This window comes from Cupriavidus sp. U2, assembly GCF_009663685.2.
Classification (GTDB): domain Bacteria; phylum Pseudomonadota; class Gammaproteobacteria; order Burkholderiales; family Burkholderiaceae; genus Cupriavidus; species Cupriavidus necator_C.
This window is the reverse complement of the sequence record NZ_RCOG02000002.1, coordinates 341,689-455,202: the sequence shown is the minus strand read 5'-3', so window position 1 is coordinate 455,202 and position 113,514 is coordinate 341,689. Positions and strand designations below refer to the sequence as shown.

Sequence of the window (113,514 nt, the reverse complement as noted above, 5' to 3'; positions counted from 1 at the left end):
CCACACCGAAATCACGTTGAGCGGGTTGCGCAGTTCGTGCGACAGGATGGCGATGAAGTCGTCCTTCATGCGGTTCAGCCGCTCCACGGCGGCCCGCGCGGCCTGCTCGCGCTCGATCAGCTGCTCGCGCTGTCGTTCCAGGTTGATGTGGTCGGTAATGTTGGACACCACGGCCACCTTGACCCCCGTTTCCAGCACCGGCGAGATGCTCCACTCCAGGTGCATGGTCTCGCCAAGCGCGTCCTCCAGCGGGAACGTGCCCTGCCAGCCGTCCACCCGCGCGTGGCCGGTGGCCTCGGCAATCTTGTCGCGGTACGCCGCCGGGGCGAAGGCCGCCACGGGCTGGCCCACCAGTTCGGCGTCGGTGCGCTTGAGCATCGTCAGCATGGCCGGGTTCACGTCGACAAAGCGGCCGGCCAGGTCCAGCGTGCAGATGCCGCCGATGGCCTGGTGATAGATCGCGCGGAAGCGTGCCTCGCTCTCGCGCATCGACCGCTCGGCGGCGCTGGCGCGCAGCAGCGACGCAATGGTGGCCACCAGCACGCCCGGCTCGGCCGGGTGGATCAGGTAGGCGCTGGCACCGGCATCGAGGCCGCGCACCTTGTCGTAGTCGGCCACGTAGGTTGCGGACAGGTGCACCACGGGCACCGTCGCGGTCTGGGGCCGGTCGCGCAGCATGCGGCAGACCTGGAAGCCGTCGATATCGGGCAGGTTGACGTCCAGCACCACGGCCGACACGCTGGTGTCGGCCAGTTGCAGGGCTTCCTGCCCGCTTTCGGCCTCGATCGTCCGGTAGCCTGCGGCGGTCAGCACGCGTACCGTGGCGTAGCGCGTCACCGGGTTGTCGTCGACCACCAGCACCAGCGAGTCCGAAGCGCCGGGCAGGCGTGCATTGCGGTATTCATCCGGCATGGTCATCTCCGGAGCCGGTTGCCGGGGCTGCAGAGGCTGCAGGGCGACTGGCATTGGGCGCGGTGGCCTGGCTGGGGTAGGTGGTGGGCAGCGTCACGTAGAACCGCGAACCGACGCCGACCTCGCTCTCGAAGCCCACGTAGCCGCCCAGCAGTTCGGCCAGCCGCTTCGAGAGTGCCAGGCCCAGGCCGGAGCCCCGATAGCGGCGTTGCAGCGGCGAATCGATCTGCACGAAATCCTGGAACACCTCACCGTGCGATGCGGGCGGGATGCCGATGCCGGTATCGCGCACCGAAAACGTGATCGTGTCCGGCGTGTCGCAGGTGGCCGACACGCGTACCTCGCCGCTGGGCGTGAACTTCAGCGCGTTCGAGATGTAGTTGCGCAGGATCTGCGACACCTTGCGGTTGTCGCTGAACAGCTTCGATACACCGTGCGGTTCCTCGAAGATCAGCGACACGTCGGGGTTGGTCAGCACCGGCTTGAACATGCCGCGCAGGGCGTCGAACAGCGCCACCATGTCGAACCAGGCGGGCGACACCTCGACACGGCCGGCTTCCAGCCGCGCCAGGTCCAGCAGGTCATTGACCATCTCTGAAAACTCCGCGGCCGTGTCGCGCACGAAGCCGACCTGCTTTTCCTGCTCGGGCGTGAGCGGGCCGTCCACGCGGTCCATCAGCAGCCGCGTAATGCTCTGGATGGCCACGATCGGCGTGCGGAACTCGTGGCTCATGTAGGCCAGGAAGCGGCTCTTGAGCTCGGTGGCGTGGCGCAGCTTTTCGGCCTGGATGTCCAGTTCGGAATAGAGCGCCACCACGCCGCGGTTGGTTTCCTCGATTTCGGCGCGCAAGGCTTCCACCTCCTGCGTGCGGGCTTCCAGCGCGGCGCGCAGCGCGGCCACGTCGTCGGACGCATCGGAGGTGGCGGTGGGGGATGGCTCGGATGGATGGGGCATGGCGTGGTCCGGGATCGCGTCCTGGGCAGTCATCTCAGATCTTTCGCGCGGCGGATCACCACCACGGTGGCGTCATCCCGCCCGCGGGCGAATTTCCAGAGTACGAAGGCGGCCACGATGGCCGGGTCGCGCTGCAGCACGGTGGCGTCGTCGAGCTGCCAGCGCGACTGGATGCCGTCGGAATGCAGGATCACCAGCGCATGGGCAGGCCAATCCAGTTCCTGTTCCTGCACCGAGCGCATCTGGATGCCGGCCGTGCCGTTCTGGCTGACCAGCGTGCGGTCGGCGATGCCGGAAATCACGCGGCCCAGGATGTTGCCCGCCCCGGCAAAGCGGATGCGCTGGGTGCCGCCGTCGATGCGGTAGGCCCCGATGGCGGCGCCACGCGTGCCGCGCAGCGCGGCATGGGCGCGTTCGATGTATTGCCCCGGGCTGCCGCCGCGCTGCGGGTCGAACACCGTGAGCGCCGCCGTGGCGGCGGCGGCGGCATCGGGCCCGTGGCCCAGTCCGTCCACCAGCACCACGTCCGCGCGACGATCGTGTACGGCCACGCCCCAGCCATCGCCGCTGACCTGCTCGCCGGGGGCGGCCAGGCAGATCGCGCCTACGTCGAAGCCACCGTCCAGCCGGCGCGGCTTGCCGGCGGCGTCGCGGTCGCGATAGAAGCGCGCCAGGATCAGGCTGCCCGCGCCCGGATGGGTATGCACATCGAAATCGTCGGCCAGCCGGCTGACAGCGCCCAGGCCCTGGCCGGCGCTGCCGGCCGTGGAGTAGCCGTCCTGCATGCAGGCCTGCAGGTCGGCCATGCCGGGCCCGTCGTCGATCGACATCAGTTCGATGGCCAGGCTGCCGTCCACTTCGCACGCGGCCAGCAACAGCCGGCCACCCTGCGCGTGGCGCACAAGGTTGTTGCCCAGCTCGTTGACGGCCACCGCCAGGCGGCCGCACTGGATGGCGTCGAACCCCAGCCGTGCGGACATCTCGGCGACGTGGCGCCGGGCTTCGCCCACGCGGCTGGGGTCGCTCATCGGCACCGCGTGATGCGGGCCGTGGCCCTTACTTCCACCGAGTGATGCTGACACAGGTTCCCTCGCCAACTTGCGTGCGGATTTCGAACTCGTTCACCAGCCGGCGCGTGCCCGACAGGCCCATGCCCAGGCCGCTGCCGGTGGTCCAGCCGTCGACCAGCGCCTGCTCGACATCGGGAATGCCGGGGCCGTGGTCCTCGAAATGCAGGCGCAGCCCGCGCCGGATGCCTTCGGCCAGGATTTCCCAGCGCATCTCGCCGCCGCCGCCGTACACCATCGTATTGCGTGCCAGCTCGCTGGCCGCCGTAATCATCTTAGTCTGCTCCACCAGCGAAAACTTCAGCTGGGCCGTCAGTGTGCGCACCACGGCGCGTGCGTGCACGATGTCGCGCTCGTCGCGGATGGGGGCGCTGCCCGCCTGGGCAAGTTCGGTCGTCACGTCAGAGCACCCGGGCGGCGTCGAGCATCGCCATGCCGCGTTCCACGTTGAGCGCGGTCTTCACCCCGCCCAGCGACAGCCCCAGTTCCACCAGCGTGATGGCCACGGCCGGGCGGATACCCACCACCACGGTCATGGCGCCCAGGATGCGGCTGATGTCGGAGATGCTGACCAGCATGCGGCCGATGAAGGAATCGACCATTTCCAGCGCCGACACATCGATCAGCACGCCATGCGCGCCGGTTTTCTCGACCATCGTGGCCAGGTCTTCCTGCAGCAGCAGGGCGGTCTGGTCCTGCATGTCGATCTGGATGGTGACGAGCAGGTGCTTGCCCATCCGCAGGATTGGAATTCGTTCCATGGCTGGCTCGCGGTTCAGTTGGCGTCGCGGGTCACCGTGTGCCCCGTCATGCGCATGGCCGTGGCCAGCGCGTCCGCCAGCGTCGACTTGGTGATGATGCCCTGCAGGTCGATGCCCAGATGCACGATGGTCTGCGCAATCTGCGGCCGGATGCCGCTGATGATGCTTTCGGCGCCCATCAGGCGGATGGCGGTCACGGTCTTCATCAGGTGCTGCGCGACCAGCGTATCCACGGTGGGCACCCCGGTAATGTCGATGATGGCCAGTGGGGAGCCGGTTTCCACCAGCCGTTCGAGCAGCGATTCCATGACCATCTGCGCGCGGCTGCTGTCCAGCGTGCCGATCACGGGCACGGCCAGCACGCCGTCCCACAGCTTGATGACCGGCGTGGACAGCTCCATCAGTTCGTGCTGCTGGCGCACGATGATGTCCTCGCGCGTCTTCTGGTACGCGGAAACGGTCCACTGCGCCATGCGGTCGACGATGGCCGAGGTGGTCCAGATCACTTCGATCTGGCCGTCCACGCCGCCGGTCTGGCGCTGCAGCGCATCGAAGATCGGGCGTTTCATCGCCAGCACGAAGCCGCTGGTCACGTCGGCCGTCTCGCCCTGGGCGGCGCGGTTGCGGGACAGGTGCGCCAGGGCGTCGCGCAACGTGCCCCACGGGCCGTTGTTGAAGTTGCTGGCGTCGCCGTCGGCGCGCAGGCCCGCTTCCAGGCCTTGCAGGATGGCCGTCTGTTCGGCCGCCACGTTCTGCGTCAGGCCGCGGCCCTCGGCATAGTTATGGTATTCCGCCGTCCAGCCGTGCAGGATGTCTTCGTGTCCGGTGCGCAGGAGGTCGGCAAGTCGCAGGTTTTCGGTCCGCATGGCGTGGCTAAGATGGGGGTTGTGGGGAGCCGGCCGCAGGACTGTGGCGGCGGAATGGTGATCCCAACCCATTCTAGGAGAGATTGATAGCTCACACTATCGGCGTCCGGCTGATTGACGGCACAACCGAAATCGGCGTTACCGGCCGCGGTGCGGCGCAGACGCCTTATCGGTAACATCGTCGCCCTTGTGAGAATGCGCCGACACGGGAACGGGACCGCCCCGGCTGACGGCGCCGCACGCCCCTGTCTAGTCTGTAGCATCGGACAAAGGAGGGGTGACTGTGGACTGGCTTGACGCGCTGCAATGGCCCGCGATGGCTGTGACCGTGCTGGCCACCTGGCTGGTGGGCAGCGAATCGGCACGCCGCCGCAAGACGGGGTTCTGGGGCTTCCTGGTCAGCAACGCGATGTGGGTCGGCTGGGGATGGCATACGGGCGCCTGGGCGCTGGTGTTGCTGCAGTTCGCGCTGGCCGTGCTCAATATCCGCGGCCAGGCCAAGGCCGACCGCGCCCAGCATGCCGGCAAGTCCGGCCAGGAAGGCGCCCCCGGCTGAATCCGGATGGATATCGGGATGGACAGGACATCGGACCTGATCGTGGCAACGCCGCAAGGGCTGTACTGCCCGGCCGGCGACTTCCATATCGACCCCTGGCGGCCGGTGGCGCGGGCCGTCATTACCCACGCCCATGCGGACCATGCCCGCCCCGGCAATGGCCATTACCTGTGCGCCGAACCGGGCCGGGGCGTGCTGCTGGCACGCCTGCCGGGGATATCGCTCGATACGCTGCCATACGGCCAGCGCATCACGCACCACGGCGTGACGCTGAGCCTGCATCCGGCCGGGCACGTGCTGGGGTCGGCCCAGGTACGGCTGGAACATGGCGGCCAAGTCTGGGTGGCCTCGGGCGACTACAAGGTCGAGCCCGAAGGCACCTGCGCGCCGTTCGAGCCGGTGCGCTGTGACACGTTCATCACCGAAAGTACGTTCGGCCTGCCGGTCTACCGCTGGCCCCGCGAGGCCGCCCTGATGGCCGAGATCTTCGGCTGGTGGCAGGACAACGCGGCGGCGGGCCGCGCCAGCGTGCTGTACTGCTACGCATTCGGCAAGGCCCAGCGCATCCTGAACGGGCTGATGCGCCATGCCGGCGCGGCGCTGGCGATGCCGGGCCCAATCGTCGTCCATGGCGCGATGGCCGCGCTGAATCACGCTTACGCAGCAGCCGGCGTGGCCTTGCCGCCGACCATGGCCACCGCGGACCTGCCCGCGCGCAGCCCGGCACTGCGCCGGGCGCTGGTGCTGGCGCCCCCATCGGCGCAGCGATCCACCTGGCTGCGGCGCTTTGGCGAGGCGTCCGACGCGTTTGCCAGCGGCTGGATGCAATTGCGCGGCACGCGCCGGCGGCGCGGCGTGGACCGCGGCTTTGCGCTGTCCGACCACGCGGACTGGCCAGGACTGCTGTCGGCCATTGCCGCCACGGGTGCCGCGCGCGTGATCGTCACCCATGGCAACGTGCCCGTGATGGTGCGATACCTGTGCGAGCAGGGCCTTGACGCGCAGGGCTTCCGCACCGAGTTCGGCGACGACGACGATGCCACGGGCGCCGCCGCCGAGCCGGCTTCCGACGCCGCCACAGCGGACGCACCGGCCGGGGAGGGCGCCGCATGAAGGCGTTTGCCGACCTCTACAGCGAACTCGACGGCACCACGTCGAGCAAGGCCAAGCTCGCGGCGCTGGCGCGCTACTTTGGCAGCGCCGCGCCGGCCGACGCCGCCTGGGCAGTCTACTTCCTGTCGGGCGGCAAGCCGCGCCAGATCGTGCCGGTGGCCGCGCTGCGCGCGCTGGCGCAGCGCGCGGCCGGGCTGCCCGAATGGCTGTTCGAGGAAAGCTACCAGGCCGTGGGCGATCTGGCCGAGACCATCGCCTTGCTGCTGCCCGACGCCGATCATGTCGACACGGCCGGGCTGGCCGAATGGGTCGAGCAACGCGTGCTGCCGTTACGCGAGCTGGCGCGCGGCCAGCCGCCCGAGGTGCTCAACGATGCGCTGGACGCGCTGTGGCGGCCGCTCGATGCGCGCGGCCGGCTGGTGCTGTTCAAGCTCATCACGGGCAGCTTCCGCGTGGGGGTGTCGAAGCTGCTGGTCACCCGGGCGCTGGGCGAGGTGGCCGGTATCGATCCGAAACGCGTGGCCGAGCGCCTGGTCGGCTACACGGACATCCGCTCGCTGCCCACGCCAGAGCGGTTCCTGGCCCTGATCGCGCCGGAGCGGGCCGAAGGCGAAGCGGGCGGCGGGAGCCCGGTGCGCGGCGGCCAGCCATACCCGTTCTTTCTGGCCCATCCGCTGCAGGCGCCGGTCGAGGAATTCGACGCCTTGCTCGGCGCCCCGTCGCGCTGGCAGGTGGAATGGAAGTGGGATGGCATTCGCGCCCAGCTGGTGCGCCGCGCGGGCCAGACGTGGCTGTGGTCGCGCGGCGAAGAGCTGATCACCGAGCGGTTTCCGGAGCTGACCGACGCGGCGCAGCGGCTGCCGGACGGCACCGTGCTCGACGGCGAGATCATCGTCTGGATCGATGGCCGCGTGCAGCCGTTCGCGTTGCTGCAGCAGCGCATCGGCCGCAAGACCGTGGGCGCGAAGCTGCTGCGCGACGCGCCGGCCATCCTGATGGCGTATGACCTGCTGGAATGGCAGGGGCAGGACTGGCGCGCCCGGCCGCAGGCCGAACGCCGTGCGCAACTGGCCCGGGTGGTGGCCGACCACATCCACCCGGCGCTGGAACTGAGCCCGCTGGTCGAGGCCGACGACTGGCCGCACTTTGCCCGGCTGCGCGACACATCGCGCGACCTGGGCGTGGAGGGCTTCATGCTCAAGGGGGCCGACGCCGCCTACGGGGCCGGGCGCACGCGTGACGTGGGCCTCTGGTGGAAGTGGAAGATCGACCCCTACACCGTGGACGCCGTGCTGGTCTACGCCCAGCGCGGCCATGGGCGCCGCGCCAGCCTCTATACCGATTTCACGTTCGCGGTCTGGAACGCGCCGCCCGGCACGCCCGACCGCGCGCTGGTGCCGTTCGCCAAAGCCTATTCGGGGCTGACCGATGCCGAAATGCGCGCCGTGGACGCCATCGTGCGGCGGACCACCGTGGAACAGTTCGGCCCGGTGCGCAGCGTCACGCCGAGCCAGGTGTTCGAACTGGGCTTCGAGGGCATCGGGCGCAGCGGCCGCCACAAGAGCGGCATCGCGGTGCGTTTTCCGCGCATGCTGCGCTGGCGCACCGACAAGCCCGTGGAAGATGCCGACACGCTCCAGACGCTTGAAGCGATGCTGCCGGCGGCCGTGGCGAAGGACGCGGCATGAGCGCCGACGACGCCCCGTTCGTCCAGGCCCCGCCGGTGGCGGAATCGCTGCCGGCGCTGTTCGCGGCACGGCACTGGCAGCCGTTCGATTTCCAGCGCGCCGTCTGGCAGGCCATCGGCGAAGGCAAGAGCGGGCTGCTGCACGCCACCACGGGCACCGGCAAGACCTATGCGGCGTGGCTGGGCGCGTTGCTGGCCTACGCGGTGCCGCCGGCGCGGGCGGGCGCGCTGCCGCCCCCGCTGACCGTGCTGTGGCTGACGCCGATGCGCGCGCTGGCCGCCGATACCACGCGTGCGCTGCAGGCACCGCTGGCGGAACTGGGGCTGGACTGGACCGTGGCGCTGCGCACCGGCGACACCGGCAGCAGCGAACGCGCGGCCCAGGCCAGGCGCCTGCCGACCGCGCTGGTCACCACGCCCGAAAGCCTGTCGCTGCTGCTGACCCGGGCCGATGCCCGCGATGCGCTGGGCCGCGTGCGGCTGGTGGTGGTCGACGAATGGCACGAGCTGATCGGCAGCAAGCGCGGCGTGCAGGTGCAACTGGCGCTGGCACGGCTGCATGGATGGCAGCCGGATCTGTGCGTCTGGGGCCTGTCGGCCACGCTGGGCAACCTCGACCACGCGCGCGACGTGCTGCTGGCCGGTGTTCCCGAGCGCCGCCGCGTACTGGTGCACGGCCATACGCCCAAGACGCTGATCGTCGATACGCTGCTGCCCGATGCCGCCGGGCGATTTCCGTGGGCCGGCCATCTGGGCCTGTCGATGCTGCCGCATGTGCTGCGCGAACTGGAGTCCAGCAGCACGTCGCTGGTCTTCCTGAATACGCGCTCGCAGGCCGAAATCTGGTATCAGGCCATGCTCGACGCGCGGCCCGACTGGGCCGGGCAGATCGCGCTGCATCACGGCTCGCTGGACCGTGCCGTGCGCGAATGGGTGGAACTGAACCTCAAGAACGGCGCGCTGCGTGCCGTGGTCTGCACGTCGAGCCTGGACCTGGGCGTGGATTTCCTGCCTGTCGAACGCGTGCTGCAGATCGGCTCGCCCAAGGGCGTGGCCCGGCTGCTGCAGCGGGCCGGGCGATCGGGGCATGCGCCGGGGCGCGCATCGCGCGTGACCGTGGTGCCCACGCACAGCCTGGAACTGGTGGAATCGGTGGCGGCGCGCCTGGCGATCGAGGCTGGCCGCATCGAGGCTCGCGAATCGCCCGACAAGCCGCTCGACGTGCTGGCGCAGCATCTGGTGACCGTGGCGCTGGGCGGCGGCTTCCGGGCCGACGCGCTGCTGGCCGAGGTGCGCCAGGCGTGGGCCTATCGCAACCTGACCGACGACGAATGGCGCTGGTGCCTGGAATTCGTGCGGCAGGGCGGCCCCACGCTGTCCGCGTATCCGGACTACCGGCGGGCCATGCCTGACGATGCGGGCGTCTGGCGTGTGCCCGATGCCCGGCTGGCGCGGCGGCATCGCATGAGCGTGGGGACCATCGTCAGCGACGCATCGATGCAGGTCCGCTTCTGGACGCGCGCGGGTAGCGGCGGGGCATCGCTGGGCACCGTGGAGGAGGGGTTCATCGCGCGCCTGGCACCGGGCGACTGCTTCCTGTTCGGCGGCCGGCTGCTGGAACTGGTGCGCGTGCAGGAGATGACGGCCTATGTGCGGCGCGCCACGGGCAAGCGGCCCTCGGTGCCGCGCTGGAACGGCGGCAAGATGCCGCTGTCGACCGAACTGGCCGACGCCGTGGTGACCACGCTTGACGCCGTGCAGGCCGGCCGGCTGGACCCGGCCGTCACGCCCGAACTGCCGCTGATCGCGCCGATCGTGGCGTTGCAGGCGCGCTGGTCGGCGCTGCCGACGCCACAGACGCTGCTGGCCGAAAGCCTGCATTCGCGCGAAGGCTGGCACCTGTTCCTGTATCCGTTCGCGGGGCGTTCGGTGCATCTGGGGCTGGGCAGCCTGCTGGCGTGGCGCCTGGGCCAGAAGGTGCCCGCCACGTTCTCGGTGGCGGTGAACGACTACGGGCTGGAACTGCTGGCGTCGGCGCCGGTGGACTGGGCACACTGGCTGCCACGGGTGCTGGCCGAAGAGCGCCAGCGCGACCTGGCTGCCGACGTGCTGGGGAGCCTCAACGCCGGCGAACTGTCGCTGCGGCGCTTTCGCGAGATCGCGCGCGTAGCGGGCCTGATCTTCCAGGGCTATCCCGGCGCGCATCACAGCGCGCGGCAGCTGCAGGCATCGTCGAGCCTGTTCTACGAGGTGTTTCGCAAGCACGACCCGGGCAACCTGCTGCTGGGCCAGGCCGAGCGCGAGGTGCTGATGCAGGAACTGGACGCGCACCGGCTGGCCGACACGCTGCAGCGCATGGCGACGCGGCGGCTCGACCTGCGCGTGCTGCAACGGCCATCGCCGCTGGCCTTCCCCCTGATCGTGGAGTTCCTGCGCGAAAAGCTCAGCACCGAGAAGCTGGCCGACCGCATCGCGCGAATGCTGGCCGAACTGGAGCAGGCGGCCGCGCAGCCAGAGGACGAACCCGGCGGCAAGGGCAGTACCTACCGCGGACCGATGCACGACAACCCGCCCGCCGTGGACGCCGGGCGCGTGGCCGAACTGGCGCGCTTCGGCATGGCGGACCACGCAGGGCCGGCCGGCCCGCGCAAGCCCCGGCGGCCACGCAAGCCGTCGAAGCCGCTGCCGCTGTTATGAACCTGGCTGCCCTGACACCGGACGAGGCCGGGGCCCAGGCCGTGACGCTGGCCGGCGAGACCGTCTGGCTGCTGCCCGAGCACGCGGTCTGGTGGCCATCGGCGTCCATGCTGATGGTGGCGGATGTCCATATCGGCAAGGCGGCCGCGTTCCGCGCGCTGGGCCAACCCGTGCCCCATGGCACCACGGCCGACAACCTGGCCCGCCTGCTGAGCCTGGCGCGGCGCTATCCGGCGCGGGAGCTGGTGTTCCTGGGCGATTTTCTGCATGCGCGGGCCGCGCGCACGGCGGCGGTGCTAGTGGCGCTGCACGATTGGCGGCGGGCCATGCCGTCGCGCGCGCACTGCACGCTCGTGCGGGGCAATCACGACACGCACGCGGGCGATCCGCCAGCCGAGCTGGGCTTTGCCGTGACCACGGAACCGTTGGTGGCGCCGCCATTCGCGCTGTGCCACGAACCGGGCGCGCGTGCCGAAGGTTACACGCTGGCCGGGCACCTGCATCCGGCCTGCGTGCTGCGCGGCACGGGCGCCGACGCGCTGCGGCTGCCGTGCTTCGTGGTGGGGGAGCGGGGGATGATCTTGCCGGCGTTCGGTGCGTTTACCGGCCACGCCACGGTGCGGGCGGGGCAGGGCGAGCGGCTCTATCCGGTCGGTGACGGGCGGGTGTGGACGCTGCCCGGTGGATGACGTCCCGCGCCGGATGCGCCGTGCCCTCTCCCCCGGCCCCTCTCCCGCCCTGCGGGAGAGGGGAGCAAACCGTTGGAGACTGCCATGCCTGCAGGTTGTCTGTAGTGGTCAAGTTTTTTCAGACAGGTGTTAGGGTGGTCTGTTGGAACTTGTCCTCGTAGTCTGTTGGCGACGCGTAGCCCAGTGTCGAATGCAAGCGCACCGGGTTGTAGAAGCCCACGATGTACTGTGTGATGTCGCGCCGGGCTTCGGCGCGGTCGGCGTACCGCCTTTGCCAGACGCGCTCCATCTTCAGGTTCAGGAAGAAGCGTTCGGCTACGGCGTTATCCCAGCAATCGCCCGACCGGCTCATGCTGCAAACCAGGCCGTGGCGCGCCAGCAATCCCTGGTACTCCTCGCTTNCCTCTCCCCCGCCCCTCTCCCGCAAGCGGGAGAGGGGAGAACACCGCACGCCATTCAACCTCCGTCGGCTTGCTCCCCTCTCCCGCACGGCGGGAGAGGGGTTGGGGGAGAGGGCAACGGCAGTTCTGCTTGCCGACTTGTCGCAGATTGAGCGGCCCGCCCTCTCCCCCCGCCCCTCTCCCGCAAGCGGGAGAGGGGAGTGTAGTGGTCAAGTTTTTTCAGACAGGTGTTAGGGTGGTCTGTTGGAACTTGTCCTCGTAGTCTGTTGGCGACGCGTAGCCCAGTGTCGAATGCAAGCGCACCGGGTTGTAGAAGCCCACGATGTACTGTGTGATGTCGCGCCGGGCTTCGGCGCGGTCGGCGTACCGCCTTTGCCAGACGCGCTCCATCTTCAGGTTCAGGAAGAAGCGTTCGGCTACGGCGTTATCCCAGCAATCGCCCGACCGGCTCATGCTGCAAACCAGGCCGTGGCGCGCCAGCAATCCCTGGTACTCCTCGCTTGCATACTGGCTGCCCCGGTCCGAATGCACGATCAGCCCAGGCGCCGGATTGCGCTGCACGATGGCCATCTTCAAGGCCGACGCCACCAGCGCGGCGGGCATGGCCGCTGCGCTGGCCCAGCCCACTACCTTGCGCGAATACAGGTCCAACACCACCGCCAGATACAACCAGCCTTCCCCCGTGCGCACATACGTGATGTCCGACACCCAGGCCCGGTTGGGCTGTGCGGGCCTGAACTGCCTGCTCAGCACGTTCGGCGCCATCGGCCTGCCATGCCGGCTGTCAGTCGTCGCCACGAACTTGCGCTCCCACACCGGGCGCAGATTCTCCTGGCGCATCAGCGTGCGGGCCCGATAGCGCCCGATCTTCAGCCCCTGCTTGTCCAAATCCTGCGCCACGCGCCGGCTGCCGTAGGTACGTCCGCTGGCCTCGAACGCCGCCCGCACATACACCGCCTGCCGCAAGGCCTTCTCGTTGGCAGCAGGCGCTCGCCCGGCCGCGTAATACCCCGCCCGGCTCACGCCCAGCACCCGGCATGCCCGACTGATGGAGATCGCCTCCTTCTGCAATCCGCTAACCACTCGATAGATCACTTGAGTTCGCGGGCGAAGAAGGCCGATGCCTTTTTTAGGATCAGGTTGTCCTCCTTCAGGCGGCGGTTTTCCTCTTCGAGCTGGCGAATGCGCTGCTGCTCAGGCGTCAGCGGCTTGCCCACTCCCTTGCCGCCAGCCACTTCAAGGTCATACTGGACCAGCCAGCGCCGTAGGGCAGTCTCCCCAATCGCCATCGTGTGGCAAACCTCAGCGACCGATAGGCCCTGATCCCGGACCATCCGGACTACCTCCAGCTTGAAGGCGGCGTCAAACTTGCGGCGTTGCTTTGTCATGTCGTCTTTCCTCGTCGATCGTGATTTTCCACCTATCGACCTGTCTGAGGAAATTGGACCACTACAGTCCTTCAGGCGGCGGTTTTCCTCTTCGAGCTGGCGAATGCGCTGCTGCTCAGGCGTCAGCGGCTTGCCCACTCCCTTGCCGCCAGCCACTTCAAGGTCATACTGGACCAGCCAGCGCCGTAGGGCAGTCTCCCCAATCGCCATCGTGTGGCAAACCTCAGCGACCGATAGGCCCTGATCCCGGACCATCCGGACTACCTCCAGCTTGAAGGCGGCGTCAAACTTGCGGCGTTGCTTTGTCATGTCGTCTTTCCTCGTCGATCGTGATTTTCCACCTATCGACCTGTCTGAGGAAATTGGACCACTACATCCCCTCTCCCGCATCGCGGGAGAGGGGCCGGGGGAGAGGGCGCGGTGCTTCCATTGACGGCATGTCGGCAAGCAGGGCCTCGATGCCCTCTCCCCCAACCCCTCTCCCATTGCATGGGAGAGTGGAGCAAACCGGCAGTGCGCTAACGCCCTACTGGCTCTATCGCCCCATCGAAAATGACTCGGGTACCAGCGAATACACCGCCGCCGGCACGGGCCGCCCGCGCAGGATCAGGCGGTTGCGGGCGATGCACTCGAACGCGGCACCGATCTTCTCGGCGACGGCGCGGCTTGCGAGGTTGGTCTCGACTGCCACGATCTCCAGCCGCGTGAGCCCGAGCGTGTGAAAGCCGTAGCAGGCCATCATGGCCGCCGCGCCCGAAGCCAGCCCCTTGTGCTGCTGGCTTTGGCGGATCCAGTAGCCCAGGTTGCCTGTATTGTCCTCGCGGCGGATCTGATTGATGGCCACGCCGCCGTAAAGCTCGCGGCCATCGGGCGAGAACACGCCGATGTCGTACGCCGCGCCCTCATCCATCATCGCCGCGCACCGCTCGAACCACTCGCGCGCATCGTAGATGCTGTAGTCGGCCCGCGCCCACGGCATCCACAGCCCCACCGTCGGCATCGACTCGCGCACCGCCATCACGAACTGGGCCTCGTCGCTGGCGCGGAACGGCCTGAGCTGGAACGCCTGGCTGCGCAGCGGCTGCATGGTCAGTCCCGGTTGGCCACCAGGTTGCCGTCACGCTGCAGCGCGCCCGCTTTCTCCAGCGCCTGCAGGGTCTGGTCGAACACCGCTTCCAGCGACTGGCCAGGCGTAAAGCGCGCATGCATGCGCCGCATCAGCGGCGTGGCGGCGAACCATGCGAACAGCGCGTCGCGCGGCAGCGACCGGGCTTCCAGCAGCTTGAACTTGGCCAGCACGCGCATCGCGTGCGTGGCGTTGCGCAGCGGATCGGCCCGCAGGTAGTCCAGCCGGCTTCGCGCACGGGCCACGGCGCCGGCCACATCGTCGAACAGGCGGCCGTGGCCGGGAATCACCAGCCGGACGTCCAGCGTGTCGATCCGAGACAGGACCGCTGCCTGCTCCGCGAATCCGCTTTCGCCGTCAAGCTCGGGGAAGGTCACGCCAAAGCCGTTTTCCCACAGCGCGTCGCCCGAAATCAGGATGCGCTCGGCTGGCGCGAACAGCATCACCGCGTGCGGGTCGTGCCCCGGCGCGGCGATCACGTGCCAGTCGATGCCGCCCAGCCGCAGCGTGTCGCCGTCGTGCAGCACGTCGTCGAACGTGAAGCGCGCGCACTGCTGGCCCGTGGCGTCGAAGGTCAGCGCATCGGCGTCCCAGGCCGAGACCGCCGCGGCCTCGGCGGCAGGGATGGCCGTGCGCGGTTGCCAGCGTTGCTGCAGCGCCGCGTTGCCGCCGCAGTGGTCGGAATGCAGATGGGTGTTGATCACGCGCCGCAGCGGCCGGCCGTCGAGCGCGGCTTCCACCAGCGCCACGGTCTGGGCGGCATGGGTGACGTAGCCGGTATCGACCAGTGTGGTGTCCTGCGTGGCATCGTCGATCCACAGCACGTTGTTGGCGGACAGCCAGCCGCGTTCGAAGACGCGCATCGTGGCGGGCAATCCCAACGGCGCCGCCGCGCTTGCCGCGCTCATGCCGCACTGCCTTCGCAAAGCTGCGGCACGCGCGCCGGCAACAAGGCCCAGACGCGACGGCGTTCTTCGTCATCGGCACCCGACCAGGCGGCGATCTCGGCGATGGTCCGCAGGCAGCCCTCGCAGTAACCGCTGTCGCGGTCCATCTTGCAGATGCTGCGGCACGGTGACGGCACCGGCGACACGATCTGCGCCGCCGCCGCACCGCGCACCAGGTCAGCCAGCAGCCGGCGACGGGCGGGCGTCATGCCTGGGCCTGCGGGCCTTGCGCCACGTCGGCCACTTCGGCGCCGGTCATGGCCTGCAGCTGTTGCGGCGTCAGGTTGAACACCGCATGGGGATGGCCGGCAGCGGCCCACACGCTGTCGTACCGGAACAGGTCGGCGTCCAGCAGCATCACCGGCTTCACCGCATGACCGATCGGGCAGACGCCGCCAATGGCGTAGCCGGTCTTCTCGCGCACGAACTTCGCATCGGCCTTGCCCAGCTTGCCCACGCGGGCTGCCACCTTCGACTCGTCCACGCGATTGCTGCCGCTGGCGATCACCAGCACCGGCACATCGTCCTCCACGCGGCGGAAGATAATCGACTTGGCGATCTCCGCCACGGTGCAGCCCAGGCCGGCAGCGGCCTCGGCCGAGGTCTTGCCGGTGGCCGGTAGCATCACCACCGGCCGGTCGTGGCCGATGCCGGCCAGCAGGTCCGCCACGCGTTGCGCGGATTCGGGAAGCGTCGGGTTTTCGCTCATGCTTGTTGTTCTCCTGGTTCAGACACAGACCGTGGCGTCGGCCGCTGCCGCCCACTTGGTCAGCAGCGCCTTGCCCACGCGCGAGCTGTTGGCGCGGCCGATGGCCTGCGAGATATAGTCGCCGGCCCGCACCACGGCCTCCAGATCGATGCCGGTGTGCAAGCCCATGCCTTGCAGCATGTACAGCACGTCTTCGGTGGCCACGTTGCCGGTGGCGCCCTTGGCATAGGGGCAGCCGCCCAGGCCCGCCACCGATGCGTGGAAGATGGCGATGCCCACTTCCAGGCTGGCCAGGATGTTCGACAGCGCCTGCCCGTAGGTGTCGTGGAAGTGCCCGGACAGCCGGTCGATCGCGAATTCGGCCGACGCCGCGCGCATCACTTCCTGCACCTTCAGCGGCGTGCCGACGCCGATGGTGTCGGCAATGTCGATCTCGTCGCAGCCCAGCTCGCGCATGCGGCGCACCACATCGACCACGGCATGCACCGGCACCTCGCCCTGGTAGGGGCAGCCCAGCGCGCACGAGATGCTGCCGCGCAGGCGGATGCCCGCCTCCTTGGCGGCGACTGCCACCGGCTCGAAACGCGCGATCGACTCGGCGATCGAGCAGTTAATGTTCTTCTGCGAGAACGCCTCGCTGGCCGCGCCGAAGATCACCACCTCGTCGGCACCGGCCGCCACCGCGCCTTCGAAGCCCTTCATGTTCGGCGTCAGCACCGAATACAGCGTGCCGGGCCGGCGTTCGATGCGGGCCATCACCTCGGCCCCGTCGGCCATCTGCGGCACCCACTTGGGCGACACGAACGACGCGGCCTCGATGTTGACGAAGCCGGCGTCGGTCAGCTTGTTGATCAGCGCCACCTTGACGTCGGCCGGCACCATCGCTTTCTCGTTCTGCAGGCCGTCGCGCGGCCCCACTTCGACGATCTTCACGTATTGGGGGATGGTCATGCTTGTCTCCTCGGTCCCTCTGTCCTCTTGTCCTGCCGCCGTGGCGTTCCTGGGCGGCCCGTGGTCTAGTAGCCGCGCTGCAGGTCCACCACGCCGGCAATCGGCTTGCCTTGCGCCAGCAGGCGGATCTTGCCGGCGATCTGCGCGATGCTGTCCTCGCGCAGCGTCAGCGCGGAAATATGCGGCGTGATCGTGATGCGCGGCTCCTGCCAGTACGGATGGTCGGCCGGCAGCGGCTCGGTGCGGAACACATCCAGCGTGGCGCCTGCGATCTGCCCGTCCTGCACGGCCGCCAGCAGGTCGGCTTCCACCAGGTGCTGCCCACGCGCCACGTTGATCACGTAGGCGCCCCTGGCCAGCTTGTAGAGCAGGCCGGTGTCGATGATGTCCTCGGTGTCGGGCGTCAGCGGCAGCACGTTGACCAGCACCTTCAGGCCGTTCAGGAACGCCGCCTGGCCGTCCGCGCCGTGGAACGACTGCACGCCCTCGACCGTCCTGGCCGACCGGCTCCAGCCACGCACCGGGAAGCCGAAGCCGGCCAGCGTGCGCGCGATGTGCGAGCCCAGCGTGCCGATGCCCATCACGCCGATCGTGAAATCGGCGCGGCGGTGCGGCTTCAGGAATTTCCACGTACCGGCCTGTTCCTGCGCGGCGTAGGCATCGAGCTTGCGGAAGTAGCGCAGCACGGCGGCGGCCACGTATTCGCTCATCTGGGCGGCCATGCCGGCGTCGTCCAGGCGCACGATCGGCACGCCAGCGGGCAGCGCCTCGGGGTCGTTGTCGCGCAGGCGCAGGATGCCGTCCACGCCGGCGCCGAGATTGAAGACCGCCTTCAGGTCCGTGCGGCCGCGCAGCATTTCCAGCGGGGGGCGCCACACCACGGCGTAGTCCGCGCGCTGGCCCTGGCTTTCCTCCCAGGTCACGCATTGCGCTTCGGGCAACACTTCGGCAAAGCCCTCGATCCACGGCGCGTAGCGGCCATCCGGCACGTACAGCTGCAACTTCATCTCGACTCCATCGTTATACGGGTTAGGCCAACGATTATGCGCGCTTTCGGTTTCGCCGTCGGGCGGGTGTGCGATTACCGGCAGGAGGATGCGCGTCCCGGTGTTGCTCCCCTCTCCCATGCAATGCGAGCGGGGAGAGGGCATCGAGGCTCTGCTTGCCGACTTGTCGACATTTGCACCGCCGCGCCCTCTCCCCCGGCCCCTCTCCCGCCCGGCGGGAGAGGGGAGCAAACCGTCAGGCAGCAACGCCTGGACCGGCGGTTTCGCTCCCCTCTCCCATGCAATGGGAGAGGGGTTGGGGGAGAGGGTATCGAGGCTCTGCTTGCTGACTTGTCGACATTTGCTCCGCCGCGCCCTCTCCCCCGGCCCCTCTCCCCGCCAGGCGGGAGAGGGGAGCAAACCGTCAGGCAGCAGCGTCTTCCGCCTGTGCGAACGCCAGCAGCTGGGCGCCCTCGGTCACCTGTTCGCCCACGCCGTAGAGCACCTCGCTGACCACGCCGTCGGCCGGGGCGGCGATGGTGTGTTCCATCTTCATGGCCTCCATCACCAGCAGCGGCGTGCCGCGCGTGACCTTGCTACCGGGCTCCACCATCACGGCGATGACCTTGCCCGGCATTGGCGCGGTCAGCTTGCCGCCCTCGCCCTCGGCTTCCCCGGCGTGGGACAGCGGATCGAGCCACTCCAGCACCGTATGGCGGCCCGCGTGGAACACGTGGAAGGTGTCGCCCTCCAGGTGCACCTGGCCGTGCGTGCGGCGCGTGCCCAGATCCACACGGATGTCGTCGGCGTTGAAGGTGTAGGCGAACGGTGCGGCCTGGTCGGCGTAGATCAGCGTGCTGCGGCGCTGATCCGGTATCGCGCGCGCATCGCCCTTGAGTACCACTTCCAGCTTGTGGCCGGCGCCCTCGAAGTACAGCGTGCGCACGTCGCGCGCGTTCAGGCGCCAGCCGCCGGCGTGGGTCCATGGCGAGTGGCGGTCGGCCTCGTCCACGCGGCGCTCGCGCGTCTCGCGTTCGAGCAGCGCCGCCACGGCCAGTGCAATGGCCTCGATGCCGACCGACTTCTGCGGCGGGAACAGCACGGTCTGGTTGCGCTCGATCAGGCCCGTATCGAGATCGGCGGTACGGAAGGCCTCGGACTTGACCAGCCGCTGCAGGAAGGCCACGTTGGTGGACAGGCCCACCACGTGATAGTGGGCCAGCGCCTGCGCCATGCGCGACAGCGCCTCGTTGCGATCGCGGCCCCAGACGATCAGCTTGGCGATCATCGGGTCGTAGAACGGGCTGATGGTGTCGCCCTCGCGCACGCCGGCGTCGATCCGCACGCCGGCCGGGCCATGGGCGTCGCCGCCGCGCATGAACTGCACGGCCGGCGGCGTGCGCAGGAAGCGCAGCGTGCCCGTCGAAGGCAGGAAGCCCTTGTCCGGGTTCTCGGCGTAGATGCGCGCCTCCAGCGCGTGGCCGTCGATCTTCAGTTGGTCCTGCGACAGCGGCAGCGGCTCGCCGGCCGCCACGCGCAGCTGCCATTCGACGAGATCCTGGCCGGTGATCATCTCGGTGACCGGGTGTTCCACCTGCAGGCGCGTGTTCATCTCCATGAAGTAGAACGAACCGTCCTGGTTGGCGATGAACTCCACGGTGCCGGCGCCAACGTAGCCCACGGCGCGCGCGGCGGCCACGGCGGCTTCGCCCATCGCGCGGCGGCGCTCTTCGGTCATGCCGGGGGCCGGCGCTTCTTCGAGCACCTTCTGATGGCGGCGCTGCACCGAGCAGTCGCGCTCGAACAGGTAGACACAGTTGCCCTGCGTGTCGGCGAACACCTGGATTTCGATATGGCGCGGGCGCGTCAGGTATTTCTCGACCAGCACCTTGTCGTCGCCAAAGCTGGCCGACGCCTCGCGCTTGACCGACGCCAGCGCGGCCTCGAAGCCGTCACCGGCGTCCACCACGCGCATGCCCTTGCCACCGCCGCCGGCGCTGGCCTTGAGCAGCACCGGATAGCCGATGCGGTCGGCCTCGCGCCGCAGCAGCGCCGCATCCTGGTCTTCGCCGTGATAGCCGGGCACCAGCGGCACCGCGGCCTTTTCCATCAGCTGCTTGGCCGCGCTCTTGCTGCCCATCGCATGGATGGCATCCGCGGGCGGGCCGATGAACACCAGCCCGGCCTCGGCGCAGGCGCGCGCGAAATCCTCGTTCTCCGACAGGAAGCCATAGCCCGGGTGGATGGCCTGGGCGCCGGTCTCCTTCGCCATCTCGATGATGTGGTCCGCGCGCAGATAGCTGTCGCGCGCGGCCGCACCGCCGATATGCACGGCTTCGTCGCAGAACGCGACGTGACGCGCGTCGGCATCGGCGTCGGAATAGACGGCCACCGTACGAATGCCGAGCCGGCGGCACGTGGCCGCCACACGGCAGGCAATCTCGCCACGGTTGGCGATCAGGATCTTGTTGAACATGGCTCCTCCCTTTGTCTCCGGGTCAAGGCGAGCTAGGCTCCTTCGGATCGGCAGCTTGTCCGTCGCTTACCCCGCGTAACCTTCGGTGCGGATATCGAGACGTGCCAGCAGGGCGCGGTCGCGCTCGGCTTGCGGGTTGCCGGTCGTCAGCAGCTTCTCGCCATAGAAAATGGAATTGGCGCCGGCCATGAAGCACAGCGCCTGCAACGCTTCGTCCATGGCCTCGCGGCCGGCGGACAGGCGCACCATCGCGCGCGGCATCGTGATGCGTGCCACGGCGATCGTGCGTACGAACTCGAACGGGTCCAGGGCTTCGGTGCCCGCCAGCGGCGTGCCCTCCACCTGCACCAGGTTGTTGATGGGCACCGACTCGGGGTACGGGTCCATGTTGGCCAGCTGCGCGATCAGGCCGGCCCGCGCCTCGCGCGCTTCGCCCATGCCCACGATGCCGCCGCAGCAGACGTTGATGCCCGCATCGCGCACATGGCCGATGGTGTCCAGGCGGTCCTGGTACGTGCGCGTGGTGATGATCTTGCCGTAGAACTCGGGCGACGTATCGAGGTTGTGGTTGTAGTAGTCCAGGCCCGCGTCCTTCAGGCGCTGCGCCTGTTCGGCCTTGAGCATGCCCAGCGTCACGCAGGTTTCCAGGCCCATCGCCTTCACCTCGCGCACCATGTCGATGACGGGCTCCAGATGGCGGTCCTTCGGGCTGCGCCAGGCGGCGCCCATGCAGAAGCGCGTGGCGCCGTTGGCCTTGGCTGCCTTGGCGGCGTCGAGCACGGCTTCCAGGTCCATCAGCTTCTCGGCCGTCACGCCGGCGTCATGGTGCGCGCTCTGCGGGCAGTAGCCGCAATCTTCCTCGCAGCCGCCGGTCTTGATCGACAGCAGCGTGGACAGCTGGACCGTGTTGGCGTCGAAGTTCTCGCGATGCACCTGCTGCGCACGGAACAGCAGGTCGTTGAACGGCAGCGCAAACAGCGCGGCCACGTCGTCCACGCGCCAGGCGTCGCCCTCCCGGGGCGCGGCGGCGGCGATGTTGCGGGCCGACTGGCGCAGTGCTTCGGCGGAGATGGTGGCGACGGTTTGGGTTTCAGCGATTTGGGTCATGTTCTGGGAATACGTATTCGGTTTCACGATGCGCGGGTCACGCGTGACGCGGCGCGGCGAGGCTGGACGGTGCAACCGGCGGCATGCTGGCCAGCAGCGGCGCAAGGTCCAGATGTTGGGCGGCGACGGCCGGCGCCACCTGCCAGGGCAGTTCGCCCAGCATCGGGGCGTCCAGCGCGTCCTGCAGCGTGACGATGTTCTCGGTGGCCAGCAGCATGTCCGGGTCGATGCGGTTGGCGATCCAGCCGGCCAGCTTCAGGCCGCGTGCGCGCACCGCCTCGGCGGTAAGCATGGCGTGGCTGAGGCAGCCCAGCCGTACCCCCACCACCAGGATCACGGGCAGGTCCAGCATCACGGCCAGGTCGGCGGTATTCCACCGCACCGCGCCCACGTCCAGCGGCACGACAAAGCCGCCCACGCCCTCCACCACCACCGCATCGGCCTTGGTGCACAGCGAATCGAACGCGGCGCGGATCGGCCCGCGCGTGATGCGCTCGCCTTCCAGCGCGGCGGCCAGGTGCGGCGATGCCGGCGTGCGGAAGAAGAACGGGCACATCTCTTCCTGCGGCACGATTACCGAGCCCGCCGCGCGCAGCTGATCGACATCGTCGTTCTGCCAGCGGTCGTCGAGCCACTCGCCGCCGGCCGCCACGGGCTTCATGCCCACCGTGCTGTAGCCGGCCCCGTACAGGGCATGCAGCAGCGTGGCGGTGGCGTGGGTCTTGCCCACGCCGGTGTCGGTGCCGGTGACGAAGCAGGCAAAGCGTTCAGGCTTGTTGGCGATCATGCGGCCTCCTTGTGCCGGCGCGGCATGGCGCGCGCGATGGCGTCGAGCAGGCGCGTCACGTCGGCGGCCGTATGCGAGGCCGACAGCGTGATGCGCAGCCGTGCCGTGCCGGCCGGCACCGTGGGCGGCCGGATCGCGCCCACTCGGATGCCATCGGCTTCCAGCGCCGCCGACAGCGCCAGCGATGCGGCGTTGTCGCCGACGATCAGCGGCTGGATCGCGGTATCGCTGTCGCCCAGCGTCCAGCCGGCCTGCGCGGCCAGCGTCGCCAGCCCTTGGCGCAGTTGCGCGATCAGTCCGGCCAGGTGCGCGCGGCGGCTGCGTCCTTCGTCGCCGGCGATGATTTCCAGGCTGGTCAGCAGCGCGTGCGCCACGGCCGGCGGCGCGGCCGTCGTATAGATGTACGGGCGCGCCGTGTTGACCAGGTGTTCGATGACGGTCTCGTGCGCCGCCACGAAGGCACCCGCCACCCCGGCGGCCTTGCCCAGCGTGCCGATATAGATCAGCCGTTCCGAGCGCAGGCCCAGATGCTCCAGCACGCCGTGGCCGTTGTCGCCCAGCACGCCGAAGCCGTGCGCATCGTCGACGATGATCCAGGCGTCGTGGCGCTCGGCCAGTGCCAGCAGCGCGGCCAGCGGCGCGAGGTCGCCGTCCATGCTGAACACGCTGTCGGTGACGATCAGCTTCAGCCTGCTCTGGCTTGCCTGCAGCAGCGCATCGAGTGCCTGGGTGTCGCCGTGCGGATATCGCTGCACGTCGGCACGGGCCAGCCGCGCGCCATCGATCAGCGACGCATGGTTGAGCGTCTCGCAGAACAGCGTGGCCTCGGCCGTGCCCAGCGACGTCAGCACCGCCAGGTTGGCCATGTAGCCGGTGCAGAAGTACAGCGCCTGCGCCTGCGGGATATAGGGCGCCAGCCAGCGCGCCAGCGCGTGTTCCAGCTCGGCGTGCGCCAGCGAGTGGCCGCTGACCAGGTGCGAGGCGCCGCTGCCGGCGCCGTAGCGGTGCGCGCCCTCGGCCAGCGCGTGGGCGATCGACGCGTGATTGGCCAGGCCCAGGTAGTCGATGCTGCAGAAGGTCAGCAGCGGCGTGGGCGTGGCGCCGACGGCCCCGACCGACTGGTGCGGGGCGCAGGCCGTATGCGCGATGCGGCGGCGGCGCGTCAGCGACTGCGCTTCGCGCTCGGCGGCCGCGCGTTTCAGGTGCTCAAGCAGCATGGCGGGCCTCCTCGGCGGGTGCCAGCACTGCCTGCAGCGTGTCCAGCAGTTGCGTGCCGAGCCAGTTGGCCAGCGCGGCGTCGAACACATAGGGCGGCATCACGTACAGCGTGTTGCCGATGGGCCGCGCCAGCACGCCGCGTTCGCGCGCGGCCAGGTGGAAGCGCGCGGCAAAGTCGGTGCCGGCCGCCTCCGGCTCGATATCGGCGGCCCAGATCATGCCGCGCTGACGCACATGGGACACGCGGGCATCGGCGGCAATGCCGGCCATCGCGTCGGCCAGCCATTGCGCGCGCTCGCGGTTGCGGGCCAGCACGTCGTCGGCATCGAACAGGTCCAGCGTGGCCAGCGCGGCGCGGCAGGCCAGCGGATTGCCCGTGTACGAGTGCGAATGCAGGAAGCTGCGCGCGATGTCGTCGGCCACGAAGGCCCGCTGGATTTCCGGGCGCGACAGCACCAGCGACAGCGGCAGGTAGCCGCCCGTGATGCCCTTGGACAGGCACAGGAAGTCGGGCCAGGCATGCGCCGGAACCGGATCGCCGCCGCGGGCCTGCTCCCAGGCGAAGAACGTGCCGGTGCGGCCGCAGCCTACCGCGATCTCGTCGGCGATCAGGTGCACGCGGTAGCGGTCGCACAGCGCGCGGGCGCCTTCGAGGTACGACGGGTCGTACATCGCCATGCCGGCGGCGCCCTGCACCAGCGGCTCGACGATCAGCGCGGCGATCTGGCCGGCACGCTCGCGCAGCAGGGTTTCCAGTTCGGCCAGTGCACGCCGGGCCACGTCGGCGGCCGATTCGCCACGACCGGACTGCCGGGCATCGGGCGACATCACCACATGGGCGCGTCGCGTGAGCGGGTCGTAGGCGTCGCGGAAGATCTCCACGTCGGTCACGGCCAGCGCGCCCACGGTTTCGCCGTGGTAGCCGTGGCGCAGGCACACGAACTCGCGCTTGGCCGACAGGCCCGTGTTGCGCCAGTAGTGGAAGCTCATCTTGAGCGCGATTTCCACTGCGGATGCGCCATCGGACGCATAGAACGCATTGCCCAGCACGCCGCCGGTCAATGCTTCGAGCCGTTCGGCCAGTTCCACTGCCGGCGCGTGGGTGCAGCCGGCCAGCATCACGTGTTCCAGCGTGTTCAGCTGCGCGACCAGCGCGGCGTTGATCGCCGGGTTGGCGTGGCCGAACAGGTTGACCCACCACGAGCTGATGGCGTCGAAATAGCGACGGCCATCGGCATCGATCAGCCACGGCCCTTCGCCTCGGACGATGGCCAGCGGCGGCTCGTTGGCGGCCGCATCGGGGCGCAGGCGCGTACACGGATGCCAGACAGCACGCTGGCTGCGTGCCGCGAGCGTCATGTCATCGGCTGCTACGCCGGCGGGATTGGGGACAGGATGTGTCAAGGGGACCCTCCTTTGATTGCCAGGTCCGCCCATGCCGGCGCCGGTCACGGCAAGGCCGGGACGCGCTGGGGCTGCGGGCGGATTGGGGAGGCTCATGTTAGGAAGGTCCGTCTTGTCTTGGCAAACCAGGCACTGTCAGCGCGTTGGCATCAGGTTGAGCGACGTAGCGCGATGTTGCTGACCGCCGTGCCGCGCATGGCACCGGGAATCCTGCTTCTCGCGGGTAACGTCTGGTAAATGGGGGTTAAAAAAATGTGTGGCGGCCACTGTCTCTGCAAGCGTCTGATTGCTCCCCTCTCCCACTTGTGGGAGAGGGGTTGGGGGAGAGGGCGAGCCGCTCAAGATACGACGTCCGCCATTTGAACCGCCATGCCCTCTCCCCCGCCCCTCTCCCGCTCGCGGGAGAGGGGAGAACACCCTCAGTCGTTGGCACGCCCCCCCTACTGCGGCTTCCACGATGGGGCGCGTTTTTCCAGGAACGACCGTACGCCTTCGCGCCCTTCTTCCGACGCGCGGATGGCGGCGATCCGGTTGGCGGTGTCGGCCAGCAGGTCGCTGTCGATCTCGCGCCCCGCCACTTCCTGCACCAGTCGTTTGCTTTCGCGCACGGCGTTGGGGCTGTTGCCGGCCAGCGTGGCGGCAATCTCGGCCACTTTTTCGTCCAGGTCCTGCGGCGGCACCACCGCGTGCAGGAAGCCCAGGCGCAGCGCCTCGGCGGCATCGAACCGCTCGGCCGTGATGAAGTAGCGGCGCGCGGCCTGCTCGCCCATCGCGCGGATCACATACGGGCTGATCGTGGCCGGCAGCAGGCCCAGCTTCGCCTCGGACAGGCAGAAGTTGGCCGTGGCCGACGCCACCGCGATGTCGCAGGCGGCCACCAGGCCCATGCCGCCGGCGTAGGTGTCACCCTGCACGCGCGCGATCACCGGCTTGGGGCAGACCCAGACCGTGTGGAGCATCTGCGCCAGCGTCAGCGCATCGGCACGGTTCTCGTCGTCCGAGTAGCCGGCCATCTTCTTCATCCAGTTCAGGTCGGCGCCGGCGCAGAAGGCCGGGCCGTTGCCGGTCAGCACGATTGCGCGCACCTCGGGGGTGTCGCCCAGCGCCCGGAAGGCGCCGGTCAGTTCGGCGATGACCGTCTCGTTGAACGCATTGCGGACATCGGGCCGGTTCAGCGTGACCGTGGCGATATGGCGCTCGGCGGTCACTGAAAGCGTCGTGAATTGCATGTCTCCTCCGGGTTCTTCGATTGTCAGGATGTCTGGCCGGCGGTCTTCGACCTGGCAGGCTGGGTCTGTTCGGGTATTTCGTCGAACGGCAAACCCAGCTGCCGGAAGAACGCGTCCACCTCGGGCAGCCACACCGCCACGCCTGCGCGGTTGCTGAACAGGCGGTGCGAATCGCCGTCGAACTCGCCCACATCGACGAAGCGTGCATCCTTTGCCGCCCCGCTCGCGTTGGCCTTGTAGCTGTTGAACATGCGCTCGGGCAGCGGCCACGGCCAGTAGCTGTCGTTGTCGCCGTAGATCCACAGCGACGGATAATGCGCCCCGCGCCCGTAATCCCCAAACGCGTCGATCAGGTTGTTCTCCCAGCCCACGCAGTTGTCGTTGCGCAGGCCGCCCGCGAAATTGACCACGCCCACCACCCCGGGGTAGCCGATCGCCGACAGCGCCATGGTCGACAGCCCGCCATGCGACTGCCCGATGACGACGATGCGCGTGGCATCGACATAGGGCTGCTGCACCAGGTAATCCAGCGCGGCCACCACGTCCTCGGCCTGCATCATGCCGTTGCGGCGCACGTCGCAACTGCCGCCCACGTACTGGCCGCCCGACTTGGAAAACCCCTGCCGCATCGGCAGCGCCACCACATAGCCACGCCGCACGAACTCGGCGGTCTGCGCCGCAAAGCGCGCACGGCCCTGGAACGCGGGCTTGCCCGGCGCCTTGCCGTGGTTGATCACCACCATCGGAAACGGACCTTCGCCGGCCGGCCGGAAGATCGTGGTTTCCAGGTCGACGGTGGCGTCCATTCCCACCTTCGGCACCATCACCACCTGCTCGACCGACTGCGCCGGCATCGCCACCTGCGCGATGGCCGGGCCGCACCCGACGGTGAAGGCCAGCGCGGCCAGCGCAACCATTGCGCGGCAGGTGGTGGGGGCAACTCGGGACATGACAACAACCAACCTTCCAGAAAAAAAACCGATCAGCCAACAAGAAACTACATGCGAAACACGCCGAACTTCATGTCGCCGATCGGCGCATTGAGGCTGGCGGAAAGACCAAGGCCCAGCACGGTGCGCGTCTGCGCCGGGTCGATGACGCCATCGTCCCAGAGCCGCGCGCTGGCGTAGTACGGATGCCCCTGGCGCTCGTACTGGTCGCGGATCGGCGCCTTGAACGCTTCTTCGTCGTCGGCGCTCCACTGACCGCCTTTCGCTTCGATACCGTCGCGGCGCACCGTGGCCAGCACGCTGGCCGCCTGCTCGCCGCCCATCACCGAGATGCGCGCGTTCGGCCACATCCACAGGAAGCGCGGCGAATAGGCGCGGCCGCACATGCCGTAGTTGCCGGCGCCGAACGAGCCGCCGATGATGACCGTGAACTTGGGCACCTGGGCGGTGGCCACGGCCGTCACCATCTTGGCGCCGTTGCGCGCGATGCCTTCGTTCTCGTACTTGCGGCCTACCATGAAGCCTGTGATGTTCTGCAGGAACACCAGCGGGATCTTGCGCTGGCAGCACAGTTCGATGAAGTGCGCGCCCTTGAGCGCCGACTCCGAGAACAGGATGCCGTTGTTGGCGATGATGCCCACCGGGTAGCCCCAGATCCGCGCGAAGCCACAGACCAGCGTGGTGCCGTAGCGCGCCTTGAATTCGTCGAATTCCGATGCATCGACGATGCGCGCGATGACCTCGCGCACGTCATAGGGCTTGCGCGTGTCGGTGGGGATCACGCCATAGAGTTCTTCCACCGGGTACAGCGGCTCCTGGGGCGCGTGCAGGCGGATCTGGTCCGGCTTGCGGCGGTTCAGGTGCTGCACGATATTGCGGGCCAGGCTCAGCGCATGGTGGTCGTTCTGCGCAAAGTAGTCGGCCACGCCGGACAGCCGCGTATGCACGTCGGCACCGCCCAGGTCTTCGGCGCTGACTTCCTCGCCCGTGGCGGCCTTCACCAGCGGCGGGCCGCCCAGGAAGATCGTGCCCTGGTTCTTCACGATGATCGACTCGTCGCTCATCGCCGGCACGTAGGCGCCGCCGGCCGTGCACGAGCCCATCACCACGGCGATCTGGGGAATGCCCTTGGCTGACAGGTTCGCCTGGTTGTAGAAGATGCGGCCGAAGTGGTCGCGGTCGGGAAACACGTCGTCCTGGTTCGGCAGGTTCGCGCCGCCGGAGTCCACCAGGTAGATGCACGGCAGGTTGTTCTGCTCGGCGATCTCCTGCGCCCGCACGTGCTTCTTGACCGTCATCGGGTAGTAGGTGCCGCCCTTGACCGTGGCGTCGTTGCAGACGATCACGCATTCCTGGCCGGCCACGCGGCCGATGCCGGTGATGACGCCCGCGCCCGGAGCGGCATTGTCGTACATGTCGTACGCGGCCAGTTGCGACAGCTCCAGGAACGGCGTGCCCGGATCGAGCAGTTGCTGCACGCGGTCGCGCGGCAGCAGCTTGCCACGGCCCAGGTGCTTGGCGCGGGCATCCTCGCCGCCGCCTTCGGCCAGCTTGGCGATCTTCTGCCTGAGGTCGGCCACCAGCGCCTGCATGGCCTCGGCATTGGCCTTGAACGATTCCGAGCGTGCGTTCAGTTTGGTTTCCAGCGTGGGCATGTCTCTTCCTGTGTTCTCTTGCTTGTCGTGCCGGTTCAGCCGGTAACGTGCGCCGCGCGGGCGCCGCACGTCATTCGTTTCCTTCCTGTTCCTTCAGGTCGCCATCCACGTAGAGCCAGCGGGCCGGGGTGCCGGGCTCGCGCGGCTCGAAGACGAAGCGGCTCAGCTCTTCCAGCCGGTGCGCGCGCCCGCCCACCTTGTAGCGCGCCACGAAGGCCACCGTGGCGTGCGTGTCGTCCTGCTGCGCGTGGGACTTCACCGTCAGCCCGAGCCAGCGCGTGCCGGCATCGGCCGACAGGTCCTGCGGACACGTCGACACATGCCAGGTCTGGCGCAGCCAGCTTTCGTCGCCCAGCACATAGGCGCTGTAGCGCGAGCGCATCAGCGCCTCGGCCGTGGGCGGCACCGCCTCGCCGCGATGAAAGCGGCCACAGCATGTGGCGTAGGCGCCATTGCCGCAGGGGCAAGGCTCGACGCCGGCACCGGACTGGCGCTTCCTTGTCATGCGATCAGCTCCGGCAGGTCGCGCATGTCGGTGAAGATGGTCTTTACGCCCGCCGCCCGGAGTTCGTCGGCGTCGGTGCGCGCGGCATAGCCGAACACGGTCATGCCCGCCGCCACGCCGGCGGTGGCGCCGGTGGGGCTGTCTTCCACCACGGCGCAGCGCGACGGTTCCACGCCCATCGTGCGTGCGGCCAGCAGGTAGACGTCCGGCGCGGGCTTGCTGTGCTCGACTTCGGTGGCCGAGAAGATGTGCTCGCGCTGGTCCCGCGGATCGACGAACAGCCCCAGCAGGTCGGTATGCGTCAGCTGGAGCTTGACCTTGATGCGGTCCGCGCCCGATGCCACGCACACCGGCAGGCCGCTTGCCTTGATCGCCTCGATCGTCTGGCGGATATGCGGCACCGCTTCCAGTTCCTCGATCAGCGCGGCATCGCGCCGCACGAACCATTCGGACAGGAAGTTGCGCGGCAGCGGCTTGCCGAGCCGCGCCTCGATATTGCCCAGCTCGTCGCGCACCGCGCGGCCGAGGAACCACTTCATCGATTCCTCCAGCGTGATCTCGATGCCAAGCTCGTTGAGCACGCGGTTCAGCACGCGATGGACGATCGGCTCGCTGTCGACGAGCACGCCGTCACAGTCGAAGATCACGCAATCGAAGCGTGCGGCCTGGTTTGCTGCGGTCATGCGGGTTTCTTTTCCTTGTTGAGTTCGTTGCCGCCGACGGCGCGCAGTTCGGTCTGCCGCCGGCTTTTCAGGTGGGCCTCGATCTGATCGAAACGGTCGAAGCCCCAGAACGGTTCGCCGTCGATGATCACGAACGGCGAGCCAAACACGCCCTTGGCCATCGCCACGTCGATCTCCGCCTTGAGCTGGTCCTTGATCGGGTAGCTCGTGGCGCCTTCGTTCATCGCCACCGGATCGACGCCCAGCGCATCGGCCAGCTTTGCCAGTTCGGCCGGCTCCGCGATGTTCAGGTCGTCGACGAACAGCGCACGGTACACCGCCTTGGCAAAGGCGGCCGCCAGGTCGGCGCCGTGGTGGTTCTGCAGCCACAGCATGGCGCGGGCGGCGTGCTGCGTCGGCAGCGGGAAGTGCGTCGGGCGCTTGTACTCGATGCCGTGGAACTGCGCGGTGCGCTCGAAATCGCGCCAGCAGTACTCGCCCTTGAGCGGAATCGACGGCAGCGGCGACGAGCCGGTGGTCTTGAACACCACGCCCAGCAGCACCGGATGCCACATCACGCCCCGGCCATACTTCTGGGCCAGTTCGTCGATGCGGGTGCTGGCGAAATAGCCGTAGGGCGAGGAAAAGTCGAAGTAGAAATCGATCGGTGCGGTCATCGCAGGTGGCTCCGGTTCAGGGGGCGACGGTTTGGGGGGAACGGCTGGTCTGTCATCCAAGCGCGCGGGCGATCAGGATCTTCTGGATGTCGCTGGTGCCTTCGTAGATCTGGCACACCCGCACATCCCGATAGATCCGTTCGACCGGGAAATCGTTCACATAGCCGTAGCCGCCGAACACCTGGATGGCGTCCGAGCAGACACGCTCGGCCATTTCACTGGCGAACAGCTTGGCCATGGCGGCCTCCTTCAGGCAGGGCCGGCCGGCGTCCTTGAGCGATGCCGCGTGCCACACCATCTGCCGTGCCACGTCGATCCGGGTGGCCATGTCGGCCAGGCGGAACTGCACGGCCTGGTGCTGGAACAGCGGCTGGCCGAAGCTCTCGCGCTCCTTCGCATAGGCCAGCGCGGCGTCGAACGCGGCGCGCGCCATGCCGATGCTCTGCGACGCGATGCCGATACGGCCGCCTTCCAGCCCCGACAGCGCCATCTTGTAGCCGGCGCCTTCCTCGCCCAGCAGGCAGTCGGCCGGAATGCGGCAGTCCTCGAACAAGATCTGCGCCGTATCGGACGAATGCTGTCCGAGCTTGTCTTCCAGACGGGCGACGATGTAGCCCGGCGTGCTGGTCGGCACCAGGAAGGCGCTGATGCCGCGCTTGCCGGCCGCCTTGTCGGTGACGGCCATCACGATCGCGACGTCGGCATGCTTGCCGCTGGTGATGAACTGCTTCACGCCGTTCAGCACGTAGTGATCGCCATCGCGCGTGGCCGTGGTGCGCAGCGCCGAGGCATCGGAGCCCACATGCGGCTCGGTCAGGCAGAACGCGCCCAGCATCTCGCCACGGGCCAGCGGCACCAGCCAACGCTGCTTCTGCGCGTCGTTGGCGAAGGCCATCAGCATGCTGCAGACCGGGCAGTTGTTGACGCTGATGACGGTGGACGTGCCGCCGTCGCCGGCCGCGATCTCTTCCAGGATCAGCGCCAGCGACAGGTAGTCGAGCCCCGCGCCGCCCAGTTCCTCGGGCACCGCCACGCCGTAGGCGCCCAGGCGGGCCAGTTCCTTGTGCACATCCTTGGGGAAGGTCTTGTCGCGGTCCCACTGGGCGGCCTGGGGCGCGATGACTTCCTGCGCGAACTGCCGCACGGCGTCGCGGATCATTTCCTGCTCGGGGGTCAGCAGCATGAGCGTCGGTCCTTACCAGGGGATGGTCGTGCCATCGTAGTTGTGGAAGCTGCCGTTGTCGTTGTGCGTCAGGCCAGCCAGCGTGCGGCGCATGCCGGCCACGCTCTGCTGCGGGGTCAGGTCGGCGTTCGGGCCGCCCATGTCGGTCTGCACCCAGCCCGGATGCAGCGCCACGCAGATCGCGTGGCGGGCGTCCAGCGACACGCCCTTGAGCACCGCGTTGGCCGCCGCCTTGCTGACGCGGTACATCCACGCGCCGTTGCTGTCCATGCCGCCGATACTGCCCATCTTCGACGACAGGACGGCCAGCACGCCGCCCCGGCCATGGTTGCCGGTCTCGACGAACGGCAGCAGCAGCGGCAGCGCCATCATCGGACCCAGCACGTTGGTGTGCATCACGGCGTCGAACTCCGGCTGTGCGATGGGCTGCGCGCCCTCGGTGCGCGGGCCGATCACGCCAGCGTTGTAGATCGCCACGTCGAACGACTCGCCATCGAGCTTCCAGCCCAGCCCCGCCACCGCGCCGGCGTTGGTCAGGTCAAGCTGGTGGGCTTCGGCGCCCAGCGCCTTGAGCGCCGCCACGCCGTCGGCACTGCGCGCGGCAGCCACCACGCGCCAGCCATCGGCACGGTACTGCCGGACGAATTCAAGGCCGAGACCCCGGGAAGCACCAAGGATGAGCGCGGCAGGCATGGCGAGACTCCTTCTCGTTGTCGTTTGCTGTGGCGTGTGTCGCTCAGACGATTTCGATGCCGACGGCCGTGGCTTCGCCCCCGCCGATGCACAGGCTGGCCACGCCGCGCTTGCCGCCAGTCTTGCGCAGCGCGCCGATCAGCGTGGTCATGATGCGCGCGCCGGAGGCGCCGATCGGATGGCCCAATGCGCAGGCCCCGCCATGGATATTGACCTTGTCATGCGGAATCTTGAGGTCGTGCATGGCAGCCATCGGTACGACGGCGAACGCTTCGTTGATCTCGAACAGGTCCACGCTGTCGGTGGTCCAGTCGAGCTTGCGGTACAGCTTGGCGATGGCCTCCACCGGCGCGGTCGTGAACCAGCCCGGCGCCTGTGCGTGCGACGTATGGCCCAGCATGCGCGCGACCGGCACCAGGCCCAGCCGCTTCGCGGTGGATTCGCGCATCATCACCAGCGCGGCGGCGCCATCGTTGATCGACGACGACGAGGCGGCGGTGATCGTGCCGTCTTTGGCAAAGGCCGGCTTCAGCGACGGAATCTTGTCCACCTTGATGCGGCGCGGGCCTTCGTCGGTATCGACGACCGTGTCGCCGCCCTTGCCCGACACCGTGACCGGGGTGATCTCCCAGCGGAAATCGCCGCCCTCGGTGGCACGCTGTGCGCGGCGCACCGATTCCATCGCGAAGGCATCCTGCTGCTCGCGCGTGAACTGGTACTTGGCGGCACAGTCCTCGCCGAAGGTACCCATGGCGCGGCCCTTGTCGTAGGCGTCTTCGAGCCCGTCCAGCATCATGTGGTCGTAGATCATGCCGTGGCCGATGCGATAGCCGCCCCGGCCCTTCGGAATCAGGTACGGCGCGTTGGTCATGCTTTCCATGCCGCCGGCCACGGCGATGTCGAACGAGCCGGCCAGCAGGCCGTCGTAGACCGACATGGCCGCGCGCATGCCCGAGCCGCACATCTTGTTGACCGTGGTACAGGCGACGTCCAGCGGCAGACCCGCGCCCAGCGCGGCCTGGCGGGCCGGCGCCTGCCCCTGCCCGGCCGGCAGCACGCAGCCGAACACCACTTCCTGCACCTGCTTCGGCTTGATGCCGGCCCGCTCCACCGCCGCGCGGATGGCGGCGGCGCCAAGCTGCGGCGCGGTCAGACTGCTCAGTTCGCTCTGGAACGCACCCATCGGGGTGCGCGCCGCGGAAACGATGACGATCGGGTCGTTCGGGTGTTGCATGTCTGTGTCTCCTCGAAGCAGGTGGGCTTCAGTCGTAGTGATTCAGCGAATCGATGCTTGTGGCGGATCGCCGTATTGCTGCAGGGCCGCGGCAATCTGCGTCTGCAGTTCCTCGTTGCTGCTGGCGGCCATGCCCAGGTCGCGCAGCAGGCCGTCGGACACGCCGTAGATCCAGCCGTGCACCGTCACCTGCTGGCCCCGGTCCCAGGCGTCCTGCAGCACGGTGGTCTGGCAGATGTTGTTGACCTGCTCGATCACGTTCAGCTCGCACAGGCGCGTGTGGGCGTCGTCCTCGCGCAGCACGGTGCCCAGGTAGGCCGAATGCTTGTCGGCCACGTCCTGCACGTGGCGCAGCCAGTTGTCGCACAGGCCCACGCGCTCGCGCTTGAGCGCCACCTTCACGCCGCCGCAGCCATAGTGGCCCACCACGGTGATGTGGCGCACCTTCAGCACTTCCACGGCGAACTGGATCACCGACAGCGCGTTCAGATCGCTGTGCGAGATCACATTGGCGATATTGCGATGTACGAACACCTCGCCCGGTGCCAGGCCCAGGATCTGATTGGCGGGCACGCGCGAATCGGAGCAGCCGATCCACAGGTATTCGGGCGCCTGCTGGTTGGCCAGACGCGTGAAGAATGTGGGGTCTTCCGCGTTGACCCGATCTACCCACTCGCGATTGTTGCGGAACAATTGGGCGATGGCATCACTCATGCTGCCCTCCTTGCGTCGTCGGTTGGTGCTGCGCCGTAGCGATGGATGAAGCGTTCTTGTTGTGGATAGGCAAAGAAGTCATGTACATGGCCGGCCAGCAGCCGGTCCTTGTGTTGCTGCCACATGGCAGCGTCAAAGAAGTCGGAATGGTGCCGCAGGAACGCGGCCCGCACGCGCGGGTCCCCAAGCAGGAACGTGCGATAGGTCTCCGGGAAGATGTCGTGCGGATGTACGGTGTACCACACCTCGCCGGACATTTCCTCTTCCTCGTTGCGCGGCTCGGGCACGCGGCGGATGTTGCAGTCGGTCAGGTACTCGATTTCGTCGTAGTCGTAGAACACCACGCGGCCGTGCCGGGTGACGCCGAAGTTCTTGTAAAGCATGTCGCCCGGGAAGATGTTTGCGGCGATCAGCTCCTTGATGGCGTCGCCATATTCCCGGATGCCGTGGTCCACCTGGGCGTCGGTGCCTTCCTGCAGCCAGATGTTCAGCGGGGTCATGCGCCGTTCGATGTACAGGTGGCGCACCACGATTTCTTCGCTGCCGTCGCTGCTGCGCTGGTATTCGAGCATCGACGGCACGTGCCGGGTCAGCTCGCGCAGCAGCGCATCGTCAAAGCGCGACAGCGGGAACGCCACGTTCGAGTATTCGAGCGTATCGGCCATGCGGCCCACGCGGTCGTGCTGCTTCACGAGCTGGTACTTCGATTTCACGAGCGCGCGCGTGGTTTCCTTGGGCGGCGGAAATGCATCGCGGATCACCTTGAACACATAGGGGAACGACGGCAGCGTGAACACCAGCATCACCAGCCCCTGGATGCCGGGCGCCACGACGAACTTGTCCGACGAATGCTGCAGATGGTGGAGGAAGTCGCGGTAGAACAGGTTCTTGCCCTGCTTCTGCAGGCCCAGCGACGTGTAGATCTCGGCGCGCGACTTGCGCGGCAGCAGGTCGCCCAGGAAGGTCACGTAGGCCGACGGGATTTCCATGTCGACCAGGAAATAGGCATGCGCGAACGAGAACAGCACCAGCAGCTGTTCCGGGCGCAGCAGCACGGTGTCGAGGACCAGCTTGCCGGACGGCCCGTGGATCACCGGAATCGCCATCGGATAGGTCTGGTCGCCGTTCAGCACCCGGCCGATGATGAACGCGGTCTTGTTGCGGAAGAACAGCGACGACAGCGTATGCACCTGGAAATTGGGCGCCACGCGGAATTCGCCCGCATGCTCGTCGAGCGCGCGCAGGACATAGCCGACGTCGCGCTTCAGGTCCTCGAACGGCGTATCGAGCTGGAAATTGTGGACGATCCGCTCGAAGCAGGCGGCCATGCCCTCGCGGCTGCCCGGGTAGTAGGCCCGGTAGGTCGGCCGGGTGGGCGACTCCTCATTCTCGATGTACTCGGTCGAAACGGCCGGACGCACGAAGATGAAGTCATTGTTGAAGTACGACCGATGAAGGATGCGCGTGCAGACCGAGTTGAAAAACGTCTCGGCCAGTTCGGGCTGGTGGTGGTTGGTCAGCAGGCCGATGTAGTGCAGCTTGATCTGCTGCCAGATATCGTCGTCGAGCTGCTCGGCGTCGTATTCGTCCTGCAGCGTCACCACGGCCTCGTGCACCCGGTCGTTGTAGAACGCGATGCGGTCGCGCTGCAGCGCCTGCAGGCCGTGCCAGTCGCGGGCCTCGAAACGCGCCTTGGCCGTGACGCCGGCCTCGCGGAACAGCCGGTAGTGCTTGTCGAATCCGTCGAGCAGGGTCCGCGCCACATCGTAGGCAATCTGCGAGGCGAGCAGCTTCGGGAAGTGGGACATGACGCGAAGTTTCCGGACGGGCGCGAGAGACGGCTGGCAGTCGAAATTGTAACGGCGTTCGGGAGCGACCCCCGGGGGACATCCACGAACGCCTTTTGAGGCACTTTCTGCTTTTTTCCTCCGTTTACATCGTCTCCGCGAACAATTCGCGGCCAATCAGCATGCGGCGGATTTCCGATGTACCCGCGCCGATCTCGTACAGCTTGGCATCGCGCCACAGGCGGCCCACCGGATATTCGTTGATATAGCCGTTGCCGCCCAGGATCTGTACCGATTCGCCAGCCATCCAGGTCGCCTTCTCGGCCGTGTACAGGATGACGGCCGCGCAGTCCTTGCGCACCTGGCGCACGTGGTCGGTGCCCAGGGCGTCCAGGTTCTTGCCCACCGTGTACAGGTAGCTACGGGCGGCCTGCAGCGTCGTGTACATGTCGGCCACCTTGCCCTGGATCAGCTGGAATTCGCCGATGCTCTGGCCGAACTGCTTGCGGTCGTGGATATACGGCGTGACCACGTCCATGCAGGCCTGCATGATGCCGACCGGCCCGCCCGACAGCACGGCGCGCTCGTAGTCCAGCCCGCTCATCAGCACCTTGGCGCCGCCGTTTTCGGCCCCCAGGATGTTCTCCACCGGCACCTCCACGTCCTGGAACACCAGTTCGCCGGTGTGCGACCCGCGCATGCCGAGCTTGTCGAGCTTCTGCGCCACCGAGAACCCCTTCATGCCCTTTTCGACGATGAAGGCGGTCATGCCGCGCGCGCCCAGGTCGGGTTCGGTCTTGGCGTACACCACCAGCACATCGCAGTCCGGGCCGTTGGTGATCCACATCTTGGTGCCGTTCAGCACGAAGCGGTCGCCCTTGAAGTCGGCGCGCAGCTTCATGCTGACCACGTCGGACCCGGCGTTGGGCTCGCTCATGGCCAGCGCGCCAATCCATTCGCCAGACACCAGCCTGGGCAGGTACTTTGCCTTCTGCGCGGCCGTGCCATTGCGGTGGATCTGGTTCACGCACAGGTTCGAGTGGGCGCCGTACGACAGGCCCACCGATGCCGACGCGCGGCTGATTTCCTCCATCGCGATCATGTGGGCCAGGTAGCCCATGTTGGCACCGCCGTACTCCTCGGCCACGGTGATGCCCAGCACGCCCAGGTCGCCCATCTTCTTCCAGGCGTCCATGGGAAACTGGTCGGTCCGGTCGATCTCGCCAGCGCGCGGCGCCAGTTCGGCCTGGGCCCAGCTACGCACCGATTCGCGCAGCATTTCGATGTCTTCGCCAAGGTCGAATTTGAGGCCGGGAAGTTCGGTCATGGTGTGGTCTCCTGGTTCTGTCGCTGGTTCTGTCTCTGTCGCCGGTTCTGTCGCCAGTGCGGTCGCGGTCGGCGCAGGGTTGGTATCGGGATGTCGGGAGCTATTTTATTGACGTTTACGTAAACGTCAATTGGCGTTGCCACGAAGTGTCGGCCTTGGGGCAGGATCAGGCCGTGTGGGTGTGGCCCGCGTCATGGTGTGCTGCCAGCAGCGCCTTGCACTGGCGCTCGTGCTGGTCGATCTCGGCCAGCTGGGCCTGAAGGTCGTCGAGCTGCCGCTCCAGCGTGCCGCGATGCTGGGCCAGCAGGTGCAGGAAGCGTTCAAGCTGCGGCGCGGTATCACGTGGCGACTCGTAGAGATCCAGAATTTCGCGGATTTCATTGAGAGTAAGCCCTAACCTCTTGCCACGCAGCGTGAGCTTCAGGCGCGTGCGTTCGCGGCCGTTGTAGACGCGTTTTCGGCCGCTCGGGCCTTCGCGGTCCGGCGACAGCAGGCCCTGGTCCTCGTAGAAGCGGATCGCGCGCGGCGTCACTTCGAATTCGCGCGCAAGATCGGTAATCGTGTAGGTGGCGGAAGATGGCTGAGCCGACATATGGCGTCCTGCAAAAATGAACGGTCGTTCGCGGATTCGTTGCATCATCAACTTTTTCGTCTAAGATGACGTGCATGGCTTGCGAATTGACGTTAACGTTAGCGTCAACTGTCGCGCATGACAATCCGAACAAGAGCGTGCCCGCCGAGTACGCCGCTATCGAAGAGACAAACCCCATGAACGCACTCGAACATCAGCTCCAATATCCGTTTGGCGACACCATGCCCGAACCCGGCACGCGCCAGGAAGTCGCGCCGGGCGTGTACTGGCTGCGCATGCCGCTGCCCTTCGCGCTGGATCACATCAACCTGTGGCTGCTGCGCGACCGCATCGACGGCCGGGACGGCTGGACCATCGTCGATTGCGGGATCACCAACGACACCATCCAGGCGCACTGGGAAACCATCTTCGCCAATGAGCTGGAAGGCCTGCCCGTGCTGCGGGTGCTGGTCACGCACTGCCACCCCGACCACGTCGGCCTGGCGCACTGGATCTGCAAGCGGTGGGATGTGCGGCTGTGGATGAGCCTGGGCGACTACATGTCGGCCCGCGTGATGGCAGGCGGCTCGGGCGTCGGTTCCAATGCCGGTGGCGACTTCGCGGCCAGCCACTTCGCGCGCCATGGACTGACCGACCCCGACAATCTCGAAAAGCTGCGTGGCCGCAAGAGCTACTACCCCTCGCTGGTGCCCGACCTGCCGACCCAGTACCGCCGCCTGATGGACGGCGACACCGTCCAGATCGGCGCCGATCCGGCCAGCGCGGCGTGGCGCGTGATCACGGGCTACGGCCACGCCCCCGAACATGTGGCGCTGTACAACGCGGCCACCCACGTGCTGATTTCGGGCGATATGGTGCTGCCTCGTATTTCGACGAATGTCAGCGTGTTCGACATGGAGCCCGAGGCCAATCCGCTGCAGCTCTATGTCGATTCGCTGGGCAAGTACCTGGACCTGCCCGAAGACGTGCTGATCCTGCCGTCGCACGGCCGGCCGTTCCGCAATCTCCACACGCGCATCCAGCAACTGCGCGAACACCATGTCGACCGCCTGGCCGAGACGCTGGCCGCCTGCGCCGAGAAACCGTGCAACGCGCACGACATCGTCGGCGTGATCTTCCGCCGCCAGTTCGACATTCACCAGCTGACATTCGCGATGGGCGAGGCGCTGGCGCACCTGCACGCGCTGTGGCATCGCGGCGAACTGGTGCGGCAGGTGGGTGACGACGGCGTCGTCCGCTTTACGAAGGCCTAGAACCCTTCCGCCAGCGTCTTCAGGTAGCGCGCGCCGGCCACGGCGCGGCTGCCGTACCACGACAGCATCTCGCCATCCACCAGCAGCACCGGCTTGCCGATCTGCCGCTCCAGCGCGTCGGCGTGGTCCTCGGTGAAGCGGTACGGCTCGGTGGACAGCAGCACGGCGTCCAGGTCGCGCACCAGCGCATCGCTCCAGCGGAAGGTCGGATACCGGTCGCCAGCCGCGTTGGGCCGGCTGCAATCGCCATCGACACACGCCTGCGGCATGGCGTCCGGCCAGGTGGCCCAGTTCACCAGCGCCAGCATCTGGCTGATATAGGTATCGCGCGATACCGTCATCCACGGGTCCTGCCAGATCGCGTAGAGCACCCGCCGCGCGGGCCATAAGCGGGTGCGCAATGCATCGAGCCCCGCCCGCAGGTCGGCCGCCAGCCGGTCCGCTTCGGCCTGCCGCCCGAAGATGCCGCCCAGCAGCGCATAAAGCGCGAAGTTGTCCGCCGGCCGGCACGGATGGGTGACGATCACGTGCGGCACGAAGCTTCGGATATCGTCCACGGTCTCGCGCCGGTTCTCGTCGATATTGACGATCACATGCGTCGGCGCCAGCGCGCGCAGGCGGTCGAGCTTGACGTCCTTGGTGCCGCCCACCTTCGCCACCGCGCGGACTGCCGGTTCCGGATGGATGCAGAAGCCGGTGCGCGCCACGATCTGGTCAGCCAGCCCCAGGTCGAACAGCAATTCGGTGATGGACGGCACCAGCGACGCGATGCGCACGGCGCCTTCGGCCGGGCCGTGAGACTGGCCAACCGCATCGGTCCACATCATGCGCGCCTGGACTGCCGCGGCTTGCGCGGCGCGCGCCGAAACAGCGCGTCGTAGAGCCAGCGCGGCATCACGTGCAGCAGCGACGCCACCACGCCCATCTGCCACGGAATCACCGCAAAGCGCGTACCGGCGCCGATCCTGCGTACGGCCTTGCGCGCAAACACGTCGGCGTCCATCAGGAACGGCATCTTGTACGGGTTATGCGCAGTCATCGGCGTACGGATGTAGCCCGGCGCAATCGTCACCACGCGAATCCGCTCGCGCGACTGTTCCAGCCGCAAGCTTTCCAGCAGCTTGATCACGGCCGACTTCGATGCGCTGTACGCGCCGCCCCCCGGCAGCCCGCGCACGCCGGCCACGCTGGCAATGCCGACCAGCGTGCCGCGCCAGCCGTCCGGCCCGACCGGCTGCGCGCGCATCGGCGCCAGAAATGGCTGAAATGTGGTCAGCGTGCCAAACCAGTTGGTATCCATCACCGTGCGGAAGACTTCCAGGTCTTCGCGCTCGCTGGCGACGGTGCCCACCGAGACACCGGCGTTGGCGACGACCACGTCGGGGCATCCGACATTGGCCAGGAAGTCGGACGCCGCCGCGTTCATGGCGTCGGCGTCGCGGACATCGACGGCGTAAATGCGCACGGCGGCGGGATCGGGCAGGCTGGCGGCAAAGGCGCGAAGCGCGTCCTCACGTCGGCCCACCAGGCCAAGTGTCGCGCCCTGTTCGGCATAGGCGCGCGCCAGGGCCTGGCCAATGCCGCTGGACGCGCCGGTCAGGAAGATTTTCTGGGGGTTCATGGGTGGGAATATAGCGCGGGTGGCCGTCGAGAGGCCGGCGCGTCAAGGTGCCGGAAGCGCCAGAAGCAAAACAGCCCGGTGCATCGGCTGCACCGGGCTGTTGGTATCGATCCGGCCGGGACGGCGGTCGATCAGAGCTTCTTGTCGCGCACGCCGGTGACCAGGAAGTCCATGGCCTGGACGGCGGCGGACTTGGTGCCGGCGATCGACGGCGAGGTCTCGTACTTGCCCTGCACCACCACGGTCGGCACGCCATCGATCTTGTAGGCGTCGGCGATCTTGTTGGCACGCTGCGCGTTGGTGGTCACCGAGAACGAGTTGTAGGTGTCCAGCCACTGCTTGCGGTCGATGCCGTTGGCGGCCATGAAATCGGCGATTTCATCGGTGGTCAGCAGGCGCTTGCGCTGCTTGTGGATGGCGTCGAACACCTTCGTGTGCATGGCATCGACCTTGCCCAGCGACTCCAGCGCATAGAAGATCTTCGTATGCGGCAGCAGGTCGTCGCGGAAGGCCACCGGCACGCGCTTGAACACCACGTCCTTGCCCTGCTTCTTGACCCAGGCTTCCAGCTCGGGCTCGAAATCGTAGCAGTGCGGGCAGCCGTACCAGAAGAACTCGGTCACCTCGATCTTGCCAGCCGGCACCGGCTGCGGGGCTTTCAGAACCGTGTAGTCCTTGCCTTCGGTCGGCGCGGCCATGGCGGCGGGCGCGGACATCAGCAGGCCGCCTACGGCGGCAGCGGTGGCGATCAGTGCGGCGATTTTCTTCATGTCAGAAGGGCCTTACGGGTTGAACGTGCTCGACGAGCGATGGGATAGCGTCTAAGACCGGGGCGGCGGCACATGGTTCGCGCCAGCCCGCCCCGGACAGAATATTTCGCCGGATTACTGCTTCGTGAAACGGATCACCGAAGCGTCGAAGCCGGCCGACTGCAGGCGGTCGCGCGCACGGTTCATGTCTTCGATCCGGTTGAACGGCCCCAGGCGGACGCGGTACATCTTGACGCCGTTGACGTCGCGGTCGGTCACCTTGGCCTCGAAGCCCTGCATGGCCAGGTTGGCCTTCTGGCGATCGGCGTCGTCCTGGGAGCGGAACGCGCCCACCTGCAGCAGGTAGCCCACCTTGTTGGCATCGGCCTGGGCAATCTCGGCGATGGGGTCGGCCACCGGCTTTTCGGCCGGACGCGCGGCGGGCTTTTCCGCCGGCTTTTCGGCCGGCTTGCTGGCCACCGCGCCATTGCTGGCGGGCGCCTCGGCCGGACGGCTGGGGGCCACGGGCGGCTGTGCGGCCGGCTGTTCGGGCTGGCCCACCGGCTTGGCGGGCGTCTTGCTCCACAGCGGCTTGTTCGGATCGGCCGGCTCGGCGCCGGGCTGGGCCTGTTGCGCCTGCTGGGTCGGGTTGGGCAGCGTGCTGGCCACGTTGCCGGGCTCGGTCGGACGCGGCGCCGGGCCGCTGTTCCCATTACCCTTGAACGGCGCGGGCGACTTGGTGATGTACAGCGCGATGACCACGGCAATGGCCAGGCCGACGATCAGCCCGAGTACCAGGCCCAGGAACGTGCCGCCACGCTGCGTCTGGCGATGGCGGACGGCGCGCGGGGCGCGCTTTGCATTGTGTTGCATGGAGTCCTCTTCGGTGTTGCCGGGGATTATAGAGCCAGTCCGATGACGCGCAGTTCAGGCCGCGGGCGTTTCCTGCTCGGGGGCACGGTCCATTCGTTGCGGCGCCGATACGCCGATCACGGCCAGGCCGTTCTTGAGCACCTGCCGGGTGGCGGCCAGCAGCGCCAGGCGGGCGCGCTTGACCGTTTCATCGTCCACCAGCACGCGGTCGGCGTTGTAGAACGCGTGGAAGTCGCCCGCCAGGTCGCGCAGGTAGAACGCCACGGCGTGCGGCGCCAGTTCGCCTGCGGCGGCGGCCAGCATGTCCGGGAACTCGGCCAGGCGGCGGCCCAGCGCGATGGCCTGCGGGCTCACGTCGGCGGCGGTCACGGCCGCCAGGTCCACGCTGGCCAGTTCCGGCAGGCGCGCCTGCCAGTCGGCGCCGCCCCAGGCCTCGAAAATCGAGCAGATGCGCGCGTGGGCGTACTGCACGTAGTACACCGGGTTCTCGTCGTTCTGCTTCAGCGCCAGGTCCACGTCGAACACGAATTCGGTGTCGGCCTTGCGCGACAGCAGGAAGAAGCGCACGGCGTCGCGCCCGCGCGTGAAGTGCGCCGGCCAGTCGGCCACGCCGGCTTCCAGGCAGCCGCGGATGGTCTCGTCGCCGCCGTTGCTCCATTCGATCAGGTCCCGCACGGTCACGTACGAGCCGGCGCGCTTGGAGATCTTCACCTCCTCGCCGTTCTTCATCACGGTGACCATCTTGTGCAGCACGTAGTCGGGGTAGCCCTGCGGGATGCCGATATCCAGGCCCTGCAGGCCGGCGCGCACGCGGGCGATGGTGCCGTGGTGGTCGCTGCCCTGCACGTTGATGACCTTGGCGAAGCCGCGCTCCCACTTGGTGGTGTGGTAGGCCACGTCCGGCACGAAGTACGTATACGTGCCGTCGCTCTTCTTCATGACGCGGTCCTTGTCGTCGCCGTCGTCGGTCGTGCGCAGCCACAGCGCGCCTTCGCTCTCGTACGTCTTGCCGCGGCCGGTCAGCGACTGCACGGCGGCTTCCACGCGGCCGTCGCTATACAGCGACGATTCCAGGTAGTAGCGATCGAACTTCACGCCGAACGCCTGCAGGTCGATATCCTGCTCGTTGCGCAGATAGGTCACGGCAAACTTGCGGATCGACTCCAGATCGTCGACGTTGCCCGACGCCGTCACCGGTTCGCCGTCCGATGCCGAGACCGTCTTGCCGGCCAGGAAGTCGGCGGCGATGTCGGCGATGTAGTCGCCGTTGTAGGCCGATTCGGGCCAGCCGGCGTCGCCCGGCTTCAGGCCGCGCGCCCGTGCCTGGACCGACACCGCCAGGGTGTGGATCTGCACGCCGGCGTCGTTGTAATAGAACTCGCGATGGACCTTCCAGCCCTGCCAGGCCAGCAGGTTGGCCAGCGCGTCGCCCAGCGCGGCCTGGCGGCCGTGGCCGACATGCAGCGGGCCGGTCGGGTTGGCCGACACGAACTCCACCAGCACCTGGCCATGCTCGCCGGCCGGACGGGCCCCGTAGCGGTCACCGTCGCCCAGCACCGCGCGCAGCACCTCGGCGCGGGCCGCCGGGCTCAGGCGCAGGTTGATGAAGCCGGGACCGGCGATCTCCAGGGCCGCCACCAGCGCCGATGCGCGTGGGTCGGCGGCAACCGCGTCCACCACCTTCTGCGCCAGTTCGCGCGGGTTGGTCTTCAGCGCCTTGGCCACCTGCATGGCGATGTTGCACGCCAGATCGCCGTGAGCAGCCTGCTTGGGGCGCTCGAACGTGACCGCGGGCAGGGCGGCGTCGGCCGGGGCGAGCGCGCGTACGGCATCGGTGAATGCGGCGGCGAGTTGGGAGGTCTGAACAGGCAGCATGGATGTCTGGGCCTTGGAAAGCTGAAATGCCGCCGGGGCTCGGGCGGGCCGAAAAGTGAAGGCCCCGCCCCGTGCGCCGGCAGTGGAAATCGGGAAACGCGGAATTTTATCAGGTGCTATGCTGACATCATGCGACGACCTCTGCGCCCCGCGCCACCCATGTCGCCACTCGTGAAAGGAAACATCATGCTGATCACCTTCAAATCCCACGCGGCGCAAGACCTGATCATGATGAAGGATCTTGCCATCACGCTGCTTGGCATCATCGGCAAGCATCTGGGCGAACGTGGGGTGATCACGACCGAGGAATTGCCGGCGGCGATCCGCAAGCTGGAAGCCGCCGTCCAGGACGCCAGGAAGGTCCACCCGGCCGACACCACGATACACCCGGGCCCGGAAGACGACCGGGAAGAGGAGCCCCTGCACCTGGGGCAGCGCGCCTACCCGTTCCTGGACATGCTGCGCCTGTCGCAGAAGGAAGGCTCCGACGTGATGTGGGGCGTCTGAGCCCGCATCGCCGGCAGCCGCCGGCCTGATCCTCAACCCCACCGGCGCGCCATGCGCGACGCCGGTGCGCGCCTCCGAACGGCGGCCCGTCCGCGCCGCCCGCCCCGATTTGCCTCCCCGCAGAAAGCAAACTGAAAGGTTGTCGCCATCGATGCGTGGCGCGCAAAAAAAGAACCCGGACACCGCTTGGTGCCCGGGCGTCCCGGATCAGGGATATATCCGGAAAGGGGGTTGCTGCAGGGGTAAGGGGGAGAGACCCTTGAACGTCTTGTTCTACCTGCGTATCCCTGGGGCGCCGGCGACCTGGGCCGCCAGCCGATGATGATCTAGTCGTCGTTGCGCCGGCCGGCCAGCATCAGGCCGATACAGGCCCCGATCAGCGCGGCCACGCCGACCGCCTTCAGTGGCGAATTCACCACGCGCTGCCGGCCGTGGTCGACGGCCACATCCACCTGATCGCGTGCCCAGTGCATGCCGTCGAGGCTGCGATCGCGAACGCGGCCGCTCAGCTCCTGCGCGCGGGCGCGCAGGCGACGGCCAGCGGCCATGCCTTCGGCGGACCCTTCGTGCGCCAGCACGTCGATCGTTTGCTGCAGTTGCGCGATCAGCGCCTTGACCTCGCCCGACACCGGCCCCACCGCATCGCGGGTATCACGCGCGGCATTCCGGATCTGGCGCACAGCCGAATCGGCGCTGTCCTGCAAATGATTGATTTCCTTGCGGATCTTTGGATTCTGCGTGAGCATGGGTACTCCTATGTCCAGTCCCTGGCGGAGTTGCCCGCCGGTCCCCCGGTCAGGCAACGCATGCTGCTGCGCTTACCGTCGACGCACCAGCCCCATTACCGCGGCAACCAGCGCCACGACCAGGAAGATAAAGAACAGGATCTTCGCGATTTCCACCGCGCCGGCCGCAATACCACCAAAGCCGAAAAGCGCCGCCACCAGGGCGACAATGAAAAAGACGAGTGCGTAGTACAGCATGACCAGTCTCCCGAGGTTAGCGAGCACACCCGCCTGGCGGCCGGTGTTGCGTTCGGCTTGCGCCACGGTGCGCAAGCTCATAGCCTCATCGTAGGGTTCCACCCTTGGACCGCACACCGATTCCAGACCGATTCAGATGTCAGCCAAGTCCTACAGCGCGCGCCGCTCCGCGCCGGATGCGGTACGCCAGCCGCCCCGGTACGATTGACCGCACCATGACGATGTGATTCCATGGCCGCTCTTCCGCCCCGGCGCGGCGGCGCATCCACCAGCAACCTCCGATGGCCAAGCATTCCCTACTCCTGAGAAACACCCTGCTGCTCGCCGGCGGCATCGTGCTGACACTGGCCGTGCTGATTGCGTCGGAGACCGGCAACCTGCGCCTGCGCGAGGGCTACACCGAAGCCATCCGCTCGCAGCAACTGCAAAGCGACCTGGGCGAGCTGATTGCCGAACTGGTCAACGCCGAGGCCGGCCAGCGCGGATACCTGCTGACCGGCAAGGAAAGCTACCTCGACCCGTACTACAAGGCGCTGCCGCACATCAGCGAACTGATGTCGCGCATCCGCCAGCACTACGCCAATGATCCGGAAGGGCTGCGCCAGTTCGGCGAGGCGTCGCAGTTCGTCACGCGCAAGCTCAACGAAATGGCGCTGACGCTGGTCTACGGCAAGCGCGACGTCGATGTGGCGCTGGACATGATTCGCACCGACTTCGGCAAGCAGACCATGGAAAGCGCGCGGCGCGGCCTGGAACACCTGCAGGTGCGCGAATCGGGCACCGTCACCCACAACCTCGAAGCCGCAGAGCACGACCTGCAGCTGTCGCGCTACGGCATCGGGCTGCTGACGGCCATCAACATCCTGCTGCTGGTGGCCGTGGGCATGGGCCATCAGCGCCGCATGACGATGGCCGAGGCGGCGCGCGAACAACTGGAAGAGGAAAGCGCGCGGCTGGATCGCAAGGTGCGCGCGCGCACGCGCCAGCTGTCGGCGCTGGCAGCCCACCTGCAGCGCGTGACCGAGGACGAAAAGACGCGGCTGTCGCGGGAACTGCACGACGAACTGGGTGCCATCCTGACCGCCATCAAGCTCGACCTGCACTGGGTAAAGATGCGGGTGCAGCAGACACACCCCGAGGCGCGCGACAAGATCACGCGCGTGATGCAGCATGCCGACCAGGCCATCCAGATCAAGCGCCGGCTGATCGAGGATCTGCGGCCCACGGTGCTGCTGAACCTGGGGCTGCGCGAGGCCATCGTGCAGCAGGTGGAAGACGTGGGCACCCGCAACCAGTGGGAAACCCATGTCGACCTGCCCGAGTCGCTGCCGCCGCTGCGTGACAACGCGGCCATCGCGCTGTACCGGATCGTGCAGGAATCGCTGAACAACGCCAGCAAGTACGCCGAGGCGCGGCATATCTCCGTGTCGCTGGCCTGCACGCCGCAGCAGCTGACGCTGACGATCCGCGACGACGGCCGCGGCCTGCCGCCCGATTTCGACGCTGGCAGCACCGCCGGCCATCATGGGCTACTGGGGATGGAACAGCGGGTGCTGGCGCTCGGCGGCACGATGCACATCGATTCGGCGCCTGGCCGGGGGGTCTCCATCCGCGTCGAGGTGCCGCTGACCACGTCGGTCCTGGCGCCGCCGGAAGAGACCACCGAAATCTGAGTGCCCGGCCAGGGCGGATCAGAAGCCGTGGGGGTGGGCCCGCTCGTCAAACGGCTATCCACAAGTGCAAGCTAGGAGGCGGAGGTCGCGTAGTCCTCGATCACGCGGAACACCTGCTCCAGTTCGAGCGACTTGTCGAAGAAATAGTCGGCGCCGGCCTCGGTGCATTGACGGCGGTACATCGACACCTGCGCATGGTTGGTGTAGACGATGCGGATGCCGGACAGGCCGGCCTTCTGCATTTCGCGCAGCACGTTGATGCCATTGCCCTGGCGCAGTTGCAGGTCGACGATCGACACATCGTACCGGCCATGGGTGGCCAGCTTCACCGCCCCGCTTTCGGTATCGGCCCAGTCCACCGACTCGACGAACGGAAAGGCCGTCAGATATTCCAGCAGCATGCCCCGCAAGACTTCGGAGTCCTCGATCAGGAGGACCCGCAGCGAACGGTTCGGGGAGGCCGTGGCTTGCTCCGGCATGGCGCTTGGCACCTGTCAGGCGAAGAGATGGACGATCAACGGTTCTGGCACGAAATCCAAGCTCCGCCCTATTCCACGAGCCCGTTCTTGATGGCGTAGTAGGTCAGGTCGGCATTGGTCTTCATGCCCATCTTCTCCAGGATGCGGGAGCGGTAGGTGCTCACGGTTTTCACGCTCAGGAACAGTTCGTCGGCGATCACCGAGACCGACTGGCCGCGTGACAGCTTGCAGAAGATCTGGAATTCGCGCTCGGAAAGCGTCTGGTGCACCGGCTGTTCGGTCGGCTTGTCGAGCCCGCCGATCAGCAGGTCTGCCACGGTGGGGCTCACGTAGCGGCGGCCCTGGGCCACCGTGCGGATGGCCTTCACCAGGTCGTCCGGCGCCGACTCCTTGGTCAGGTAGCCCGACGCGCCGGCACGGATCAGGTTGATCGCGTACTGGTCTTCGGGATAGGTGGACAGGATCAGCACCGGCAGGTTGGGCAACCGCTGCCGGATCAGCTTCAGCACATCGATGCCGTTTCGGTCCGGCATGGAAATATCGAGTACGAGTACGTCGAACTCGCTGTCGCGCAACTGCGCCATCACTTCGTCGCCGCTGGCGGCTTCGCCCGTCACCTTGATGTCGGGTTCCTCTGAAATGAACTGGCGCAGACCGGCACGCACGATCTCATGATCGTCGGCGATCAAGACGCGGATCATCGGTGTCTCCACGGTGAGGGGGGCGGCCCGCGTGCCGAAGCACGGCCCGGGCCGGTTTCCTGCATTGTAGTGCCGGCACGACGCCGAATATGTCGGTGTCAGGCTGACATGACGCGCCACGGCGACATCCGCAACCCGGGCCGCGCCGCGCCGCGCGCCGGCGCAGGCGGCCGGAAAATGCTGCAGTGCGACGCGTACCGCGTGACGCTTCCCCAAATGCAAGACGGACGCCCGAAGGCGTCCGTCAGTCCATTTGCATACTGCCGGGATGGGGCGGTCTGGAGGGGCCCGTCCGCATCCCGTCCGGCGCTTACTGGAGCTTGGTGCCGGCGTCCGCGCCGGCTCCGGCATTGGCGCCCAGGTCACCCTTCTTCGACTTGGCCTTGGCGTGCCCGGTGTGCTTGCCCTTGTTTTCCTTGTCGGTCGGGGTCGACGACAGCGAGGTGTCGGCGCCCGACTTCGCACCCAGGCCGGCCTTGCTGCCCGGGTCCGCCGAACTCGGGCTGGCCGGGGTCACCGCCCCACCGGCCGCGCCGCCGGCATTCAGCCCGGCATTCGGGCTGGCATTCTGCGAGGGGGCGTTCACGGAGGCGCCGACGCCCGTTTGGGTGCCAACCGAGGCACCAGTGCCTTGGGCCATCGCAAACGACGAGGCGGCAGCAATCGACAGGGCGGACAGGGAGATCAGCAGCTTCTTCATGGGAGAGACTCCTTTACTGAATGCTCCGCAGCGAAACATTCGCTGCGGCATTCACGCGGTGTCACGTGAACTGGGTTCCAGTCTATGGAGCCGGCCCCGGCCGGGTGTGAGCACTTGTCAGCTTCTGTAAGCAGTCGTGAAGACATTGCAAACATTGCCTGCCGATCGCCCTGCACGCCGGCTGGCCAACGATTTCATCGTATTTCCCTTATGTTTCAACGACCGTCGCAGCGTTATCGGCAGCAGGCGCGCCATAAAAAAACCGGGGCGCCGCTGTTACGCGGCGCCCCGGTCATTGCAACTGCTTACAGCTGCAGCGAAGCTGCTTACAGGTTCGGCGCGAGCGCGCGTTCCAGCGTCGTACGGTCTTCGCCGCGACGCGCCACCATGTCGTCCAGCTGGTCCTGGCCAATCTTGCCGACGCTGAAGTACGTCGAGTCCGGGTGCGACAGGTAGAAGCCGCTCACCGACGCGGCCGGCGTCATGGCCAGCGACTCGGTAATGCCCATGCCGATCTCGGCGGCGTCCAGCAATTCGAACATCGGCGCCTTGACCGTGTGCTCCGGGCAGGCCGGATAGCCGGGCGCCGGGCGGATGCCGCGATACGCCTCGGCGATCAGCTGGTCGTTGTTCAGGATCTCGGCCGCGTCGTAGCCCCAGAGGTCGGTCCGCACGCGCTGGTGCAGGCATTCGGCAAAGGCCTCGGCCAGCCGGTCGGCCAGCGCCTTGAGCATGATCGCGCTGTAGTCGTCGTGGTCGGCTTCGAACTGCGCCTCCTTCTTGTCCACGCCAATGCCCGCCGTGACCGCGAATAGGCCGATGTAGTCCGCCACGCCGCTCGACTTCGGCGCGACGAAGTCGGCCAGGCAGCGGTTCGGACGGCGCACGCCGTCCACCACCGGGCGTTCGCTCTGCTGGCGCAGGTTGTGCCAGGTCAGCGCCACCTTGCTGCGCGACTCGTCCGTGTAGATCTCGATGTCGTCGTCATTGACGGTGTTGGCCGGCAGCAGCGCCATCACGCCATTGGCGGTCAGCCAGCGGCCCTGGATCAGGCGGGCCAGCATGCTCTTGCCGTCCGAATACACGCGGCGCGCCGACTCCCCGACGATCTCGTCATTGAGGATGTCCGGGAATTTGCCGGCCAGGTCCCATGTCTGGAAGAACGGGCCCCAGTCGATGAAGTTGGCCAGCTCGGACAGGTCGTAGTTGCGGAATACCCGCCGCCCGATGAATTTCGGCTTCGGCGGCACGTAGGTACTCCAGTCCAGCGGCGTCTTGTTGGCGCGCGCCTCGGCCAGCGACACCATCGGCGTGGCCTTCCTGTTGGCGTGCTGGGCGCGGATGCGGTCGTAGTCGGACTTCAGGTCGTCCAGGTACTTCGCCGCGCCCTCATCGGACAGCAGGCTCGACGCCACGCTGACCGAGCGCGAGGCATCCGGCACGTAGACCACCGGGCCCTCGTAGTTCGGCGCGATCTTGACTGCCGTGTGCACGCGCGACGTGGTAGCACCGCCGATCAGCAGCGGAATCTTCTTCACGCGGAAGTAGTCGTCGCGCTGCATCTCCGAGGCCACGTAGGCCATTTCCTCGAGCGAAGGCGTGATCAGCCCCGACAGGCCCACGATGTCCGCACCCTCGACCTTGGCCCGCGCCAGGATCTCGTTGCACGGCACCATCACGCCCATGTTCACCACTTCGAAGTTGTTGCACTGGAGCACCACCGACACGATGTTCTTGCCGATGTCGTGCACGTCGCCCTTCACGGTGGCGATCACGATCTTGCCGCGTGCGCGCACGTCGCCGCCGGCCTCGGCCAGCAGGCGCTTTTCTTCCTCGATGAACGGCAGCAGGTGCGCCACGGCCTGCTTCATCACGCGGGCGCTCTTGACCACCTGCGGCAGGAACATCTTGCCCGCGCCGAACAGGTCGCCGACGATGTTCATGCCGTCCATCAGCGGGCCCTCGATGACCTCGATCGGCCGGCCGCCGCGCGCCGCCACCTGCTGGCGCACTTCCTCGGTGTCCTCGACGATGAACGTGGTGATGCCGTGCACCAGCGCATGGGCCAGACGCTCGCCCACCGGCACCGGCGCCTCTGGCGTGCCACGCCAGGCCAGGTTCTCTTCCTTCTTCTGGCCGCCGCCCTTGAAGCGGTCGGCAATCTCCAGCAGACGGTCGGTGGCGTCGTCGCGGCGGTTCAGCACCACGTCTTCCACGCGCTCGCGCAGCTCCGGGTCCAGCTGGTCGTACACGCCAAGCTGGCCGGCGTTGACGATGCCCATGTCCATGCCCGCTTCGATCGCGTGGTACAGGAACACGGTGTGGATGGCCTCGCGCACCGTGTCATTGCCTCGGAACGAGAACGACACGTTCGACACGCCGCCGCTCACCTTGGCGTAGGGCAGGTTCTGCTTGATCCAGCGCGTGGCTTCGATGAAGTCCACCGCGTAGTTGTTGTGTTCCTCGATACCCGTGGCCACCGCGAAGATGTTCGGGTCGAAGATGATGTCCTCGGGCGGGAATCCCACCTCGTTCACCAGCACGTCGTAGCTGCGCTTGCAGATCTCGGTCTTGCGCTCGAAGGTGTCGGCCTGGCCCTTTTCGTCGAAGGCCATCACCACGCTGGCGGCGCCATAGCGACGGATCAGCGTGGCGTGGTGGCGGAACTGCTCCTCGCCTTCCTTGAGCGAGATCGAGTTCACCACGGCCTTGCCCTGCACGCACTGCAGGCCGGCCTCGATGACGTCCCACTTCGAAGAATCGATCATGATCGGCACGCGCGCGATGTCCGGCTCCGACGCGATCAGGTTCAGGAACCGGACCATCGCGGCCTTGGAATCGAGCATCGCCTCGTCCATGTTGATGTCGATGATCTGGGCGCCGTTCTCGACCTGCTGGCGGGCCACGGCCAGCGCCTCGTCGAACTGGCCGTTCAGGATCATGCGGGCGAATGCCTTGGAACCGGTGACGTTGGTGCGCTCGCCAACGTTGACGAACAGCGTGTCGTCATCGATCAGGAACGGCTCCAGGCCGGACAGGCGCATCGGACGCGGGGGCAGCTTGCTCTGGCTCATGATGTGTCTTCTCTAATGCTCGGTGCGTACGATGTGTTCAGGCGGCCTGTTCGGCGTCTTCGCGATACTGGCCCGGCCAGGCACGCGGCGTCTTGTCGGCCACGCGGCGGGCGATGGCGGCGATGTGATCGGGCGTGGTGCCGCAGCAGCCGCCCACCAGGTTCACCAGGCCCGAGGCGGCGAATTCCTCCACCAGCGCGGACGTGACATCGGGCGTTTCGTCGAAGCCCGTGTCGCTCATCGGATTCGGCAGGCCGGCGTTCGGATAGCACGACACCGCGGCGTCGCACACCTTGGCCAGCTCGGCGATGTACGGGCGCATCAGCGTGGCGCCCAGCGCGCAGTTCAGGCCGAACGTGACCGGCCTGGCATGGCGCAGGCTGTTCCAGAACGCTTCCACGGTCTGGCCCGACAGGATGCGGCCCGATGCGTCGGTCACGGTGCCCGAGATCATCACGGGCACGCGCTCGCCGGTGTCCTCGAACAGCTGGTCGATCGCGAACAGCGCGGCCTTGGCGTTCAGCGTGTCGAAGATCGTCTCGACCAGGAACACATCGGCGCCGCCTTCGAGCAGCGCCTTGCCCTGTTCGTAGTACGAATCGCGCAGTTCCTCGAAGGTGATATTGCGCGCACCGGGGTCGTTGACGTCGGGGCTGATGCTGGCCGTCTTCGGCGTCGGGCCGAATGCGCCGGCCACGAAGCGCGGCTTCTCGGGCGTGCTGTACTTGTCGCAGGCAGCGCGCGCCAGGCGGGCCGCCTCGACGTTCATCTCGTACGCCAGCGACGCCATCTTGTAGTCTTCCTGCGCCACGCCCGTGGCACCGAAGGTATTGGTCTCGATCAGGTCGGCGCCGGCGGCCAGGTACTGCTCGTGGATCTCGCTGATGACCTGCGGACGCGTCAGCAGCAGCAGTTCGTTGTTGCCCTTCACATCGACCGGATGGTCGGCGAAACGCGTGCCACGGTACTCGGCCTCGCCCAGCTTGTAGCGCTGGATCATCGTGCCCATGGCGCCGTCGAGAATCAGGATGCGTTCACGCAGCAGCCGGGGCAGGCTGGCGGCCCGGGTATAGGGGCGGGGGGCGGAATGGACTGCGCTCATGGTGGGGCCTGGTCGTGATGCGCGCGCCCGGCCGGCCGGCCGAATGCGCAAATTTGGGCAAGAGGGCGATTTTATCAGGTAGATCAAGGGATTGCGGGCGGGCGCCCGGCCCCGACCTGGCGCGCCCGGCGCGGTTGTCAGCCGGAGACAGCGCGCCTACACTAGGAGACGTATTCGCCACGAACCCACCTTCATTCCGTCGGCTATCGTTCGCTTTCGTCCGATTTTCGTCAGTTCCCATGCAACACTTGAGCCCCAACGATGCCCTGGCGCTGCTCGGCTCCGAGCCCGATGCGCTCTTTATCGACTGCCGCAGCGAGATGGAATACCTGTTTGTCGGCCATCCGCAAGGCGCGCACAACGTGCCCTGGAACGACGGCCCCGACTGGGAGGTCAATCCGCACTTCGTCCAGGCTGTGAAGAAACTGGCCGGACAGGTATCGGCGCGGCCCGTGGTGCTGATCTGCCGCAGCGGCAACCGCTCGTCGGCGGCCGCCCGGGCGCTGGAGGGGGCCGGCTTCACCACCGTCTACAACGTGCTGCACGGTTTCGAGGGCGATCTCGACGCCCATCGCCATCGCAATACCGTCAACGGCTGGCGGCACGACGGGCTGCCGTGGGAGCAATACTGAACCACCCCGCCGCCCTGACGCGCCAATGAAAAACGCCCGCTTGGCAAGCGGGCGGCTTTCATTTGGGCCGTGCCGGCAATGCTCAGTGCATCACCAGCGGATTGTTCATGACGGTGTCGAACTTGCCCAGAAACTCGTCGACTTCCTCCACGGATGGCTCGCTTTCGATCAGACGCGTCACGTCGGCGCGGAAGGTCTCGGCCATATGACCGCCGAGGAAAATTTCGCGTTTCAGGTTCTTGTCGACGATTTCGTAGCCGCCCGAGGCAAGGGTCGCATGCTCGACATCTGCGCCAAACTCGACAATGCAATAGTTGTCGCTGTTGTAGATCATTTGCATCGCACTACCTCCTGGCGTATGGTTGGCGCCGGTCCCAAGCCTGCCGGGATGACGCGATTTCCTCTCCAAGCTGAGGGTAGTCGTCCGTAATTCAAGTTTTTGCTGCCCGGACGAACCTTTGCGTGCCGTTGCTTCCCTCCTATGTTTGGGCATCGGCGCCCGCCGCAAGTTTCTTGAGCGCCTGACATTACTGTGTTGCGATCTTCCCAATGGCGTTACGGAATATCACACTGCCCGCCACATGCCGCATGCCCCAAGAACGCATCGAAGATCGCATGGAAGCGTTCCGGTTGTTCGATAAACGACAGGTGCGCGGCGTCGGGTAGTACCTCCAGCTTCGCACCGTGAATTTTCTGCGCAATGGATTGGGCCATCGAAACCGGCGCGCCTTCGTCCTTATCCCCTGTCACCACCAGGGTCGGACAATGGATACGGCCGATCGCGTCCGCCAGGTCGAAGGCCACGATGGCCTGCGCCACGCCCACATAACCCTGCACTGGCGTGGCCAGCAGCATCCGGTTGATACGTTCCACCTGGTCGGGATGCTGCGCGCGGAACGGCTGCGTCAGCCAGCGTTCCATTGTCGACGGCGCCAAGCCCGCCATGCCGTGCGCCTCGGCCTGCCCGATCCGGTTGGCCCACATCGGGTGGGCTTCCATCGGCGTATGGTCGATCGTATCCACGAGGGTCAGTGACAGCAGACGGTCCGGATGGCGTACACCCAGCGTCTGGGCCACCATGCCGCCGACCGATACGCCGCAGACATGGGCCTGTCCGATGTCGAGCGCGTCCATCAGCGCCACGGCATCGTCGGCCAGCCGGGTCATCGTGTAGGCGCCCACCGGCGCGTCGCTGCCGCCGTGGCCGCGCAGGTCGAATCGCAACACGCGATAGCGGTCAGACAAATGACGGGCGGTATCGTCCCACAGGGTCAGATTCGCACCGAGCGCATGTATCAGGACCACCCATGGCCCTTCCCGGCCATCGATGCGCGCCTGCAGCTGGACGTCGCCAGCCCGTATTCGCTGCGCCAATGTGTCAGGCATGTTTCAGTCTCCCGCGTGGTCAACACGTGTCACCGCGGCTACGGCATCACCGCCCTTCACTACTACGATAGACCAGATCGATCTGAGTGCCATCGGGCTCCGTCTGACGAAGCCGCGCAGGCATCCAGTTCAGCGACGGCGCCAGCCAGATTTCCACGCGCCGCTTGTCATTGGGGTGACGCGCAAGCCTCACGAAGTGTCGCGCCCGCACCACGTCGGTGCCGATGTCGATATCTTCTTCGCCCACGTACTGGACCTGCATCGGCTCGACTTCGCGGGTGTCGGCCACGTTGAACGACTCGACCACGCCCGGCGTGGCATAACGCTGCGGGTCGCCGCGCGCCCAGCCCACCAGCTGCAGGAAGATGCTGAAGCGGTCCTGGAAGGCGGTGGGCATCGGCACCTGGCCGCCACGCGTTTCAAACACCACGGTATTGGCAGCGCGATCGAAGCGTGCCACTTCCACCTTGCTGCGGCGCGCTTCCTCGTAGCGCGTGGGAGCCAGTCCGCGATCGGTCATGTCCCCGCTGCTCTGGAATGCAAAGCGGAACCACAGCACGCGCGTTTCAACGGCCAGGCGGTAGTGCTTGCCGTCCTGTTCCCATCGGATGATGCCGTCGGGGTTTTGCACGCCATTGACGAAGCTGGCGTAGCGCAGGGTGACCGAAGGGGGGGCCATATAGCGCGGCCCGGGGGGTGTGGGGGGCGCCGGCGTCTCGGCCGGCGCCGGCTGGGCGCTGGGGCTGGCGGTGCCTGTGCCGGTGCCGCCCGCGCCCGTGCTGGCCGAGGTATCGCCGCTCTCGGCCGTGGCCAGCGCCGGCGCGGCAGGCTCCCTGGCAGGTTCGGGGGCAGGAACGGGCGTTTGGGTCTTCGGCGCGGGCTTTGGCGCCGGACGCGGCGGGGCGGGCGGCGCCGGGGGCTTGGGCGGAGGCAGCAGCACCGCCTCGACCGGCGGCGTCTCGCGCGGATCGGGCAATGCCGGGATCGGCGCGCGCACCAGGCTGAACAGCAACAGCGCGTGCACGATCGCCACCAGTGCGATCACCGCCATCCATCGGCGCAGGCGCCGTGGACGCTTATGAGGGGTCTCCGTCCCTTGCGGACGGCTGGCTGTCGCCAAGATAACCAAGTTCCGACGAAATCTGTCGCGCGATATCGCGCACACGGCGGTCTACCGCGCCGCCCCATTCTGCATCGAATACGCTTTGCGCGCCCAGCACGATCAGCGCCATCGCCAAATGACCGTTGGCGTCGAACACCGGCGTCGAGATGGCATTGATGCCCGGCAGCACGCCGCCACGCGTACGCGCCGCGCCGCGCTTGCGCACGTCGGCGCAGATGGCATCGTAGTCGGCCAGCGACGCGGGCATGTCGGGCAGGGCGGCATTGCCGCGCGTGGCCAGTTCACGCTCGATCAGCGGCAGTGTCTGGCGTCGGGACAGGTACGCGCCATAGAGCCGGCCCGTGGCGGAATTGAGCAGCGGCATCACATCGCCCAGCCGCAGGCTCACGCTGACCGGATGACTCGATTCTTCCCAGTGGACGATGGTGGGTCCATGGTTGCCCCACACGGCAATCCCGGCGGTCTGGTCGATCTCGTCGCGCAGTTGCGACAGGATGGGCCGCGCCTTGCGCACCGGGTCCAGCCGGTTGAGGCCGGCCAGGCCAAGCTGCAGCGCGAACGGCCCCAGGTCGTAACGCTGGCTCACGGCGTCCTGCGTGACGGCGCCCAGGCGCTGGAAACTGACCAGGTAGCGATGCGCCTTGGCCGGGCTCATGCCGGCGGCGGCGGCCAGGTCGCGCAGCATCATCGCGCGCGGCGATGCGGCCAGCGCCTGCAGCAGCCGGAATCCCACCTCGATGGACTGGATGCCGGCGCGTTTGGCGTCGTCGCGGCCATCCTCGTGTGCCAGGTCGTCGCGGGAATCGTCATCGTCCACAGCGGTCATGCGCAGCTCGGGAAACAGGAATGTGATGCCGGCCATTCTATACGCGGCCCGCGGCCAGCCCGGGCCGCTCCGGTAGACTACCGGCCATTCATTCCTGCCAATGTTCGATTTCGCATGAAACTCGCCACCCTGAAGGACGGTACGCGCGACGGCCAGCTGGTCGTTGTCTCGCGTGACCTGAAGACCGCGCACTTTGCCACCGAAATCGCCGGCAAGCTGCAGACCGCGCTGGACGACTGGCCCTTTTACGCGCCGCAGCTGCAGGACCTGTACGACGCGCTGAACGCGGGCCGGGCGCGCCATCCCTTCCCGTTCCAGCCGAAGGACTGCATGGCCCCGCTGCCGCGCGCCTACCAGTGGGCGGACGGCTCCGCCTACGTGAACCACGTGGAACTGGTGCGCCGCGCGCGCGGCGCCGAGATGCCGCCCGAATTCTGGACCGATCCGCTGATGTACCAGGGCGGGTCCGACGATTTCATCGGCCCGCAGGACGACATCGTCTGCCCGAACGAGGCGTTCGGCATCGACTTCGAGGCCGAAGTGGCCGTGATCACGGGCGACGTGCGCATGGGCGCCACGCCCGAGCGGGCCGCAGAGGCCATCCGCCTGGTGATGCTGGCCAACGACGTGTCGCTGCGCAACCTGATTCCGGCCGAACTGGGCAAGGGCTTCGGCTTCTTCCAGAGCAAGCCGGCCACCGCGTTCTCGCCCGTGGCGGTCACGCCAGACGAACTGGGCGACGCCTGGCGCGACTGCAAGGTCCACCGGCCCATGATCGTGCACTGGAACAGCAAGAAGGTGGGCGCGCCCGACTGCGGCACCGACATGGTGTTCGACTTCGGCCAGCTGATCGCCCACATCTGCAAGACCCGCAATGTGCGCGCCGGCAGCATCGTCGGCTCGGGCACCATCTCGAACGTCGACCGCAGCAAGGGGTACGCCTGCATCGCCGAAAAGCGCATGATCGAGACCATCGAACATGGCAAGCCCGAGACCGAATTCATGAAGTTCGGCGACGCCGTGCGCATCGAGATGTTCGATGCCGACGGCAAGTCGATTTTCGGCGCCATCGACCAGGTGGTGGCGGCCCGCTGACCGGGCCGGCCAGCCGGCGCCGCAAGCGGGCGCATCGGGCCAAACCCGGCTTGCGGCAGACCGCACGGTTGCGCCTATAATTTCCCGACCGCCCGGTCGGGAAATCGGCCGGATCATCGCCTTGCCCCGCGCCCTTGCCGGCGCCTTCTTTCCGGAATTCGCCCCATGACCGCCGACGCCAACACGCTCTCCCCCCGCCTGGCCCGCTACCAGGCCCTGACGCTGCGCCGCCACGGCCCGGTGCTTGAAGTGATCATGGGCGCGGCGCAGTCGGCCAACCAGAAGCTGGCCACGGCCGACGCCAACATGCACCGCGAGCTGGCCGAGATCTGGCGCGACGTCTCGGCCGATCCCGACATCCGGGTAGCCCTGATCCGTGGCGAAGGCAAGGGTTTTTCGGCCGGCGGGGACCTGGCGCTGGTCGAGGACATGGCCAACGATTTCGAAACCCGCACGCGGGTCTGGCACGAGGCCCGCGATCTGGTCTACAACGTCATCAACTGCGACAAGCCGATCGTCTCCGCCATGCACGGCCCGGCGGTGGGCGCCGGGCTGGTGGCGGGGCTGCTGGCCGATATCTCGATCGCGTCGAAGACCGCACGCATCGTCGACGGCCATACCCGCCTGGGCGTGGCCGCCGGCGATCATGCCGCCATCGTGTGGCCCCTGCTGTGCGGAATGGCCAAGGCCAAGTACTATCTGATGCTGTGCGAGTCGGTCAGCGGCGAGGAAGCCGAGCGGATCGGCCTGGTATCGCTGGCGGTGGAGGAAGACGAACTGGTGGCCAAGGCGTTCGAGGTGGCCAACCGTCTCGCGGCGGGGTCGCAAACCGCCATCCGCTGGACCAAGTACGCGCTCAACAACTGGCTGCGCATGGCCGGTCCCGCGTTCGATACCTCGCTGGCGCTCGAATTCATGGGCTTTGCCGGCCCCGACGTGCACGAAGGCATGGCGAGCCTGCGTCAGAAGCGGCCGCCCGAATTCCAGTAACCGGCCGTCGCCCTTGCGCGCGGATGGCCCACACGACAGGGGTGCCGCACCATGTTTGGACAGATTCCCGATTTCGGCAACAGCTTCGAGTTCCTGCGCAAGCTCTGGGCCACCGGCAGCGGCATGCCCGGCGGCCTGATGCCAGGCCTGGGCGCCATGACGCCGCCGATGGATCTCGATGAGGTAGACAAGCGCATCCACGACCTCAAGGCCGTGGAAAGCTGGCTCCAGTTGAACGCGAACCTGCTGCGCACGACCATCCAGGGCCTGGAGGTACAGCGCGCCACGCTGGTCGCCCTGCAGACGTTCGGCAACGCGCTGTCGCCCGAGGCCATGCAGAACGCGATGGAAAACGTCGCCCGCGCCGCCAACGCGCCCAGCGCGCATCCCCCGCAGCATCACCACCCGTTCGGCACGGGCCAGACTGTGTCCGAGGCACAGGCCGACGCCGAAAACGACGAGCCGGACGACGATGACGCGCCACCCGACGGCGCGGAAGCCGCCGAGCCTGCGGCCCAGGCTGACGGCGACGCGGCATCGGCCCGGCCCGGCGAGGCCCCGCTGCCGCCCAACGCGTCGCTGTGGTGGAACCTGCTGCAGCAGCAGTTCTCGCAGATCGCCAGCAGCGCAGCGGCCGCCAGTGCCGCGGCAGCCGGCGCCACGCCATTTGCCGGCATGGCCGGCTTCGGCGCGGGGGCAGCCCCCGGCGCCGAGGGCGTGGAGCCCGGCGTGAAAGGCGATCCGCCCGCGCAGCGCAAGCCGGACGCCAATGGCAAGGCCCGGCCTGCAGCGGGCAAGGCCGCCGCGAAGAAGCCTGCGGCAAGGAAGCCTGCAGCGAAGAAGGCCGCTGCGACGGGTACGGCCAAGGGCGCCGCAGGCAAGGCGCCGGCCAAGGGTGCCGCCACCAGGTCCCACACCGGCACGCCGGGCGCGCCCGAGGACGGCTCCGAGTGACCACGGCCACGCCCGCCAGCGCCTTCGCACGGGCCAGCCAGCGCCAGAGCACGGCGCTGGTGATGATGGGCGGCGGCGCGCGGGCCGCATATCAGGCCGGCGTGCTGTCAGGCATCGCAAAGATCGCGGCGCGCCATGGGCTGGACCACTGCCCGGTGCCGTTCGGCATCATTGCCGGCACGTCGGCCGGGGCCATCAATGGCGCCGGGCTGGCTACCGGCGCAGCCGATTTCCGCACCGCGGCCGACACGCTGGCGGCGCTCTGGCACAGCCTGCATGCCGACGACGTGTACCGGACCGATGCGGTCCAGATGGGTGTGTCGGGCGCGCGCTGGCTGTCGTCGCTGGCCTTCGGCTGGATCACCCGCCGCGCACCGCGCGCGCTGTTCGACAATGCGCCGCTGGGCAGCTTCCTGACCGAACTGTTCGAACCCGGGCGGGTGCAGGCCAGCCTCGACAGCGGCGCGCTGCACGCGTTCGCCGTGACGGCGCTGTCATACAGCACCGGGCGCCACATCACGTTCTACCAGTCGCACCGCCGTATCCATCCGTGGCAGCGCAGCCAGCGGCTGGCCGTCGAGGCCGCCATCGGCGTGGATCACCTGCTGGCCTCGTCATCGATCCCGTTCCTGTTCCCGGCCATGCCGCTGGAAATCGAAGGCCATCACGAATGGTTCGGCGACGGCACGATGCGGCAGATGTCGCCGCTGTCGCCGGCCATCCATCTGGGCGCCTCGCGCATCCTGGCCATCGGCGCGGCGTCGCGCCAGCGCGCGGGGTGGTTCGATACGGTGCCGTCAGGCGGTTACCCGTCGCTGGCGCAAGTGGGCGGCCAGGCGCTGGCCAGCATCTTCCTGGATGGCCTGCAGGCCGACATCGAACGGCTCATGCATATCAACCGGCTGCTGTCGCGCATGCCCGAGATGGCCAACGATGCCGAAGGCTGGCGCCCCGTGCAGGTGATGACCGTCTCGCCCAGCGAACCCATCGAGGCCATTGCCGCCGAGCACCTGCACCGGCTGCCGCGCACCGTGCGCGCGCTGCTGTCGCCGCTGGGCGGCACCGAGGCACGCGGCGCCGCGTTCGCCAGCTACCTGCTGTTCGAGCCCGAATTCACACAGGCGCTGCTGGCGCTGGGCGAACGCGACGCGGCCGCCCAGGCCGACGAGATTGCCGCCTTCCTGTACGGCGTGGTGCCGGAAACCAAGCCCACGGCACAGGAAATGTCGGAAGTGTCGTAGCCGCGACATTTTTAACGCCTGCCAGGCGCTCCGCCCGGGCAATCCATCGCATCAGGGCTAAAACGGAGTAGAGAAAACATTCGAGAATGATTCTTGTCTGGTAGAATCCGCCCGTAATTTCAAAGGCTTAGCATGCTCTACCCCGAACTGTTCAAATCGTTGGAAGCGGTCCGCTGGCACATGGACAAGGACATCCCCTGGGATACCTTCGACCCGAGCCTGCTGACTGACGACCAGGCGAAGACCATCCGCATGAATGCGATCACCGAGTGGTCGGCCCTGCCCGCCACGGAGATGTTCCTGCGCGACAACCGCCACGATTCCGACTTTTCGGCCTTCATGAGCATCTGGTTCTTCGAAGAGCAGAAGCATTCGCTGGTGCTGATGGAGTACCTGCGCCGCTTCCGCCCGGACCTGGTGCCGACCGAAGAGGAACTGCACGCCGTGCGCTTCGAGTTCGACCCGGCCCCGCCGCTGGAAACGCTGATGCTGCACTTCTGCGGCGAGATCCGCCTGAACCACTGGTACCGCCGCGCCGCCGAATGGCACTCGGAACCGGTCATCAAGCACATCTACCGCACGCTGTCGCAGGACGAAGCGCGCCATGGCGGCGCCTACCTGCGCTACATGAAGAAGTACCTGCACCAGTTCGGCGACAACGCCCGCGCGGCTTTCGCCAAGATCGGCGTGCTGATGGCATCGGCCCGCCGCACGGAAAAGCCGCTGCACCCGACGAACCTGCACGTGAACAAGGCGCTGTTCCCGAACGACACCGTGCAGTCGCGCCTGCCGGACCCCGACTGGCTCGAACACTGGCTCGACGAGCAGATCCGCTTCGACGAGGTCTGGGAAAAGAAGGTGATCGAGCGGATTCTGCACAATATGTCGCTGCTGTTCGAGCGCACGTTCGAATCGGTGCAGGACCTGAACCGCTACCGCAAGGAACTGAACGCAAACCTGCAGGCCGCCCAGGCCTGACGGATTTTCCGGTTCCGGCCGCTGCAACGAGACCCCGTCGGCTACGATGGGGTTTTTCATTTTGGGCGCCGCCGCCCCTCTCCCGACCCGATCCATGACCGCACCCGCCTTCGAATCCAAGCTGGTACCCGCCGACGACATCGCCGCGCTGCACGCCGCCGTGGCCGCGCTGCCGCGCCCGCTGGTCTTTACCAATGGCGTGTTCGACATCCTCCATCGCGGCCACGCCACGTACCTGGCCCAGGCGCGCGAACTGGGCGCCAGCATGGTGGTGGGCGTGAACAGCGATGCGTCGGTGAAGATGCTGGGCAAGGGCGACGACCGTCCGCTCAACCACGAAGCGGACCGCATGGCCCTGCTGGCCGCGCTGGAATCGGTGGATCTGGTGGCGATGTTCCGCGAGCAGACCCCGGTGGAACTGATCCGCCTGGTGCGTCCGGACATCTACGTGAAGGGCGGCGACTACGACATCGATACGCTGGAAGAAACCCGCCTGGTGCGCAGCTGGGGCGGCCAGGCCTATGCCATCCCGTTCCTGCACGACCGCTCGACGACCAAGCTGCTGACGAAGGTGCGGGCGCACGGCTGACACCTTGCCGGCCGCCATGGTGATGCGGCCCTGGTGGCGCGGCTCCCCCTACCCCGCCCGCGCGGCGCTCCCTTCGCCGCGCGCCTGCGTCATCCCCTTGCAGGACTGCAGCAACTCCGCGCCGTAGCGCAGGCGGACTTCATCCATGCGGGTCCGCACAGCCTCGTCGGCGTGCGCCACGCGCAGCCACTGGCGCGACACGGCACGCGGCGCGTCGCTGACCAGCGCGGTGCGCACCCCCAACCCGCGCAGCGTTTCCAGGAAGCGGTCGGCCCGCTCGCGCTCGCGGAACAGGCCCAGCGATACCGTGTACGACTCGGGGTCATCGGCGCTTACGACCGACACATCGGTCACCTTGCGGCGGCGCAGCTCGGCCAGCTTGCGGTCGGCGTTCTCGCGCGTGGGCTGGGGCGGCAGATGGACCCACCAGCGCACCTGCTCGCTGCGTTCGAACTGTTCCACCGTCAGCGGCGAGCCCGCCGCGACGGCGGCCAGGTCTTCCTTCGCGCGCTGCACGGTCTGCGACGTGAAGCCGCCCATCTCCAGGCAGGCATCGGCCGGCGCGGCGGCCAGCGTCACGCTGCCCGGCGCCGCCTTGCCCGCGGGCGCTGCGCCGGCGGGCATCTCGCTGCGTGGCGCAAGCGCCGACGCCTCGGCGGGCTGGGGCAGCATCTCCATGCGCTCGCGGCGCACCTGCTGATCCACACGTTGCGGCTCGCGTGGGCTCTCCAGCGTGCCGCCAAGCGGATGCGGCCCAAAAACGCCCAGCACGGCCGCCAGCATCAGCAGGTTGGCGATCAGCAGGATCAGCAGCAGGACAGTCAGGCCTCTCCGGGACATTTGGCGCGAGTCGGTCGAGTGATGGGCACCGGCAAAGGCTGGCCGGCGAGGATGACAGGGGCTTAGGCGGGCAGCGCCATCGCATGCAGCCCAAGCAGCACAAGATTATCGTGCATCTCGAACGGCATCGCGAGCGCCCCGGCCACCGCGTGCCGCGCGCCGCCCGACAGCAGGCAGCGTACCGGGCCGCGTTCGGCCAGCGCCCGCCATGTACGCTCGACCGCGCCGGCCTGCGCGGCCAGGCAGCCCGCCGCAATCGCATCGTGAGTGTTGTCTGCGCCCAACGCCCGCACCGCGCGCGTGGCGCCGGCGCCGGTATCGCGCACATCGAGTTCGGGCAGCTGCGCGGTATTGCGCGCCAGTGTGCCCAGCATCAGTTGCAGGCCCGGCAGGATCAGGCCGCCCTCGAACCGGGCGCCATCGGGCGTGGGGGTCACGATGTCGAGTGTCGTGGCCGTGCCCGCCGTGACGATCAGCAATGTCTGATCCGGCAGCCAGCGATGCGCGCCGATGCTGCCCACCCAGCGGTCCACCCCAAGCTGGGTCGGCTCGCGATAGCCGTTGGCCAGCCCGCCATGCGCGGCCGTGGTGCGTACCCATGTCAGCGCGGCCGCGCTGCCGAAGGCCTCCACCAGCAACGCATCGACCTTGCCCGCCAGCGTCGGACCGGCCACGTTGGCGATCCACACCGCCGGTACGCGGCTGCCCGCCAGTTGCTGCCACGTGCCCAGCAGCGCGGCCCGCTCGGCGGGCGCGGCATGTGCCGTCGCGCCGGCGTGCTGCCAGGGCGTGGGCAGTGCGCCGGCCGCGGGGGCCGGAGCCGGCACGTCATCGTCGCACCAGGCCCATTTGAGCCGTGTATTGCCGATGTCGATCAGCAGCGTACTCATGCGGTGGCTCCGCGCAGCGACACCTCGCCGCTGGCAATGCGTTGCAATCCATCGGCGGTTTCCAGCAGCAGGTGGCCGTCGCTGTCCACGCCACGCGCCAGGCCTTCGGTCAGCACCTGCCCGTCATGCAGCAGGCGCACAGGCTCGTTGCGGAAGGCATCGCGCGCCGACCACGCCGGCGCCAGCGGCGCAAAGCCCTGGGCCAGAAACGTGGCGCGCATGGCGGCCAGCCGGTTCAGCACGGCGGCCAGGATGCGTGTGGGGTCGCGCTGCGGATCGAACGACGCCATGGCCTCGGACACACCTGCCAGTTCGCGGCCCAGCGCCGCTTCCATGCCGGCGTCGCGTATCAGGTTCAGCCCGATGCCGATCACCGCCCACAGCCGCTGCGGCCCGGCCGGCACCGATTCGATCAGGATGCCGGCCAGCTTGCGACCGTCGATCTGCAGGTCGTTGGGCCACTTCAGGCCCACGCGCGCGCCGCAGGCGGCGTCGCAGTCTTCCAGCGCCTGGGCCACGGCCAGCCCCACGGCCAAGCTCAGGCCGCTGAGCCGCGCCGGCGCCAGCGCCAGCGGCATCGCCACCGAAAACATCAGCCCGGCGCCCTGCCAGGGCCGCCCCTGCCGGCCACGACCGGCGGTCTGGCGGTAGGCCACGCGCACGTGCGCGTCGTCGGCCCATGGCGCGCTGCGGCTGGCCTGGGTCAGGTCGGCATTGGTCGAGCCGGTTTCCGCCACGACCTCGACCTGCCATGACCGAGCGGGGCCGCCAGCGAGCGCCTGGCGCAGGGTGTCGGTGTCGATCCGCCATGCCGGCAGGGCGGCGGCATTGGCGGCATCGGCGGGACGGTGGTCGGGGGCGGCATCGGGAAAGTCTGGCATGGGGACGGCAGGCATCTGGAATCCATCCGGCGGGGCGAATCATGGCGCGGAGTCTGGCGAGATTGTAGCCGTGGCCGTGTCAGCGGATGTCCGGTCGCGTGACCCGGGTTGGTAGCATAGAATCGAGACTCCGCCATCACATCATCGCCGCTTTTGGATCGCCAGCCGACGCCCGCCATTGATATCTCGCGCCAGGACGGAGCCTGCAGCATACAGCTGCAAGGGGACTGGACGGCTCTTGCACTTGCCGGCTGCCATGAGGCGCGCGGCCTACGCGCCCAGCTGCATGAACTGACCGAGGCGCCCCAGCATGCCGAATGGTCGCTGGCCGGCGTGACCCGGCTCGACCATATCGGCGCGCAACTGATCTGGCAGGCCTGGAACGGCCGCATGCCCGAGCGCGTGGCCCTGAACGACGGCCAGCGCCGGGTGTTCGAGCGCATCCAGAACCTGCGCACCGACGGCTGGCGCAAGACGATGGTCGACCGTTTCAATCCGGTGACCCTGCTGGGTGCCAAACTGCTGTCGTTCTTCGCCCAGCTGGCCAACGGCATCACCATGCTGGGCCAGCTGGCATTCGACCTGCTGCGGTTTGCGCGCGCGCCGCATCGCGGCCCGTGGCGCGAGATCTCCGCGAATGTCTACAACGTGGGCTATAAGGCACTCGGGATCACGGCGCTGGTCGGGTTCCTGATCGGCATCGTGCTGTCCTACCTGTCGGCCAACCAGTTGCGCACGTTCGGCGCCAGCACCTTTATCGTCAACATCCTGGGCATGGCGGTGATCCGCGAACTGGGGCCGGTGCTGGCCGCCATCCTGATTGCCGGCCGCTCGGGCTCCGCCATTACCGCGCAGATCGGCGTGATGCGCGTGACCGAGGAACTCGACGCGATGAGCGTGATGGGTATCTCGCACGGCTTCCGGCTGATCATGCCGCGCGTGATCGCGCTGTCCATCTCGATGCCGCTGCTGGTGGCGTGGACCGACGTGATGGCGCTGGCCGGCGGCATGGTGGCCGCGCGCTACCAGCTCGACATCAGCTACGCGTTCTTCCTGCGCCAGCTGCCCGATGCGGTGCCGGTGGCCAACCTGTGGCTGGGCCTGGGCAAGGGCGTGGCGTTCGGCATGCTGATTGCGCTGACCGCCTGCCACTTCGGGCTGCGCATCAAGCCCAACACGCAGAGCCTGGGCCAGGGCACCACGGCATCGGTGGTGACGTCGATCACCGTGGTCATCCTGGCCGATGCGGTCTTTGCCATCCTGTTCAAGAACGTCGGGCTATGAATACCATCGCCACGCCGCAAGTCGGCCCCGACACCCCGCGCGACAAGATCATCGAGGTGCGCAACCTCGTCAAACGCTATGGGGACAACGTCGTGCACGACGGCCTGAACCTGGACGTCTATCGCGGCGAGGTGCTGTCGATCGTGGGCGGCTCGGGCACGGGCAAGACCGTGCTGCTGCGCCAGATCGTGGGGCTGGAGCGGCCGACGTCGGGCACCATCAAGGTGTTCGGCGAGAACCCGGCCAGCCTGAACGCCGCGCAGCTGCAGACGCTGCGCAACCGCTGGGGCCTGCAGTTCCAGCGCGGCGCGCTGTTTTCGGCGCTGTCGGTCATCGACAATATCGCGCTGCCGCTGCGCGAAATGCGCGCGCTGCCCGACAACCTGATCTGCCAGGCATCGCTGCTGAAACTGCAACTGGTGGGCCTGTCGGCCAAGGACGCCGACAAGATGCCGTCTGACCTGTCGGGCGGCATGATCAAGCGCGTGGCGCTGGCGCGTGCGCTGGCGCTGGAACCCGAACTCGTTTTTCTGGACGAACCCACGGCGGGCCTTGATCCGATGGCATCCGACGACTATGTGGCCCTGATCCGCGAATTGCGCCGCGAACTGGGCCTCACGGTGGTCATGATCACGCACGACCTGGACACGCTGGTGGCGCTGTCCGACCGCGTGGCCGTGCTGGCCGACCGCAAGGTACTGGCCGCCGCGCCCATTGCCGAGGTGATCAAGGTCGATCACCCGTTCATCCGCGAATATTTTCTGGGCGACCGCGCCCAGCGCGCGCTGCAGGCGCTGCCCGCCCTCAAGGGCCCCGGCAGTCCGGCCGCGCCAACTGGAAATACTGGAGAGACCTGATGGAAAACAAGTCAAACGCCTTCCTGGCAGGCGTGTTCACCATCGGACTGGCGATCCTGGTGCTGTTCTCGCTGTTCTGGTTCAGCAGTGACCACGCCGTGCGCGTGCCCTACGACCTGATTACGCGTTCGACGGTCAACGGGCTGGGACCGCAGGCCGACGTGAAGTATCGGGGCCTGGATGTCGGCAAGGTGTTGTCGATCAAGTTCGATCCGCAGGTGCCGGGCCAGATCATCGTGCGCATCAGCGTCAACCAGGACACGCCGATCACGCGCACCACCTATGCCACGCTGGGCTTCCAGGGCGTGACCGGCATCGCCTATGTGCAGCTGGACGACACCGCGCGCGAGGATGGCGCTGCCGCCAGTTCGCCGCCGCTGCATACGTCGGCACGCGAACCGGCGCGCATCGTGATGCGGCCGGGCTTCTTCGAGGAACTGGAAAAGCGCGGCGACTCGCTGCTGACCCAGACCGAAACGCTGATGTCGTCGCTCAACGAGATGTTCCAGACCACCAACCGCGACGAGCTGATGGCCGCCATCAAGTCGGTCCACAAGACCGCCGACGACTATTCGAAGCTGGCCGCGTCGCTGCAGCCCGCGGCCGCCCGCCTGCCGCAGGCCGTGGACAACCTGAACGCCACGCTGGCGTCCACGCGCCGGCTGGCCGATGACCTGGCCAGCCCGCATGGCACGGTGATGAGCACCGTGAACCGCGTGGGCGAAAACATGCAGGGCGCCGCCGATTCGGTGCAGCAGGCGGCCGGTATCTTCACCCAGGAAACGCTGCCGCAGATCAACGGGCTGGCGCGCGATGCCCGACAGGCCACACGCAGCATCGACCGTGCGGCCGGCCAGTTCAACGACCAGCCAAGCAGCGTGCTGTTCGGCGGCTCGGCCGTGGCCCCCGGACCCGGCGAGCCGGGCTTCCGCGCCCCCTGAACCGCCGCCACGCCATGCGTCAGACCCACCGTCGGGATCCACCATGAAAACCCGTTCCGCCCTTGCCTCGCTGGTCATGCTGATGGCGCTGTCCGCCCTGACCGCCCTGTCCGGCTGCAGCGTGCTGTCGCCCGCCAAGCCAAGCACCACCTACGACCTGGGCCCGCTTGCCGCCGCACCGTCCCAGCCGCCCGCCCGCCTGCCCAAGCTGCGCGTGGCCGATACCGGCGGCCCGACGTGGATGGACGGCCGGGGCATCTACTACCGGCTGCAATACACCCAGGCCCAGCGGCTGCAGGCCTACGCCACGCAACGCTGGGTGGACGCTCCGACGCGGCTCTTCGACGACCGCCTGCGCGACGCGGTGTCCGGGCGCGGCGAACTCACGTGGTACGGCGACACCAGCGTGCCGGCCGTCAAGGTCGACCTGCTGGGCTTCGAGCAGGTCTTCGACTCGCCCACCAGCAGCCGCGGCGTGGTGCGCGCGCGGGCCACGGTATTCCACAAGGCACTGATCGGACAGAAGACCTTCGTCGCCGAGCTGCCGGCGCCCAGCCCCGACGGCGCCGGCGGCGTGAAGGCGCTGTCGGCCAGCAGCGATGCGGTGATCGCCGCCATCCTCGACTGGGCCGCCACACTGCCGCTGGAAGCCGCCGCCGCAGCCGGCCCGGCGCCGTTGCCGCGCGCGAACCCGCCCGGGCGCAACGCGGTGCCGCTGCCGACCGACGAAACGCCCACGCCCACGCCCCCGCGCCAATGAGGCGCGGAAAGCCTATAGTGCGAATCAGGCCGTAAGGTTTCACGCAGTCAATGGCACCGGATACGCACCTGCCTCCTTCGCCCCCGACGCCCCCAGAGGCCCCGCCGCAGCCGGAGCTGGAGGGCTGGTTGCCACGTCATTCGCCGCTGGCGCGTGTGGGGCTGATCTGCTTCACGCTGCTGGTGGTCTACGCCAGCCTGTATCCGTTTTCGGGATGGTTGAACAACGGCATCTCGCCGTTCGCCTTCCTGACCGCGCCCAAGCCGCGCTACATCACCGAATTCGACCTGCTGACCAATGTGCTGGGCTACTGCCCGTTCGGCGCGCTCGTGGTGCTGTCGCTGCATCCGCGCGTATCGGGCGCGCGCGCCACGCTGATCGCGCTGGTGGCCGGCGCGCTGCTGTCGTCGGTCATGGAAGCCCTGCAGACCTGGCTGCCCACCCGGATCCCGTCGAACATCGACCTGATCACCAACGCGCTGGGCGCGCTGCTGGGGGCCGCCGTGGTGGCGCCGTTTACCAGCGCGCTGATCGACCGCGGCAACCTGACCCGCCTGCGCATGGCGTGGTTCGAGCCGCATGCCAGCTTTGCGATCGTGCTGATCGTGCTGTGGCCGTTCGCGCAGGTGTTTCCGCAGGAACACCTGTTCGGCATGGGCGGCATCGTGCGCGAATGGCTGACCGATCCCGATTCCTGGCCGATGATGTGGGTACAGGCCTACTTTCCGGCGCTGATCGCCTGGCAGGACAGCATCAACCTGCGGCCCGACGACCTGCAGAACCAGTTGCTGCTGGAAACCATGGTGACGGCATCGAGCTGGATCGGCACCGGCCTGTTTGCATCGGTGGCCATGCGGCGTACCGCGCCGATGCTGCGCATCCTGGCGGCGCTGCTGACCGCCGCGCTGATGATCAAGGCCGGCGTCGCGGAACTGCAGTTTCCCGACGACAACGCGTTCAACTGGCTGTCCGAAGGCGGGCGCTTTGCCCTGCTGACCAGCTCGCTGGTGCTGGTACTGCTGCTGCGCGTGCCACGCTGGCTGCGCGCCGTGCTGGCCGTGGTGTCGCTGACCGGGCTGGTGATACTGACCAATATCCTGCCGCCGAACCCGTATGCGTGGATCTCGGAGCAAGGCTGGCGCATGGGCCGCCTGGTGCACTTCAACAGCCTCGCGCAATGGCTGGGCTGGGTATGGCCGTTCCTGGCCTTCTTCTACGTGGTCTGGCGCTTCGAGCAGATCACGCTGCGGCGGCGACTGCAGAAGCGCGCCCAGCGCCGCGCAACGGCGCGGGCCGTGGCCGCCGCGACGGAAACCCGGCAGGAATCGAAGTAGGCGTCAGCGGCGCATGCCGCTGGCGACGTGTCAGTGCAGCTGGCCGCCCTGCTCGCGGATATCGGCATCGGTCGACAGCGACGTGGCCACCGCCACGCGCAGGCCGGCGACCAGCGTGTCGAGCGCCAGGCTGGGCGCGCCGGGATGCCGCGCGGCCTGCTCGGGCAGGTAGGGGATGTGGATGAAGCCGCCGCGTGTGGCCGGGGGCGCTGCGTGGCGTTGCGCCAGCGCATGCATCAGCCCGTAGAACACATGGTTGCAGACGAAGGTGCCGGCCGTTTGCGACACCATCGCCGGCACGCCGGCTGCGCGCATGTCGCGCACGATGGCCTTGATCGGCAGCGTCGAGAAATACGCCGCCGGGCCATCCGGCGCGATCGTGTTGTCGATGGGCTGGGCCCCGGCGTTGTCGGCAATGCGGGCATCGTCCACATTGATCGCCACGCGCTCGACCGACATCTCGGTGCGGCCGCCAGCCTGACCCACCGCAATCACCACATCTGGATTCAAGGATTCTACGAGTTGCGCCATCGCGTCGATGGCGTTGCCGAACACGCACGGCAACTGGCGCGCGACAATTACCGCATCGCCAACGCGCTCGCCATCGAGCGCTCGCACCGCCTCCCACGAGGGATTGATCGGCTCTTGTTCAAACGGCTCGAAGCCGGTCAGCAGGACGGTACGAACGGACATGGCATTTTCCTTACATCAGGAAGTACAGCAGGAAGATATTGGCGACCAGGATGCCGAACGCGGTGGGCAACTGCGCGCGGATCACGGCGTTCTTGTCTTCCAGTTCCAGCAGCGCGGCGGGCACGATGTTGAAGTTGGCCGCCATGGGCGTCATCAGCGTGCCGCAGTAGCCCGAGAACATGCCGATGGCCGCCATCACCGCCGGGTTCGCGTGGAACATGCCCACCAGGATCGGTACGCCTACGCCGCCTGTCATCACCGGGAACGCGGCAAAGCCATTGCCCATGATCACCGTGAACAGCGCCATGCCCACGCAGTAGACCGTCACCGCCACGAACTTGAAGTCCATGTTGATGTACGACGTGGTCAGGTGCGCCACCGCCTTGCCCACGCCGGCATCGGCGAACACCAGGCCCAGCATGGCCAGCATCTGCGGCAGCACCAGCGCCCAGCCCAGCGCCTCGATCAGGCGCCGGGATTCGCGCATGCTCTGCGCCGGCGTGTCGCGCGTCAGCCAGCAGACCACGAACAGCGACACCAGGCAGCCGACACCCAGCGACACGAACGTGACGTTCTTCGGATCGAGCAGCGGCAGCCCGGCAATCCTGACGTCCTTGAACAGCACCGTGCCCAGCACCGTGATGAGCGGAATCAGCAGCGCCGGAATGAACAGCTTGTTGCCCAGGCGCTGGGCGCTGGCGCGGCGCTTGTCTTCCGGCAGCGTGCCGTGCTTGCCATGGCCCACACCGCCAAACCCGGCGATCAGCGCCATCACCACGGCACCCACGCCGACCACGGCCGGCGGGATCTTGTCGCCGATCAGGAAGATGACCGCATAGAGCAGCCAGAACAGGCCCGTGGTCAGACGGCGCGGATGCGTCTTGTCCGTGAACGTCATCAGCGCGGTGATCAGCAGGACAAAGCCGGCCAGCCAGTAGAGGTATTCGATCGAGATAATCATCGCTTACTCCCCCTTGGCCGCAGCGGCGACGGTGGCCGACGTGCCGGCCGGTTGCTTGCCCCCGAGTTCGCGGGCCAGCCAGCCGTCGAGGCGCTTCAGGCGCACGGCATGGATCAGGAAGGCGCAGATCGCGGTGGGGATGCCCCACACGGCAATGTGCAGCGGCTCGACGTCGATGTTCGACGACAGCAGGAACGTGTGCATCAGCGCGATGGCACCGAACGCCACGAAGATGTCCTCGCCAAAGAACAGGCCCACGTTGTCGGTGGCCGCGCAGAAGGCCAGCACGCGCTGGCGCACCGGCTCGGGCAGGTGGCCGAAGCGGGTCTCCGCCGCGCCTTCGGCCATTGGGGCCAGCAGCGGGCGCACCATCTGCGGATGGCCGCCCAGGCTGGTCAGGCCCACGGCGGCAGTCAGCTCGCGCACGGCCAGGTAGACGATCAGCAGGCGGCCGACGGTGGCCGATGCGATGCGCGAAATCCACGCCTGCGCATGCTCGCGCAGCCCGTGGCGTTCCAGCAGGCCGATCACGGCCAGCGGCAGCAGGATGATCAGCGGCAGGTTACGTGCCTTGACGAAGGCCGTGCCGATGGCAGTGAATATCTGCATGACCGGCATCGACGCGGCCAATCCCGTGACAATGGCGGCTGCCGCCACCACCATCATGGGATTGAACCGCAGGACGAAGCCGAGGATGATGACGCCGACCCCGAGCAGGGGCCAAAGATTGACAGCCGATTCCATGGGAAACACCTGATAGCGAGTGAAGCAAAGCCTGCGCCTGACGGGGGGCCGTCAGTTGCCGGCCCGGATGGCGATGCCTTCCGCGCCGAGCCGTTCCCGGATGCGGCGCGCAAAGGCAAGCGCGTGGGCGCCGTCGCCGTGCAGACACACGGTTTCGGCGCGAATCGGTACCCAGGTGCCGTCGATTGCGCGGACCTGCTTGTCGCGAATCATCGAGAGCGTCTGGTTGAGGGCGACGTCTTCGTCGTCATGCAGCGCGCCGGGCGTGCCGCGCTTGACCAGCGTGCCGTCGGGGTTGTAGCCGCGGTCGGCGAACACTTCTTCCTTCACGCGCAGGCCCGCGTCGCGCGCCATGGTGATCATCTGGCTATTGGCCAGGCCGAAGAAGACGAGGTCGGAATCGTAGTCGCGTACGGCGCGGATGATCGCGTCGCACAGCTTTGCGTCGCGCACGGCCATGTTGTACAGCGCGCCATGCGGCTTCACGTGGGCCAGCTGGCCGCCCTGCGCCCGCACCATCGCGTCGAGCGCGCCGATCTGGTACAGCACGTCGGCATAGACCGCCTCGGGGTCGCGCTGCATTTCGGTACGGCCGAAATTCTCGCGGTCCGGAAAGCTCGGATGCGCGCCAATGGCCACGTTGTTGTCCAGCGCCCACTTCACGGTCTGCAGCATCGTTGCCGCATCGCCCGCGTGCCAGCCGCACGCCACGTTGGCGGAACTGATCAGCTGGATCAGGGCTTCGTCATTGCCGCAGCCTTCGCCAAGGTCGGCATTCAGGTCGATTTGCATGGGGCGTTCTCCGGATGTGTGGGGACGATTTAAGGGTTATGCGACGAACCGGGTGGTCGTGCGGCGGCGCGCGGCAATCTGCAGGCCCTGGCTCTGCCAGCGCAGCGCCTGGTCGATCTGGCGCAGGTAGCGATCCACCTCGGCCTGGGCGGCGGCGGCCTCTTCGACGGTCACCTGCCGGAAGCGCACCGTGGCGCCCAGCGGCACCTGGGCCAGGCGCCACAGGTCGGCGCCGATCACGGTGCCGATCTTCGGATAGCCGCCGGTGGTCTGCGCGTCGCTCATCAACGCGATCGGCTGGCCGTTCGGCGGCACCTGCATCACGCCCGGCACCACGCCGTGCGACAGCAGATCGCCCGAACGGTCGGCGCGGCGCGCCAGCACGGGGCCCTGCAGGCGCAGGCCCATGCGATTGCTCTGCGGCGTGATGGACCAGTCCGACGACCACAGCGCCGCCTGCGATTCGGGCTCGAAATCGGGATACTCGGGGCCGGCCAGCATGCGGATCACCAGCGCATTGCCTTCGCGGTTGACGGGCAGCGCCCAGCCCGGCGCGGCCACGCCGACCCAGTCCTGCTCGGTGTCGATGCCGGGGCGGCCTACGGGCAGATGGTCGCCTTCCTTCAATACACGGCCTTCGAAGCCGCCGAAGCTGGACTTGAGATCGGTGCTGCGCGAATGCATCACCAGCGGCACATCGATGCCGCCCGCCACACACAGATAGGTACGCGAGCCGCCGCGCGGCGCGGGCAGCGTCAGCGTTTCGCCACGTCGCACATCGAACGCATGCCAGGACCAGACCGGCACGCCATCGACATTCGCGCTGCACTCGGCGCCGGTCAGCGCCACGCGCATGTCTGCCTCGAAGCGCAGCGCCGCGCGGCCCAGCGTGAATTCGATGGCCGCCGCGTTCGGGTCGTTGCCCAGCAGCCGGTTGCCCACCCTCAGCGCCAGCCCGTCGGCAGCACCCGACCGGCCCACGCCAAAGCGGCGGAATCCGGTACGGCCCAGGTCTTGCACCGACGCCTGCGCACCAGGTCGGAGGATCTCGATCACAGCAGCACCTCCTCGGCAACGAAACGCACGGTGTCGCCGGGCGCGAACAGCGATGGCGGATCGCGGTCCGCCACGAACAGCTGCGCGTCGGTGTGGCCAATCAGCTGCCAGCCGCCGGGCAGTACGGCCGGATAGATGCCGGTCTGCTCGCCGCCAATGCCCACGGCACCGGCCGGCACCGCCAGGCGCGGCTCGCGGCGGCGCGGCGTGGCCAGCTCGGGCGCCATGCCGCCCATATAGGCAAAGCCAGGCTGGAATCCCAGGAAATACACCACGTATTCACCCGCAGCGTGGCGACGCACCACTTCGTGCGGCGTCAGGCCGGTATGCGCGGCCACATCGGCAATATCGGGACCGAACTCGCCGCCGTAGCGCACCGGAATCTCCACCAGCTTGCCCGTGGTGTTGCGCGTCTCGCCCGATGCCCACGCGAGCTTCAGGTTGCGCTCCAGCGCCGCCACATCGGCGGTGTCGTCAAAGGTCAGCGTGAGGTTGTTCATGCCCGGCACCACGTCCACCACGCCACGCCAGTCGGCCGCGCGTTCGGCCATGGCCCAGATGCGGCGCTGAACTTCCAGCGAGGCTGGCGGCGCGACGCTGTAGAGCAGCGCCTGTTCGGCCAGACGGTGAACGGAGCATTGAGGCATGGACGGGCTCGCTGGTTGGGGGCGGGGCTTTGTTCCCTGCAGTGTAGGCACCGCACGGACCGCGACATGGCTCGCCAATGAACCCGATGTGACTCAATCGAATTTCATCAACGATTTATCGATAAATTCATCATATCGAAACATGGCAATGCCCGGCACTCGGGGTAGACCCTAGGTAGTTATGCACCGTTAGCGGCAATTTCGCACCAAAAGCGGATCAATATGACTGATGAAGCGCTAGCGCTGAAAGTTCGTTGAAAGGCGACCAGAAGACATCCAGCCGCGTGCCTGAAGGCCCGGTCGCTTTTGACCCCAGGCAAACGAAGGCGAACCTGAAACGACCGCCCCGGATGGCGCTGCTAGATTGGCCGTCGCTTCTAACCCAAGGGGGAACGCGATGATCCGATGCAATCTGGTGGAGGGAGATCAGTCGAGCGCCAACGGCGTGACGCTGGAAGGGATGCCGCACGACACCATCAAGGGCAAGCGCATGGCATTTTTGGGTGCCAGGGTGTATTGCCCCGTGTGCAGGACGACCGGAGCTCACGGGTGGCCACATTGACCTGTGGAATGGCTCGCGATTGACGATCACCAGTCCAGCGGGAGCGATTTACACACTCGGTCGATGGGCAGGCATACGCACCGCCTTCGTACCGGGCACGAATACCGGTTACTCGGATTTGGGCGCTTCCGTTGAAATATTGCTCTGGGAAATCAAGTGAAGCGCCTACTGATCATTGCCTCGGGATGTCTCGGCGGCCTGGCTCTCACGTGGATATGTCTGTACGTTTTCAGCCGGCTCGACTGGCCCGAAACATGGCCAACCGCCAGAGACAAGAAAATCGGTTGCTGGGGCCTCGAACACTGCGCCAATCCCCCGGCAACGGTTTATGTCTATCTGGCGCTATTTCTGCTAGGGCCCGCCATATACTTTTCCACGATCAACGGCCTCGCGTATCGCAACTGGCCACTGAAGAAGTGGGCGTGGTCTGCCGGTATAGGAGCCCTGCTGGCGATCGCATTTTATTATCTGTCGTACGCGTGGCCTGGCGTCATCGCGTACTTGACGAATGCTCTTTCTCTTTGAGTGAATCAGGACGCCGCCCTACGTTTCGACGCGCAAAGGGCGGCGGCCAATTCAATCAGGCAAACCCCGCCTGATGCGCCTGCTGGTCGGCGTGGTACGAGCTGCGGACCATGGCGCCCACGGCGGCGTGGGTGAAGCCCATCTTGTAGGCCTCTTCCTCGAACATCTTGAACGTGTCCGGATGCACGTAGCGCATCACCGGCAGGTGGTGGTTCGACGGGGCCAGGTACTGGCCGATGGTCAGCATGTCGATGTCGTGCGCGCGCATGTCGCGCATGACTTCCAGGATTTCCTCGTCGGTCTCGCCCAGGCCCACCATCAGGCCCGACTTCGTGGCGACGTCCGGGTTGCGGCGCTTGAATTCCTGCAGCAGCTTCAGCGAGTGCGCGTAGTCGGCGCCCGGGCGGGCCTGCTTGTACAGACGCGGCACCGTTTCCATGTTGTGGTTCATCACGTCGGGCGGCGCCGTCAGCAGGATGTCCAGCGCCTTGTCCAGGCGGCCACGGAAGTCGGGCACCAGCACTTCGATGCGGGTGTTCGGCGACAACGCGCGCGTCTGCGAGATGCAGTCCACATAGTGCTGGGCGCCCCCGTCACGCAGATCATCACGGTCCACGCTGGTGATCACCACGTAGTTCAGCTTGAGCTGGGCAATGGTGCGCGCCAGGTTGCCGGGTTCGTTCACGTCGAGCGGGTCCGGGCGGCCGTGGCCCACGTCGCAGAACGGGCAGCGGCGCGTGCACTTGTCGCCCATGATCATGAACGTGGCCGTGCCCTTGCCGAAGCATTCGCCGATGTTCGGGCAGCTGGCTTCCTCGCACACGGTGACCAGGTTGTTGGCGCGCAGGATGTCCTTGATCTCGTAGAAGCGCGAGTTGCCGGTGGCGGCCTTGACGCGAATCCAGTCCGGCTTCTTGAGCTTTTCGGCCGGCACGATCTTGATGGGGATGCGTGCGGTCTTCTCGGCCGATTTCTGCTTCTTGGTGGCGTCGTATTCAGGCGTTTGCGGGGCTTCGCTGGACGTGGCGATCAGGGCGTCGCTCATACTGTTCTCCGCACGCGCAGCCGCGTGCATGTTTGGCGTTGATTCGGGGCCGGGCGTGCCACGGTTCAGGCAGCCTCGGCAGCGGCATTCCCGTGGGCCTGTGCGCGCGCCTCGCGTGCGGTCAGGACCTCGCACAGGGCCGCCGCCAGGCGTTGTGCGATTGCGGGTTGTTGTGCCGCGGTGACGGGCAGCGGGCCGGCATCGTGCGCCGCCACGAAGGTGGCGCCCGCAGTGGCCATGTCGACCGTTTCCAGTCCGGCATAGCCGCAGGGGTTGATGCGCAGGAACGGGGCCAGGTCCATCTGCACGTTCAGGCTGACACCGTGGTAGCTGCAGCCGTTGCGGATCTTGAGGCCGAGCGCGGCAATCTTGGCGCCCTGGTGCGGACCCTCGGACAAATAGATGCCGGGCGCGCCGGGCTTGCGTTCGGCTGCGAGATTATACGCCGCGAGCGTGTCCAGCACGGCCTGCTCGATGTCGTTGACCAGCTCGCGCACCATGAGGTGCCGGCGCCGCAAATCGAGCAGCAGGTAGGCCACGACCTGGCCGGGTCCGTGATAAGTGATCTGGCCGCCACGGTCGATCTTCACGACTGGGATCGCGTCGTCGGGGGCCAGCAGGTGTGCGGGGTCTCCGGCCTGCCCGAGCGTATAGACCGGCGGGTGTTCGACCAGCCAGATCTGGTCGGGCGTCTCGGGCGTGCGGGCGGCGGTGAATGCCCGCATCGCGTCGAAACAGGGCTCGTACGGCTGGCGGCCCTGATCGATGACTTGGATCGGATGCATGCCCGAGAGTGTAACGAAAAGGGCCGGTCTGCGCTGAGGCAGACCGGCCCTGTTTCCGGTCAAGTCTTGTCCGGCGGCGGCCATACGCGCCTCAGCCGCCGCGCGCCCGGGTCATGAGGCATGGATCTTGTCCTGCCCCGGCGTCCACTCCGTGCCTCGAACCAACCGCCGCACTGCGCGCAACACCAGGTGCGGCAGGTCGGCCAGGGTCAGCACCGGCCGCCGGGCCTCGGCAATCAGTGCCAGCCGCACCGGGCCCTTGGCGCGGGGGTCCACGCTGAGCACGATCTCGTCGCCGCGACGCAACAGCAGACTTCCGCCACAACGCAGCCAGTAATCCTCGGAATCATTCTCGCGGGTCACCCATACATCGACACCCTTGGCATCTTCCACAAACAGGCGCTGGGCGGCATGCACCGACAGCGGGGCAACCTCGCCGGGGCTCAGCGTAAAAACGGTCGTTGTGAGTAGGGCTTTCATGATGGCTTCTCCGTGAGTCCGGGGGCCCACCGTGTTGTCGGCGTCGCCGGAACTGGCTTGGTCATTGGACCAGCACAGTTCAGGGCTTAGTTTGGCGGGTTCCGGTGAAGTGAATTCTAGTGATGACCCCGCCGCTGGCAAAACGATATATATTCTTGGGTCTTGTTAGCTCATCTCACATAGACGAGGTCCATCATGGTCTGGAGCGGCACCTGGAACCCGGACGATCCCCGTAGCTGGAAACGCGAATTTCCGCGCCTGCCGGCCTTGGCCGCCTTGCGCACGTTCGAGGCGGCCGCCCGTCACGAGAGCTTCTCGCGGGCTGCCGCGGAGCTGTTCGTCACCCATGGCGCCGTCAGCCACCAGATCCGGGCGCTGGAGGAAGAGCTGGGCCAGCCGCTGTTCGAGCGGCGCGGCAAGCGCGTGATGCTGACCGCCAACGGCCGGCTCTATGCCGAACGCGTGCGCGACGCGCTGCTGCAGATTGCCGATGCCACCCGCGCGCTGCAGGCCGGCAACCGCGAAAAGCGGCTGACCATCAGCACCATGCCGTCGTTCGCCGCGCGCTGGCTCACGCCGCGCATCGGCAGCTTCATCGAGCAGCATCCCGAATTCGACGTGGAACTGCTGTCGTCGAACTCGCTCGTGGATTTTGCCAATGAAGAGGTGGACGTGGCCCTGCGCATGGGCGGCGGCCAGTACCCGGGTCTCTACGTCGAACGCCTGCTGGACGATGTGTTCTTTCCGGTCTGCAGCCCCAGCTTCAATGGCGGGCGCCTGCCCGAGCAGCCCGCGCACATGGCCGGCATGCCACTGCTGCGCGGCGAGGGCGATCCATGGAAGCCCTGGTTCGAGGCGGCCGGACTGGCCTGGTCCGAGCCGACCAAGGGCCTGATGATGCAGGACTCGTCGCTGCTGCTGCAGGCGGCGGCCGAGGGCCAGGGCATTGCGCTGATCCGGTCGTCGCTGGCCTATAACGACCTGCTGTCGGGCCGCGTGGTGCGTCTGTTCGACGTGAGCATTCCGTGCCCGTGGCTGCTGCATTTCGTCTGCACCCATGCGAGCCTGGCCACGCCGAAGGTGCAGGCCTTCCGGAACTGGCTGCTGCCCGAGATGGAGCGGTTCCGGAACATTCTTTCGCAATGGACCTAGCGGTCCGGGGCGTCCGTACTGTCGGTGCTGTCGGTGCTGTCGGTGCTGTCGGCGCCGCCGGCCCCGTCCCGCTCATCGGCCCCCGCTGGCGCTGATCCGGGTACGCCTTTTTTCTTCCGGCCGGCCCGGGGATGGGCCTGGTCGTAGACCTTGGCCAGGTGCTGGAAGTCGAGCGACGTGTAGACCTGCGTGGTGGTAATGCTCACGTGGCCCAGCATCTCCTGCACCGCGCGCAGGTCGCCCGACGACTGCAGCACATGGGTGGCAAACGAGTGCCGCAGCATATGCGGATGCACATTGGCCGGCACGCCGGCAGCCAGCGCCTGTTGCTTGATCCGCGTCTGTACCGTACTGCCCGACAACCGCCTGCCCCGGGTGCCCAGGAACAGCGCGTGCTGGTCCTCCGGCAAGGCGCCGGGCCGCAGCAGTGTCTCGCGTACCGAAAGCCAGGCCTTCAGCGCCTCCAGCGCCTTGCTGCCCACCGGCACGGTCCGCCTGCGCGATCCCTTGCCGATCACCGTGACCTCGGCACCCGCCAGATCGAGCCAGCCCGCCGACCGGTACTCGCCTTCTTCGGTATAGCGCACGTCGAGCTGGATCAGCTCCGACAGCCGCAGCCCGCTGGAATAGAACACTTCGAAAACGGCCTGGTCGCGGATGGCTTCGGCCGTGTCGCCGCGCCGGTGCGCCACCAGCGCCACGGCGTGTTCCACCGACAGCGCCTTGGGCAGCGGCTGCCCGCGCTTGGGCGCCCGCACCCCATCCACCGGATTGGCGGTCACGCCATGGCCATGCCGCGCCGCCCACAGAAAGAAGCCGCGCCAACCGGACAGCGTGCGCGCGATGGTGCGCGCCGACAGGCCGCTGCCGTGCAGCCGCGCGGCGAAGGATCGGATATGTCTGGTTTCCAGCGACAGCAGCGGCACGCCAGCGGCAAAGCGCGTGGCGGATTCCTGCAGCACGGACAGATCGCGCGCGTAGCTGGTCAGCGTGTGGTCGGCCAGCTTGCGATTGGTGGCGAGCCAGTCCAGGTAGCGCAGCACCAGCGGATCGGGAACTGGCTTTTCCGCCATGGCGGTGGCCGCTGGGTCCGCTGGGGCCGGTGTGTCCGTCACGGCATCACCCTTGCCCGGCTGGCGCTTGCGCATGGTGGAACAGCGAGACTCAGTCGCGCAGGCGGTTCAGGGCGGCGCCGGCCACTTCGCCGATTTGCCCCAGGTAGGCGGTGCCCATGCCTTCGTGGAAGCGGCGCGGCTCGGGCGAGCCCAGCACCAGCAGGCCGAACGCGGCGCCCGGGCCATCGTCGCCGGGGCGGGCCGGCACGCGCAGCGTCACCATGGCCAGCGACGCGATGTCGTCGCGCTCCAGCAGGCTGGCTGCCTCGAAGCCGCTGTTGGCGCCGCAGTACGGTGCGCGCAGGCCTTCGGCGAACAGGCGCAGGTCGTCGCTGGCGCCCTGCGCCACTTCGATATGGGCAAACGCTTCGCCCACGTTCCACAGGCGCAGCGCCACGGCCGGCACATCGAATACCTGCTGCAAGCCGTCCTGCACCGCGTACGGCAGCGCGTGCGAATCGGCCTCGGCCAGCAGGCGCAGCTGCCAGGCGTGCATGCGCTGCTGCGTGCGGTCGTTCTCGTGGCCGTGCCGAACCAGATCGGCCAGCTTCAGTTCCAGCCCCTTGTTCTTCTCGCGCAGGATTTCCATCTGGCGCTCCTGGAGCGACACGGCCCGATGGCTATGCGGACTGGTCAGTTGCACCGTGGCCAGCAGTTCGGCATGGTCCTCAAAGAACTGCGGGTTGCTCTGCAGATAAGCGGCGACGTCCTGGGCGTTCATAAGCTTTTACCGATTCAATTTTTTCGGTTGGCAGTGTAGCAAAGTGACGTTGGCGCGAGCGGGTCAGGTCTGGATGAGCCGCTTCTGTCGCGAAATGCTCATCAGGATGCCGATCCCCATGCCCAGCGTCACCAGCGCGGTACCACCGTAACTCAACAGCGGCAGCGGCACGCCCACCACGGGCAGGATCCCGCTCACCATGCCCATGTTCACGAAGGCGTAGGTGAAGAAGATCAGCGTGATCGAGCCGGCCAGCAGCCGCGAGAACAATGTCGGCGCGTTGGCCGCAATATAAAGCCCGCGGAAGATCAGCAGCAGATACAGGACCAGCAGCACGGCATTGCCGATCAGCCCGAATTCCTCCGAAAACACCGCGAAGATGAAGTCGGTGTGCTTTTCGGGAATGAACTCCAGGTGCGTCTGCGTGCCCTTGAGCCAGCCCTTGCCCGTGACGCCGCCCGAGCCGATCGCGATGATCGACTGGATGGTATGGAAGCCCTTGCCCAGCGGGTCGGTGGTCGGGTCCAGCAGCGTGCACACGCGGTGCTGCTGGTAATCGTGCAGGATCGGCCAGCTCACGCCCGGCGCGCAGATCTGGCTTTCATAGCTGATCAGCAGCGTGATCGCCACGACGCCCAGGCCCAGCAGCGGCAGGATGATCTTCCACGACAGCCCGGCGAAATAGATCACGTACAGGCCGGCGGCCAGCACCAGCAGGCCGGTGCCCAGGTCCGGCTGCTTGGCGATCAGGCCCACCGGCACGCCCAGGATGATCAGCGCCACGACGAAGTCGAACCACCGGATCACCCCCTCCCGCTTCTGGAAGTACCACGCCAGCATCAGCGGCATCGAGATCTTCATGATCTCCGATGGCTGGATCACCATGCCCACATTGAGCCAGCGGCGCGCTCCCTTGCGGATCAGGCCGAACATGGCCACCGCGATCAGCAGCGCCACCCCGACGGTATAGAGCGGCACGGCGATCCGCATCAGCAGCTGGGTCGGCATGTAGGCGATCACGATCATCACGACGTACGACAGCAGGATGTTGCGCAGCTGGTCTTCCACGCGGCCCGGCATGTCGATCGCGGCCGAATACAGCGCCACGATGCCCGTGGCGAACAGCAGGAAGACGATCAGCGCCAGCGGCTTGTCGAAGCCGGTCAGGGCGGTCTTGATCGTCGATGCGACGCGGCGTTTGTCCATGGCGCGTCTCCTTTTACTCTGAAACTGGTTTCTTGCCGGCGGCGTCGGCCTGGGCAAGGTTGGCGGTCCTGGCCGGCCTGATGCGCGGTGCCGGGGCGGGTGCCGATGCCGGTGTGACGTGCGGCGGCGGTGCCTTGGGCGCCGATGCCGGCGGCTTGCTGTGGCCCAGCGCCTGCAGCATGCGGTCGTCGAGCGTGACCACTGCCGATGCCGGCGCGATGGCGGCCGGATCGAGCTGCATGGCGATCGACTCGGATGCGGCAGTCGCCCGGGCCGCAGGCACCGGCACGGATGCCCCGGCCACGGCGCTGGCCCCCGGTGCGCTGGCGACAGCCTCGGCGCCCGAGGCGGCCGCGACGGCAGCCGGTGCGGTCTGCATCACGGTGGCGGTTGCCGCGTTGGCGGTGTCGCCCGTGGTGAACACGCTCGGCGTATCCACCGGCGGCCGGTTGCCGGCGCGCAGCGCCTCTTCGGGCGGCGGCGCGGTGGCCTGCAGTTCCTCGGGCCACTTGCGCAGCAGGTAGTAGTCCATCACCTTGCGGGCGATCGGCGCAGCCACGGCGGCGCCGAAGCCGGCGTTCTCCACGATCAGCGCCAGCGCGATCTTCGGATGGTCGGCCGGTGCGAACGCCGTGTACAGCGAGTGGTCACGCTTGCGTTCGTCGATCGCGTGGTGGTTGTACTTCTCGTTCTTGCCCAGCGTATAGGTCTGGGCCGTGCCGGTCTTGCCCGCCGACTCGTACGCCGCCCCGGCAAACACCCGCGCCGCCGTGCCGTTGTGCGTCACCGCCACCATGGCGCGCTTGATCACGTCGATATCGGCCTGCTTGAACGGCAGCCGGTAGCTTTCCTTGGGCACGGTCAGCGTGCGCTTGCGGTTGACCGAATCCTCGACGGCCTTCACCAGGTGAGGCTTCATCGCCACGCCGTTGTTGACCAGGATCGACACCGCATTGGCCAGCTGCAGGATCGTGAAGCTGTTGTAGCCCTGGCCGATGCCCAGCGAGATGGTCTCGCCGTCATACCACTTCTGCTGCTCGGGCTTGCGGTAGGCCTTGCGCTTCCACTCGGTGGACGGCAGGATGCCGCGGCTTTCGCCCTCGATGTCGATGCCCGTGATCTGGCCGAAGCCCAGCGGCTTCATGAAGTCGTGGATCGCATTGACGCCCATGTCTCGCGCCAGTGCGTAGTAATAGGTATCGCACGACTGCACGATCGACGCCTGCATGTCCACCCAGCCATGACCGCCCGGCTTGTCGTCGCGGAACGTGTGGTTGCCCAGCGTGAAGAAGCCCGGATCGTGCATGCCCCAGGCCGCCGTGCGCTTGCCCGTGGTCAGTGCCGCCAGCGCCATGAACGGCTTGTACGTCGAGCCCGGCGGATAGGTGCCCCGCAGGGGCCGGTTCAGCAGCGGCTTGTCCGGCGATCCGTTGAGTTCGTCCCAGGTCTTGGAATCGATCCCCTCGACAAACAGGTTCGGATCGAAGGTCGGCTTCGAGACGAAGGCCAGGATGTCGCCGGTTTCCGGCTCGATGGCCACCAGCGCACCGCGGCGGTCGCCGAATAGCTGTTCCGCCAATTGCTGCAGGCGGATGTCCAGCGACAGGATCAGGTTGTTGCCCGGCGTGGCCGGCGACGTGGACAAAGTACGAATCGGACGGCCACCGGCGCTGACTTCCACTTCCTCGAAGCCGGTCAGCCCGTGCAGTTCGGTCTCGTAACTCTGCTCCAGGCCGATCTTGCCGATGTAGTTGGTGCCCTTGTAGTTGTCGATATCCTTGCGCGGATCGTACTTGGCGGGATCGGCGTCGTTGGCCTCGTCCATCGCCTCGATCCGCTCCTGGTCGCGCTGCGAGATGCGGCCCAGGTAGCCCACCACGTGGCTGGCCGACTCGCCCAGCGGGTACTGGCGGAACAGGCGCGCACGCACGTCCACCCCGGGAAAGCGGAAACGCTGCGCCGAGAACTTGGCCACTTCCTCGTCGGTCAGCTGGCTGCGGATCGGCAGGCTTTCAAAGCTGCGCGATTCTTCCAGCAGGCGTTTGAAACGGCGGCGGTCGCGCGGCTGGATATCCACCAGCCTGGCCAGTTCGTCGATCGTGTTGTCGAGCGTGTCGGTCAGCTTGGACGGCGTCACTTCCAGCGTGTACGCGGAATAGTTGCGCGCCAGGATCACCCCGTTGCGGTCCATGATGATGCCGCGGTTCGGCTCGATCGGCGCCACGGAGATGCGGTTGTCCTCGGCCTTGGCCGAGTACTGGTCGTGCTTGTACCACTGCAGCCACAGGAAGCGGGAGAGCAGCAGGCCAAAGCAGATGACCGTGAACAGGGCTGCCGCCGCCACGCGGATGCGGAAGCGGCCGATTTCCAGTTCGACGTTGCGGATTTCGGTCATGGCGGTACTGCGGGCGGCGTGGCGGTGTCAGGGAGGATGAAGGGCTAGATCGGACGCGTTTCGTCGATGTCGGCCGAGCGGCGCTGGGGCGCCAGCAGCAATGCGGTGGCCATCGGCCAGAGCACGGCTTCGATCAGCGGCGCCACCAGAAGTTGCCAGCCCGGCAGCGGCGCGCCCATCGCCAGGCGGATCACCACCGGCACGGCATGGGTGATGAACAGCAGCGGCATCACATGCAGCGCCTGCGTGTAGACCGAAAACCACAGCACGCGGCGGTGGATCGTGATCGCGAAGTACGCCAGCAGCGTATAGGCCAGCGCGTGTTCGCCCAGCAGCCGCGCATCGTGCACGTCCATCAGCAGGCCTAGCAGAAACGCCACGCCCATGCCCACCTTGCGCGGCTGGTGGATGTTCCAGAACACCAGCACCAGGGCCACCATGTCGGGGATCCACAGCGTGGTGCCCCAGGGCATCAGGTTCCACAGGAAGGCCAGCACGAAGGTCAGCGTGATGAACGCGGGATTGACCGGTCGCAGCAGGTATTGGGATGTCGTCACTGGGAACGCTCCGGGGATTTCTGCTTGTCGGCGGCCTTGTCGGCGGCCTTGTCGGCGGCCTTGTCGGCGGCCTTGTCGGCGGGCTTGTCGGCGGCCTTGTCAGCCGCCTTCTGCTCGGCACCGGCGCGGGCCGCCGCCGAACGGGCGCCCTTCTCGGCCTTGGTCGGGGCGGCTTCTTCCTGCGGGCGCGGGCCCAGTCCGGACTCGTAGCGCACCACCAGCAGCTGGCGATGCGAGCGCACGCCGGCCACCGGTTCGCAGTACACCCGCGAGAACGCGGTGTCCGCCTTGCGCTCGATCTGGACGATCTTCGCCACCGGCAGGCCCGGCGGATAGGTGCCGTCCAGCCCGGACGTCACGAGCAGGTCGCCCTGCTGCAGGTCGGCCGACGCGGCCATGAAGCGCAGGTCCAGCAGCCCGGCACGCGAGCCGCCGAATGCCACGCTGCGCAGGCCGTTGCGCACCACCTGGACGGGAATCGCCTGGTCCTTGTCGGTCAGCAGCGTCACTTCGGACTGGAACGGCGACACGCGCGTGACCTGGCCGATCACGCCGCGTTCGTCGATCACCGGGTAGCCGGCGCGCAGGCCGTGCGCGCTGCCATGGTCGATGACGATGCGCTGGCTGTACGGGTCGCGGGCGTCGTAGAGAATTTCGGCCGCCGTGACCGGCGTGGCCGACTGCTGTTGCAGGTTCAGCAGCTTGCGCAGCTGGTTGTTCTCGGCTTCGAGCTGGGCCTGGCGCACGGACGCATTGGCCTGCTCCACCGAGCTGCGGCGCAGTTCGCGGTTTTCATTGGTCAGCGTGACCGACGACTGGGCGTAGTCGAGGACGCCGCGCAGCGCGTCGCGCGGCACCAGCACCAGGCGTTCCACGGGCATGAGGACAGTGGCGGCCACCTGGCGCGCGACGCGCATGGCGTCAAAGCGCGCATCGACAATCAGCAGCGCCAGCGCGATCGCCACGAAGATGACCAGGCGTGCAACGGCAGATGTGCCTTGCTTGAAGAGCGGCGGTGGAGAGTAATCCATTTACCGGTGCGCAGGCGAAACCATTCCGCCAGCGCGTCCGCCCGCCCCTTGGTGGGCATGGCGGTCCGGGCTGGCGGGGGAAGACATCAAAGGGCGCGGGGACGGGGCGACGCAGGCCACCACGGTCCCTGCCTCGTATTACTCGTAGGAGAAGATGCTGCCGAGCTTGTCCATGCGCTCCAGCGCCATGCCCGAGCCGCGCACCACGCAGGTCAGCGGATCTTCGGCCACCAGCACCGGCAGGCCGGTTTCCTCGGCCAGCAGGCGGTCCAGGTCGCGCAGCAGTGCGCCGCCGCCGGTCAGCATCATGCCGCGTTCGGCAATGTCGGCGCCCAGTTCGGGCGGGGTCTGTTCCAGCGCGATCTTCACGGCGGACACGATCTGGTTCAGCGGATCGGTCAGGGCTTCGAGGATTTCGTTGGACGACACGGTGAAGGCGCGCGGGATACCCTCGGACAGGTTGCGGCCCTTCACTTCCATTTCGCGGACTTCGGAGCCCGGGAAGGCCGAGCCGATTTCCTTCTTGATCGCTTCGGCGGTCTGCTCGCCGATCAGCATGCCGTAGTTGCGGCGGATGTAGTTGACGATCGCTTCGTCGAACTTGTCGCCGCCCACGCGCACCGAACCCTTGTAGACCATGCCGCCCAGCGAGATGATGCCCACCTCGGTGGTGCCGCCGCCGATATCGACGACCATCGAGCCCGACGGCTCCGACACCGGCAGCCCGGCGCCGATCGCGGCCGACATCGGCTCCTCGATCAGGTACACCTGGCTGGCGCCGGCGCCCAGCGCCGATTCGCGGATGGCGCGGCGTTCCACCTGGGTGGAACCGCACGGCACGCAGATGATGATGCGCGGGCTCGGACGCAGCAGCTTGGTGTCATGCACCATCTTGATGAACTGCTTGAGCATCTGCTCGGTCACGGTGAAGTCGGCGATCACGCCGTCCTTCATCGGGCGGATGGCCTCGATGTTGCCAGGCACCTTGCCCAGCATCTGCTTGGCTTCCTTGCCCACCGCCGTAATCGTTTTCTTGGCGTTGGGACCGCCTTCCTGACGGATGGCCACGACCGACGGCTCGTCCAGGACGATGCCCTTGTCGCGCATGTAGATCAGGGTGTTGGCGGTGCCCAGGTCGATGGCCAGGTCGTTGGAGAAATAGCTGCGGAGAAATCCGAACATCAGGAATCCTGTCTTCTGTTGGTTCGCGGGTATGCGAAGCGGCCGGTGCCTGTAGCGGCCCGGCCACGAATACGTTTGCAAGGGTGATGGTTCACGGCTCCCCCGGTGCGTGCGGCTGCCGCCGGCACAAGCCGGCGCGCCCCGGTACCCCTGGCGCGGACAAGCCCCGGTGCGCCAGCGGGAATCCGCTTCGCCGGCGCATGCCTGCACGCCGGACCTACGGGAACCTTTGATTAGACTCTGCGCGAAAGTTCGCGGACAGATGCGCGGGACAGGGCAGGAACACGCCTGACGTGTGGCAGTAGCCTAATCGGAGGAACCAGTTTCTTACGAGTGAAAATACGATGAAAACGGGCCGCTAATCCGCGGCGTTGCCCTGATGCTGGCACATTACTGTTGCATGGTTGCGACGCCGGCCACGGTATGCCGCCCGATCCAGCACCTTGGCACCCCGGCGATTGGCGCCCGGAACCCGGTCCTGGATGCTGCGACTGTGCCGACGGCATCACCACCCGCCCGCTTTGCCGCAACCCAAGTGGCGCGCGCGTTGCGGGAAGACAGCAGCGCGTAATGATACCTTATAATTCACGCTGTTTCGGGGCGTTTGGACCCTGAAAAACTTGTAACTTCGACGATCCTGGGGTGCCCCCCGGGCGCACCAGTCCGGCACGCCTTGGCCACCCCGCCAGACGCCGGGCCCATGGCGCCCTTCCAGGCACCCCGACGGCCACCCGACGACGGTTGGGTGGACGCCGGCTCCGAACCGGCGTCCGCTCCCCCGCCCGGCCGCAACATCTCCAGTCCGCAGGACTGAATCCGGCGAGAAGCGCCGCACCACGCCATGGCTCTCGAACTTTCCGACGTCAAGCGCATCGCGCACCTGGCCCGCATCGAAACCAGCGATGCCGAGGCCGAGCATACGCTTGTGCAGCTGAACAACTTTTTCTCCCTGGTCGAGCAGATGCAGGCGGTGGACACCACCGGCATCGAGCCGCTGGCCCATCCGCTGTCGGCCGTGCGCGACATCGCCCAGCGCCTGCGCGACGACGCGGTGACCGAATCCGACCGCCGCGCGGACTACCAGCGCCCCGCCCCGGCCACCGAGAACGGCCTGTACCTGGTGCCCAAGGTCATCGAGTGACGGCAGCGCGCTGCCCTGCCTTGTCGCCCATCCAGACGCCATCCGACCCGATATGACCTTTTCCGCTGATCACCAGACCTCGCTGCGCCAGATTGCCGATGCGCTGGCCGCCCGTTCCGTGTCCGCCGAGGAACTCGCCCGCGACTACCTGGCCCGCATCGACGCCGCCAAGAGCCTCAATGCCTTTGTCGACGTCAACCCCGACCTGACGCTGGCCCAGGCCCGCGCCGCCGACGAGCGCCGCGCCAACGGCCAGGCCACGCCGCTGACCGGCGTGCCCATCGCCCACAAGGACGTCTTCGTGACGCGCGGCTGGAAGTCCACCGCCGGCTCGAAGATGCTGGCCAACTACGAAAGCCCGTTCGACGCCACCGTGGTGGAGCGCCTGGGCGCGGCCGGCATGGTCACGCTGGGCAAGACCAACATGGACGAATTCGCGATGGGTTCGTCCAACGAAAACGCGTACCAGGGCGCCGTGCGCAACCCGTGGGACACCAACCGCGTGCCGGGCGGCTCGTCGGGCGGCTCGGCCGCTGCCGTGGCCGCGGGCCTGGCGCCGGCCGCCACCGGCACCGACACCGGCGGGTCGATCCGCCAGCCGGCATCGTTCTCCGGCATCACCGGCATCAAGCCGACGTATGGCCGGGTGTCGCGCTACGGCATGATCGCGTTCGCGTCGTCGCTGGACCAGGGCGGCCCGATGGCCCATACGGCCGAGGACTGCGCGATGCTGCTCAACGGCATGGCCGGCTTCGATCCGAAGGATTCCACCAGCCTGACCCCGGAACTGGGTGGCGTGGACGAGGACTTCACCCGCCTGCTGGGCCAGCCGCGCGCCGGCGCCACCGCCGACAAGCCGCTGGCCGGCCTGCGTATCGGCCTGCCGCGCGAGTATTTCGGCAAGGGCCTGTCCGCCGATGTGGAAAAGACCGTGCGCGCCGCGCTGGCCGAGTATGAAAAGCTTGGCGCCACGCTGGTGGACGTGTCGCTGCCCAAGACCGAGCTGTCGATCCCGGTGTACTACATCATCGCGCCGGCCGAGGCTTCGTCGAACCTGTCGCGCTTCGACGGCGTGCGCTACGGCCATCGCGCCGCCGAGTACCGCGACCTGCTCGACATGTACAAGAAGAGCCGCGCCGAAGGCTTCGGCCCGGAAGTGAAGCGCCGCATCATGGTGGGCACGTACGTGCTGTCGCACGGTTATTACGATGCTTACTATCTGCAGGCGCAGAAAATCCGCCGCATCATCGCCGACGATTTCCAGCGCGCGTTTGCCGAGTGCGACGTGATCATGGGCCCGGTGGCGCCGAGCGTGGCCTGGAAGCTGGGCGAGAAGACCGCCGACCCGGTGCAGATGTACCTGGCAGACATCTTCACGCTGTCCACCAGCCTGGCCGGCCTGCCCGGCATGAGCGTGCCGGCCGGCTTTGGCGACGGCAACATGCCCGTGGGCCTGCAGATCATCGGCAACTACTTTGACGAAGCGCGCCTGCTGCAGGTGGCCCACGCGTTCCAGCAGGCCACCGACTGGCACCTGCGCCGTCCGGCCTGATCGGCGTCGCCAAACCGCCCACTGCCCCGAGCCATCATGCGCATGCACGCCCTGCCCCGCATCCCGCTGAGACTGGCCGCCGCCCTGGCGGTGGCCGTGACGCTGGCCGGCTGCCAGATTCCGTTCGTTGGCCGCTCCACGCCCATCGCGGCGCGCGACATCGACCTGGCTGGCAACTGCCAGCGCACCGAGGAAGACGGCTTCCGCGAGGACGCGCAGCTGCGCGTGGCCGACAACACCGTGCAGCAACTGCAGTGGAAGCTGTGGGTGGGCAAGCGTGGCTCGTGCAGCTTCAACCTGGCCGATTTCCGCCAGGTGCGCAAGACGCCGCACATCGAGCTGCGCGCCAACGACGGCAGCGCCTGCAAGCTGATGATCTGGCAGGACCCGCGCCGCGTCACGCTGGCGCACGCAAGCTGCCAGTCGCACTGCACGCCCGGCATCTATGAAGAGGCGTGGCCCGTGATGTTCGAACCGGGCACCGGCGAATGCGCGCGCACGCGCTGAGCCCCGGCTGAATTCGTCGATCGACCATGCCACGCCTGTTCCCGCCCACCTTGCCGCCGAAGGCCTCGCCGCTGGTTCCGACCACGGTGGGCCGCTGGCTGCGCGGGACGCTGGCCGGCGTGGCGGTGGTGGCGGCGCTGATGCCGGCCGCACCGGCCCAGCCGGCGGTGTCGATGGCACCGCTGTCGCCGCCGTCGCCCTTGACCGCACCGGTCGGCCCGGCCAGCGCCGCCGTTGTGGCAGCGCCGGCCACCGCGACCGAACCGGCCACCGCGCGGGTGCGGCTGCCCGCCGATCCGGGGTCGCCGGCGCTGACCGCCTACTGGTTCATGCCGCGCGAGGGCACCGTGGCCCGCAGCCAGCCGCTGCCTGTGGTGGTGGCGCTGCACGGCTGCGGCGGCCTGGTCGACATGAAGGTGGCAGCCAGGCGCGCGGGCACGATCGAGGAAGTGATCGATCCTGCGGCCGGCCTGCAGGCCCGCTATCGCGAGTACGCACACTGGCTGACCGAGCGCGGCTACGCCGTGCTGATGCCCGACAGTTTCAGCGCGCGCGGCAAGGCCCAGGGCATCTGCACGGAATCGTTCGACGCCCGATCCATCGACGACAAGACGCGCCGTGCCGACGCCATCGCCGCGTTGCGCTGGGTGGCAAGGCAGCCGGGCATCGACACGCGCCGCATCGTGCTGCTGGGCTGGTCCAACGGCGCGCAGGCGGTGCTGGCCACCATCGACGCCAGCCGGCCCTGGCCCGCCGATGCGCCGAACGTGGACCGCGCCGTGGCGTTCTATCCGGGCTGCAAGCGCGCCGTGCAGCAGCACGATTTCAGGCTGCGGTCGCCATTGCTGCTGATGATCGGCGGCGCCGACGACTGGACGCCCGCCACGCGCTGCGCAATGCTGCAGAATGCGGTGCAAAGCCGGCAGCCCAAGGCCCGTTTCCGCCTGGAAATCTATCCGGGCGCGTACCATGGCTTCGACGGCACCAGCGAGCTGCACGTACGGCGCGACGTCGCCGCCCGCAACGGCTCCGGGGTCACCGTCGGCGGCGACGCCGTGGCGCGCGTGGCCGCGCTGGCACAACTGGACTCATGGCTGACGAGTTCCGACCCCTGACGACACAGACAGCGCAGGGCCTGGAATTCGGCAACCGAAGCAACCTATACAGAAAAGCACTCAGATTAGGAAAACCGCCATGCAATGGGAAGTGGTGATCGGCCTGGAGACGCACGCACAGCTCTCCACGGCCTCCAAGATTTTCTCCGGCGCCTCGACCGCGTTCGGTGCCGAGGCCAATACGCAGGCCTGCCCCGTGGACCTGGCGCTGCCGGGCGTGCTGCCCGTGCTGAACAAGGGTGCCGTCGAGCGCGCCATCCAGTTCGGGCTGTCGATCGACGCGAAGATCGCGCCGCGCAGCATCTTCGCGCGCAAGAATTACTTCTACCCCGACCTGCCCAAGGGCTACCAGATCAGCCAGTACGAGATCCCGGTGGTGCAGGGCGGGCAGATCACGGTGCAGGTGGAAGGCAAGCAGGGCGTCTACGAGAAGACCATCAACCTGACGCGCGCCCACCTGGAAGAAGACGCCGGCAAGTCGCTGCACGAGGACTTCGCGGGCATGACCGGCATCGACCTGAACCGTGCCGGCACGCCGCTGCTGGAAATCGTGACCGAGCCCGACATGCGCAGCTCGGCCGAAGCCGTGGCCTATGCGAAGGCGCTGCATTCGCTGGTGGTGTGGCTGGGCATCTGCGACGGCAACATGCAGGAAGGCAGCTTCCGCTGCGACGCCAACGTGTCCGTGCGCCCGGTGGGTCAGGAGAAGTTCGGCACGCGGCGCGAGATCAAGAACCTGAACTCGTTCCGCTTCCTGCAGCAGGCCATCGACTACGAAGTGCAATGGCAGATTGCCGAAATCGAGGATGGCCGCGAGATCGTCCAGGCGACGGTGCTGTTCGACCCGGACACCGGCGAGACGCGCGCGATGCGCACCAAGGAAGACGCGCACGACTACCGCTACTTCCCCGACCCAGACCTGATGCCGCTGGAGATCGACGCGGCCTGGATCGACCGTGTGAAGAGCGCGCTGCCCGAGCTGCCGGCCGCCATGCAGGCACGCTTTGTGTCGCAATACGGGTTGTCCGCCTACGATGCGAGCACCATCACCGCGACCAAGGCCCTGGCCAGCTACTTCGAGGCCGTGGTCAAGGAAGTGGGTGCCGCCAGCGCCAAGCCCGCCGCCAACTGGCTGATGGGCGAGATCGCATCGCAACTGAACCGCGACGGCATCACGATCGACGCCGCGCCGGTGAGCCCGGCTCAACTGGCGAAACTGCTATCGCGCATTGCCGATGGCACGGTATCGAACAACACGGCCAAGAAGGATGTGTTTCCGGCGATGTGGGCCGGCGAATCGGACGGCGACGCCGACGCGATCATCGCGGCCAAGGGCCTGAAGCAGATGTCCGACACGGGCGAACTGGAAAAGATCATCGATGACGTGCTGGCCGCCAACGCCAAGTCGGTCGAGGAATTCCGCGCCGGCAAGGAAAAGGCGTTCAACGCGCTGGTGGGCCAGGCCATGAAGGCCACCAAGGGCAAGGCCAACCCGGCCCAGGTCAATGAACTGCTGAAGAAGAAGCTGGGCTGATCGCCGATCCGATCCTGTTCTAAAGAAACGGCCACGTGTAATGCACGTGGCCGTTTTTTTTCGCCCCGACCAGCGGTCGGCACCTTATCAGGCGGATTCCAGCGCGGCCAGGCGTTCCTGCAGGCTGGCCAGCAAGGCGTCGCGCTCCGCCAGCATGGCGGTGAGCTGGCCGACGTTGACGGCATCGGTCGATGACGTGCCGGCTGCCACGTTGATGATCTGCCGCTGCAGGCTGGCGCGGCCGACCGACACCGACTTGGCGCGGTCGCAGTTGGACTTCGCGCCAAGCGCGACACCATTCGTCACCGAAGACATGGCATTGGCGCCCACCACCACGGACGTGGAGCCCGAAGCCGTGGCCGAGCCGCCAATCGCCACATTGTCGGCCTTCGACGCCGATGCGGCAGCGCCGATGGCCACCGCGTTGTTGGCCGACACATACACGGCATTGCCCAGCGCAATCGACCCCTCGCCGCCCCCGCCAGTCTCGATGCGCGCGCTGCGGCCCATCACGATGCCGCTGCCAGTGCTGGCCATGGTCGCGCCGTCGCCCAGGACGATACTGCCGTCGCCCCTGGCCGTGGCCAGCGGGCCGATGGCGATGGCGTTGTTGCCGCTGGCGGTCGCGCCCGCGCCGGTGGACTTCACCTGCAGGTACTTCAGGTCCGCATCGCCGCTGCTGATGCCTGCCACGGTCTCGGCAAGATCGGCGATTTCCTGCGCGTTCTTCGTCACCTTGGCGTTGGTCTGGAACAGCTGGCCGCCCGTCACCGCATCGGTGCTCAGCTGGGTCAGGCTGGCCGCGCGCAGCCCTGTCACCAGCGTGTTGTCGAGCGTGGCACGGGCCTTCGAGTCGTCGTCGTAGGCCAGGAAGGCGTTGCCGACGTTGCCCGACGCGTTCACGTCCAGCCCGGCCGTGCGCAGCTGCCCGACAGTCACCGCGTCGTTGTCCGCCACGCCCGCTTCCACGTTGACGATGCGGCGCCGTGCGTCGGCCGCCCCCACCGACACGGTGTTCGGCCGGTCCGCCACGCTGCCCTGTCCCAGCGCCACGCTGTACGAGCCCGAGACACTGGCCCCCGCGCCCAGCGCCAGACCTCCCGCCCCAGTCACCGCGGTGGCGTCGCCCACGGCCACCGCCCCGGTGCTCTTCGCCGAGGCATTCGGGCCGATGGCCAGCGCATTGGTGCCGCTCGCATCGGCATCCGACGCGGTCGAATCGACATGGAAGTACTTCACGCCGGCGTCACCACCGGTGATGTCTTCCACCGCCGTATTGATCTGGCTCAGCGCGTCGAGGGCCTGGCCGAGCTGCTGGTTGGTGGCGAACAGCTGCGCGCCTGTCACCGCATCCTGGCTGCCCTCGGTCAGTTCGCCGGGTACCAGGCTCGTGACCAGCGTGTTGGCCAGCGTCACGCGGCCCAGCGTGGCGTCGTCATAGGCCACGAACGCATTGGACACTTCGCCGGCTGCATTCAGGTTCAGCCCGGCGTCCTTGAGCTGGCCCACCGTGGCGGCGTCCGAATCGAGTTCGCCCCTCATCACATGCACGATACGGCGGGGCTTTAGCAGCGTGCCGACCGATACCGTGCCCTTGCGGAGCGCCACGCTGCCGTTCCCGATGGCCACGCTGTCCGCCGCCGATACACTGGCCTGGTGACCGATCGCCACCGATCCGGCGCCGCCCGCGTTGGCGCCCGTCCCCACCGCCAGCGCGGCCGTGCCGTCGCCATTGGCCTGGGTGTTGACACCAACCGCGACATCGCCAGAGCCAATCGCCACCGACCGGCTGCCGATGGCCTGCGCCCAGTCCGCGACGCTGGCCGCATTGCTGCCCAGGGCCGTCGAGTTTTGCCCGTTTGCCACCGCTTCCAGGCCCAGCGCCAGCCCACCGCTGCCCGGTGCATCGGCCAGCGGCCCGACCGCGATGGCGTCGCTGCCGGTGGCCTCGCCGTCCGGCTTGGAACTGTTGGCGTGGAAATACTGGAGATCGCCCACGCTGCCGCCTCCGCCGCCTAGCGCCGCGTAGAGCTGGCTGCCGTTGATGGCGTCGGTGCTGCTTTCCGACACCTCGCCGGGCGCAACGTTGACAATGGTGCGCTTGAACTCGCTGGTGCCGACCGAGACCGTCCCATCGGCTTCGGCAACGCTTCCGTGGCCCAGCGCGACGCTAAGCTCTCCCCTGGCCTTGCTGCCGGCCCCGAAGGCGATGGCCTGAAGCGCGCTGGCGTTCGCACTTTCGCCAATTGCGAACGCGCGATTGCCCGTGGCGCGCGCGCCCGCGCCAAAGGCGATCGTGCTCTGCGCTGTGGCCCGCGCGTCCCAGCCCATCGCCATCGCGTCGTAACCGCCCGTTGCCTGCGCCCCGTTGCCGATGGCGAGGTTGTTCCTGCCCGATGCGATGCCGTTCGGGCCCACCGTTATCGCGTTGCCCCCCGTGGGAGAGCCGTCGGTTCCATCCGTGTTGGCACGGAAATACGTGATACCCGCTGCGGCCTGCACGCCCACCTCATCGCGCCCTGCACCGCCAGCCTGATCGCGCGCCCCGGGCGAATCCGGGTCTCGCGCCAGTGCGGCTTCCTGTTCCTGCTGTGTCATGTCGAACTCCCAATCGTTGGCCTGGAGAAGCCGCTCGTTGCCGATGGCCACGCCCCGGACAATGGATTCGAATGACACAAGGATGATCCATCGGGAATGTGCCGCGCGGGGCGCCGCGCATTCCCGGTACGGTGCCGCTCAGGCGACGGGCCGGACGGCACCCGCCACCGGCACCACGCTGACCTCCACCTCCACCGTATGCTCGCCGCCGCCGACGATCACGCCATGCAGCAGTGGCACGTCGCTGTAGTCGCGCGCGATGGCCAGCGTCACGTGGCGCGTGTCGGCCAGCACGTCGTTGGTCGGATCGAGGTCGATCCAGCCGTTGGCAGGGCACCAGACGCCGGCCCACGCGTGCGAGGCATCGGCACCCAGCAGGCGCGGCTCGCCCGGCGGCGGATCGGTGCACAGATAGCCGCTGACATAGCGCGCGGCCAGGCCAATCGACCGCAGGCAGCCGATCATCACCTGCGCGAAGTCCTGGCACACGCCGCTGCGTAGCCCAAACGCCTCCAGCGCGGGCGTATGCACTTCGGTGGTCTCGCCGTGGTACGCGAAGTCGGCGTGGATGCGATGCATCAGGTCGATGGCGCCGGCGGCCACCGTCACACCGGGGGTGAAGCTCTGCAGCGCGTAGTCGCGCAGGTCCGCGTGCAGCGCCACGTTCGGCGATGCGTAGACGAATTCCGTCTCGGGGTGGAACGGCTGGCCGGCGCGGTAGCGCAACTGCTGCGCCGCCGCTTCCCATGGCATGCCCTGCGCCGCATCGAACCCGGCCCAGCGCGGCATCAAAGTGACCGTGCTGCGGGTGGTCAGGCGCATCGTCTCGTGCGGCACATCGAGCATGAAATGCAGCACGTTGTTGCCAAACGCATCGGTTCGCATGTGCTGGTGCGTCGGCGCGGGTTCCACATCGGTCCGGTGCGCGCCCACGGCCTGCCACGGGTACGACGGCGGCGTCACCACGGCACGCTGCTGCGCATGTTCCACGGGCCACGCGTACTGGTAGGTGGTGACATGGTGCACGTCCAGCGTGGTGGGCATGTCCGGTGGCGTGGCCGGTGCCGTGACCGGTGGCGCGCCGGCCGGCTCGGGCGGCCCGGCTTCAGCGTGGGGATTGGCCGGCAGGCTGCTCATGGCAGGTCCGTCTCCGGTGCCACGCCGGCATGGCTGAAGTAGCGGCCGCCGATTTCGTCGGACAGCTTCGCCATGCGCGCGCCAAGCTGATCGCACAGCGCCGCCAGCTTGGGATAGCGGTCCTTGTCGCGCTCGCACAGCAGCGAGCGCGACGGCAGCGCGGTTGCCGGCGGCAGCAGTTCGGCCAGTGGCACGCGCGTCTGGCCGGTGGCGCCGGTCGGCAATTGCGCGAGCTTGTCGCGCAGGCGGTCCAGCACGCCGTAGAGGCCGCGCGGATTGGTCGGCTCCAGCACCAGCAGATCGACCAGCGCAGCCACGTCGCTACGCCCCGGGAATAGCGAGCGGTAGGTCAGCGTGCTGTCGAACAGGTGCAGCAGCATGTCGAAGCCGCTGCGCGACGCCAGCGCGCCGCTGCCTTCGGCCAGTTCCAGGAACAGCGCCAGCGTGCCGAGCCGTTCGATATGACGGCCGATAAAGACCAGCCGCCACGCTTCGTCGCGCGTCATGCGGTCGCCCTGCGCACCGCTGATCGCGCCCAGCTGCATCGCCAGATGCTCCAGCGCGGCCAGCACCTTCGAGCGGTCGTAGGCCCCCTCGCCGTGGCCCGCCGTGCCGGACGGGCATGCCGCATCCGCCATCGCGTCCTGGAAGTCGTTGCGCGCGGCCAGGATGGTGCGCCAGTGATCGTTCGACAACCGGTTGCGGATCTCGTTGGCGGCACGCGCGTGGCTGGCCAGCGTCGGCATCAGGCCCGTCGCGGCATTCGGATCGGCCAGCGTGGAAACCAGGCTGCGTTCGAACACGCGCAGCGACGCCTGTGGCGACGGCGTGTTCGGGGCCACCAGCCCGAACCACTGCGCCAGCAGGCCCAGCATGTTCAGCGTGCCGTCGTCGGTCTCGTCGTTCGATTCGATGGAGCCAAGTATCTGGCGGCACACGCGCACCACGTTTTCCGCGCGCTCGGCATAGCGGCCGGCCCAGTACAGGTTCTCGGCCGCGCGGCTCGATACCGCCAGCGGCCGGGGCACCGCCGCCGGGCCCAGCGACGGCAGCGCAGTACGCGGTGGCGGCGCCGATGCCGGCCCGCCGCGCGCACGGCCGGCCAACGTCGGCATCAACCCCTGCGCCGGCTGGTTCGACAGCACCCAGGTGTCGGCACTGGTGCCGCCAAGCTGCATCGACACCGCTTCCAGATGGGGCGGTGCGAGCCGCGTGAAGCCGCCCGGCATGACCTGCCAGCCGCCATTGCCATCGGCAACCGCAAACACGCGCAGCATGGCCGCGCGCGAGCCAATCCGTCCGCCGCCCTTGCCGTCGGGCTCCCAGCAAGGCGTGTGCGAGAGCGGCAGCGGCGCCTGCAGCGTAAAGCGATCTGGCGTTTCTGCGATGCGGGCGCGCCATGCATCGAGCGGCTGCAGACCCTTTTCCATGCCCAGCAGCGCATCGGCGGGCGTGCGCGGATAGGTGGGCATCACGAACGCTGCGTCGAGCAGCCGCAGCGCCGCTTCCTGCGCGGCGGCCTCGCCGCACCACCAGCTCATGACCGACGGCAGCGCCAGCGGCTCGTCCAGCAACGCCTGCGCGATGCCGGGCAGGAAGCCGTGGATCGCGGGCGACTCCAGAAAGCCCGATCCCGGCACGTTCGACACCGCCACGTTGCCCGCGCGCATCGCTTCGAGCAGGCCCGGCACCCCCAGCATCGAATCGCTGCGCAGTTCGAGCGGGTCGCAGAACACATCGTCAAGGCGGCGCAGGATCACGTCGACGCGCTCCAGCCCGCCGAATGTCTTCAGGTAGACCACGTCGTTGCGCACGGTCAGGTCCTTGCCCTCGACCAGCGTGATGCCCAGGTAGCGCGCCAGGAACGTGTGCTCGAAGTAGGTCTCGTTGAACGGCCCCGGCGACAGCAGCACGATCTGCCGCCCCGCGCCCGTGGCCGCGCTGGCGCCCTCTTCGGCCAGGCCCGCCGGCGCCGCGTGCGCCAGCGTCGAGATCAACTGCGAGAAGGTCGGCGGCAGGCGCCGCACGCGCAGTTCGCGAAACGCGTCGGCGTACTGGCCCGAAACGATCAGCCGGTTTTCCAGCGCGTAGCCCATGCCCGAAGGCGTCTCGGTCCGATGCGCGATGACCGTCCAGCCGTTGTCGGTATGCACGAGATCCACCGCCACGGTCTGCAGGAAGCTGCCGCCCGGCGGCTGGTAGCCCTTGAGCGGGCGCAGGTAGCCGGGATGCCCGTAGACCAGCCCCGGCGGCAGCAGCCCGCGCGTGAGCAGTGTCTGCGGCCCGTAGATATCGGCCAGGATGGCGTTGGCCAGCGTGGCCCGTTGCGTGACGCCGGCCTCGATCACCGCCCAGTCGGCTTCGGACACCAGGAACGGAAAGACCTCCAGCTGCCAGGCCCGCGCGCCGCCCTGGTCGGCGTAGACGTTGTATGTCACGCCGTTGTCGCGGATGCGGCGCGACACGGCCGCCGCATGGGCGTTCAGCGCGGCGGGACGCAGGTCGTCCAGGATGCCGAAGAAGCGTGCCCACGGTTCGCGCAGCGTGCCGTCGGGCAGCCGCAGTTCGTCGCGATGGCCGTCGGGCACGGGCAGCGCCAGCCGGCCCGCCAGGGCGGCCGGCGCGTCGGCAATATCCGATCCTTCGAAAGGCAGCGACGACTGCAACGGCACGGCTGACGGTTCTCCTGTAGGGCGGGCACGCCAGATGCGCTAGGCCATGTCGCGCAGGTCGAGCGTGAACGGGAATTCCAGGCTGCGGCGTGGCGGCGGCGCCACCGACCGCCCCGGCGTATGCCCGATCGCGAAAAACCGCGCCAGGCGCCGGCTTTCCGCCTCGTACGCATTGACCGGGAATGTCTGGTAATTACGGCCGCCCGGGTGCGAAACATGATACTGACAGCCGCCCAGGCTGCGGTCCATCCACGTATCCACCACGTCGAAGGTCAGCGGCGCGTGCGACGGGATGGTCGGATGCAGCGACGATGGCGGCGCCCAGGCGCGATAGCGCACCCCGGCCACGTACTCGCCGGCCCGCCCGGTAGGCTGCAGCGGAACGGTCTGGCCATTGACCGTCACCACATGCCGGTTGTCGTTCATGCCCAGCACCGTCACCTCGATGCGCTCCACCGACGAATCGACATAGCGCACGGTGCCACCGGCCGCCCCCTCCTCGCCCATCACATGCCATGGCTCCAGCGCGGTGCGCAGCGTCAGCGACAGCCCGGCCACGTCGATCTCGCCCACGCGCGGGAAGCGGAATTCGAAGTGCGGCGCGAACCAGCTGGACTCGAAGACAAAGCCGGCGGCGCGCATTTCGGCCAGCACATCGTCGAAATCCATCTCCACGAAGGTGCCGAGCATGAAGCGGTCGTGCAGCGCCGTGCCCCAGCGCGTGAGCCGCGCGGTGTACGGCGTGCGCCAGAAGCGTGCCACCATCGCCCGCAGCAGCAGTTGCTGCACCAGGCTCATGCGCGCGTGCGGCGGCATCTCGAACGCGCGCAGTTCCAGCAGGCCCAGCCGGCCGGTCGGCCCGTCGGGCGAGTAGAGCTTGTCGATGCAGAACTCCGAACGGTGCGTGTTGCCCGTCACGTCCACCAGCAGGTTGCGCAGGATGCGGTCGATCAGCCACGGCGGCACCTCGCCATTGCCGACCACCTGGCTCAGGTCAAGCTGGCGGCGCAGTTCGTCGAACGCGATATCGAGTTCGTAGACCTGGTCGTTGCGCGCCTCGTCCACGCGCGGCGCCTGGCTGGTGGGGCCGATGAACAGCCCCGAAAACAGGTACGACAGCGACGGATGGTTGTGCCAGTACGCGATCAGGCTGGCCAGCACGTCGGGCCGGCGCAGGAACGGGCTGTCGGCCGCCGTGGCGCCGCCCAGCACGAAGTGGTTGCCCCCGCCGGTGCCGGTGTGGCGCCCGTCGAGCATGAATTTCTCGGTGGACAGATGCGTCTCGTGCGCGGCCTGGTACAGGTAGTCGGTGTGGTCCACCAGTTCCGGCCAGTTCGCGGCGGGATGGATGTTGACCTCGATCACGCCCGGATCGGGCGTCACCTGCAGCAGCTTCAGGCGCGGGTCGCGCGGCGGCGGATAGCCTTCCATCACGATCCTGACGCCCAGTTCGGCGGCGGTGGCTTCCACCTCCGCCACCAGCGCCAGGTAATCCTCCAGCACGGTCAGTGGCGGCATGAAGACATAGAGGATGCCGCGCTTGTCATCCATCGACTGCGCTTCGACGGCGGGGCCGGCGGCGCGGCTCGGGTGGCGGACCTCCACGCAGACTGCCGTGCGGATGGTGTCGCTGGACGATTCTCCGCGCGCTGGCGCCGTGGCCTGCGTGGCGGATTTGCCACCCGGGCGTGGCTGGCCTCGCGCTTCGGCCCTGCGCGCGGCCATCGCCGCCGGGGTGTACGCGGCGGCCGGCGACTGCGCGCGCAGCGGCGCCGCGGCCGGCAGCGGCGCGCGCGGTGCGAACGGGTCCTGCTCGAATTGCCACGGGTAGTCGGCCTTCGACACCCACGGCAGCGAATCGAGCGGCAGCCGGTAGCCCATTGGCGAATCGCCGGGCAGCAGGTACATGCGTTCGTCGCGCACGAACCAGCGGCCGGTCAGCCAGCCGCCATGATCGTCGCGCGCCAGCGGCAGCACGTAGCCGGTGACGCTGGACAGCCCCGCGTCGAACACCCGCCGCAGCCGTGTGCGCTCCAGTTCGTCGTCGAGCTTCGCCTCGAACGGATCGACGTTGACGGGCAGCCGGCGCTCGCGCCACAGGTAGTACCAGACGTCCTCGTAGCCGGGCGTGATGGTGTCGGCTTCCAGGCCCAGCCGACGCGTCAGCGTTTCGAGGAATCGCCGCGCATCGGCCGATGTGTAGGCGTCGGGCTCGCGCTCGTCGGCAAACAGCGACGGGTCCTGCCAGCAAGGATGCCCATCGGCGCGCCAGCAGATCGACAGCGCCCAGCGCGGCAGCTGTTCGCCGGGATACCACTTGCCCTGCCCGAAATGCAGGAAGCCGCCCTCGCCGTAGCGCGAACGCAGCTTGTGCACCAGTTCGGTGGCCAGCCCGCGCTTGGTGGGGCCCAGCGCATCCGTGTTCCACTCGGCGCCGTCACGGTCGCGCGCGGCGACGAAGGTGGGCTCGCCGCCCATCGTCAGCCGTACGTCGAGCGCCTGCAACTGGCGGTCCACGGCCAGGCCGGCCGCGTCGATGGCCGTCCACTGCGCATCGGTATAGGGCTTGGTCACGCGCGGCGACTCGTAGATCCGCGAGATCGACATATGGTGCCCGAACGTCACCTCGCATTCGTCCACCGCGCCGCTGACCGGTGCCGCGCTGCTGGGCTCCGGCGTGCAGGCCAGCGGGATATGGCCCTCGCCGGCCAGCAGGCCCGATGTGGGATCGAGCCCGATCCAGCCCGCGCCCGGCAGGTAGACCTCGCACCAGGCGTGCAGGTCGGTGAAATCGGCCTCAGCCCCGACCGGGCCATCGACGGCCTTCACGTCGGGGGTCAGCTGCAGCAGGTAGCCGGACACGAAGCGCGCGGCCAGCCCCAGATGCCGCAACGTCTGCACAAGCAGCCAACCGGTGTCGCGGCAGGACCCCGACCCGTTTTCGAGCGTGGTCTCCGGCGACTGCACGCCCGGCTCCATGCGGATCAGGTAGCGGATCTCGCGCTGCAGCCGCTGGTTCAGGTCCACCAGGAAATCCAGCGTGGCACGCGGCGCGCGGTCGATGCTGTCGACAAAGGCGGCAAGGCGCGGCGTCAGCGGGTCTTTCGCCAGGTAGGGCGCCAGGTCGTGCGCCAGCCCGGCATCGTAGGCAAACGGAATCTTCTCGGCCGACGGCTCCAGGAAGAAATCGAACGGGTTGTAGACCGCCATCTCGGCGATCAGGTCCACCGTCACGCGGAATTCCGTGGTCGGCTCCGGAATCACCAGCCGGGCCAGATAGTTGGAAAACGGGTCCTGCTGCCAGTTGACGAAATGCTGCACCGGTTCGATGCGCAGCGAGTAGGACAGGATCGGCGTGCGGCAATGCGGTGCCGGGCGCAGGCGTACGACTTGCGGCGACAACTGCACCGGACGGTCATAGCGGTAGTGTGTGACATGACTCAGCGCGACGTGCGTGACCACTGGCGACCCCCGGGGTTGTGTGTAGCGTCAGGCCTAGCAAGACTTGTACCGCCTGCCCGTGCCTGCCTACGGGCGGCGGCCGGCAACCGCGCCGGCCTACATCTGGTTCTTCGCGCGCAGGCCCTCTTCCAGCAACGACCGCAGCTTGGCCAGCGCGCCGGGGTCGCCGTGGGCGGCTGCCCGGGCGTACCAGATCTTGGCCTGCTCGATATCCTTGTCCACGATGCCGGGGTAGCCGCGCTCGTAGTAGCTGCCGACGATGTACTGCGCCCCGCCGTCGCCGGCGGTGGCCGCCTTCGAGTACCAGGTGAACGCGCGGCCGTAGTCGAGCGGCACCCCGCGCCCCGTGAAGTAGTTGGTGGCCAGCGCCACCTGTGCCTGGATATGGCCGCCCTGCGCCGCCCGCTCATACCAGCGGTTGGCCTCCTCCAGCGACTTCGGCACCAGTTCGCCGCGCTCGTTCAGGTCCCCCAATGTGTACTGCGCATGTGTCATCTGGTTGTCGGCGGCGCGCCGCAGCCAGACCAGTGCTTCTTGCGGCCGGGCTGTCGTGCCTTCGCCACGCAGCAGCATCATCGCGTAGTTGAACTGGGCCAGCCGGTTGCCCTTCTGGGCAGCATCGGCAAAGCCCTTGATCGCCGCATCGAAATGGCCGGCTTCGTAGGCGGCCACCGCTTCGCGGGTCTGGGCCTGGGCCGGCGCGGGCGGTTCGGTGGCTGCGTTGGCGTGGAAGCCGGCGACTGCGGCGAGGACCAGCATGGCCAGACGGATCTTCGAGGTAACGGATGCGGGCATGGTGGAACTCCGAAGACCGATAGGACCGGCCCGCGAACGCGGGGCGCGACCAATTCAGTGTAGTTGGCGATTCATCGTTCCGTTTATTCTTGCGAGTGATTTATTCGTTCATGCGTATGCACAAACATTCTTCGTAGGAATAGCCAAGCGCCTGGCGCCCCACGGAGGGTGCGCCAGGGCGATGCCCGAACGCCGATCCAGAATCAGGCGCCTTCCAGTGCCGACACCCGCGTGGCCAGCGCCGCGATCTGACGGTTGATAGCGACCAGTTCCTGGCGGAGCTGGTCAAGATTCACGGCGTCGGTGCCTTCCGTGCCGGCTGCCACGTTGACGATCTGCCGGGTCCGGACGCCTGCGCGGCCGACCGATACGGACAGCGGACGGTCGCAAACCGATTCGTTGCCCAGCGCCACGCCGTAATCCACGTTGGCCTTCGCCTGGCTGCCCAGTGCGAGGCTGAAGATTGCCGTGGCGGTCGAGCTGGTTCCCAGGGCGACGGCCCCGGGCTGCGTGGCTTGCGAGTTCGCCCCGATTGCATCGGCAAACAGGGCGCTGGCGCTGGAATACGACCCGATCGCCACGGCCTGCGAACCACTGACATAGCTCTGATCGCCAATCGCGATGCCGCGCACGGCCGATACCACGGCCAGGCCCAGCGCGATGGAGTTGGCCGCCGACGCGCCGGCCTTCGTGCCGATGGCGATGGCGTCGCTGGCGCCGGCAACGCTGCCCACGCCGATGGCCACGCTGTAGGGCGCCGTGGCGTTGGCCAGTTGTCCCAAAGCCGTCGCGCTTTCGGCAACGGCGGCGGCCTTGATGCCCACGGCGGTGGTGTTTACCGCCGATGCAACGGTGGAACTGCCCAGTGCCGTGCTGTTGTCGACGGTGGCGGCACTGCGGGCGCCCAGCGCCGTCGACCACACTGCGGTGGCCGTGGCCTCACGGCCCACCGCCGCGCTGTAGCTCCTGCCGCTGTGGGCGCCCGTGCCGATGGCCAGCGTGTTGTGATCGCCATCCGCCAGGGCGGTATCGCCGATGGCAATCGAATCGCCCGCCGTGGCGGCAGCCGATTGCCCGATGGCAATCGCGTTGCCGCCGCTGGCGTTGGCGTCGGGCCCGGTGCTGTTGGCGCGGAAGTACTGAACGCCCGCGGCCAGTGCGGCAGCCTGCTGAGATACGTTTTGTGTCATTGCGTCGCTCCAGATATCGGATTCGGAAACGCCTTCCCGACAGCCGGCTGTGCGTGCCATGGCTGCCACGGATGGCGATCCAATCGTTTCAAACTGCGACGCGCGAGACCATGGAATCTGGTAGGCCAGGACGGTTCCATGGCGCGCCCCGGCTCCCTGTGGTCAGGGACGCGGCACGGCGCGGATGCGGCTACCCGGCAAACCGGTATCCGACCCCCACCTCGGTCAGCAGGTGCACGGGCTGTGCGGGGTCCAGCTCCAGCTTGTGGCGCAGGTGTCCCATGTAGACGCGCAGGTAGTGGCTGCTTTCCGAGTGAGCCGGGCCCCAGACTTCGCGCAGCAGTTCGCGATGGGTCATGACCTTGCCGCGGTGGGCGATCAGCACCGCCAGCAGCCGGTATTCGATGGGGGTCAGATGCACCTGCGCGTCGCCGCGCGTGACCAGCCGGTTGGCCATGTCCACGCGCACATCGCCGAACGTGATCTGCGGCGTGCCCTGCGGGTTCGTTCTGGCGTGGCGGCGCAGCAGCACGCGCACGCGCGCTACCAGTTCGCCCACGCCGAACGGCTTGGTCAGGTAGTCGTCGGCGCCGGCATCCAGCGCCGCGATCTTGTCGGCTTCGTCGGTGCGCGCGGACAGCACCAGCACCGGCACCTCGGTCCAGGTGCGCATTTCGCGGATCAGCGTCATGCCGTCGCCGTCGGGCAGGCCCAGGTCCAGGATCACGATGTCCGGCTGGCGCGTGCCAGCATCGATCAGCCCGCGCTTGAGCGTGTCGGCCTCGTGCACGGTGCAGCCCTCTGCCTGCAGCGATTCGCGCACGAAGCGGCGGATATGGGGTTCGTCCTCGACCAGCAGGACGGTCGGCGAATAATCGAATGGCATCTCAGTGCGGGTCAGGAACGATGGCGTCGAGCGGCTCGGGCTCGACGGCAGGAGGATTGCCGCGCGGCAGCGCCAGCGTGAAGCGGGCGCCGGGGCCGGCCGACTCCACCCAGATGCGTCCGCCGTGGGCCTGCATGATGGCGTCGCACACGGCCAGCCCAAGGCCCACGCCGGCGGTGGCCGATTCGCGCTGGCCACGCGTGAACTTCTCGAAGATGTGGCGCTCCTGGCCCGGCGCCACGCCGTGGCCTTCGTCCTCGACGATCAGGCGCACTTCGTCGTCCAGCAACTCGCCACGGATGCGCACGACCGTGCCGGGCTCGGTGTACTTGGCCGCGTTCTCCAGCAGGTTGCACAGCACGCGTTCCATCAGCACGCCGTCGCACTCCACCAGCGGCAGCGCGGACAGGTCGGCCACCTGCACGCGATGCGCCTTCAGTGCCTCGCGCATCGACGCCAGCGCCGCGCCCACCAGTTCCTCCAGCGATTGCCAGCCGCGCTGCAGTGCCACGTCGTGCTGCTGCAGACGGGCCATGTCGAGCAGGTTGACCACCATGGTGCGCATGCGCAGCGCCTGGCCGCGCATGGCGTCCACGGTCTCGGCCACGTCGCCGGCCAGCGGCGGTGTGGCGCGCTGCAGCGTCTCGGCCATGCCGATCAGCCCGGTCAGCGGCGTACGCAGGTCGTGCGACACGGCAGCCAGCAGCGAACTGCGCAGCCGCTCCGATTCGATCGACACCAGCGCGCGCTGCGCCACTTCCACGTAGTGCAGCCGCTCGATGCCGATGGCGATCAGCGTGGCAAAGACATCGGCCTGGCGCCGCAACCCGGGTTCGGCCAGCGCGTGCCAGGCGCGCGGCTCCACGGCCAGGACGCCGCGCGTCTGCATCGGCGCCTTGAGCGGCAGGTACAGCACCGTGCTGCCCGGCAGCGTATGGGTGCCGGTGCCGGCCGGCTGGCCGTGGTCGAATACCCACTGCGCCAGCACCGTGTCGATGGCCTCGCCCTTGTCGGTCTTGTCACCGGCCTCGCCCGGGGGGCCGCCTGCCATCGGCAGCAGCCGCCCCTGTTCGGACACCAGAAAGAACGTCACATGGGCCTCGAACGCGGCGCGCATGAAGCGGCTGCCGATCTCGACCACCTGATCGGTGGTCAGCGCGGCCGACAGCTCGCGGGCCAGTTCGTACAGCGTGCGCGCGTCGGTTTCGCGCCGCACGGCCACCTGCGCCTGCTCGCGCAGGCCGGCGGTCAACTGACCGATGACCAGCCCCACCGTCAGCAGCACGAAGAACGTCAGCAGGTACTGCACGTCGCTGACGGCGAACGACATCCGGGGTGGCACGAAGAAGAAATCGAACGCGGCCACCGCCAGCACCGATGCCAGCGCCGCCGGCCCCCGGCCATGGCGCAAGGCCACGCCGACCACGCCCGCCAGGAACAGCATCGCAATGTTGACGAGGTCGAACCACGGGCGCGCCAGCATCGACAGCACCGTGGCACCGGCGCACCACACCACGGCGAACGCGTAGTCGCGCCGGCGCGTGCGCGCCAGTTCGGCTGCCGCCTGCGCATCGGCCTCGGGGTGGGCCTCTGCGATCCGCGGCGCGCGCGGACGCAGGTCGGCACGCGTGGTGTCGGCGGCCACGCGGATCACGTCGATCTCGGGGCAGCCGGCCGCCAGCGCATCGGCAAATGTCTGCCGGCCGATCAGCCGGTTGCCGGCCCCGAGCACCGGCGACAGCGCGCGCGCCAGCCACATGCGCGCCCGATCGATCAGGCTGCCCTCGGCGTGCCAGTCGTTGCGGGCACGCCCCACCAGCACCTTGGTCAGGTTGTGGCGGCGCACGTAGCCGGCCACCGCCTTGACCATGTCGTGCCCGGCCAGGGTCTCGGCGCGGGCGCCCAGTTCCTCGGCCAGCTGCATGGCCGCCCGCACGCGCACGCGCACGCGGACCGGGTCGGCCAGCGGCATCAGCCGTGGCGTGGCGATGGTGACCACGTGCCAGTCGCAATCGAGCTGGCTGGCCAGGCGCCGCGCGCTGCGCACCACCTGTTCGGCATCGTCGCCGGTGCCAATGCATGCCAGCACGGCCTCGCGGGTGCGCCAGACCGGCTGGATCGCCTCGGCATGGCGGTAGGCGCGCACGTCGTCATCGACGCGGTCGGCGGTACGGCGCAGCGCCAGTTCGCGCAGCGCGATCAGATTGCCCTTGCGGAAGAAATGCCGGGCCGCGTGGCGCGCCTGCTCGGGCAGGTACACCTTGCCTTCGCGCAGCCGGCGCAGCAGTTCGTCGGCGGGCAGGTCCACCAGCACCACCTCATCGGCGCCATCGAACACGGCGTCGGGCACGGTTTCCCAGACGCGCACGCCGGTGATGCCGCCCACAGCCTGGTTCAGGCTGTCCAGGTGCTGGACGTTGACCGTGGTCCAGACGTCGATACCGGCGGCCTGCAGCTCCTGGATGTCCTGCCAGCGTTTGGGGTGGCGGCTGCCCGCCGCGTTCGAGTGCGCGAGTTCGTCGACGAGCACCAGCGCCGGGCGCCGGGCCAGCGCGCCATCGAGATCGAATTCCTGCAGCACGCGATCCCGATAGGGCACATCGCGCAGCGGCAGGCGCTCCAGGCCGTTCACCAGCGATTCTGTTTCGGCGCGGCCGTGGGTTTCGACCACGCCGATCGCCACGTCCACGCCCTGTTCGCGCAAGGCGCGCGCGGCGGTCAGCATGGCGAAGGTCTTGCCCACGCCGGCCGATGCACCAAAGTAGACCCGCAGCTTGCCGCGCGCGGCGCGCACGCTCTCCGCCTGCATGGTTTGCAGCAGGGCGTCGGGGTCCGGGCGGGCGGCGTCAGTCATCGTGTGTGGATTGTGCCACGCAGGCATTCGCGGTGTGTGCATGCGCCGACCCTCTCCCCCAGCCCCTCTCCCGCGCGCGGGAGAGGGGAGCAAACCACCAGCATCCGATATACCCCTGGTGTTCTCCCCTCTCCCGCCTGCGGGAGAGGGGCGGGGGAGAGGGCAAGCGCATCGACCACCACGACATCTATTTCAGCCCATCCAGTGCAAGATTCAACTTGAGCACGTTCACCGCCGGCTCCCCGAGCACCGCCATGCCCGGGCCCTCGGTGTTCGCCGCGATCAGCGCCTTGACGTTCGCCTCCGGCAGGCCGCGCAGGCGCGCCACGCGCCCCGCCTGGTATTGCGCCGCGGCCGGGCTGATGTGTGGATCGAGGCCGCTGCCGGAGGCCGTCACCAGATCCACCGGGATCGCTGCCTTGTTGTCCGGGTCGGCGGCGTGCAGCGCATCGATACGCGCTTTCGCCGCATCGGTCAGCGCCGGGTTGGTCGGCCCCAGGTTCGAGCCCACCGACGCCGCGCCGTTGTACGGCATCGGCGCCGTGGCCGACAGGCGGCCCCAGAAGTATTTCGGGTCCGAGAACGGCTGGCCGATCAGTTCGGAGCCGACCGTCCTGCCGTTCTGCACGATCAGCGACCCGGCGGCCTGGTGCGGAAACACCGCGCGCGCGATGCCGGTGACCACGCCCGGATAGAGCAGCCCGGTGACGATCGACAGGCCGACGAACACGGTCAGCGCCGGGCGCAGCAGGCCGGTCTGGCGCGCCGGCTCGGCCGGCAGGTTGATTTGGGCTTGTGAAGGCATTGCAGTTCTCCGTACTCAGATCCAGCCGAACATCGTCAGGAACATGTCGATCAGCTTGATGCCGGCAAACGGCACCAGGATGCCGCCCAGCCCGTAGATCAGCAGGTTGCGGCGCAGCAGGATGGCAGCGCCCAGCGGGCGGTACACCACGCCACGCAGCGCCAGCGGAATCAGCGCCACGATGATCAGCGCGTTGAAGATCACGGCCGACATGATGGCCGACGCCGGCGTGGACAGGTGCATCACGTTCAGCAGGTTCAGCTGCGGATACGTGGTGGCAAACGCGGCCGGGATGATCGCGAAATACTTGGCCACGTCGTTGGCCACGCTGAAGGTGGTCAGCGACCCGCGCGTCATCAGCATCTGCTTGCCGATCTCGACGATCTCGATCAGCTTGGTCGGGTTGCTGTCCAGGTCGACCATGTTGCCGGCCTCGCGCGCGGCCTGCGTGCCGCTGTTCATGGCCACCGCCACGTCGGCCTGCGCCAGCGCGGGGGCGTCGTTGGTGCCGTCGCCGGTCATCGCCACCAGGCGGCCCTGCCCCTGGTATTCGCGGATCAGCGCGAGCTTGGCCTCGGGCGTGGCCTCGGCCAGGAAGTCGTCGACGCCGGCCTCGGCCGCGATCGATGCCGCCGTCAGGCGGTTGTCGCCGGTGATCATCACGGTGCGGATGCCCATCTTGCGCAGTTCGCCGAACCGCTCGCGGATGCCGGTCTTGACGATGTCCTTGAGTTCGACCACGCCCAGCACGCGCACACTGTCCTCGGTGCCCTCGGAGACGGCCTCGGCCACCACCAGCGGCGTGCTGCCGGCGCGCGCCACATCGTCCACGGCCTGCATGACGGCGTCGGGGAACTTGCCGGCGCGCTCGGTCACGTAGCGGCGCACCGCATCGGCCGCACCCTTGCGCACGCTGCGCACGACGTTGCCTTGCGCCACATCGACGCCGCTCATGCGCGTCTGCGCGGTGAACGGCACGAAGACCGGGGCGGCCAGTCCGCGCGCGCCCATCTCCGGCGCGGCCACGCCGGGCTGCTGGCGTGCCAGCGCGACGATGCTGCGGCCCTCGGGCGTTTCATCGGCCAGCGACGACAGCCAGGCGGACTCGGCCAGCTGGCGCTCGTTCACGCCCGGGGCGCAGAGGAAGCGCGCGGCCTGGCGATTGCCGTGGGTGATCGTGCCGGTCTTGTCCAGCAGCAGCACATCGACGTCCCCGGCGGCCTCCACCGCACGGCCCGACGTGGCAATCACGTTCGCTTCCATCATGCGGCTCATGCCGGCCACGCCGATGGCCGACAACAGGCCGCCGATCGTGGTCGGGATCAGGCACACGAGCAGCGCCACCAGCACCGTCACCGATACCGGCACGCCGGCCTGGGTCACCAGCACCGCATAGAGCGAGTACGGCTGCAGCGTGGCCGTGGCCAGCAGCAGCACCAGCGTCAGGCCCACCAGCAGGATCGTCAGCGCCAGCTCGTTCGGCGTCTTCTGGCGCTTGGCGCCTTCGACCATGCTGATCATGCGGTCGATGAAGCTTTCGCCCGGATTGGTCGTGATGCGGACCACGATCCAGTCGGACAGCACGCGTGTGCCGCCGGTCACCGACGAGAAGTCGCCGCCCGATTCGCGGATCACGGGTGCCGATTCTCCCGTGATGGCGCTTTCATCGACGGAGGCCACGCCTTCGATGACCTCGCCGTCGCCGGGGATCATCTCGCCGGCTTCGACCAGCACGATGTCGCCGCGACGCAGGTCGGTGGCGATCACCGGCTCGGTGGCGCCGGCGGCGCGCGCGTCGCCACGGCCCGGGCGCACCACGCGGGCCATGGTGGTGGTCTTGAGCCCCCGCAGCGCGGCGGCCTGCTGCTTGCTGCGGCCTTCGGCCAGGGCTTCGGCAAAGTTGGCGAACAGCACCGTGAACCACAGCCACACGGCAACGGCCAGGATGAAGCCCGCGGACTCCGTGCCCTGCGCGTGGCCGAGCCACGCACGCAGGAACAGGATCGTCGTCAGGATGCTGCCCGCGTAGACCACGAACATCACGGGGTTGCGCAACTGCGCGCGCGGCGTGAGCTTGCGCAGCGCATCGATCATGGCCGGCTTGACCAGTTCGGGCGAGAACATGCCGCGCGCGGGGCGGGGGTGATGCGGCATGCCGCCGCCGGCCGCCGTGGCCGTCGTATTGGCTGCCGTGCCGGCGGGACGTGACGGCGCGGCCGGGGTGTTACGCGTCGCCGGGGATTGTTGTTGCATGAGAATCTCCGCGAATTACTTGGCGGCCGCCGCTACGGCGGCGGGCTGCAATTGCTCTGCGACCGGGCCCAGCGCCAGCGCGGGCACGTAGGTCAATGCGCCAACCAGCAGGACCGAACCCACCAGCAGCACCACGAACAGCGGGCCGTGCGTGGGCATCGT

General features: G+C 67.9%; 104 protein-coding genes and 2 pseudogenes (2 of these 106 cut by a window edge). 27 read left to right on the top strand and 79 right to left on the bottom strand.

The annotated features are described in order from the left end of the window. The 6 genes in view from D9X30_RS03620 to D9X30_RS03595 are tightly spaced (at most 29 nt apart) and all read right to left on the bottom strand, a layout consistent with a single transcriptional unit that may run on beyond the window. Window positions 1-912, bottom strand: the 5' portion of a protein-coding gene (locus tag D9X30_RS03620) for a hybrid sensor histidine kinase/response regulator (protein WP_153948241.1). The gene continues 1,059 nt to the left of window position 1, outside the view; the window shows 912 of its 1,971 coding nt (coding positions 1-912); it begins with the start codon at window positions 910-912; its stop codon lies beyond the left edge, outside the window. Then, window positions 902-1,867 carry a sensor histidine kinase gene (locus tag D9X30_RS03615; protein WP_153948261.1) on the bottom strand — a complete coding sequence of 322 codons (966 nt, stop codon included), beginning with the start codon at window positions 1,865-1,867 and terminating at the stop codon, window positions 902-904. Before D9X30_RS03615 ends, D9X30_RS03620 begins: the two co-directional genes overlap by 11 nt. A 29-nt stretch (window positions 1,868-1,896) precedes the next feature. Continuing rightward, a complete protein-coding gene (locus tag D9X30_RS03610; RefSeq protein WP_153948242.1) occupies window positions 1,897-2,895 on the bottom strand; it encodes an ATP-binding SpoIIE family protein phosphatase in 999 nt (332 codons plus the stop codon). Window positions 2,896-2,923: 28 nt separating this feature from the next. After that, window positions 2,924-3,334 (bottom strand): anti-sigma regulatory factor, encoded by a 411-nt coding sequence (locus D9X30_RS03605; RefSeq protein WP_249640873.1) that lies wholly within the window; start codon window positions 3,332-3,334, stop codon window positions 2,924-2,926. Window position 3,335: 1 nt separating this feature from the next. Beyond that, the gene (locus tag D9X30_RS03600) at window positions 3,336-3,695 is read right to left on the bottom strand and encodes an STAS domain-containing protein (protein ID WP_153948243.1); all 360 of its coding nucleotides are present in this window, start codon (window positions 3,693-3,695) and stop codon (window positions 3,336-3,338) included. A gap of 14 nt (window positions 3,696-3,709) precedes the next feature. Next, window positions 3,710-4,561: an STAS domain-containing protein gene (locus D9X30_RS03595; protein ID WP_153948244.1), complete on the bottom strand. Its 852-nt coding sequence runs from the start codon at window positions 4,559-4,561 to the stop codon at window positions 3,710-3,712. Between the two features lie 283 nt (window positions 4,562-4,844). On the opposite strand from D9X30_RS03595, the gene D9X30_RS03590 reads away from it, so the two are divergent. Genes D9X30_RS03590 through pdeM form a run of 5 tightly spaced genes read left to right on the top strand, consistent with a single transcriptional unit; the run spans window position 4,845 to window position 11,303 of the window. Next, window positions 4,845-5,117: a hypothetical protein gene (locus D9X30_RS03590; RefSeq protein ID WP_249640872.1), complete on the top strand. Its 273-nt coding sequence runs from the start codon at window positions 4,845-4,847 to the stop codon at window positions 5,115-5,117. Window positions 5,118-5,135: 18 nt separating this feature from the next. Then, window positions 5,136-6,230, top strand: coding sequence for a ligase-associated DNA damage response exonuclease (locus D9X30_RS03585; RefSeq protein WP_228770940.1), 1,095 nt, complete (start codon window positions 5,136-5,138; stop codon window positions 6,228-6,230). After that, a complete protein-coding gene (locus D9X30_RS03580) occupies window positions 6,227-7,918 on the top strand; it encodes an ATP-dependent DNA ligase (RefSeq protein WP_153948246.1) in 1,692 nt (563 codons plus the stop codon). Before D9X30_RS03585 ends, D9X30_RS03580 begins: the two co-directional genes overlap by 4 nt. After that, window positions 7,915-10,614 carry a ligase-associated DNA damage response DEXH box helicase gene (locus D9X30_RS03575; protein WP_153948247.1) on the top strand — a complete coding sequence of 900 codons (2,700 nt, stop codon included), beginning with the start codon at window positions 7,915-7,917 and terminating at the stop codon, window positions 10,612-10,614. Before D9X30_RS03580 ends, D9X30_RS03575 begins: the two co-directional genes overlap by 4 nt. Next, on the top strand, window positions 10,611-11,303 hold the full coding sequence (gene pdeM, locus D9X30_RS03570) for a ligase-associated DNA damage response endonuclease PdeM (RefSeq protein ID WP_153948248.1): 693 nt from the start codon (window positions 10,611-10,613) through the stop codon (window positions 11,301-11,303). The genes D9X30_RS03575 and pdeM overlap by 4 nt, the downstream gene beginning before the upstream one ends. A gap of 118 nt (window positions 11,304-11,421) precedes the next feature. On the opposite strand, the pseudogene D9X30_RS03565 reads toward pdeM, so the two are convergent. From D9X30_RS03565 to D9X30_RS03435, 27 genes and pseudogenes are all read right to left on the bottom strand, one after another. Next, window positions 11,422-11,685, bottom strand: a pseudogene (locus D9X30_RS03565) (integrase core domain-containing protein); the annotation flags it as partial. Window positions 11,686-11,923: 238 nt separating this feature from the next. Beyond that, window positions 11,924-13,092 (bottom strand): IS3 family transposase gene (locus D9X30_RS03560; RefSeq protein WP_153950438.1). Its coding sequence is split into 2 segments (ribosomal slippage): window positions 11,924-12,825 and window positions 12,825-13,092, totalling 1,170 coding nucleotides; the frame shifts between segments, so codons are not numbered across the junction. A 69-nt stretch (window positions 13,093-13,161) separates the two neighbouring features. Further along, window positions 13,162-13,401: pseudogene (locus D9X30_RS03555) on the bottom strand (transposase); the annotation flags it as partial. Window positions 13,402-13,627: 226 nt separating this feature from the next. Continuing rightward, a complete protein-coding gene (locus tag D9X30_RS03550; protein WP_153946125.1) occupies window positions 13,628-14,179 on the bottom strand; it encodes a GNAT family N-acetyltransferase in 552 nt (183 codons plus the stop codon). Window positions 14,180-14,181: 2 nt separating this feature from the next. Then, window positions 14,182-15,126, bottom strand: coding sequence for an MBL fold metallo-hydrolase (locus D9X30_RS03545; RefSeq protein WP_228770787.1), 945 nt, complete (start codon window positions 15,124-15,126; stop codon window positions 14,182-14,184). Next, window positions 15,123-15,374 (bottom strand): DUF1289 domain-containing protein, encoded by a 252-nt coding sequence (locus D9X30_RS03540; RefSeq protein WP_153946126.1) that lies wholly within the window; start codon window positions 15,372-15,374, stop codon window positions 15,123-15,125. Before D9X30_RS03540 ends, D9X30_RS03545 begins: the two co-directional genes overlap by 4 nt. Beyond that, the gene (locus tag D9X30_RS03535; protein ID WP_153946127.1) at window positions 15,371-15,874 is read right to left on the bottom strand and encodes a YbaK/EbsC family protein; all 504 of its coding nucleotides are present in this window, start codon (window positions 15,872-15,874) and stop codon (window positions 15,371-15,373) included. The genes D9X30_RS03540 and D9X30_RS03535 overlap by 4 nt, the downstream gene beginning before the upstream one ends. A gap of 18 nt (window positions 15,875-15,892) precedes the next feature. Beyond that, window positions 15,893-16,825, bottom strand: coding sequence for a hydroxymethylglutaryl-CoA lyase (locus D9X30_RS03530; protein WP_153946128.1), 933 nt, complete (start codon window positions 16,823-16,825; stop codon window positions 15,893-15,895). A gap of 65 nt (window positions 16,826-16,890) precedes the next feature. Continuing rightward, window positions 16,891-17,832 (bottom strand): 2-hydroxyacid dehydrogenase, encoded by a 942-nt coding sequence (locus D9X30_RS03525; RefSeq protein ID WP_153946129.1) that lies wholly within the window; start codon window positions 17,830-17,832, stop codon window positions 16,891-16,893. 403 nt (window positions 17,833-18,235) lie between these two features. Beyond that, window positions 18,236-20,287, bottom strand: a complete 2,052-nt coding sequence (locus tag D9X30_RS03520) for an acetyl/propionyl/methylcrotonyl-CoA carboxylase subunit alpha (protein WP_153946130.1) — start codon at window positions 20,285-20,287, stop codon at window positions 18,236-18,238. Between the two features lie 66 nt (window positions 20,288-20,353). Beyond that, on the bottom strand, window positions 20,354-21,394 hold the full coding sequence (bioB, locus tag D9X30_RS03515) for a biotin synthase BioB (protein WP_153946131.1): 1,041 nt from the start codon (window positions 21,392-21,394) through the stop codon (window positions 20,354-20,356). A 37-nt stretch (window positions 21,395-21,431) separates the two neighbouring features. Then, window positions 21,432-22,181 carry a dethiobiotin synthase gene (gene bioD, locus D9X30_RS03510; protein WP_153946132.1) on the bottom strand — a complete coding sequence of 250 codons (750 nt, stop codon included), beginning with the start codon at window positions 22,179-22,181 and terminating at the stop codon, window positions 21,432-21,434. Then, the gene (gene bioF, locus D9X30_RS03505) at window positions 22,178-23,398 is read right to left on the bottom strand and encodes an 8-amino-7-oxononanoate synthase (protein ID WP_153946133.1); all 1,221 of its coding nucleotides are present in this window, start codon (window positions 23,396-23,398) and stop codon (window positions 22,178-22,180) included. The genes bioD and bioF overlap by 4 nt, the downstream gene beginning before the upstream one ends. After that, complete coding sequence (bioA, locus tag D9X30_RS03500) at window positions 23,388-24,758, bottom strand: adenosylmethionine--8-amino-7-oxononanoate transaminase (protein ID WP_502799607.1); 1,371 nt, start codon at window positions 24,756-24,758, stop codon at window positions 23,388-23,390. Before bioA ends, bioF begins: the two co-directional genes overlap by 11 nt. 485 nt (window positions 24,759-25,243) lie before the next feature. Continuing rightward, entirely contained in the window at window positions 25,244-26,032 is a 789-nt protein-coding gene (locus tag D9X30_RS03495) for an enoyl-CoA hydratase/isomerase family protein (RefSeq protein ID WP_153946135.1), read from the bottom strand. Window positions 26,033-26,055: 23 nt separating this feature from the next. Continuing rightward, entirely contained in the window at window positions 26,056-26,949 is an 894-nt protein-coding gene (locus D9X30_RS03490) for a dienelactone hydrolase family protein (RefSeq protein WP_153946444.1), read from the bottom strand. Between the two features lie 80 nt (window positions 26,950-27,029). After that, window positions 27,030-28,637: a carboxyl transferase domain-containing protein gene (locus D9X30_RS03485; protein WP_153946136.1), complete on the bottom strand. Its 1,608-nt coding sequence runs from the start codon at window positions 28,635-28,637 to the stop codon at window positions 27,030-27,032. Window positions 28,638-28,707: 70 nt separating this feature from the next. Next, window positions 28,708-29,142, bottom strand: coding sequence for a YchJ family protein (locus tag D9X30_RS03480; RefSeq protein ID WP_153946137.1), 435 nt, complete (start codon window positions 29,140-29,142; stop codon window positions 28,708-28,710). Beyond that, window positions 29,139-29,825 carry an HAD family hydrolase gene (locus D9X30_RS03475; protein WP_153946138.1) on the bottom strand — a complete coding sequence of 229 codons (687 nt, stop codon included), beginning with the start codon at window positions 29,823-29,825 and terminating at the stop codon, window positions 29,139-29,141. Before D9X30_RS03475 ends, D9X30_RS03480 begins: the two co-directional genes overlap by 4 nt. Then, window positions 29,822-30,481, bottom strand: a complete 660-nt coding sequence (locus D9X30_RS03470) for a 2-hydroxychromene-2-carboxylate isomerase (RefSeq protein WP_153946139.1) — start codon at window positions 30,479-30,481, stop codon at window positions 29,822-29,824. Before D9X30_RS03470 ends, D9X30_RS03475 begins: the two co-directional genes overlap by 4 nt. Window positions 30,482-30,533: 52 nt before the next feature. After that, a complete protein-coding gene (locus tag D9X30_RS03465; protein WP_153946140.1) occupies window positions 30,534-31,664 on the bottom strand; it encodes an acyl-CoA dehydrogenase family protein in 1,131 nt (376 codons plus the stop codon). 12 nt (window positions 31,665-31,676) lie between these two features. Continuing rightward, window positions 31,677-32,357: an SDR family oxidoreductase gene (locus tag D9X30_RS03460; RefSeq protein WP_153946141.1), complete on the bottom strand. Its 681-nt coding sequence runs from the start codon at window positions 32,355-32,357 to the stop codon at window positions 31,677-31,679. Between the two features lie 43 nt (window positions 32,358-32,400). After that, window positions 32,401-33,591 (bottom strand): acetyl-CoA C-acetyltransferase, encoded by a 1,191-nt coding sequence (locus tag D9X30_RS03455; RefSeq protein WP_153946142.1) that lies wholly within the window; start codon window positions 33,589-33,591, stop codon window positions 32,401-32,403. Window positions 33,592-33,633: 42 nt separating this feature from the next. Beyond that, entirely contained in the window at window positions 33,634-34,305 is a 672-nt protein-coding gene (gene can / locus D9X30_RS03450; protein WP_092600310.1) for a carbonate dehydratase, read from the bottom strand. Next, window positions 34,302-36,113, bottom strand: a complete 1,812-nt coding sequence (gene aceK, locus D9X30_RS03445; protein WP_153946143.1) for a bifunctional isocitrate dehydrogenase kinase/phosphatase — start codon at window positions 36,111-36,113, stop codon at window positions 34,302-34,304. Before aceK ends, can begins: the two co-directional genes overlap by 4 nt. A 124-nt stretch (window positions 36,114-36,237) precedes the next feature. Further along, window positions 36,238-37,419 carry an isovaleryl-CoA dehydrogenase gene (locus D9X30_RS03440; protein ID WP_153946144.1) on the bottom strand — a complete coding sequence of 394 codons (1,182 nt, stop codon included), beginning with the start codon at window positions 37,417-37,419 and terminating at the stop codon, window positions 36,238-36,240. Window positions 37,420-37,585: 166 nt separating this feature from the next. Continuing rightward, the gene (locus D9X30_RS03435; RefSeq protein WP_153946445.1) at window positions 37,586-38,011 is read right to left on the bottom strand and encodes a MerR family transcriptional regulator; all 426 of its coding nucleotides are present in this window, start codon (window positions 38,009-38,011) and stop codon (window positions 37,586-37,588) included. 176 nt (window positions 38,012-38,187) lie between these two features. Between D9X30_RS03435 and D9X30_RS03430 the strand changes: the two genes are divergently transcribed. Beyond that, complete coding sequence (locus D9X30_RS03430; protein WP_153946145.1) at window positions 38,188-39,264, top strand: MBL fold metallo-hydrolase; 1,077 nt, start codon at window positions 38,188-38,190, stop codon at window positions 39,262-39,264. Here the strand turns inward: D9X30_RS03430 and D9X30_RS03425 are convergent. From D9X30_RS03425 to argS, 5 genes are all read right to left on the bottom strand, one after another. After that, window positions 39,261-40,088, bottom strand: coding sequence for a helical backbone metal receptor (locus D9X30_RS03425; protein WP_153946446.1), 828 nt, complete (start codon window positions 40,086-40,088; stop codon window positions 39,261-39,263). The two genes, D9X30_RS03430 and D9X30_RS03425, sit on opposite strands and share 4 nt — an antisense overlap. After that, a complete protein-coding gene (locus tag D9X30_RS03420; protein ID WP_153946146.1) occupies window positions 40,088-40,885 on the bottom strand; it encodes an SDR family oxidoreductase in 798 nt (265 codons plus the stop codon). Before D9X30_RS03420 ends, D9X30_RS03425 begins: the two co-directional genes overlap by 1 nt. A 131-nt stretch (window positions 40,886-41,016) precedes the next feature. Beyond that, a complete protein-coding gene (locus tag D9X30_RS03415; RefSeq protein ID WP_153946147.1) occupies window positions 41,017-41,655 on the bottom strand; it encodes a thiol:disulfide interchange protein DsbA/DsbL in 639 nt (212 codons plus the stop codon). 114 nt (window positions 41,656-41,769) lie between these two features. Beyond that, complete coding sequence (locus tag D9X30_RS03410; protein ID WP_153946148.1) at window positions 41,770-42,507, bottom strand: SPOR domain-containing protein; 738 nt, start codon at window positions 42,505-42,507, stop codon at window positions 41,770-41,772. 54 nt (window positions 42,508-42,561) lie between these two features. Then, entirely contained in the window at window positions 42,562-44,382 is a 1,821-nt protein-coding gene (gene argS, locus D9X30_RS03405; RefSeq protein WP_153946149.1) for an arginine--tRNA ligase, read from the bottom strand. A gap of 186 nt (window positions 44,383-44,568) precedes the next feature. Between argS and D9X30_RS03400 the strand changes: the two genes are divergently transcribed. Continuing rightward, a complete protein-coding gene (locus tag D9X30_RS03400; protein ID WP_153946150.1) occupies window positions 44,569-44,889 on the top strand; it encodes a DUF1840 domain-containing protein in 321 nt (106 codons plus the stop codon). Between the two features lie 326 nt (window positions 44,890-45,215). Here D9X30_RS03400 and D9X30_RS03395 read toward each other — a convergent pair whose 3' ends face one another. Beyond that, entirely contained in the window at window positions 45,216-45,635 is a 420-nt protein-coding gene (locus tag D9X30_RS03395) for a DUF883 family protein (RefSeq protein ID WP_153946151.1), read from the bottom strand. Window positions 45,636-45,707: 72 nt separating this feature from the next. Next, a complete protein-coding gene (locus tag D9X30_RS03390; protein ID WP_153946447.1) occupies window positions 45,708-45,872 on the bottom strand; it encodes a DUF1328 domain-containing protein in 165 nt (54 codons plus the stop codon). A gap of 281 nt (window positions 45,873-46,153) precedes the next feature. On the opposite strand from D9X30_RS03390, the gene D9X30_RS03385 reads away from it, so the two are divergent. Next, a complete protein-coding gene (locus D9X30_RS03385; protein ID WP_153946152.1) occupies window positions 46,154-47,545 on the top strand; it encodes a sensor histidine kinase in 1,392 nt (463 codons plus the stop codon). Window positions 47,546-47,616: 71 nt separating this feature from the next. Here D9X30_RS03385 and D9X30_RS03380 read toward each other — a convergent pair whose 3' ends face one another. From D9X30_RS03380 to D9X30_RS03360, 5 genes are all read right to left on the bottom strand, one after another. After that, on the bottom strand, window positions 47,617-48,024 hold the full coding sequence (locus D9X30_RS03380) for a response regulator (RefSeq protein WP_153946153.1): 408 nt from the start codon (window positions 48,022-48,024) through the stop codon (window positions 47,617-47,619). A gap of 68 nt (window positions 48,025-48,092) precedes the next feature. Further along, entirely contained in the window at window positions 48,093-48,725 is a 633-nt protein-coding gene (locus tag D9X30_RS03375) for a response regulator (RefSeq protein WP_061956399.1), read from the bottom strand. 310 nt (window positions 48,726-49,035) lie between these two features. Continuing rightward, window positions 49,036-49,425 (bottom strand): hypothetical protein, encoded by a 390-nt coding sequence (locus D9X30_RS03370; RefSeq protein WP_153946154.1) that lies wholly within the window; start codon window positions 49,423-49,425, stop codon window positions 49,036-49,038. 326 nt (window positions 49,426-49,751) lie between these two features. After that, the gene (gene metH, locus D9X30_RS03365) at window positions 49,752-52,499 is read right to left on the bottom strand and encodes a methionine synthase (protein WP_153946155.1); all 2,748 of its coding nucleotides are present in this window, start codon (window positions 52,497-52,499) and stop codon (window positions 49,752-49,754) included. 37 nt (window positions 52,500-52,536) lie between these two features. After that, complete coding sequence (locus tag D9X30_RS03360) at window positions 52,537-53,601, bottom strand: homocysteine S-methyltransferase family protein (RefSeq protein WP_153946156.1); 1,065 nt, start codon at window positions 53,599-53,601, stop codon at window positions 52,537-52,539. A 239-nt stretch (window positions 53,602-53,840) separates the two neighbouring features. Between D9X30_RS03360 and D9X30_RS03355 the strand changes: the two genes are divergently transcribed. Continuing rightward, window positions 53,841-54,233 (top strand): rhodanese-like domain-containing protein, encoded by a 393-nt coding sequence (locus tag D9X30_RS03355; protein WP_153946157.1) that lies wholly within the window; start codon window positions 53,841-53,843, stop codon window positions 54,231-54,233. 82 nt (window positions 54,234-54,315) lie between these two features. On the opposite strand, the gene D9X30_RS03350 is transcribed toward D9X30_RS03355, so the two are convergent. The 4 genes from D9X30_RS03350 to D9X30_RS03335 form a co-directional block, all read right to left on the bottom strand. Then, complete coding sequence (locus tag D9X30_RS03350) at window positions 54,316-54,573, bottom strand: BTH_I0359 family protein (RefSeq protein WP_061956410.1); 258 nt, start codon at window positions 54,571-54,573, stop codon at window positions 54,316-54,318. A gap of 215 nt (window positions 54,574-54,788) precedes the next feature. After that, window positions 54,789-55,619, bottom strand: coding sequence for a 3-oxoadipate enol-lactonase (gene pcaD, locus D9X30_RS03345; RefSeq protein WP_153946158.1), 831 nt, complete (start codon window positions 55,617-55,619; stop codon window positions 54,789-54,791). Between the two features lie 46 nt (window positions 55,620-55,665). After that, on the bottom strand, window positions 55,666-56,670 hold the full coding sequence (locus tag D9X30_RS03340) for a DUF3108 domain-containing protein (RefSeq protein ID WP_153946159.1): 1,005 nt from the start codon (window positions 56,668-56,670) through the stop codon (window positions 55,666-55,668). A 25-nt stretch (window positions 56,671-56,695) separates the two neighbouring features. Next, window positions 56,696-57,568, bottom strand: coding sequence for an IclR family transcriptional regulator (locus tag D9X30_RS03335; RefSeq protein WP_153946448.1), 873 nt, complete (start codon window positions 57,566-57,568; stop codon window positions 56,696-56,698). Window positions 57,569-57,682: 114 nt separating this feature from the next. Here D9X30_RS03335 and D9X30_RS03330 point away from each other — a divergent pair, with 114 nt between their 5' ends. The 6 genes from D9X30_RS03330 to rfaE2 all read left to right on the top strand — a co-directional run bounded on the left by D9X30_RS03330 (window position 57,683) and on the right by rfaE2 (window position 63,415). Continuing rightward, window positions 57,683-58,663, top strand: a complete 981-nt coding sequence (locus tag D9X30_RS03330) for a fumarylacetoacetate hydrolase family protein (RefSeq protein ID WP_153946160.1) — start codon at window positions 57,683-57,685, stop codon at window positions 58,661-58,663. Between the two features lie 165 nt (window positions 58,664-58,828). Beyond that, window positions 58,829-59,653, top strand: a complete 825-nt coding sequence (locus tag D9X30_RS03325) for an enoyl-CoA hydratase/isomerase family protein (protein WP_153946161.1) — start codon at window positions 58,829-58,831, stop codon at window positions 59,651-59,653. A 51-nt stretch (window positions 59,654-59,704) separates the two neighbouring features. Beyond that, window positions 59,705-60,607 (top strand): PhaM family polyhydroxyalkanoate granule multifunctional regulatory protein, encoded by a 903-nt coding sequence (locus D9X30_RS03320; protein ID WP_228770788.1) that lies wholly within the window; start codon window positions 59,705-59,707, stop codon window positions 60,605-60,607. Window positions 60,608-60,669: 62 nt separating this feature from the next. Then, window positions 60,670-61,848: a patatin-like phospholipase family protein gene (locus D9X30_RS03315; RefSeq protein WP_153946449.1), complete on the top strand. Its 1,179-nt coding sequence runs from the start codon at window positions 60,670-60,672 to the stop codon at window positions 61,846-61,848. Window positions 61,849-61,980: 132 nt separating this feature from the next. Continuing rightward, complete coding sequence (locus tag D9X30_RS03310) at window positions 61,981-62,826, top strand: ferritin family protein (protein WP_153946162.1); 846 nt, start codon at window positions 61,981-61,983, stop codon at window positions 62,824-62,826. A gap of 94 nt (window positions 62,827-62,920) precedes the next feature. Beyond that, window positions 62,921-63,415, top strand: coding sequence for a D-glycero-beta-D-manno-heptose 1-phosphate adenylyltransferase (gene rfaE2 / locus D9X30_RS03305; protein ID WP_153946163.1), 495 nt, complete (start codon window positions 62,921-62,923; stop codon window positions 63,413-63,415). A 48-nt stretch (window positions 63,416-63,463) separates the two neighbouring features. Here the strand turns inward: rfaE2 and D9X30_RS03300 are convergent, their stop codons facing one another. From D9X30_RS03300 to D9X30_RS03290, 3 genes are all read right to left on the bottom strand, one after another. Continuing rightward, entirely contained in the window at window positions 63,464-64,255 is a 792-nt protein-coding gene (locus D9X30_RS03300) for an SPOR domain-containing protein (RefSeq protein WP_153946164.1), read from the bottom strand. A 62-nt stretch (window positions 64,256-64,317) separates the two neighbouring features. Beyond that, entirely contained in the window at window positions 64,318-65,145 is an 828-nt protein-coding gene (locus D9X30_RS03295) for a type III pantothenate kinase (RefSeq protein ID WP_153946165.1), read from the bottom strand. After that, entirely contained in the window at window positions 65,142-66,041 is a 900-nt protein-coding gene (locus tag D9X30_RS03290) for a biotin--[acetyl-CoA-carboxylase] ligase (protein ID WP_502799600.1), read from the bottom strand. Before D9X30_RS03290 ends, D9X30_RS03295 begins: the two co-directional genes overlap by 4 nt. Before the next feature lie 138 nt (window positions 66,042-66,179). On the opposite strand from D9X30_RS03290, the gene D9X30_RS03285 reads away from it, so the two are divergent. From D9X30_RS03285 to D9X30_RS03265, 5 genes are read left to right on the top strand one after another with little or no spacing between them, the layout of a single operon-like run. After that, the gene (locus D9X30_RS03285) at window positions 66,180-67,310 is read left to right on the top strand and encodes an MlaE family ABC transporter permease (RefSeq protein WP_153946166.1); all 1,131 of its coding nucleotides are present in this window, start codon (window positions 66,180-66,182) and stop codon (window positions 67,308-67,310) included. Then, on the top strand, window positions 67,307-68,167 hold the full coding sequence (locus D9X30_RS03280) for an ABC transporter ATP-binding protein (RefSeq protein WP_153946167.1): 861 nt from the start codon (window positions 67,307-67,309) through the stop codon (window positions 68,165-68,167). Before D9X30_RS03285 ends, D9X30_RS03280 begins: the two co-directional genes overlap by 4 nt. Continuing rightward, window positions 68,167-69,108: an MlaD family protein gene (locus D9X30_RS03275; RefSeq protein WP_194946452.1), complete on the top strand. Its 942-nt coding sequence runs from the start codon at window positions 68,167-68,169 to the stop codon at window positions 69,106-69,108. Before D9X30_RS03280 ends, D9X30_RS03275 begins: the two co-directional genes overlap by 1 nt. 43 nt (window positions 69,109-69,151) lie before the next feature. Further along, window positions 69,152-69,868 (top strand): ABC-type transport auxiliary lipoprotein family protein, encoded by a 717-nt coding sequence (locus tag D9X30_RS03270; RefSeq protein ID WP_153946169.1) that lies wholly within the window; start codon window positions 69,152-69,154, stop codon window positions 69,866-69,868. Between the two features lie 50 nt (window positions 69,869-69,918). Beyond that, window positions 69,919-71,202: a VanZ family protein gene (locus D9X30_RS03265; RefSeq protein WP_194946453.1), complete on the top strand. Its 1,284-nt coding sequence runs from the start codon at window positions 69,919-69,921 to the stop codon at window positions 71,200-71,202. A 30-nt stretch (window positions 71,203-71,232) separates the two neighbouring features. Here D9X30_RS03265 and pcp read toward each other — a convergent pair whose 3' ends face one another. The 6 genes from pcp to pxpB are packed head-to-tail and all read right to left on the bottom strand — an operon-like array spanning window position 71,233 to window position 76,095. Then, window positions 71,233-71,895 carry a pyroglutamyl-peptidase I gene (pcp, locus tag D9X30_RS03260; protein ID WP_153946170.1) on the bottom strand — a complete coding sequence of 221 codons (663 nt, stop codon included), beginning with the start codon at window positions 71,893-71,895 and terminating at the stop codon, window positions 71,233-71,235. A gap of 10 nt (window positions 71,896-71,905) precedes the next feature. Next, entirely contained in the window at window positions 71,906-72,856 is a 951-nt protein-coding gene (locus D9X30_RS03255) for a DUF979 domain-containing protein (protein ID WP_153946171.1), read from the bottom strand. Window positions 72,857-72,859: 3 nt separating this feature from the next. Next, window positions 72,860-73,600 carry a DUF969 domain-containing protein gene (locus tag D9X30_RS03250; RefSeq protein ID WP_153946172.1) on the bottom strand — a complete coding sequence of 247 codons (741 nt, stop codon included), beginning with the start codon at window positions 73,598-73,600 and terminating at the stop codon, window positions 72,860-72,862. Window positions 73,601-73,651: 51 nt separating this feature from the next. Further along, window positions 73,652-74,392: a 5-oxoprolinase subunit PxpA gene (pxpA, locus tag D9X30_RS03245; protein WP_066734784.1), complete on the bottom strand. Its 741-nt coding sequence runs from the start codon at window positions 74,390-74,392 to the stop codon at window positions 73,652-73,654. Window positions 74,393-74,428: 36 nt separating this feature from the next. Next, complete coding sequence (locus tag D9X30_RS03240) at window positions 74,429-75,448, bottom strand: 5-oxoprolinase subunit C family protein (RefSeq protein WP_249640871.1); 1,020 nt, start codon at window positions 75,446-75,448, stop codon at window positions 74,429-74,431. After that, window positions 75,445-76,095, bottom strand: coding sequence for a 5-oxoprolinase subunit PxpB (pxpB, locus tag D9X30_RS03235; protein ID WP_153946174.1), 651 nt, complete (start codon window positions 76,093-76,095; stop codon window positions 75,445-75,447). Before pxpB ends, D9X30_RS03240 begins: the two co-directional genes overlap by 4 nt. Window positions 76,096-76,813: 718 nt before the next feature. On the opposite strand from pxpB, the gene D9X30_RS03230 reads away from it, so the two are divergent. Beyond that, window positions 76,814-77,182, top strand: a complete 369-nt coding sequence (locus D9X30_RS03230; RefSeq protein ID WP_153946175.1) for a hypothetical protein — start codon at window positions 76,814-76,816, stop codon at window positions 77,180-77,182. A gap of 55 nt (window positions 77,183-77,237) precedes the next feature. Here D9X30_RS03230 and lipA read toward each other — a convergent pair whose 3' ends face one another. The 3 genes from lipA to D9X30_RS03215 form a co-directional block, all read right to left on the bottom strand. Further along, the gene (gene lipA, locus D9X30_RS03225; protein ID WP_092600383.1) at window positions 77,238-78,227 is read right to left on the bottom strand and encodes a lipoyl synthase; all 990 of its coding nucleotides are present in this window, start codon (window positions 78,225-78,227) and stop codon (window positions 77,238-77,240) included. 65 nt (window positions 78,228-78,292) lie between these two features. Beyond that, entirely contained in the window at window positions 78,293-79,012 is a 720-nt protein-coding gene (gene lipB / locus D9X30_RS03220) for a lipoyl(octanoyl) transferase LipB (protein ID WP_153946176.1), read from the bottom strand. A 111-nt stretch (window positions 79,013-79,123) separates the two neighbouring features. Further along, the gene (locus D9X30_RS03215) at window positions 79,124-79,492 is read right to left on the bottom strand and encodes a DUF2917 domain-containing protein (RefSeq protein WP_153946177.1); all 369 of its coding nucleotides are present in this window, start codon (window positions 79,490-79,492) and stop codon (window positions 79,124-79,126) included. Between the two features lie 195 nt (window positions 79,493-79,687). Here D9X30_RS03215 and D9X30_RS03210 point away from each other — a divergent pair, with 195 nt between their 5' ends. Further along, window positions 79,688-80,644 (top strand): transcriptional regulator GcvA, encoded by a 957-nt coding sequence (locus tag D9X30_RS03210; RefSeq protein WP_153946178.1) that lies wholly within the window; start codon window positions 79,688-79,690, stop codon window positions 80,642-80,644. Here the strand turns inward: D9X30_RS03210 and D9X30_RS03205 are convergent. The 7 genes from D9X30_RS03205 to D9X30_RS03175 all read right to left on the bottom strand — a co-directional run bounded on the left by D9X30_RS03205 (window position 80,641) and on the right by D9X30_RS03175 (window position 88,851). Next, a complete protein-coding gene (locus tag D9X30_RS03205; protein WP_153946179.1) occupies window positions 80,641-81,792 on the bottom strand; it encodes a tyrosine recombinase XerC in 1,152 nt (383 codons plus the stop codon). The genes D9X30_RS03210 and D9X30_RS03205 overlap by 4 nt on opposite strands. Before the next feature lie 16 nt (window positions 81,793-81,808). Then, complete coding sequence (locus D9X30_RS03200) at window positions 81,809-82,480, bottom strand: DUF484 family protein (RefSeq protein ID WP_153946180.1); 672 nt, start codon at window positions 82,478-82,480, stop codon at window positions 81,809-81,811. 63 nt (window positions 82,481-82,543) lie between these two features. Beyond that, window positions 82,544-83,686 carry a rod shape-determining protein RodA gene (rodA, locus tag D9X30_RS03195; protein WP_153946181.1) on the bottom strand — a complete coding sequence of 381 codons (1,143 nt, stop codon included), beginning with the start codon at window positions 83,684-83,686 and terminating at the stop codon, window positions 82,544-82,546. A gap of 13 nt (window positions 83,687-83,699) precedes the next feature. Continuing rightward, a complete protein-coding gene (mrdA, locus tag D9X30_RS03190; protein ID WP_153946182.1) occupies window positions 83,700-86,081 on the bottom strand; it encodes a penicillin-binding protein 2 in 2,382 nt (793 codons plus the stop codon). Between the two features lie 44 nt (window positions 86,082-86,125). Further along, window positions 86,126-86,638 carry a rod shape-determining protein MreD gene (gene mreD / locus D9X30_RS03185; RefSeq protein ID WP_249640870.1) on the bottom strand — a complete coding sequence of 171 codons (513 nt, stop codon included), beginning with the start codon at window positions 86,636-86,638 and terminating at the stop codon, window positions 86,126-86,128. Next, window positions 86,635-87,669, bottom strand: coding sequence for a rod shape-determining protein MreC (gene mreC, locus D9X30_RS03180; protein ID WP_153946183.1), 1,035 nt, complete (start codon window positions 87,667-87,669; stop codon window positions 86,635-86,637). The genes mreD and mreC overlap by 4 nt, the downstream gene beginning before the upstream one ends. A 138-nt stretch (window positions 87,670-87,807) precedes the next feature. After that, window positions 87,808-88,851: a rod shape-determining protein gene (locus tag D9X30_RS03175; protein WP_019450345.1), complete on the bottom strand. Its 1,044-nt coding sequence runs from the start codon at window positions 88,849-88,851 to the stop codon at window positions 87,808-87,810. An 841-nt stretch (window positions 88,852-89,692) separates the two neighbouring features. On the opposite strand from D9X30_RS03175, the gene gatC reads away from it, so the two are divergent. The 5 genes from gatC (at window position 89,693) to gatB (ending at window position 94,700) form a co-directional block, all read left to right on the top strand. Then, entirely contained in the window at window positions 89,693-89,992 is a 300-nt protein-coding gene (gatC, locus tag D9X30_RS03170) for an Asp-tRNA(Asn)/Glu-tRNA(Gln) amidotransferase subunit GatC (RefSeq protein ID WP_092600403.1), read from the top strand. Window positions 89,993-90,044: 52 nt separating this feature from the next. Continuing rightward, window positions 90,045-91,544 (top strand): Asp-tRNA(Asn)/Glu-tRNA(Gln) amidotransferase subunit GatA, encoded by a 1,500-nt coding sequence (gene gatA / locus D9X30_RS03165; protein WP_153946184.1) that lies wholly within the window; start codon window positions 90,045-90,047, stop codon window positions 91,542-91,544. Window positions 91,545-91,580: 36 nt separating this feature from the next. Further along, a complete protein-coding gene (locus D9X30_RS03160; RefSeq protein WP_153946185.1) occupies window positions 91,581-92,051 on the top strand; it encodes a hypothetical protein in 471 nt (156 codons plus the stop codon). 26 nt (window positions 92,052-92,077) lie between these two features. Next, on the top strand, window positions 92,078-93,166 hold the full coding sequence (locus D9X30_RS03155; protein WP_153946186.1) for a dienelactone hydrolase family protein: 1,089 nt from the start codon (window positions 92,078-92,080) through the stop codon (window positions 93,164-93,166). 64 nt (window positions 93,167-93,230) lie between these two features. Then, window positions 93,231-94,700, top strand: a complete 1,470-nt coding sequence (gatB, locus tag D9X30_RS03150) for an Asp-tRNA(Asn)/Glu-tRNA(Gln) amidotransferase subunit GatB (RefSeq protein WP_283780727.1) — start codon at window positions 93,231-93,233, stop codon at window positions 94,698-94,700. An 87-nt stretch (window positions 94,701-94,787) separates the two neighbouring features. On the opposite strand, the gene D9X30_RS03145 is transcribed toward gatB, so the two are convergent. From D9X30_RS03145 to kdpA, 11 genes are all read right to left on the bottom strand, one after another. Then, window positions 94,788-97,376 (bottom strand): hypothetical protein, encoded by a 2,589-nt coding sequence (locus D9X30_RS03145; protein WP_153946188.1) that lies wholly within the window; start codon window positions 97,374-97,376, stop codon window positions 94,788-94,790. A 60-nt stretch (window positions 97,377-97,436) separates the two neighbouring features. Continuing rightward, window positions 97,437-98,342 (bottom strand): transglutaminase family protein, encoded by a 906-nt coding sequence (locus D9X30_RS03140; protein WP_153946454.1) that lies wholly within the window; start codon window positions 98,340-98,342, stop codon window positions 97,437-97,439. An 89-nt stretch (window positions 98,343-98,431) separates the two neighbouring features. After that, window positions 98,432-101,107 (bottom strand): circularly permuted type 2 ATP-grasp protein, encoded by a 2,676-nt coding sequence (locus tag D9X30_RS03135; protein ID WP_249640869.1) that lies wholly within the window; start codon window positions 101,105-101,107, stop codon window positions 98,432-98,434. A gap of 39 nt (window positions 101,108-101,146) precedes the next feature. Beyond that, the gene (locus D9X30_RS03130) at window positions 101,147-104,569 is read right to left on the bottom strand and encodes a transglutaminase family protein (protein WP_249640868.1); all 3,423 of its coding nucleotides are present in this window, start codon (window positions 104,567-104,569) and stop codon (window positions 101,147-101,149) included. Window positions 104,570-104,665: 96 nt separating this feature from the next. After that, a complete protein-coding gene (locus tag D9X30_RS03125; RefSeq protein WP_228770807.1) occupies window positions 104,666-105,328 on the bottom strand; it encodes a tetratricopeptide repeat protein in 663 nt (220 codons plus the stop codon). 239 nt (window positions 105,329-105,567) lie between these two features. Further along, entirely contained in the window at window positions 105,568-106,554 is a 987-nt protein-coding gene (locus D9X30_RS03120) for a YadA family autotransporter adhesin (RefSeq protein WP_194946455.1), read from the bottom strand. 190 nt (window positions 106,555-106,744) lie between these two features. Next, the gene (gene kdpE, locus D9X30_RS03115) at window positions 106,745-107,440 is read right to left on the bottom strand and encodes a two-component system response regulator KdpE (RefSeq protein ID WP_153946191.1); all 696 of its coding nucleotides are present in this window, start codon (window positions 107,438-107,440) and stop codon (window positions 106,745-106,747) included. Window position 107,441: 1 nt separating this feature from the next. After that, window positions 107,442-110,294, bottom strand: coding sequence for a DUF4118 domain-containing protein (locus D9X30_RS03110; RefSeq protein ID WP_502799599.1), 2,853 nt, complete (start codon window positions 110,292-110,294; stop codon window positions 107,442-107,444). A gap of 187 nt (window positions 110,295-110,481) precedes the next feature. Continuing rightward, window positions 110,482-111,099, bottom strand: coding sequence for a potassium-transporting ATPase subunit KdpC (gene kdpC, locus D9X30_RS03105; RefSeq protein WP_153946193.1), 618 nt, complete (start codon window positions 111,097-111,099; stop codon window positions 110,482-110,484). A 15-nt stretch (window positions 111,100-111,114) separates the two neighbouring features. Beyond that, window positions 111,115-113,352: a potassium-transporting ATPase subunit KdpB gene (gene kdpB / locus D9X30_RS03100; RefSeq protein ID WP_153946194.1), complete on the bottom strand. Its 2,238-nt coding sequence runs from the start codon at window positions 113,350-113,352 to the stop codon at window positions 111,115-111,117. 15 nt (window positions 113,353-113,367) lie between these two features. Continuing rightward, window positions 113,368-113,514: the 3' portion of a potassium-transporting ATPase subunit KdpA gene (gene kdpA / locus D9X30_RS03095; RefSeq protein ID WP_153946195.1), read on the bottom strand. 1,686 nt of this gene lie beyond the right edge of the window; the window shows 147 of its 1,833 coding nt (coding positions 1,687-1,833); its start codon lies beyond the right edge, outside the window — the gene reads right to left on this strand; it ends in the stop codon at window positions 113,368-113,370.

Excerpts from the sequence above, each read along its gene's own strand:
- D9X30_RS03400 (WP_153946150.1), top strand. The coding sequence starts at position 44,569 with ATGCTGATCACCTTCAAATCCCACGCGGCGCAAGACCTGATCATGATG.
- can (WP_092600310.1), bottom strand. The coding sequence starts at position 34,305 with ATGAGTGATGCCATCGCCCAATTGTTCCGCAACAATCGCGAGTGGGTA.
- D9X30_RS03485 (WP_153946136.1), bottom strand. The coding sequence starts at position 28,637 with ATGCCCACGCTGGAAACCAAACTGAACGCACGCTCGGAATCGTTCAAG.
- D9X30_RS03280 (WP_153946167.1), top strand. The coding sequence starts at position 67,307 with ATGAATACCATCGCCACGCCGCAAGTCGGCCCCGACACCCCGCGCGAC.
- D9X30_RS03140 (WP_153946454.1), bottom strand. The coding sequence starts at position 98,342 with ATGCCCACCACGCTGGACGTGCACCATGTCACCACCTACCAGTACGCG.
- D9X30_RS03175 (WP_019450345.1), bottom strand. The coding sequence starts at position 88,851 with ATGTTCGGATTTCTCCGCAGCTATTTCTCCAACGACCTGGCCATCGAC.
- D9X30_RS03435 (WP_153946445.1), bottom strand. The coding sequence starts at position 38,011 with ATGTCGGCTCAGCCATCTTCCGCCACCTACACGATTACCGATCTTGCG.
- D9X30_RS03310 (WP_153946162.1), top strand. The coding sequence starts at position 61,981 with ATGCTCTACCCCGAACTGTTCAAATCGTTGGAAGCGGTCCGCTGGCAC.
- D9X30_RS03480 (WP_153946137.1), bottom strand. The coding sequence starts at position 29,142 with ATGACAAGGAAGCGCCAGTCCGGTGCCGGCGTCGAGCCTTGCCCCTGC.
- rfaE2 (WP_153946163.1), top strand. The coding sequence starts at position 62,921 with ATGACCGCACCCGCCTTCGAATCCAAGCTGGTACCCGCCGACGACATC.
- D9X30_RS03425 (WP_153946446.1), bottom strand. The coding sequence starts at position 40,088 with ATGTGGACCGATGCGGTTGGCCAGTCTCACGGCCCGGCCGAAGGCGCC.
- D9X30_RS03385 (WP_153946152.1), top strand. The coding sequence starts at position 46,154 with ATGGCCAAGCATTCCCTACTCCTGAGAAACACCCTGCTGCTCGCCGGC.
- D9X30_RS03475 (WP_153946138.1), bottom strand. The coding sequence starts at position 29,825 with ATGACCGCAGCAAACCAGGCCGCACGCTTCGATTGCGTGATCTTCGAC.
- D9X30_RS03290 (WP_502799600.1), bottom strand. The coding sequence starts at position 66,041 with ATGCCTGCCGTCCCCATGCCAGACTTTCCCGATGCCGCCCCCGACCAC.
- D9X30_RS03155 (WP_153946186.1), top strand. The coding sequence starts at position 92,078 with ATGCCACGCCTGTTCCCGCCCACCTTGCCGCCGAAGGCCTCGCCGCTG.
- kdpB (WP_153946194.1), bottom strand. The coding sequence starts at position 113,352 with ATGCAACAACAATCCCCGGCGACGCGTAACACCCCGGCCGCGCCGTCA.
- D9X30_RS03300 (WP_153946164.1), bottom strand. The coding sequence starts at position 64,255 with ATGTCCCGGAGAGGCCTGACTGTCCTGCTGCTGATCCTGCTGATCGCC.
- bioB (WP_153946131.1), bottom strand. The coding sequence starts at position 21,394 with ATGACCCAAATCGCTGAAACCCAAACCGTCGCCACCATCTCCGCCGAA.
- gatC (WP_092600403.1), top strand. The coding sequence starts at position 89,693 with ATGGCTCTCGAACTTTCCGACGTCAAGCGCATCGCGCACCTGGCCCGC.
- D9X30_RS03580 (WP_153948246.1), top strand. The coding sequence starts at position 6,227 with ATGAAGGCGTTTGCCGACCTCTACAGCGAACTCGACGGCACCACGTCG.
- D9X30_RS03205 (WP_153946179.1), bottom strand. The coding sequence starts at position 81,792 with ATGCGCAAGCGCCAGCCGGGCAAGGGTGATGCCGTGACGGACACACCG.
- D9X30_RS03255 (WP_153946171.1), bottom strand. The coding sequence starts at position 72,856 with ATGATTATCTCGATCGAATACCTCTACTGGCTGGCCGGCTTTGTCCTG.
- D9X30_RS03250 (WP_153946172.1), bottom strand. The coding sequence starts at position 73,600 with ATGGAATCGGCTGTCAATCTTTGGCCCCTGCTCGGGGTCGGCGTCATC.
- D9X30_RS03410 (WP_153946148.1), bottom strand. The coding sequence starts at position 42,507 with ATGCAACACAATGCAAAGCGCGCCCCGCGCGCCGTCCGCCATCGCCAG.
- D9X30_RS03415 (WP_153946147.1), bottom strand. The coding sequence starts at position 41,655 with ATGAAGAAAATCGCCGCACTGATCGCCACCGCTGCCGCCGTAGGCGGC.
- bioF (WP_153946133.1), bottom strand. The coding sequence starts at position 23,398 with ATGCTGCTTGAGCACCTGAAACGCGCGGCCGCCGAGCGCGAAGCGCAG.
- D9X30_RS03265 (WP_194946453.1), top strand. The coding sequence starts at position 69,919 with ATGGCACCGGATACGCACCTGCCTCCTTCGCCCCCGACGCCCCCAGAG.
- D9X30_RS03360 (WP_153946156.1), bottom strand. The coding sequence starts at position 53,601 with ATGAGCGCAGTCCATTCCGCCCCCCGCCCCTATACCCGGGCCGCCAGC.
- D9X30_RS03440 (WP_153946144.1), bottom strand. The coding sequence starts at position 37,419 with ATGACCGAACTTCCCGGCCTCAAATTCGACCTTGGCGAAGACATCGAA.
- D9X30_RS03575 (WP_153948247.1), top strand. The coding sequence starts at position 7,915 with ATGAGCGCCGACGACGCCCCGTTCGTCCAGGCCCCGCCGGTGGCGGAA.
- metH (WP_153946155.1), bottom strand. The coding sequence starts at position 52,499 with ATGAGCCAGAGCAAGCTGCCCCCGCGTCCGATGCGCCTGTCCGGCCTG.
- kdpC (WP_153946193.1), bottom strand. The coding sequence starts at position 111,099 with ATGCCTTCACAAGCCCAAATCAACCTGCCGGCCGAGCCGGCGCGCCAG.
- bioD (WP_153946132.1), bottom strand. The coding sequence starts at position 22,181 with ATGATCGCCAACAAGCCTGAACGCTTTGCCTGCTTCGTCACCGGCACC.
- lipA (WP_092600383.1), bottom strand. The coding sequence starts at position 78,227 with ATGAGCGACGCCCTGATCGCCACGTCCAGCGAAGCCCCGCAAACGCCT.
- D9X30_RS03215 (WP_153946177.1), bottom strand. The coding sequence starts at position 79,492 with ATGAAAGCCCTACTCACAACGACCGTTTTTACGCTGAGCCCCGGCGAG.
- pxpA (WP_066734784.1), bottom strand. The coding sequence starts at position 74,392 with ATGCAAATCGACCTGAATGCCGACCTTGGCGAAGGCTGCGGCAATGAC.
- D9X30_RS03110 (WP_502799599.1), bottom strand. The coding sequence starts at position 110,294 with ATGACTGACGCCGCCCGCCCGGACCCCGACGCCCTGCTGCAAACCATG.
- pdeM (WP_153948248.1), top strand. The coding sequence starts at position 10,611 with ATGAACCTGGCTGCCCTGACACCGGACGAGGCCGGGGCCCAGGCCGTG.
- D9X30_RS03465 (WP_153946140.1), bottom strand. The coding sequence starts at position 31,664 with ATGCTGCTGACCCCCGAGCAGGAAATGATCCGCGACGCCGTGCGGCAG.
- D9X30_RS03330 (WP_153946160.1), top strand. The coding sequence starts at position 57,683 with ATGAAACTCGCCACCCTGAAGGACGGTACGCGCGACGGCCAGCTGGTC.
- D9X30_RS03610 (WP_153948242.1), bottom strand. The coding sequence starts at position 2,895 with ATGAGCGACCCCAGCCGCGTGGGCGAAGCCCGGCGCCACGTCGCCGAG.
- D9X30_RS03470 (WP_153946139.1), bottom strand. The coding sequence starts at position 30,481 with ATGACCGCACCGATCGATTTCTACTTCGACTTTTCCTCGCCCTACGGC.
- gatA (WP_153946184.1), top strand. The coding sequence starts at position 90,045 with ATGACCTTTTCCGCTGATCACCAGACCTCGCTGCGCCAGATTGCCGAT.
- pxpB (WP_153946174.1), bottom strand. The coding sequence starts at position 76,095 with ATGCCTCAATGCTCCGTTCACCGTCTGGCCGAACAGGCGCTGCTCTAC.
- D9X30_RS03370 (WP_153946154.1), bottom strand. The coding sequence starts at position 49,425 with ATGAAGAAGCTGCTGATCTCCCTGTCCGCCCTGTCGATTGCTGCCGCC.
- D9X30_RS03380 (WP_153946153.1), bottom strand. The coding sequence starts at position 48,024 with ATGCCGGAGCAAGCCACGGCCTCCCCGAACCGTTCGCTGCGGGTCCTC.
- mrdA (WP_153946182.1), bottom strand. The coding sequence starts at position 86,081 with ATGACCGAAATCCGCAACGTCGAACTGGAAATCGGCCGCTTCCGCATC.
- D9X30_RS03295 (WP_153946165.1), bottom strand. The coding sequence starts at position 65,145 with ATGAGTACGCTGCTGATCGACATCGGCAATACACGGCTCAAATGGGCC.
- D9X30_RS03420 (WP_153946146.1), bottom strand. The coding sequence starts at position 40,885 with ATGAACCCCCAGAAAATCTTCCTGACCGGCGCGTCCAGCGGCATTGGC.
- D9X30_RS03210 (WP_153946178.1), top strand. The coding sequence starts at position 79,688 with ATGGTCTGGAGCGGCACCTGGAACCCGGACGATCCCCGTAGCTGGAAA.
- D9X30_RS03120 (WP_194946455.1), bottom strand. The coding sequence starts at position 106,554 with ATGACACAAAACGTATCTCAGCAGGCTGCCGCACTGGCCGCGGGCGTT.
- D9X30_RS03530 (WP_153946128.1), bottom strand. The coding sequence starts at position 16,825 with ATGACCATCCCCCAATACGTGAAGATCGTCGAAGTGGGGCCGCGCGAC.
- D9X30_RS03540 (WP_153946126.1), bottom strand. The coding sequence starts at position 15,374 with ATGACGCCCGCCCGTCGCCGGCTGCTGGCTGACCTGGTGCGCGGTGCG.
- argS (WP_153946149.1), bottom strand. The coding sequence starts at position 44,382 with ATGCTGCCTGTTCAGACCTCCCAACTCGCCGCCGCATTCACCGATGCC.
- mreC (WP_153946183.1), bottom strand. The coding sequence starts at position 87,669 with ATGGATTACTCTCCACCGCCGCTCTTCAAGCAAGGCACATCTGCCGTT.
- D9X30_RS03520 (WP_153946130.1), bottom strand. The coding sequence starts at position 20,287 with ATGTTCAACAAGATCCTGATCGCCAACCGTGGCGAGATTGCCTGCCGT.
- D9X30_RS03355 (WP_153946157.1), top strand. The coding sequence starts at position 53,841 with ATGCAACACTTGAGCCCCAACGATGCCCTGGCGCTGCTCGGCTCCGAG.
- D9X30_RS03495 (WP_153946135.1), bottom strand. The coding sequence starts at position 26,032 with ATGCAATTCACGACGCTTTCAGTGACCGCCGAGCGCCATATCGCCACG.
- D9X30_RS03275 (WP_194946452.1), top strand. The coding sequence starts at position 68,167 with ATGGAAAACAAGTCAAACGCCTTCCTGGCAGGCGTGTTCACCATCGGA.
- D9X30_RS03315 (WP_153946449.1), top strand. The coding sequence starts at position 60,670 with ATGATGGGCGGCGGCGCGCGGGCCGCATATCAGGCCGGCGTGCTGTCA.
- D9X30_RS03375 (WP_061956399.1), bottom strand. The coding sequence starts at position 48,725 with ATGATCCGCGTCTTGATCGCCGACGATCATGAGATCGTGCGTGCCGGT.
- D9X30_RS03455 (WP_153946142.1), bottom strand. The coding sequence starts at position 33,591 with ATGCAACACCCGAACGACCCGATCGTCATCGTTTCCGCGGCGCGCACC.
- D9X30_RS03160 (WP_153946185.1), top strand. The coding sequence starts at position 91,581 with ATGCGCATGCACGCCCTGCCCCGCATCCCGCTGAGACTGGCCGCCGCC.
- pcaD (WP_153946158.1), bottom strand. The coding sequence starts at position 55,619 with ATGCCTGACACATTGGCGCAGCGAATACGGGCTGGCGACGTCCAGCTG.
- kdpE (WP_153946191.1), bottom strand. The coding sequence starts at position 107,440 with ATGCCATTCGATTATTCGCCGACCGTCCTGCTGGTCGAGGACGAACCC.
- D9X30_RS03270 (WP_153946169.1), top strand. The coding sequence starts at position 69,152 with ATGAAAACCCGTTCCGCCCTTGCCTCGCTGGTCATGCTGATGGCGCTG.
- D9X30_RS03525 (WP_153946129.1), bottom strand. The coding sequence starts at position 17,832 with ATGAAGTTGCAGCTGTACGTGCCGGATGGCCGCTACGCGCCGTGGATC.
- D9X30_RS03325 (WP_153946161.1), top strand. The coding sequence starts at position 58,829 with ATGACCGCCGACGCCAACACGCTCTCCCCCCGCCTGGCCCGCTACCAG.
- D9X30_RS03340 (WP_153946159.1), bottom strand. The coding sequence starts at position 56,670 with ATGGCGGTGATCGCACTGGTGGCGATCGTGCACGCGCTGTTGCTGTTC.
- D9X30_RS03350 (WP_061956410.1), bottom strand. The coding sequence starts at position 54,573 with ATGCAAATGATCTACAACAGCGACAACTATTGCATTGTCGAGTTTGGC.
- bioA (WP_502799607.1), bottom strand. The coding sequence starts at position 24,758 with ATGACGCTCGCGGCACGCAGCCAGCGTGCTGTCTGGCATCCGTGTACG.
- D9X30_RS03490 (WP_153946444.1), bottom strand. The coding sequence starts at position 26,949 with ATGGTTGCGCTGGCCGCGCTGGCCTTCACCGTCGGGTGCGGCCCGGCC.
- D9X30_RS03335 (WP_153946448.1), bottom strand. The coding sequence starts at position 57,568 with ATGACCGCTGTGGACGATGACGATTCCCGCGACGACCTGGCACACGAG.
- D9X30_RS03125 (WP_228770807.1), bottom strand. The coding sequence starts at position 105,328 with ATGCTGGTCCTCGCCGCAGTCGCCGGCTTCCACGCCAACGCAGCCACC.
- D9X30_RS03615 (WP_153948261.1), bottom strand. The coding sequence starts at position 1,867 with ATGCCCCATCCATCCGAGCCATCCCCCACCGCCACCTCCGATGCGTCC.
- D9X30_RS03320 (WP_228770788.1), top strand. The coding sequence starts at position 59,705 with ATGTTTGGACAGATTCCCGATTTCGGCAACAGCTTCGAGTTCCTGCGC.
- rodA (WP_153946181.1), bottom strand. The coding sequence starts at position 83,686 with ATGGACAAACGCCGCGTCGCATCGACGATCAAGACCGCCCTGACCGGC.
- D9X30_RS03545 (WP_228770787.1), bottom strand. The coding sequence starts at position 15,126 with ATGAGCGCGGCAAGCGCGGCGGCGCCGTTGGGATTGCCCGCCACGATG.
- D9X30_RS03600 (WP_153948243.1), bottom strand. The coding sequence starts at position 3,695 with ATGGAACGAATTCCAATCCTGCGGATGGGCAAGCACCTGCTCGTCACC.
- D9X30_RS03430 (WP_153946145.1), top strand. The coding sequence starts at position 38,188 with ATGAACGCACTCGAACATCAGCTCCAATATCCGTTTGGCGACACCATG.
- D9X30_RS03585 (WP_228770940.1), top strand. The coding sequence starts at position 5,136 with ATGGACAGGACATCGGACCTGATCGTGGCAACGCCGCAAGGGCTGTAC.
- D9X30_RS03395 (WP_153946151.1), bottom strand. The coding sequence starts at position 45,635 with ATGCTCACGCAGAATCCAAAGATCCGCAAGGAAATCAATCATTTGCAG.
- pcp (WP_153946170.1), bottom strand. The coding sequence starts at position 71,895 with ATGTCCGTTCGTACCGTCCTGCTGACCGGCTTCGAGCCGTTTGAACAA.
- D9X30_RS03390 (WP_153946447.1), bottom strand. The coding sequence starts at position 45,872 with ATGCTGTACTACGCACTCGTCTTTTTCATTGTCGCCCTGGTGGCGGCG.
- D9X30_RS03200 (WP_153946180.1), bottom strand. The coding sequence starts at position 82,480 with ATGAACGCCCAGGACGTCGCCGCTTATCTGCAGAGCAACCCGCAGTTC.
- aceK (WP_153946143.1), bottom strand. The coding sequence starts at position 36,113 with ATGTCCCACTTCCCGAAGCTGCTCGCCTCGCAGATTGCCTACGATGTG.
- D9X30_RS03535 (WP_153946127.1), bottom strand. The coding sequence starts at position 15,874 with ATGAGCGAAAACCCGACGCTTCCCGAATCCGCGCAACGCGTGGCGGAC.
- lipB (WP_153946176.1), bottom strand. The coding sequence starts at position 79,012 with ATGCATCCGATCCAAGTCATCGATCAGGGCCGCCAGCCGTACGAGCCC.
- D9X30_RS03460 (WP_153946141.1), bottom strand. The coding sequence starts at position 32,357 with ATGCCTGCCGCGCTCATCCTTGGTGCTTCCCGGGGTCTCGGCCTTGAA.
- D9X30_RS03550 (WP_153946125.1), bottom strand. The coding sequence starts at position 14,179 with ATGCAGCCGCTGCGCAGCCAGGCGTTCCAGCTCAGGCCGTTCCGCGCC.
- D9X30_RS03595 (WP_153948244.1), bottom strand. The coding sequence starts at position 4,561 with ATGCGGACCGAAAACCTGCGACTTGCCGACCTCCTGCGCACCGGACAC.